Origin of the sequence: Corallococcus sp. AB011P (assembly GCF_003611605.1) — a bacterium.
In the GTDB taxonomy this organism is placed as follows: Bacteria; Myxococcota; Myxococcia; order Myxococcales; family Myxococcaceae; genus Corallococcus; species Corallococcus coralloides.
Genome location: NZ_RAVX01000002.1, coordinates 114,773 through 228,612 on the forward strand (window position 1 = coordinate 114,773; position 113,840 = coordinate 228,612).

General features: G+C 70.3%; 97 protein-coding genes (2 of these 97 running past the window's edge). 50 read left to right on the forward strand and 47 right to left on the reverse strand.

Features of this window, described 5'->3' with window-relative positions:
* The 9 genes in view from D7X30_RS05720 to D7X30_RS05760 are tightly spaced (at most 59 nt apart) and all read left to right on the forward strand, a layout consistent with a single transcriptional unit that may run on beyond the window.
* Positions 1-200: the 3' portion of a hypothetical protein gene (locus tag D7X30_RS05720; protein WP_233591416.1), read on the forward strand. The gene continues 211 nt to the left of window position 1, outside the view; only the last 200 of its 411 coding nucleotides appear in the window; its start codon lies beyond the left edge, outside the window; its stop codon occupies positions 198-200.
* A gap of 39 nt (positions 201-239) precedes the next feature.
* On the forward strand, positions 240-2,726 hold the full coding sequence (locus tag D7X30_RS05725; RefSeq protein ID WP_120561844.1) for an AgmX/PglI C-terminal domain-containing protein: 2,487 nt from the start codon (positions 240-242) through the stop codon (positions 2,724-2,726).
* A gap of 59 nt (positions 2,727-2,785) precedes the next feature.
* Entirely contained in the window at positions 2,786-3,421 is a 636-nt protein-coding gene (locus tag D7X30_RS05730) for an outer membrane beta-barrel domain-containing protein (protein ID WP_120561845.1), read from the forward strand.
* Entirely contained in the window at positions 3,418-5,031 is a 1,614-nt protein-coding gene (locus D7X30_RS05735; protein WP_120561846.1) for a hypothetical protein, read from the forward strand. The genes D7X30_RS05730 and D7X30_RS05735 overlap by 4 nt, the downstream gene beginning before the upstream one ends.
* The gene (locus tag D7X30_RS05740) at positions 5,028-8,297 is read left to right on the forward strand and encodes a tetratricopeptide repeat protein (protein ID WP_120561847.1); all 3,270 of its coding nucleotides are present in this window, start codon (positions 5,028-5,030) and stop codon (positions 8,295-8,297) included. The genes D7X30_RS05735 and D7X30_RS05740 overlap by 4 nt, the downstream gene beginning before the upstream one ends.
* Positions 8,288-8,791: a hypothetical protein gene (locus D7X30_RS05745; protein ID WP_233591417.1), complete on the forward strand. Its 504-nt coding sequence runs from the start codon at positions 8,288-8,290 to the stop codon at positions 8,789-8,791. The genes D7X30_RS05740 and D7X30_RS05745 overlap by 10 nt, the downstream gene beginning before the upstream one ends.
* Entirely contained in the window at positions 8,788-9,426 is a 639-nt protein-coding gene (locus D7X30_RS05750; RefSeq protein ID WP_120561849.1) for a hypothetical protein, read from the forward strand. Before D7X30_RS05745 ends, D7X30_RS05750 begins: the two co-directional genes overlap by 4 nt.
* Positions 9,426-11,327, forward strand: a complete 1,902-nt coding sequence (locus tag D7X30_RS05755; RefSeq protein WP_120561850.1) for a tetratricopeptide repeat protein — start codon at positions 9,426-9,428, stop codon at positions 11,325-11,327. The genes D7X30_RS05750 and D7X30_RS05755 overlap by 1 nt, the downstream gene beginning before the upstream one ends.
* Positions 11,328-11,364: 37 nt before the next feature.
* Positions 11,365-12,087 carry a laminin G domain-containing protein gene (locus D7X30_RS05760; protein WP_158619211.1) on the forward strand — a complete coding sequence of 241 codons (723 nt, stop codon included), beginning with the start codon at positions 11,365-11,367 and terminating at the stop codon, positions 12,085-12,087.
* A gap of 8 nt (positions 12,088-12,095) precedes the next feature.
* On the opposite strand, the gene D7X30_RS05765 is transcribed toward D7X30_RS05760, so the two are convergent.
* Together D7X30_RS05765 and D7X30_RS05770 are read right to left on the reverse strand one after the other, a co-directional pair.
* Positions 12,096-12,908, reverse strand: a complete 813-nt coding sequence (locus D7X30_RS05765) for a hypothetical protein (protein WP_147443122.1) — start codon at positions 12,906-12,908, stop codon at positions 12,096-12,098.
* On the reverse strand, positions 12,905-14,542 hold the full coding sequence (locus tag D7X30_RS05770) for a hypothetical protein (protein ID WP_120561853.1): 1,638 nt from the start codon (positions 14,540-14,542) through the stop codon (positions 12,905-12,907). The genes D7X30_RS05765 and D7X30_RS05770 overlap by 4 nt, the downstream gene beginning before the upstream one ends.
* 183 nt (positions 14,543-14,725) lie before the next feature.
* On the opposite strand from D7X30_RS05770, the gene D7X30_RS05775 reads away from it, so the two are divergent.
* Positions 14,726-15,436: a hemerythrin domain-containing protein gene (locus D7X30_RS05775; protein ID WP_120562564.1), complete on the forward strand. Its 711-nt coding sequence runs from the start codon at positions 14,726-14,728 to the stop codon at positions 15,434-15,436.
* On the opposite strand, the gene D7X30_RS05780 is transcribed toward D7X30_RS05775, so the two are convergent.
* Both D7X30_RS05780 and D7X30_RS05785 read right to left on the reverse strand, forming a co-directional pair.
* Positions 15,417-15,911, reverse strand: coding sequence for a hemerythrin domain-containing protein (locus D7X30_RS05780; protein ID WP_120561854.1), 495 nt, complete (start codon positions 15,909-15,911; stop codon positions 15,417-15,419). The two genes, D7X30_RS05775 and D7X30_RS05780, sit on opposite strands and share 20 nt — an antisense overlap.
* Positions 15,912-15,920: 9 nt before the next feature.
* Complete coding sequence (locus D7X30_RS05785; RefSeq protein ID WP_120561855.1) at positions 15,921-16,565, reverse strand: hypothetical protein; 645 nt, start codon at positions 16,563-16,565, stop codon at positions 15,921-15,923.
* 56 nt (positions 16,566-16,621) lie between these two features.
* Between D7X30_RS05785 and D7X30_RS05790 the strand changes: the two genes are divergently transcribed.
* From D7X30_RS05790 to D7X30_RS05800, 3 genes are read left to right on the forward strand one after another with little or no spacing between them, the layout of a single operon-like run.
* Positions 16,622-17,464 carry an LEA type 2 family protein gene (locus tag D7X30_RS05790; RefSeq protein WP_199724185.1) on the forward strand — a complete coding sequence of 281 codons (843 nt, stop codon included), beginning with the start codon at positions 16,622-16,624 and terminating at the stop codon, positions 17,462-17,464.
* A 14-nt stretch (positions 17,465-17,478) separates the two neighbouring features.
* Positions 17,479-18,165: a leucyl/phenylalanyl-tRNA--protein transferase gene (aat, locus tag D7X30_RS05795; RefSeq protein WP_120561857.1), complete on the forward strand. Its 687-nt coding sequence runs from the start codon at positions 17,479-17,481 to the stop codon at positions 18,163-18,165.
* Positions 18,166-18,175: 10 nt separating this feature from the next.
* Positions 18,176-19,099 (forward strand): hypothetical protein, encoded by a 924-nt coding sequence (locus D7X30_RS05800; RefSeq protein WP_120561858.1) that lies wholly within the window; start codon positions 18,176-18,178, stop codon positions 19,097-19,099.
* On the opposite strand, the gene D7X30_RS05805 is transcribed toward D7X30_RS05800, so the two are convergent.
* The 7 genes from D7X30_RS05805 to D7X30_RS05835 all read right to left on the reverse strand — a co-directional run bounded on the left by D7X30_RS05805 (position 19,093) and on the right by D7X30_RS05835 (position 28,870).
* Entirely contained in the window at positions 19,093-19,704 is a 612-nt protein-coding gene (locus tag D7X30_RS05805; protein WP_120561859.1) for a hypothetical protein, read from the reverse strand. The genes D7X30_RS05800 and D7X30_RS05805 overlap by 7 nt on opposite strands.
* 250 nt (positions 19,705-19,954) lie before the next feature.
* Positions 19,955-23,986, reverse strand: a complete 4,032-nt coding sequence (locus D7X30_RS05810; protein WP_147443123.1) for an NACHT domain-containing NTPase — start codon at positions 23,984-23,986, stop codon at positions 19,955-19,957.
* Positions 23,987-24,002: 16 nt separating this feature from the next.
* Positions 24,003-24,407, reverse strand: a complete 405-nt coding sequence (locus tag D7X30_RS05815; RefSeq protein ID WP_120561861.1) for a DUF6375 family protein — start codon at positions 24,405-24,407, stop codon at positions 24,003-24,005.
* Positions 24,404-25,360, reverse strand: a complete 957-nt coding sequence (locus D7X30_RS05820; RefSeq protein WP_120561862.1) for a radical SAM protein — start codon at positions 25,358-25,360, stop codon at positions 24,404-24,406. Before D7X30_RS05820 ends, D7X30_RS05815 begins: the two co-directional genes overlap by 4 nt.
* Positions 25,357-26,487, reverse strand: a complete 1,131-nt coding sequence (locus D7X30_RS05825; protein ID WP_199724186.1) for a YhcG family protein — start codon at positions 26,485-26,487, stop codon at positions 25,357-25,359. Before D7X30_RS05825 ends, D7X30_RS05820 begins: the two co-directional genes overlap by 4 nt.
* Before the next feature lie 488 nt (positions 26,488-26,975).
* Positions 26,976-27,980 (reverse strand): hypothetical protein, encoded by a 1,005-nt coding sequence (locus D7X30_RS05830; RefSeq protein WP_120561863.1) that lies wholly within the window; start codon positions 27,978-27,980, stop codon positions 26,976-26,978.
* Between the two features lie 86 nt (positions 27,981-28,066).
* Positions 28,067-28,870, reverse strand: a complete 804-nt coding sequence (locus tag D7X30_RS05835; protein WP_120561864.1) for a hypothetical protein — start codon at positions 28,868-28,870, stop codon at positions 28,067-28,069.
* 55 nt (positions 28,871-28,925) lie between these two features.
* On the opposite strand from D7X30_RS05835, the gene D7X30_RS05840 reads away from it, so the two are divergent.
* Positions 28,926-30,287: a hemolysin family protein gene (locus tag D7X30_RS05840; protein ID WP_120561865.1), complete on the forward strand. Its 1,362-nt coding sequence runs from the start codon at positions 28,926-28,928 to the stop codon at positions 30,285-30,287.
* A 16-nt stretch (positions 30,288-30,303) separates the two neighbouring features.
* Here the strand turns inward: D7X30_RS05840 and D7X30_RS05845 are convergent, their stop codons facing one another.
* Genes D7X30_RS05845 through glgA form a run of 3 tightly spaced genes read right to left on the reverse strand, consistent with a single transcriptional unit; the run spans position 30,304 to position 33,182 of the window.
* Positions 30,304-30,795, reverse strand: a complete 492-nt coding sequence (locus D7X30_RS05845; RefSeq protein WP_120561866.1) for an LEA type 2 family protein — start codon at positions 30,793-30,795, stop codon at positions 30,304-30,306.
* The gene (locus D7X30_RS05850) at positions 30,795-31,712 is read right to left on the reverse strand and encodes a serine/threonine-protein kinase (RefSeq protein WP_120561867.1); all 918 of its coding nucleotides are present in this window, start codon (positions 31,710-31,712) and stop codon (positions 30,795-30,797) included. The genes D7X30_RS05845 and D7X30_RS05850 overlap by 1 nt, the downstream gene beginning before the upstream one ends.
* A 36-nt stretch (positions 31,713-31,748) precedes the next feature.
* Complete coding sequence (glgA, locus tag D7X30_RS05855) at positions 31,749-33,182, reverse strand: glycogen synthase GlgA (protein WP_120562566.1); 1,434 nt, start codon at positions 33,180-33,182, stop codon at positions 31,749-31,751.
* A gap of 71 nt (positions 33,183-33,253) precedes the next feature.
* Between glgA and pdxH the strand changes: the two genes are divergently transcribed.
* Positions 33,254-33,853, forward strand: coding sequence for a pyridoxamine 5'-phosphate oxidase (gene pdxH / locus D7X30_RS05860; protein WP_120561868.1), 600 nt, complete (start codon positions 33,254-33,256; stop codon positions 33,851-33,853).
* Between the two features lie 9 nt (positions 33,854-33,862).
* Here pdxH and D7X30_RS05865 read toward each other — a convergent pair whose 3' ends face one another.
* Positions 33,863-36,274: a CapA family protein gene (locus D7X30_RS05865; RefSeq protein WP_120561869.1), complete on the reverse strand. Its 2,412-nt coding sequence runs from the start codon at positions 36,272-36,274 to the stop codon at positions 33,863-33,865.
* A 147-nt stretch (positions 36,275-36,421) separates the two neighbouring features.
* Positions 36,422-37,111, reverse strand: a complete 690-nt coding sequence (locus tag D7X30_RS05870) for an SDR family oxidoreductase (protein WP_120561870.1) — start codon at positions 37,109-37,111, stop codon at positions 36,422-36,424.
* A gap of 103 nt (positions 37,112-37,214) precedes the next feature.
* Here D7X30_RS05870 and hemG point away from each other — a divergent pair, with 103 nt between their 5' ends.
* The 3 genes from hemG to D7X30_RS05885 all read left to right on the forward strand — a co-directional run bounded on the left by hemG (position 37,215) and on the right by D7X30_RS05885 (position 40,681).
* Positions 37,215-38,609: a protoporphyrinogen oxidase gene (gene hemG / locus D7X30_RS05875; RefSeq protein WP_120561871.1), complete on the forward strand. Its 1,395-nt coding sequence runs from the start codon at positions 37,215-37,217 to the stop codon at positions 38,607-38,609.
* Between the two features lie 255 nt (positions 38,610-38,864).
* Entirely contained in the window at positions 38,865-39,923 is a 1,059-nt protein-coding gene (locus tag D7X30_RS05880) for a sensor histidine kinase (RefSeq protein ID WP_120561872.1), read from the forward strand.
* Positions 39,920-40,681: a LytTR family DNA-binding domain-containing protein gene (locus D7X30_RS05885; RefSeq protein ID WP_120561873.1), complete on the forward strand. Its 762-nt coding sequence runs from the start codon at positions 39,920-39,922 to the stop codon at positions 40,679-40,681. Before D7X30_RS05880 ends, D7X30_RS05885 begins: the two co-directional genes overlap by 4 nt.
* A gap of 28 nt (positions 40,682-40,709) precedes the next feature.
* Here the strand turns inward: D7X30_RS05885 and D7X30_RS05890 are convergent, their stop codons facing one another.
* Positions 40,710-42,176 carry a hypothetical protein gene (locus D7X30_RS05890; protein ID WP_147443126.1) on the reverse strand — a complete coding sequence of 489 codons (1,467 nt, stop codon included), beginning with the start codon at positions 42,174-42,176 and terminating at the stop codon, positions 40,710-40,712.
* A gap of 105 nt (positions 42,177-42,281) precedes the next feature.
* A complete protein-coding gene (locus D7X30_RS05895) occupies positions 42,282-43,769 on the reverse strand; it encodes a glutamate--cysteine ligase (protein WP_120561875.1) in 1,488 nt (495 codons plus the stop codon).
* 170 nt (positions 43,770-43,939) lie between these two features.
* Between D7X30_RS05895 and rlmN the strand changes: the two genes are divergently transcribed.
* Complete coding sequence (gene rlmN, locus D7X30_RS05900) at positions 43,940-45,016, forward strand: 23S rRNA (adenine(2503)-C(2))-methyltransferase RlmN (RefSeq protein ID WP_120561876.1); 1,077 nt, start codon at positions 43,940-43,942, stop codon at positions 45,014-45,016.
* A gap of 200 nt (positions 45,017-45,216) precedes the next feature.
* Complete coding sequence (locus D7X30_RS05905; RefSeq protein WP_120561877.1) at positions 45,217-45,603, forward strand: hypothetical protein; 387 nt, start codon at positions 45,217-45,219, stop codon at positions 45,601-45,603.
* 3 nt (positions 45,604-45,606) lie between these two features.
* Here D7X30_RS05905 and D7X30_RS05910 read toward each other — a convergent pair whose 3' ends face one another.
* A complete protein-coding gene (locus D7X30_RS05910) occupies positions 45,607-47,217 on the reverse strand; it encodes an adenylate/guanylate cyclase domain-containing protein (RefSeq protein ID WP_120561878.1) in 1,611 nt (536 codons plus the stop codon).
* Between the two features lie 33 nt (positions 47,218-47,250).
* Positions 47,251-48,105, reverse strand: a complete 855-nt coding sequence (locus D7X30_RS05915; protein WP_120561879.1) for a metallophosphoesterase — start codon at positions 48,103-48,105, stop codon at positions 47,251-47,253.
* 92 nt (positions 48,106-48,197) lie between these two features.
* Here D7X30_RS05915 and gluQRS point away from each other — a divergent pair, with 92 nt between their 5' ends.
* The 7 genes from gluQRS (at position 48,198) to D7X30_RS05950 (ending at position 54,015) form a co-directional block, all read left to right on the forward strand.
* On the forward strand, positions 48,198-49,136 hold the full coding sequence (gene gluQRS, locus D7X30_RS05920; protein ID WP_233591418.1) for a tRNA glutamyl-Q(34) synthetase GluQRS: 939 nt from the start codon (positions 48,198-48,200) through the stop codon (positions 49,134-49,136).
* A gap of 158 nt (positions 49,137-49,294) precedes the next feature.
* Positions 49,295-50,245, forward strand: coding sequence for a hypothetical protein (locus D7X30_RS05925; RefSeq protein ID WP_120561881.1), 951 nt, complete (start codon positions 49,295-49,297; stop codon positions 50,243-50,245).
* Positions 50,246-50,317: 72 nt separating this feature from the next.
* A complete protein-coding gene (locus D7X30_RS05930) occupies positions 50,318-50,965 on the forward strand; it encodes an AgmX/PglI C-terminal domain-containing protein (protein WP_120561882.1) in 648 nt (215 codons plus the stop codon).
* A 43-nt stretch (positions 50,966-51,008) separates the two neighbouring features.
* Positions 51,009-51,848 carry a GNAT family N-acetyltransferase gene (locus D7X30_RS05935; RefSeq protein ID WP_120561883.1) on the forward strand — a complete coding sequence of 280 codons (840 nt, stop codon included), beginning with the start codon at positions 51,009-51,011 and terminating at the stop codon, positions 51,846-51,848.
* A 186-nt stretch (positions 51,849-52,034) separates the two neighbouring features.
* On the forward strand, positions 52,035-52,484 hold the full coding sequence (locus D7X30_RS05940; protein ID WP_120561884.1) for a hypothetical protein: 450 nt from the start codon (positions 52,035-52,037) through the stop codon (positions 52,482-52,484).
* Positions 52,485-52,584: 100 nt separating this feature from the next.
* A complete protein-coding gene (locus tag D7X30_RS05945; RefSeq protein WP_120561885.1) occupies positions 52,585-53,253 on the forward strand; it encodes a hypothetical protein in 669 nt (222 codons plus the stop codon).
* 135 nt (positions 53,254-53,388) lie between these two features.
* Positions 53,389-54,015: a tRNA-(ms[2]io[6]A)-hydroxylase gene (locus tag D7X30_RS05950; protein WP_120561886.1), complete on the forward strand. Its 627-nt coding sequence runs from the start codon at positions 53,389-53,391 to the stop codon at positions 54,013-54,015.
* 14 nt (positions 54,016-54,029) lie between these two features.
* Here the strand turns inward: D7X30_RS05950 and D7X30_RS05955 are convergent, their stop codons facing one another.
* Positions 54,030-55,829, reverse strand: coding sequence for an SLC13 family permease (locus D7X30_RS05955; protein ID WP_120561887.1), 1,800 nt, complete (start codon positions 55,827-55,829; stop codon positions 54,030-54,032).
* 266 nt (positions 55,830-56,095) lie between these two features.
* Between D7X30_RS05955 and D7X30_RS05960 the strand changes: the two genes are divergently transcribed.
* The 3 genes from D7X30_RS05960 to D7X30_RS05970 all read left to right on the forward strand — a co-directional run bounded on the left by D7X30_RS05960 (position 56,096) and on the right by D7X30_RS05970 (position 60,296).
* A complete protein-coding gene (locus tag D7X30_RS05960; RefSeq protein WP_120561888.1) occupies positions 56,096-57,889 on the forward strand; it encodes a phosphoenolpyruvate carboxykinase (GTP) in 1,794 nt (597 codons plus the stop codon).
* 137 nt (positions 57,890-58,026) lie between these two features.
* On the forward strand, positions 58,027-58,857 hold the full coding sequence (locus D7X30_RS05965) for a hypothetical protein (protein WP_120561889.1): 831 nt from the start codon (positions 58,027-58,029) through the stop codon (positions 58,855-58,857).
* Positions 58,857-60,296 (forward strand): ABC transporter substrate-binding protein, encoded by a 1,440-nt coding sequence (locus D7X30_RS05970; RefSeq protein WP_120561890.1) that lies wholly within the window; start codon positions 58,857-58,859, stop codon positions 60,294-60,296. The genes D7X30_RS05965 and D7X30_RS05970 overlap by 1 nt, the downstream gene beginning before the upstream one ends.
* On the opposite strand, the gene D7X30_RS05975 is transcribed toward D7X30_RS05970, so the two are convergent.
* The 6 genes from D7X30_RS05975 to D7X30_RS06000 all read right to left on the reverse strand — a co-directional run bounded on the left by D7X30_RS05975 (position 60,274) and on the right by D7X30_RS06000 (position 65,189).
* Positions 60,274-61,452, reverse strand: coding sequence for a pyridoxal phosphate-dependent aminotransferase (locus D7X30_RS05975; RefSeq protein ID WP_120561891.1), 1,179 nt, complete (start codon positions 61,450-61,452; stop codon positions 60,274-60,276). The two genes, D7X30_RS05970 and D7X30_RS05975, sit on opposite strands and share 23 nt — an antisense overlap.
* The gene (locus tag D7X30_RS05980; RefSeq protein ID WP_120561892.1) at positions 61,449-61,727 is read right to left on the reverse strand and encodes a hypothetical protein; all 279 of its coding nucleotides are present in this window, start codon (positions 61,725-61,727) and stop codon (positions 61,449-61,451) included. Before D7X30_RS05980 ends, D7X30_RS05975 begins: the two co-directional genes overlap by 4 nt.
* A gap of 116 nt (positions 61,728-61,843) precedes the next feature.
* Positions 61,844-62,539 carry a dethiobiotin synthase gene (gene bioD / locus D7X30_RS05985; protein WP_120561893.1) on the reverse strand — a complete coding sequence of 232 codons (696 nt, stop codon included), beginning with the start codon at positions 62,537-62,539 and terminating at the stop codon, positions 61,844-61,846.
* A complete protein-coding gene (gene bioF / locus D7X30_RS05990; RefSeq protein WP_120561894.1) occupies positions 62,529-63,710 on the reverse strand; it encodes an 8-amino-7-oxononanoate synthase in 1,182 nt (393 codons plus the stop codon). The genes bioD and bioF overlap by 11 nt, the downstream gene beginning before the upstream one ends.
* Complete coding sequence (gene bioB, locus D7X30_RS05995) at positions 63,707-64,732, reverse strand: biotin synthase BioB (RefSeq protein WP_120561895.1); 1,026 nt, start codon at positions 64,730-64,732, stop codon at positions 63,707-63,709. The genes bioF and bioB overlap by 4 nt, the downstream gene beginning before the upstream one ends.
* 187 nt (positions 64,733-64,919) lie before the next feature.
* Positions 64,920-65,189 carry a GlsB/YeaQ/YmgE family stress response membrane protein gene (locus tag D7X30_RS06000; protein WP_120561896.1) on the reverse strand — a complete coding sequence of 90 codons (270 nt, stop codon included), beginning with the start codon at positions 65,187-65,189 and terminating at the stop codon, positions 64,920-64,922.
* A 180-nt stretch (positions 65,190-65,369) separates the two neighbouring features.
* On the opposite strand from D7X30_RS06000, the gene radA reads away from it, so the two are divergent.
* Positions 65,370-66,731, forward strand: coding sequence for a DNA repair protein RadA (gene radA / locus D7X30_RS06005; protein WP_120561897.1), 1,362 nt, complete (start codon positions 65,370-65,372; stop codon positions 66,729-66,731).
* A 12-nt stretch (positions 66,732-66,743) separates the two neighbouring features.
* Here radA and D7X30_RS06010 read toward each other — a convergent pair whose 3' ends face one another.
* Together D7X30_RS06010 and D7X30_RS43545 are read right to left on the reverse strand one after the other, a co-directional pair.
* The gene (locus D7X30_RS06010) at positions 66,744-67,388 is read right to left on the reverse strand and encodes a hypothetical protein (RefSeq protein WP_147443127.1); all 645 of its coding nucleotides are present in this window, start codon (positions 67,386-67,388) and stop codon (positions 66,744-66,746) included.
* A gap of 144 nt (positions 67,389-67,532) precedes the next feature.
* Positions 67,533-69,251, reverse strand: a complete 1,719-nt coding sequence (locus D7X30_RS43545; RefSeq protein ID WP_120561899.1) for a hypothetical protein — start codon at positions 69,249-69,251, stop codon at positions 67,533-67,535.
* Between the two features lie 225 nt (positions 69,252-69,476).
* Here D7X30_RS43545 and D7X30_RS06020 point away from each other — a divergent pair, with 225 nt between their 5' ends.
* Positions 69,477-70,958: a HAMP domain-containing sensor histidine kinase gene (locus tag D7X30_RS06020; RefSeq protein WP_120561900.1), complete on the forward strand. Its 1,482-nt coding sequence runs from the start codon at positions 69,477-69,479 to the stop codon at positions 70,956-70,958.
* Here D7X30_RS06020 and D7X30_RS06025 read toward each other — a convergent pair.
* The 3 genes from D7X30_RS06025 to D7X30_RS06035 all read right to left on the reverse strand — a co-directional run bounded on the left by D7X30_RS06025 (position 70,903) and on the right by D7X30_RS06035 (position 74,474).
* Positions 70,903-72,756 carry a methyl-accepting chemotaxis protein gene (locus D7X30_RS06025; protein WP_120561901.1) on the reverse strand — a complete coding sequence of 618 codons (1,854 nt, stop codon included), beginning with the start codon at positions 72,754-72,756 and terminating at the stop codon, positions 70,903-70,905. The two genes, D7X30_RS06020 and D7X30_RS06025, sit on opposite strands and share 56 nt — an antisense overlap.
* A gap of 104 nt (positions 72,757-72,860) precedes the next feature.
* Positions 72,861-73,565, reverse strand: a complete 705-nt coding sequence (locus D7X30_RS06030) for a TenA family transcriptional regulator (RefSeq protein WP_233591419.1) — start codon at positions 73,563-73,565, stop codon at positions 72,861-72,863.
* A 327-nt stretch (positions 73,566-73,892) separates the two neighbouring features.
* Positions 73,893-74,474, reverse strand: coding sequence for an NUDIX hydrolase (locus tag D7X30_RS06035; protein WP_120561903.1), 582 nt, complete (start codon positions 74,472-74,474; stop codon positions 73,893-73,895).
* Positions 74,475-74,628: 154 nt separating this feature from the next.
* Here D7X30_RS06035 and D7X30_RS06040 point away from each other — a divergent pair, with 154 nt between their 5' ends.
* The gene (locus tag D7X30_RS06040; RefSeq protein WP_120561904.1) at positions 74,629-76,038 is read left to right on the forward strand and encodes a sigma-54 dependent transcriptional regulator; all 1,410 of its coding nucleotides are present in this window, start codon (positions 74,629-74,631) and stop codon (positions 76,036-76,038) included.
* A 211-nt stretch (positions 76,039-76,249) separates the two neighbouring features.
* Entirely contained in the window at positions 76,250-77,296 is a 1,047-nt protein-coding gene (locus tag D7X30_RS06045) for a TetR family transcriptional regulator (RefSeq protein WP_120561905.1), read from the forward strand.
* Between the two features lie 15 nt (positions 77,297-77,311).
* On the opposite strand, the gene D7X30_RS06050 is transcribed toward D7X30_RS06045, so the two are convergent.
* Complete coding sequence (locus D7X30_RS06050; protein WP_199724187.1) at positions 77,312-77,854, reverse strand: hypothetical protein; 543 nt, start codon at positions 77,852-77,854, stop codon at positions 77,312-77,314.
* Positions 77,855-78,027: 173 nt separating this feature from the next.
* On the opposite strand from D7X30_RS06050, the gene D7X30_RS06055 reads away from it, so the two are divergent.
* On the forward strand, positions 78,028-79,044 hold the full coding sequence (locus D7X30_RS06055) for a hypothetical protein (RefSeq protein WP_199724222.1): 1,017 nt from the start codon (positions 78,028-78,030) through the stop codon (positions 79,042-79,044).
* A 13-nt stretch (positions 79,045-79,057) separates the two neighbouring features.
* On the opposite strand, the gene D7X30_RS06060 is transcribed toward D7X30_RS06055, so the two are convergent.
* Positions 79,058-79,372, reverse strand: a complete 315-nt coding sequence (locus D7X30_RS06060) for a tetratricopeptide repeat protein (protein WP_120561908.1) — start codon at positions 79,370-79,372, stop codon at positions 79,058-79,060.
* A gap of 61 nt (positions 79,373-79,433) precedes the next feature.
* On the opposite strand from D7X30_RS06060, the gene rsfS reads away from it, so the two are divergent.
* The 4 genes from rsfS (at position 79,434) to D7X30_RS42220 (ending at position 82,430) form a co-directional block, all read left to right on the forward strand.
* Entirely contained in the window at positions 79,434-79,979 is a 546-nt protein-coding gene (gene rsfS, locus D7X30_RS06070) for a ribosome silencing factor (protein WP_199724188.1), read from the forward strand.
* A gap of 4 nt (positions 79,980-79,983) precedes the next feature.
* Positions 79,984-80,448, forward strand: coding sequence for a 23S rRNA (pseudouridine(1915)-N(3))-methyltransferase RlmH (locus D7X30_RS06075; RefSeq protein ID WP_014394001.1), 465 nt, complete (start codon positions 79,984-79,986; stop codon positions 80,446-80,448).
* Positions 80,449-80,526: 78 nt separating this feature from the next.
* A complete protein-coding gene (locus tag D7X30_RS06080) occupies positions 80,527-81,672 on the forward strand; it encodes an RNA ligase RtcB family protein (protein WP_120561909.1) in 1,146 nt (381 codons plus the stop codon).
* Positions 81,673-81,728: 56 nt separating this feature from the next.
* A complete protein-coding gene (locus tag D7X30_RS42220; RefSeq protein ID WP_199724189.1) occupies positions 81,729-82,430 on the forward strand; it encodes a ComF family protein in 702 nt (233 codons plus the stop codon).
* Positions 82,431-82,440: 10 nt separating this feature from the next.
* Here the strand turns inward: D7X30_RS42220 and D7X30_RS06095 are convergent, their stop codons facing one another.
* Complete coding sequence (locus D7X30_RS06095; protein WP_120561910.1) at positions 82,441-83,298, reverse strand: Uma2 family endonuclease; 858 nt, start codon at positions 83,296-83,298, stop codon at positions 82,441-82,443.
* A gap of 108 nt (positions 83,299-83,406) precedes the next feature.
* Here D7X30_RS06095 and D7X30_RS06100 point away from each other — a divergent pair, with 108 nt between their 5' ends.
* Positions 83,407-83,901 carry a hypothetical protein gene (locus tag D7X30_RS06100; RefSeq protein ID WP_120561911.1) on the forward strand — a complete coding sequence of 165 codons (495 nt, stop codon included), beginning with the start codon at positions 83,407-83,409 and terminating at the stop codon, positions 83,899-83,901.
* A 1-nt stretch (position 83,902) separates the two neighbouring features.
* On the opposite strand, the gene D7X30_RS06105 is transcribed toward D7X30_RS06100, so the two are convergent.
* Positions 83,903-84,220 carry a DUF3817 domain-containing protein gene (locus D7X30_RS06105; RefSeq protein ID WP_120561912.1) on the reverse strand — a complete coding sequence of 106 codons (318 nt, stop codon included), beginning with the start codon at positions 84,218-84,220 and terminating at the stop codon, positions 83,903-83,905.
* A 215-nt stretch (positions 84,221-84,435) separates the two neighbouring features.
* On the opposite strand from D7X30_RS06105, the gene D7X30_RS06110 reads away from it, so the two are divergent.
* From D7X30_RS06110 to D7X30_RS06130, 5 genes are all read left to right on the forward strand, one after another.
* On the forward strand, positions 84,436-85,482 hold the full coding sequence (locus D7X30_RS06110; protein ID WP_233591421.1) for an SIS domain-containing protein: 1,047 nt from the start codon (positions 84,436-84,438) through the stop codon (positions 85,480-85,482).
* Positions 85,482-86,654 (forward strand): N-acetylglucosamine-6-phosphate deacetylase, encoded by a 1,173-nt coding sequence (nagA, locus tag D7X30_RS06115; RefSeq protein WP_120561913.1) that lies wholly within the window; start codon positions 85,482-85,484, stop codon positions 86,652-86,654. Before D7X30_RS06110 ends, nagA begins: the two co-directional genes overlap by 1 nt.
* A gap of 57 nt (positions 86,655-86,711) precedes the next feature.
* A complete protein-coding gene (locus D7X30_RS06120; RefSeq protein WP_120561914.1) occupies positions 86,712-88,748 on the forward strand; it encodes a glycosyl hydrolase family 18 protein in 2,037 nt (678 codons plus the stop codon).
* Positions 88,749-89,008: 260 nt separating this feature from the next.
* Positions 89,009-92,671, forward strand: coding sequence for a DUF3857 domain-containing protein (locus D7X30_RS06125; RefSeq protein WP_120561915.1), 3,663 nt, complete (start codon positions 89,009-89,011; stop codon positions 92,669-92,671).
* 85 nt (positions 92,672-92,756) lie between these two features.
* Positions 92,757-95,048, forward strand: a complete 2,292-nt coding sequence (locus D7X30_RS06130; RefSeq protein WP_199724190.1) for a hypothetical protein — start codon at positions 92,757-92,759, stop codon at positions 95,046-95,048.
* 21 nt (positions 95,049-95,069) lie between these two features.
* Here the strand turns inward: D7X30_RS06130 and D7X30_RS06135 are convergent, their stop codons facing one another.
* Together D7X30_RS06135 and D7X30_RS06140 are read right to left on the reverse strand one after the other, a co-directional pair.
* Positions 95,070-97,241: a bifunctional alpha,alpha-trehalose-phosphate synthase (UDP-forming)/trehalose-phosphatase gene (locus tag D7X30_RS06135; RefSeq protein WP_120561916.1), complete on the reverse strand. Its 2,172-nt coding sequence runs from the start codon at positions 97,239-97,241 to the stop codon at positions 95,070-95,072.
* 13 nt (positions 97,242-97,254) lie between these two features.
* On the reverse strand, positions 97,255-98,397 hold the full coding sequence (locus D7X30_RS06140; protein WP_120561917.1) for a hypothetical protein: 1,143 nt from the start codon (positions 98,395-98,397) through the stop codon (positions 97,255-97,257).
* A gap of 228 nt (positions 98,398-98,625) precedes the next feature.
* Between D7X30_RS06140 and D7X30_RS06145 the strand changes: the two genes are divergently transcribed.
* Positions 98,626-102,756 carry a DUF3857 domain-containing protein gene (locus tag D7X30_RS06145; RefSeq protein WP_120561918.1) on the forward strand — a complete coding sequence of 1,377 codons (4,131 nt, stop codon included), beginning with the start codon at positions 98,626-98,628 and terminating at the stop codon, positions 102,754-102,756.
* A 298-nt stretch (positions 102,757-103,054) separates the two neighbouring features.
* Positions 103,055-103,486 (forward strand): cupin domain-containing protein, encoded by a 432-nt coding sequence (locus D7X30_RS06150; RefSeq protein WP_120561919.1) that lies wholly within the window; start codon positions 103,055-103,057, stop codon positions 103,484-103,486.
* 75 nt (positions 103,487-103,561) lie between these two features.
* Here D7X30_RS06150 and D7X30_RS06155 read toward each other — a convergent pair whose 3' ends face one another.
* From D7X30_RS06155 to speD, 7 genes are read right to left on the reverse strand one after another with little or no spacing between them, the layout of a single operon-like run.
* The gene (locus D7X30_RS06155; protein WP_120561920.1) at positions 103,562-104,839 is read right to left on the reverse strand and encodes a low specificity L-threonine aldolase; all 1,278 of its coding nucleotides are present in this window, start codon (positions 104,837-104,839) and stop codon (positions 103,562-103,564) included.
* Between the two features lie 26 nt (positions 104,840-104,865).
* Positions 104,866-106,497 carry an FAD-dependent oxidoreductase gene (locus D7X30_RS06160; protein WP_199724191.1) on the reverse strand — a complete coding sequence of 544 codons (1,632 nt, stop codon included), beginning with the start codon at positions 106,495-106,497 and terminating at the stop codon, positions 104,866-104,868.
* The gene (locus D7X30_RS06165) at positions 106,488-107,984 is read right to left on the reverse strand and encodes a polyamine aminopropyltransferase (protein WP_120561922.1); all 1,497 of its coding nucleotides are present in this window, start codon (positions 107,982-107,984) and stop codon (positions 106,488-106,490) included. The genes D7X30_RS06160 and D7X30_RS06165 overlap by 10 nt, the downstream gene beginning before the upstream one ends.
* Before the next feature lie 13 nt (positions 107,985-107,997).
* Positions 107,998-108,225: a DUF350 domain-containing protein gene (locus D7X30_RS06170; RefSeq protein ID WP_014393984.1), complete on the reverse strand. Its 228-nt coding sequence runs from the start codon at positions 108,223-108,225 to the stop codon at positions 107,998-108,000.
* Positions 108,225-108,386 carry a hypothetical protein gene (locus D7X30_RS42225; protein WP_164933141.1) on the reverse strand — a complete coding sequence of 54 codons (162 nt, stop codon included), beginning with the start codon at positions 108,384-108,386 and terminating at the stop codon, positions 108,225-108,227. Before D7X30_RS42225 ends, D7X30_RS06170 begins: the two co-directional genes overlap by 1 nt.
* 18 nt (positions 108,387-108,404) lie before the next feature.
* Positions 108,405-110,321: a DUF4178 domain-containing protein gene (locus D7X30_RS06175; RefSeq protein WP_120561923.1), complete on the reverse strand. Its 1,917-nt coding sequence runs from the start codon at positions 110,319-110,321 to the stop codon at positions 108,405-108,407.
* Positions 110,318-110,668, reverse strand: coding sequence for an adenosylmethionine decarboxylase (speD, locus tag D7X30_RS06180; protein ID WP_120525197.1), 351 nt, complete (start codon positions 110,666-110,668; stop codon positions 110,318-110,320). Before speD ends, D7X30_RS06175 begins: the two co-directional genes overlap by 4 nt.
* Before the next feature lie 75 nt (positions 110,669-110,743).
* Here speD and D7X30_RS06185 point away from each other — a divergent pair, with 75 nt between their 5' ends.
* Genes D7X30_RS06185 through D7X30_RS06195 form a run of 3 tightly spaced genes read left to right on the forward strand, consistent with a single transcriptional unit; the run spans position 110,744 to position 112,626 of the window.
* Complete coding sequence (locus D7X30_RS06185; RefSeq protein WP_120561924.1) at positions 110,744-111,457, forward strand: peptidylprolyl isomerase; 714 nt, start codon at positions 110,744-110,746, stop codon at positions 111,455-111,457.
* The gene (locus tag D7X30_RS06190) at positions 111,454-112,188 is read left to right on the forward strand and encodes an alpha/beta hydrolase (RefSeq protein ID WP_120561925.1); all 735 of its coding nucleotides are present in this window, start codon (positions 111,454-111,456) and stop codon (positions 112,186-112,188) included. Before D7X30_RS06185 ends, D7X30_RS06190 begins: the two co-directional genes overlap by 4 nt.
* A gap of 21 nt (positions 112,189-112,209) precedes the next feature.
* Positions 112,210-112,626 carry a secondary thiamine-phosphate synthase enzyme YjbQ gene (locus tag D7X30_RS06195; protein ID WP_120561926.1) on the forward strand — a complete coding sequence of 139 codons (417 nt, stop codon included), beginning with the start codon at positions 112,210-112,212 and terminating at the stop codon, positions 112,624-112,626.
* Here D7X30_RS06195 and D7X30_RS06200 read toward each other — a convergent pair.
* Together D7X30_RS06200 and D7X30_RS06205 are read right to left on the reverse strand one after the other, a co-directional pair.
* Positions 112,623-113,297, reverse strand: a complete 675-nt coding sequence (locus D7X30_RS06200) for a DUF4276 family protein (RefSeq protein ID WP_158619212.1) — start codon at positions 113,295-113,297, stop codon at positions 112,623-112,625. The two genes, D7X30_RS06195 and D7X30_RS06200, sit on opposite strands and share 4 nt — an antisense overlap.
* Positions 113,294-113,840, reverse strand: partial view of an AAA family ATPase gene (locus tag D7X30_RS06205; protein ID WP_120561928.1) — the final stretch only. It continues 590 nt past the right edge of the window; only the last 547 of its 1,137 coding nucleotides appear in the window; the start codon falls outside the window, past its right edge; the stop codon is at positions 113,294-113,296. The genes D7X30_RS06200 and D7X30_RS06205 overlap by 4 nt, the downstream gene beginning before the upstream one ends.

A 113,840-nucleotide genomic window follows, 5' to 3' on the forward strand; every position in this document is an offset into this window, starting at 1 on the left:
ATGCCTCGGCCGCCGCGTCGTCCGCGCCGCCGCAGCGCGGCCCGTCGCGCATCGACTTCGACGACCGGCTCATCCAGGGCCAGACGAACAAGTCCGGCGCCGTGTACCTGTATGACCGCAAGGAATTGAAGACGCGGTCGATGCTCCGCGAGCGCGACAGCTTCCGCTCGGAGACGCTCGCCACCGTCTACGATCAGTAGGGCCGTACCGCCCATCACCCCTCGAAGGGAGCGTCACCGTTGAGCGGCCAGCCCAGCGTCCTGCAAGTCGTCATCCTCCGCGACGGCCTCCTGGTGGGGACGGAGGTCTTCGTCCCCGGCACCTACGCGCTCGGCTCCGATGCGTCGTCGGACCTGCGGCTGGACGACGCGTCCGTGTCGCCGCGCCATGCGTTGCTGTACTTCCAGAACGGCCGCACCGCGATCCAGGACGCGGGCGGCGGCGCCAGCGGCGTCTTCGTCAACGGGCACCAGGTCACCGCCTGTGAGATCCGCTCCGTGGACGAGGTGCTGTGCGGTCCGTTCGTCCTGAAGACGCGGATCCTCAACCAGCGTCCCGTCGAGTCCAAGCCGCAGCCGCCGCCCGAGGTCGCCGCGCTCCTCGGAGGTGCGGGGGCTCCGCCCGCCGCGCCCCTGAACGGAGGCAACGGGGCGACGCACGCGTTCGGGCCCGCGAATGGCTTCGCGCCTCAGCACGCCGCGCAGCAACAGGCTCAGCAGGCCGCGCTCGCCCAACAGCAGGCGCAACAAGCCGCCTACGCGCAGCAGCAGGCCGCGCTGGCGCAACAGCAGGCGCAGCAGGCCGCCTACGCCCAGCAGCAGGCTCAGCGAGCCGCGCAGGCCCAGCAGGCCGCACACGCGCAGCAACAAGCCGCGCTCGCGCAGCAGCAGGCCCAGCAGGCCGCCTACGCCCAGCAGCAGGCTCAGCAGGCCGCGCTGGCACAACAGCAGGCGCAGCAAGCCGCGTACGCACAACAGCAGGCGCAGCAAGCCGCGTACGCACAGCAGCAGGCTCAGCAGGCCACGCTGGCACAACAGCAGGCGCAGCAGGCCGCGTACGCACAGCAGCAGGCCGCTCTCGCGCAGCAACAGGCCCAGCAGGCCGCTCTCGCGCAGCAACAGGCTCAGCAGGCCGCGAAGGCGGCTCATGCGCAACAGGCCGCGCACGCTCAGCCCGCGGCGTCGAAGCCGGCTCCCGCTCCCGCCGTTCCCGCGGGCACCGTCCCCTCCGCGCGGCGCCGTCCTCCGTCGGAGGTCATGCCCAGCCTGCTCGCCGTGGACGACCTGCTCGCGGACCTGGACACGGACGTCGCCGCGCCCACCTCCGGCCCCCTCGTCCTCGACAAGGCCCCGGCCAGCCGCCCCACGCACGCGCCGAAGATCGGCCCGGGCAAGGGCGCGGCCCAGCTCTACCTGGAGCTGTACTGGGGCGCCGTGCGCCGCGACGCGCGCCGCTTCGTCCCGGACGCGAAGAAGCCCGTGAAGGCCGCCGTTGACGAGCTGGCCCCCATGCCACTGTGGGGCTTCACCCTCCCGGAAGGTGACGACTTCACCCTCGCCGAGTCCGTCAACGGCAACTACCGCCTCTTCGTGCCCCCCGGCACAGACGTGGAGAAGGCGCACAGCGACGGCCACTTCGCCCCCGTCACCACCGCCGCGCTCGAGTCCGACGGCAGCCGCCGCTTCGTCACCCTGCGCGACGGCGCCGCCGCCCGCCTCACCCAGGGCAAGATGTCGCTCGTCGCCTACGCGGCCCCCGCCCCCGAGCGCATCTTCGTCAACCCGCTCAAGGGCCTGCCCTGGCTCACCCTCTTCTTCCTCGCCATCTTCGGCGGCGGCCTGGGCTGGTTCATCGCCACCCGGCCTCAAGGCCCCGCGACCGCGGACTTCACCCAGAAGAACCTGCCGCCCGTCGCGCTGCGCCTCATCGCCCCCGAGCCCAAGAAGAAGGAAGAGGCCAAGAAGAAGCTCGAGACCCTCAAGAAGAAGGAGCCCGCGAAGGAGAAGCCCGTCGTCGCGGAGAAGGCTCCTCCCAAGCCCGTGAAGGAAGTGCAGGTCCCCAAGGCCGTGGCCGCCGCGCCTGAGAGCAAGGCCCTCAAGGCGCTCGCGAAGCTGTCCGCCGCGGGCCCCGCCACCAACGACCTGCTGGCCGCCGTGGACAAGCTGGGCAGCGGCCCGGGCAGCAAGAACGCCAAGCAGACCAACTACAAACTCGCGGGCCTCATCGGCAAGGCCCCCATCGCCAACGCGGGCCTGGGCACCTTCGGACTGGGCGGCGGCGGCAAGGGCGGCGGCGCCACCCTGGGCGCGGAGCTGCTGCGCGGCAAGGGCGGCGGCGGCATTGGCGCGCTGGGCGCGGGCGGCGTGGGCAAGGGCGCGGTGGGCGGCACCGTCACGCGCGCCACCGCGCGCAGCATCTCCTCCACCCAGGGCACCGTGGACCGCGAAGCCGTGGCCAAGGTCATCAACAGCCACCTCAATGAGGTGCACGGCTGCTACGAGCGCGCGCTGCTCAAGGACCCCGGCCTCGCCGGCAAGGTGGTGCTGGAGTGGGCCATCGGGCTCAACGGCCGCGTCGCCTCCGCCAAGACGAAGTCCTCCACCCTCCGCAACGCCTCCGTCGAGGCGTGCATCCTCAGCAGCCTGAAGGGCTGGCAGTTCCCAGCTCCCAAGGGCGGCCAAGTCATCATCACGTATCCGTTCCTCTTCAACTCGGTCGGCTACTGACGCGGGGGCGCTCCCCCCACCCCACGTCGTCCCCCGCCTCCTGACAGGAAAAAGTCCCCGTGCGATTCCTCCTGCTCTCCCTCCTGTGCCTGGTGCCCGGCCTCGCGCGCGCCCAGGCCGAGGAACTCGAGAACCCCGGCACCGTCTCCGCGGTGCAGGACCGGCTCTACCGCATGCACCACGAGCTCTCGCTCGGCGTGGGCGTGCTGCCCGCGGATGCCTTCTACAAGGGGCTCATCGGCACCGTCGGTTACACGTACCACTTCAGCGACAGCGTCGCGTGGCAGGTGGGCCGCGGCACGTACAGCTACAACGTGCAGACCAGCCTGCGCCGACAGTTGGAGCGGGACTTCGACGCCGCCCCCACCGCCACCGCCTTCGAGGACCAGGTGCAGTGGATGGTGGGCTCCGACCTCATGTGGAGCCCGCTGTACGGCAAGACGTCCTTCCTCAACTCCAACGTCATCCACTTCGAGGTCTTCCTGCTCGCCGGCGGCACGGTGGTGAAGGTGGACCGCAGCGACGGCTTCCGTCCCGCCGTCAACCTGGGCCTGGGCGTGCGCATGTTCTCCAGCCAGAACGTGTCCTTCCGGCTGGACGTCACCAACAACACCGTCTTCGCGGGCGCGGCGCGCATCATCAACGTGCCCACCGTGCAGATTGGGACGGCCTTCAACTTCGGCGCCACGGAATGACGTCCCGCCCGCTCATCGTCGCCGCGCTCGCCAGCGCCGCGCTCCTCGTGTCCCCGACGGTCGCCCATGCGGCACCGGACGCGGGCACGCTGCCCATGCCACCTCCACCGGCCGCCGCCGCGAAGGCCGCTGGCGCTCCCACGGACGCGGGCACCACCGGTCCCACGGACGCGGGCACCGCTGCTGCCACGCCCGCTCCCGCCAAGGCCGCCGTCGCGGAGGCGCCTCCACCCCCTCCGCAGAAGGTGCCGCCGGAGACCTTCGACAACGCGCTCAAGGCCTACTTCGACGGCAAGCCGCGCGACGCCGCGGGCCCGCTGTACGCGTGGCTCCAGGCCACGCCCCGCACGGATGACAACTACGCGTGGGGCCAGTACTTCCTCGCCCGGAGCCTCATCGACCTGGGCCTCACGCACGCGGGCGCGACGTACCTGGCCCGCATCGCGCGTGAGCGCTCCAACCCCAACGTGCTGCCGCGCGCGCTGGACGCGCTGAAGGGGCTGACGGACCGGCCGCACGACGAGGTGATGATCGACGAGCAGGTCTTCGGCGCGCTCGACCTGGGCTTCCTCCCGGACGAGACGGGCGCCTACGCGCACTACCAGCAGGGCCTGGTGGACCTGCGCGTGGGCAACGAGCGCTGGGCGAACACGCACTTCTCCAAGCTGCCGGAGACGAGCGCGGAGGCCAGCCGCGCGAAGTTCGCGCTGCTCGTCACCCGGCTCAAGCAGGTGAAGGATCCGCCGGAGGAGATGGTGAAGGACTTCCTCGGCCTTTCCCAGGACGAGAAGCTCACCCGCGAGGCGCGCAACGAGGCGGCGCTCGCGGTGGCCCGCCTGCGCTACGAGAAGAAGGACTTCACCGGCGCGCTGGAAGCGTACGGCAAGGTGAAGCTGCCGGACCTGGACCCCGGCCGCGCCAGCCTCTACCTGGAGGAGGCGTGGACCCGCTACAAGCTGGGCGAGCTGCGCGCGTCGCTGGGCATCCTCACCACGCTGGACGCGCCGTCCTTCCGCGATGAGTTCATGCCGGACAAGTACCTGCTGCGCGCGCTCATCTTCCGCGACCTGTGCCACTACCTGCCCGCCAAGCGCGCGGCGAAGGAGCTGACGCGCCGGTACGCGGACTCGCTGGAGTCCGTGCGCAACCGCGAGGACCTGAGCCAGGACGCGCGCCTGCGCCGCGCCGCCAATGCTCACGGAAACACCCAGCGCGCCGCGAAGTTCGTGGCCCTGCTGGACCTGGAGGGCGAGCGCCTGGGCCGCTTCGCCGGCAGCTTCGGCGACCGGCTCTTCGGGCACCTGACGCGCGTCTACGACCTGTCCCACGCGGAGGCCGTGCGCGTGTACGACGCGCGGCTGCAGGACGCCGTGCGCCAGGAGGCGGACACGCTCTTGCGCGCCGCCGAGCAGGTGCGCCTCATGGAGTACGAGGTCGGCCTCAAGCTGTACGAGCGCGTGAAGAAGGGCGCGCAGGTGGTGGCGGCGCAAGAGGAAGAGCTGCTGTCGCCCGCGCAGGTCGCCTTCAAGTTCGACAACGAATACTGGAACGACGAGCTCAAGTCCTACCGGGTCCGCATCGAGAGCCGTTGCATCGAGGAAACCCCATGACCGGCCCGTTCACCGGCCTCATCACCGCCGCGCTGCTCGCGGCCGCGGCCCCCGGCCCCGGCCGTGTTGGGCCCAACACCAACCCCATCGTCTCCAAGGCGAAGGAGCGCGAGGAGCTCGTCGCCAAGCTCAAGCGCGACATCTTCAAGGTGGACCGCGCCATCGGCGAGACGGAGAAGCTCATCTCCAAGAGCCGCAACGCCCCCTACCTGCCGGACCTTCAGTTCCGGCTGGCGGAGCTCTACGTCGAGAAGAGCCGCTACGTGTACTACCTCCAGGCGGAGACCCGGCCGGAGGGCGCTACCGGCGCCATCGTCTCCCCGGAGACGCGCCTGATGAAGCAGAAGGCGGTGCAGATGTACTACCGCCTGCTGCGCGAGTACCCGGACTTCAAGGACGGGGACCAGGTGACGTTCTACCTGGCGCACGAGCAGCGCGAACTGGGCCAGTTCGACGAGATGCTCAAGACGCTGGGGGACCTGACGCGCAAGTTCCCCAACAGCCCGCTGCGCCTGGAAGCCGAGCAGATTCTCGGTGACCACTTCTTCGACAAAGCGGAACTGGTCGAGGCGGAGAAGCACTACCAGGCCATCCTGGAGCTGCCGCCGTCGCCGGTGCACGACCTGGCCCGCTACAAGATGGGTTGGATCCGCGTGAACCAGGCCAAGCACGCGGAGGCCGTCACGTTCTTCGAGGCGGCGGCCGCCAGCGCGCCCCTGCCCGGCGTGGACGTGAAGAAGGCGCTCAACGTCAAGCGCGAGGCCCTGCTGGACCTGGTCTACAGCTACACGGAGGCCAAGCCCCCCAAGGGCGCGCTCAACTACTTCGAGAAGCTCAGCGAAGGCCGCGCCACGTACGCGCTCGCGCTGGACAAGCTGGGCAACCGCTACTTCATCAAGCAGCAGTACGAGTGGGCCATCCCCACGCTGCGCAAGCTGATGGAAGTGCAGCCCGACCCTGAGATGGACCTGGAGCGCGGTCAGAAGCTGTACGACTCGCTCAAGGCCGCCAAGGGCAAGGTGATGCCGGAGCCGGAGGACATCCGCTTCCTCGTGCGCGCCGCGGTGCAGAGCAAGACGGACCCGGAGATGACGGAGTCCGACCGCAAGAAGCAGCTCGCGGAGACGGAGGAGATGGCGCGCGACCTGGCCACGCAGGTGCACCTGGCCGCGCAGAAGGCGGACTCGCGGGACCTGTACGTGAAGGCCGCGGCCGCCTACCGCGAGTACCTGGGGCTGTTCCGGCCGGACCAGTACGTGCGGCCCATCATGAAGAACCGCGCGGACGCGCTCTTCGCCGCCAAGGAGTTCCCAGAGGCCGCGCGCCAGTTCGAGGAGCTGGCCCGCTACGAGGAGAAGGCCAAGGACGGCAAGTCCGTGGACACCGCCATGTACGGCGCGCTCCTGGCCCACTTCTCCACGCTCAAGCCGGAGGAGGCGCAGAAGCGCAACGCCTTTGAAGTGGCCGACGCGCGGCAGGCGCTGAAGCTCCTGGGCGCGAACTACGTGTCGCGCTACCCGCAGAGCCCGCACGTGCTGGACGTGAAGTTCAACATCGCGCGCGCCTACTACGAGGACGGCGAGTACCCGAAGGCGGCGGAGCTGTTCACCGCGTTCGCGCTGGCGCACCCGCAGTACAAGGACGCGCCGGTGGCGGGCAACCTGGCCCTGGACAGCCTCAGGCAGGTGAACGACTTCAAGAAGCTGGACGAGACGGGCCGCAAGTTCCTCGCGTCCTCGCTGCCGTCCAACTTCCGCGGTGAGGTGCAGAAGATCCTCACGCAGAGCAAGGCCGAGGCCCTGGACGAGCTGGCCCTGCAGAGCGCGCAGGAGACGGGCGACGTCATCGAAGGCCTGATGAAGGTCGCGGACGAGAACAAGAACAGCGACATCGGCGAGAAGGCGCTCTACGGCGCGTTCACCGCCGCGCGCGAGAAGCGCGACCTGCCGCGCGAGCGCGAGCTGGGCGCGAAGCTGGTGCAGTCCTACCCCAAGAGCCAGTACCTGTCGGACGTGCTGCTGACGCTGGGCCGGCACGCGGCGGAAGCGGCGGCCTTCAACGAGGCGGCCGGCTGGTTCGAACAGGTGGGCCAGAAGCTGACGGGCGACCTGGCGTCGGTGGACGGATGGATGGCCGGCGCCCGCCTGCGCATCGCGCTGGGTGAGTACAAGGAAGCGTCCCGCAACCTGGAGACGGCGTCGGAGGCCGCGGGCGCGCGCAAGGGCGAGGTGCTGTCGCTGCTCGCCGAGACGCGCCTGAAGCAGAAGGACTACGCGCGCGCGAAGACGGCGGCGGAGACCGCGCTCAAGCTGGACAAGAACAACGTGGCCGCCGCGGCGGTGCTCGCGGAGGTGCAGGCCACCACCGCGCCCACCGCTCCGCCGGACGCGCTCATCTCCACCCTCACCGCCGCGGTGCAGGGCCCCAACGGCCAGACGGAGGAAGCGGCCAAGGGGCTCTGGTACCTGGGCGAAATCCTCTACCGCGGCTACAAGGACCTGCCGGCGGACAAGGTGGAGGAGAAGGTCGCCGCGCTCCAGGCCATGGAGGGCGTGTACACGCAGGCCGCGTCGCTCGGGTATCCGGAGTGGGCGGTGGCGTCGCTGTGGAAGATTGCCCTGGCGTACGGCCACATCGCGGACGTGGTGGACCAGACGCCGGTGCCCGGCGGGCTGTCCGCCGCGGAGACGAAGCAGTTCCAGGACGCGGTGAAGCAGCAGGTGGGGCCGCTCAAGGCCCGCTCCGACGAGGCCTTCAAGGCCTGCCTGTCCCGCGCGGAGTCGCTGGAGGTCTTCAACGCGGCGGTGGTGGGCTGCCGCAACCGCACGGACGTGGCCGCGCTGCCGGTGCCGCAGCCGGCCGCGCCCACGCAGCCCGCGGCGCTGGAGGACCTGCGCAAGAAGGCGGAGCGGGTGCTCACCGCGGAGGCGCTGGAGGCCCTGGGCATGGGCTACCTGGACGCGCACCAGTACGGCATGGCGCAGCTGACCTTCGGGCGCGTGACGGAGCTGCAGGACACGCGCGCGTCCGCGCACGCGGCGCTGGGCTGGGCCATGCTCAACCTGGGGGATGCCATGGGCGCTCGGGAGGCGTACGCCAAGGCGCTGGAGGCGGACCCCACCTACGACAAGGCCCGCCTCAACCTGGCCGCGCTGCGCTGCCGCTTCGGCGACACGGACGGCGCGCGCCGCGAGCTGGCCGTGCTCAAGGACATGGGCACGCTCAACGGTCCGGACGTGGACGCGGGATGGAAGGCATGCAAGTGAGCGCGCCCTTCCGCCGCATCGCCCCGGTGCTGTTCGCGCTCGTCGCCACCGCGTGTGGTGACGAGGGCGGCAAGCTGGAGGGCAGCGTGACGGAGCTCATCGACCTGCGCTACCAGCGCACGGAGGCGGCCCTGGCGGAGGGGACGCTGGCGGTGAGCTTCGTCAGCACGCAGGGCACCGGGCAGGACGTGGTGTTGAAGGTGAGCGCGCGGGTGGCGGACATGCTGCCGGACAACGAGTACGCGGGCTCGCTGGACATCGACCTGGCGGAGGCGCTGGACGACGGCTCGCAGCGGGGCAGCGTGGACCGCAGCGTGCTGGACGAACCGGTGCGTCCGTTTCCGCCGCTCGTGCGCGGCAACCTCTTCGTGAAGTCCCTTCCGAAAAACACCGGGGACCGGGTGTCGGGCGAGTTCAACGTCACGTTCACCAACGGCACCGACGTCTACTCCGGCCGGACCATCTTCAGCCGTTTCGAGGCCATCGCTCCATGAAGCGCCACCTGCTCCTCAGCCTGTCCCTCCTGACCGCCGCCTGCGGCCCGAGCTACGGCATGCGCGTGCCGGACGCGCTGGTGAAGAAGCTGCCGTACGAGACGCGCATCGAGCTGCTGGAGGCGGAGAACGACCTGGCGCTGGCCATCGACCGGGTGGACGAGGCGGACAACGAAATCAACCGCGCGCGCGACAACATCCGCCGTGCGAAGAGCCGCCAGGAGGCCGCCGAGGACGAGGAGGACCGCACGCAGGACGCGTCGTCCCGCGAGGTGGCGCAGCTGGCCATCGCGGAGTCCGAGGCCCGCGTGGAGTACCTGCGCGCGCACCAGCGCCTCAACGTGGGGCTGCGCGAGGTGGAGAAGCTGTCCCTGCGCTGCGCGTTCGCCCGCTTCGAGCTGGCGCGGCTGACGTCGGCGCGCAAGGCGAAGGTGCAGGGCAGTGAGCGCCTGGAGCCGAAGGATTTCGAGGAGCAGGTGTCCGAGTGCGAGGCCGCCGTGAAGGAAGAGCGCGCGAACCTCGGGGGGGACACGAAGGAAGCGCAGGCGGCGAAGGAGGCGTGGGAGGCGAAGAAGGCCGCCCTGGCCAAGAAGACCTTCGACGCGCGCGCCAGCCCGTACGTGGAGAACCTGTGATGACGAAAGCCGGAGTCCTTCTCCTCCAGTTGTTGACGGCCCAGGCTCCCGCTCCGGAGGCACCTCCGCCGGAGAAGCCCGCTGCGCGCGCGGACAAGCTCCCGGACGACCCGGACGCGCTCTACAAGCTGGGCACGGCCTTCCTGTCGCAGAACCAGGCGCGCCGCGCGGTGGCTCCGCTGACGAAGCTCGTCGGGCTCACGCCGGACGGCGTCCCCGCGAAGGTCGCGCTGGCGCGGGCGCTGCGGCTGTCCGGTGACGTGCCCAAGGCCAAGGCGGTGCTGGACGCGGCGCTGGCGGCCTTCCCAGAGGAGGCCACGCTGCGCTCGGAGCGCGGCCTGCTGGCGCGCATCCAGGACGACACGGACGAGGCGATTACCCAGTACTCCGTGGCGACGGAGCTGTCGCCCAAGGACGCGGAGCTGCGCTTCAACCTGGGCGAGGTGCTCCAGCGCGCGAACCGCACGGACGACGCCATCGAGGCGTACCGCGAGGCGCTGAAGCTGGACGGCGCGCTCCAGGTGGCTCGGGTGAACCTGGGCAAGGCGCTGGCGGAGAAGGGGCTGGCCGCGGAGGCGAAGGAGACGCTGCGCGAGGCCATCCGCCAGAAGGACAGCGACGCGGAGGCGCACTACAACCTGGGCGTCGTGCTGATGCGGGAGAACGACGTCACGGGCGCGTTCGCGGAGTACCAGGCGGCGCTCAAGGCGGATCCGAAGCACGCGCGCGCGCAGAACAACCTGGGCGTCGTGCTGGACGGCCAGGGCAACGCGCGCAAGGCGGCGGAGGCGTTCCAGAAGGCCATCACGTTGGATCCGAAGTACGCGGAGGCGCACTTCAACCTGGGGCTCGCGTGCTTCCAGTTGGGGGAGAACGCCCGGGCGACGAAGGCCTTCGAGAAGGCGCTGCTGCTGGAGCCCCGCCGCTCGAGCGGCCCGTACACGCAGTTGGGCCAGCTGTACCTGGCGCAGGGCAAGAAGACGCAGGCGGTGTCCGCGTTCCAGAAGGCCATCGAGAAGAGCGCCGACGACGGCAAGAAGACGACGGAGGCCTACCAGGGTCTGGCGCGCGCGTACCTGGAGCTGGGCAAGGTGGACGACGCGGTGGCCACGCTGAAGACGGCGGTGGAGGCCTTCCCGAACGAGCCCGGCGTGCGCGCGGGCTACGGCGACGCGCTCAAGGCCAAGGGCGACCTGGACGGCGCCATCGCGCAGTACTCGGCCTGCGTGAAGCTCCAGCCCACGGTGGACAACCGGCTGATGCTGGCGGAGGCGTACGCGAAGAAGCACGTGGGCGCCCAGGCGCGCCCCCTTTACGAGGCCGTGCTCCAGGAGGATCCGAAGCACCGCGCGGCGAAGCTGGGCCTGGCGGACCTGCTGCTCGCGATGGGCGACTACGCGGCGGCGGAGAAGCTGCTCACGCCCGCAGCGGGCGAGGAGGCGGAGACGGCGGCGCTGGCGCGGCTGGGCATCCTGCACTCGCGGCGCGGCCGGCCGGACCTGGCGGTGCCGGAGCTGGAGGCGGTGGTGGCGAAGGACCCCGCGCAGCTGGAGGCCCGCGCGGAGCTCGGCTTCCTGTACCTGCGCGGCGGTGACGAGACCAAGGCGCTCCAGGTGCTGAGCGACGTGCTGGCGGTGGAGCCACGCAACTCGCTGGGCCTGCTGTACCTGGGGCACACGCTGTACCGGCAGGGCAAGCTGCCGGAGGCGGAGAAGGCGTTCCGGGGTTCAGCGCAGGTGGACGCGGGCGCTGGAGAGCCGCACTTCGCGCTCGCGCAGCTGCTGGAGGCCACCAACCGCAAGGCCGAGGCGAAGAAGGAGTACGAGGCCGCGGTGCAGCTGCAGCCGGACCACGCGGACGCGAAGAACGCGCTTCAGAAGCTGGCCGTGGACGTGCCGTAGTCGCCGCGGGGATTCCTCGCGGGGGGAGATGAGCACCATGCGAAACCATCCGATGCGTGTGGGACTGGCCGCGGTGTTGCTGCTGGGGCCGGTGACGGCCGGCGCGGTGAGCCAGAAGCTGCGTTACAAGTTCGAATCGGTGTCCGACCCGGTGACCACCGTGGTGGACGACAGCGGCAAGGGACACACGGGCACGGCGCAGGCCAGCAATGGCGGCGCCGTCACGGTGGAGACGCCGGGCTACGAGGGCCAGGGCGTGCGCTTCCCCGCGGTCTGTGTCGGGACGGCGTGCGCGAAGGCCTTCATCAGCGCGGCGGACTCGGCGTCGCTCAATCCGGGCACGGCGCTGTTCTCCTTTGGGGCGCGCGTGCGGGTGACGCTCGCGGAGCTGAGCGCGGACCACGGGTCCAACCTGGTGCAGAAGGGGCTCTACAGCACGGCGCAGTGGAAGCTGCAGCTGGACGACGCGGTGACGGGCAAGCCGAGCTGCGTGGTGCGCACCACCGGCGGCGCGGACGCCGTCATCGTCAAGGCGTCCGTGGGTATCGCGGACGGCAGCTGGCACAAGGTGACGTGTCAGCGCACCAGCACCACGCTGACCATCCTCATCGACAACGTAGCCCGGGGCAGCGCGCTGCTCGCCAGCACCTACGACATCAACCCGGTGGGGCAGCCCGTCGCCATCGGAGCCAAGAGCGCCGGGAACAACAACGACCAGTTCCACGGCGCCATCGACGAGGTGTACTTCAACCTGGATTGAGCCCGGGCCTACTCGCGCGAGCGCATGAGGGCCTCGGGCAGCGGAGGCCCCGTGGGCGTGGGACGCGGTGACTCCGTGAGCGCCCGGCCGAAGTGGTAGCGCGCTTCCGCGTGGACGCCGAAGGACTCGCCTCCGGCGCTCGCCAGCAGCACGAGGTCGTCATCGGGACTGGCGCCCTCGGGCAGGCCCAGGGTCCAGGGCACTTCCCGCGTGTCTCCGTCCAGGACGATGGGCGACGTGGGACCTTCCCGGAGGACCGTTCGCGGCGGCACGCGCAGGGAGACTTCCACGGGCGCGGTGAAGCCCGGGCTCCGGTCCAGCCGTGCGACGAGCCGCACCGTGTCCGCGCTGGCATCCACCACCTGCCAGGAGACATGCAGCGGTGCGGGGATGCGCGCCGTGACGGGGAGTGCCGTGGGCCGTGGCGCCGGGCTGTCCGTGGCCGTGGCGCCGTCCTCGGTGCCTCGTGTGAGCACCGCGGTCGGCATCTCCGTGGCGTGCGTCTTCGCCGGAACAACAGGCCGCGAGCCCTGACGCTCGCGCGACTTCACGTCCCACGCATCCATTCCGTACGCAGGGAGCGCCACCGACCGCGCGGACGCCAGGAGCGTCGGCGAGGATTCGTGGACCGGCTTCGCCTGCGCCTGAGGAGGTGGCTCGGAAGGCCTGGGCGACTTCTTGCGCCGCACGCGCTCCACACCAGAAGCCATGCCGGCCGAAAGCGCTCCGACGAGCGCCAGTGCCAGCACGGCCCCCGCCACGCGTTTGCGCATCACGGCCGTGGACCGCCGGCTTCTCTGCATCGGACGGGGAAGCTTCATGGGCACAGGGGCTCGTGGCTGGGGTACGGGAAGGCAGTCGCGGGTTCGGTGGCCGCGTCCACCCGGGTGCTCGGGAAGCCCTGGCACATCAGCGCGTCCAGGAAGTCCGCGAGACACGGTGAGGGCCTGCCCGTGTCCACCACGTCCGTGAGCGCGCCCTTCTCATCCCGAGTCCAGGTGTGCCGCGTATAGCCGCGCGCCCAGGGCGACCGGTTCATCGCGGGCGCGGCGAGCGCGTCGTAGAGGTGCTGGCTCGACGGTGTACCGGTGGCCGTGCGGTAGAGGATGGCGGCCACCTCGTTCTCGTCCATGGGCTGGAGCAGGCCGTCTTCCGCGTGGGGCCGCGGCCAGGGGCTCACCGAGGAGGCTCGCGCGGACAGGTCCACCCAGAACAGCGTCCCGCCCTGCCGGTCGAAGTAGCGGGGACTGCGGCGCGCGTCCGTGCTGAACCAAGTGGCCCAGCCCTCGCTCCAGGCCTGTCCCGGGAAGGTGGGCACGCCCACGTAGTGCGGCCCGCCCTCCTCCGGACTGGTCCCCCGGCTGGCCATCACCCAGTGCCCCAACTCGTGCATCACCATCGCGTCCGACCACCACGCCGCATCCGAGTCCCCCGGCAGCCACACCTGCGCGTCCCAGCTCCGTCCCACCGCCGTCACCGGCCACGGCGCGAAGCACGCCCCACAGGACCAGGTCGTCCCGAAGCCCAGCCACGCCACGATTGGCAGGCCGTCGCGTCCGCTATAGCGCTCGCGCATCCGGCGCCAGGCCGTGCCCAGCACGTCGAACACCGCCGCCGCGCCGGAGCCCTCGGACTCGGCGAGGGTGAACGCGGGTTGTTCGGCCAGCTCGCGCGTCGTGCGCGACCAACTCCAGATGCGGGCCGCGTCCCCCGGCACCGTCTTCACCGACTGCGCGCCCGGCAGCCCCGGGTCCGCCACCGCGTAGGCCACCGCGCCGTCCCGCCCCCGACCGGCCGCGTACACGACGACGCGGTCGTCATCTCCCAAGGGCGACGACACCTTCAGCGTGAAGCGGCCGGCGTCATCCGTCACCTGCGAGTCGAGCACCTTCGAGCCCTGGAACGACACGATGAGGAACCCGCGAGCCGGCACCGGCTCCACGTCCGGCGTCCACGCGCGGAACTCCGCATCCGGGAAGCGGCGCGCGTAGCGCACCGTGCCGCTCAACGTGGGCCCAGACCTGCCACAGAAGCCCCGGCCGGGCGCGGCTTCGCAGTCCACGTCGCAGGCCCGCGCAGCCCACCGGCCATTGGTGCACACCTGCAAGGCCTTGGACTCCGTGCACCGCGAGACACCGTCGACACACGCCGAGCCCGAGACACAGGCGACCTCGGGTGATTCGACACAGGTCGTGTCCTCCGCGCAGTCCTCCCGGTGCACGGCGCCATCCACACAGCGCTCCAGCACACGAGGCCCCAGGCACCGTGACGGCGCGGGGAGCTGATCACACGCGAGCGCGGGCCGGATGGTCTCCTCGGGCAGGGACGTGACACAGGCCGCGCAGGCCGCGCCCTCGCAATCCACGGCACAGGGCGCCAGCTCCGCCCCCGGGTCGCAACCCGCGAGCGCCAGCGCCACGAGCGCCCAGCACCACACCCAGACCCCGCGTCCCACCAGGAGGAAACCTCGTTCGAGCCAGCGGGCGCGAGGACACCACGCACGACTCGACGTCAGGCAGAGCCAGGGGGACGACGGCCCCCTTGCCCGCCCGCCCTACCCGCCGCGCCGCGCACAAAGCTGTTCGACTGTCGGACAGTTCCGGCCGAGGAGACAGCGAACCATACAAGGAGCATGTCCATGAACGAGGCGTCCAGCCGTCGCCGCTTCTTGTCCACGGTCGTCTTGCTGGGCGCTGGAAGCACCGCAAGCGATGCCCTTGCAGCGGCACCCAAGGCGGAGAGCAAGTCAAAGCCCGCGGAGGTGAACGCCACCGAGGACCTGATGCGCGAGCACGGCGTCATCCGCCGCACGCTCCTGGTGTACGAGGAGATCGCTCGTCGCATGGGCACGCCTGAAGAGAAGGCTCCCGTGGAGGTGCTCACCCAGGCCACCCGGCTCATGCGCCGCTTTGGCGAGGACTACCACGAGAAGACGGAGGAGACGGAGGTGTTCCCCCGTCTGGTGAAGGCGGGCCAGCAGAAGGAACTCGTTCAGGTGCTGCTCGAACAACACGCCGCCGGGCGCAAGCTCACCGCGTCCATCCTCGCCGCGACCTCGGGTCACGACGCCCTCACGCAACCCCAGCCAAGGGCCGCGGTCGTTCGGCAACTCGCCCAATTCATCCGCATGTACCGGCCGCACGCCGCTCGTGAGGACACGGTCCTGTTCCCCGCATTCCGAAAGCTCTTCGACGAGAAGCAATTCAAGGAACTGGGCGAGCGCTTCGAAGAGCAGGAACACCGGCTGCTGGGGAGCGACGGCTTCGAGAACGCGCTCAAGGAGGTGGCTCAGTTGGAGCGCACGCTTGGAATCCACGACCTCGCCCGGTTCACGCCCTCGGAGAGGTAGTCTCCGTGCGCGCGAGGAACGCGGCCAGAAGGGCCCGCCGCTCGTCCTCGCCCAGCACCCCATCCAGCGCGGGGAACAGGTACGTCTCCTCGCGCAACGAGTGGTGGTGCTCCAGGTGCTTGAACGTGCTCTCCATGTCGAACACGCGCAAGACCGCGCGGCGGTAGTCCGGAGCGCTCGCGTCCAGCGCGTCCACGGCGCCCTGACACTTCGCCAGCAGCTCCCGCATGCGCTGGTGCTCGCCGGTGAAGAGCTCCGGCGCGGCGCCTCGGATCCTTCCGGCGCGCGGCAGCTCCGGCAACAGCAGCGCCTCCTCCGCCTCCAGGTGCCGCGTCAGCTCCTCGCGGTAGCGCGCCAGCCGTTCACGCGCGGCGGACAGGTCCATGCCCATCAGCGCTTCCTGGTGCAGGAGGAACAGCTCCTCCAGGTCGCGGTGGAGCGCTCCCAGGCTGACGAAGTCGGTGGGCGCGGCCATCAACGCCCTTCAGTGCACCTTGTCGTCGCGCACGTGGGCCTCGCGGGCCACTCGCGGACGCGGCGTCACCATGCGGGCCACTCCGGAGTAGAGCTGATCCTCCGTGTAGACCTTGCGCACGCGGCGGTGCGACGCGCGCGGGTGGTAGGCCGGGCCCGGGCGCTCCAGCCACTGCAGCACCCGCACCTCGCCCGTGTGCGCAAGGTCCGCGAGCAGCGCCTCCGGGCACAGCTTCAGGTAGCGGCGCACCAGCGGCCGCAGGCGGCGCCCGAACTCCGCGCCCAGCTTCGCGTGGCGGCGGCCCGCGTGCAGCGTGCCGTCGAAGCGCAGCGAGATGTGGAAGAGCTCGTGCATCAGCGTCTCCAGCCGCGACTTCGCGGTGGAGCCCCGGAAGAAGAGGGGCCGGAGCGTGATGCAGTACAGGATGCGGCGGCCCCGGATGCGCACCACCGGCTTGCGCCGCCCCGCCTTGTCGATGCTCTTGCCCCCCTTGAAGCACAGGGGCTTCACCGTGCCTCGCGACGCGCGCCGGGCCTCGCCCGCCACCACCAGGATGCGCCCCACCTTCACGTGGCTGAACTCGGGCATGCGCGCGGCGATGTCCCGGATGAGGGAGCGCAGGGTCCGGTTGAAGTTGGGACGTCGGGGAGCCACGGTTGGTGGACAGTCTAGCGGAAATCCCCTTGGGACCAGCCCCTGGCCTCCCCAGAATGTCCTTTGTGAATCGCTCGACCTGCATGATGGCCCTGGTGTCCGCGCTGTTCGTCCTTGGCTCCGGGTGTGCCTCCACCCCGGTCCGCTCCGGCGGCCCCCCTGCCCTGACGGCCCAGGAGACCGCCGTCGTCTCCCAGGGGCTCACCGACGCCTCCGTGCGTTACACCGGACAAATCACCGGCACCGCCAACGGCGTCGTGGAGCGGGCCGACTACGAGCTCGTCGCCGACGGGCAGGTGGTGAAGACGGGCTCCGCGAAGCTGGGGGTGCCGTTCGCGCCGGGAGCTCCCGCGGAGTTCTCCATCGAGGAGAAGTCCGCCTACGTGAAGAGCCCCGAGGACCTGGCCCGCCTGAGCGCCCAGGGCGGCACGGTGCTCATCGCGCTGCGCGGCACGCTGGTGGTGCGCTCCGGTGGCAGCGAGGACACCCTGCCCTTCGCCGCCAGCCGCGCCGTGCGCGTGCCCCGGCTGCCGGAGGTCATCGTGGAGAGCCTGGACGCGGCCCGCTACTCGCCGGAGGAGGTGCAGATCAACCTGCGGCTGGGCGTGCGCAACCCGAACCCGTTCCCGCTGCGGCTGGACTCGCTGACCTACCAGGTCGCCATCGCGGACAAGCCCCTGGAGGAGGGCACCACCGCGCAGGCGGACTCGGTGGATGCGTCCGCCACGGGCGTGTACCCGGTGGAGGTGGCGGTGACGGCCCAGTCCTGGGGCCCGGGCGTCAAGGCGCTCATCGGGAAGGGCGTCCTGCCCTACAGCGTGAAGGGCGAGCTGAAGGGCCCCATGTTGCAGGTCCCCTACTTCCTCAAGGGTGACGTGAAGCTCAACGTGTCCCGCTAGACTGGGGCGCACGCGTGCCCATCTACCTGCTGAGTGACGACGAGCCGGAGCTGTTCCCCCCGCCTTTCAAGGCGGACAAGAGCGGCCTGCTCGCGGTAGGCGGCGACCTGCGCCCGGAGCGGCTGGTGGCCGCGTACTCGCAGGGCATCTTCCCCTGGTACAGCGAGGGGCAGCCCATCCTGTGGCACTCGCCCGACCCGCGCTTCGTGCTGGAGCCGGAGAAGATTCACGTGGGCCGTTCACTGCGCAAGGTGATGAACCGGGGCACGTACACGGTGCGCTACGACACCGCGTTCCCGAAGGTCATCGACGCGTGTTCACGCGTGCACCGGCCGGGGCAGGACGGCACGTGGATTACGGATGCGATGAAGCAGGCGTACATCCGGCTGCACGAGCTGGGGTTGGCGCACTCGGTGGAGGCGTGGGACGGCGAGGTGCTGGTGGGCGGGCTGTACGGCGTGTCGCTGGGCGCGGCGTACTTCGGGGAGAGCATGTTCGCGCTGGCGCCGGACGCGTCGAAGGTGGCGTTCGCCACGGCGGCGGAGCGCTTCAAGGGCTGGGGCTTCCAGCTCATCGACTGTCAGGTGGAGACAGAGCACCTGGAGCGCTTCGGCGCGGAGTCCTGGCCGCGCAAGCGCTTCCTGACGGCGCTCGCCCAGGCGTTGAAGGAGCCCACGCGGCGGGGGCGGTGGACGGAGTAGACTTCACCGGATGGACGTCCACTACACCTGGATTGGCCCTCCTCCGGCGGACCGCAACCGAGACATCACCGCGCCGAGGGCCCTGGCGGCACGCTGCTCGGGACAGAGCGTCAAAATCTATTTCTGGTGCCTGGACGCGCACGTCGCCGCCTACGAGCGGGACTTCGCCGCGCACAAGAACGTCACCGTGCGAGGCATGCAGGCGTTCCTGACGAAGGCGGGCACGAGGGCATATCGCTGGTACTACTGGTACCAGGAGTCGGACGACTGGGCCGTCGCGGCGATGACGGACATCCTCGACTGGGGCCTGGCGCTGGCGACGCCGCCCTCGTACCGGGCCTTCGTGAAGGACGCGTGGTCGCTGTTCCTCATGTACACGTGGGGCGGCTACGTGATGGACGCGGGCGTGGGGCCGCACGGCGGAGGCACGTTCGCCCTGCCGGAGCCGCAGGCCTTCATGGCGCCGTCGCTGACGAGGGACGACGCGCTGATGATCCGCCGCTTCCAGCTCTCACGGCTCACCGGGTGGCAGGCGGAGGGCGACGTAACGTTCAACGAAAGCCGCGCGGACGAGGTCTGCGAGGCGATGAACTACGGCGCGGCGGACGACGGCGAAGGGGAGATGTGCCCCCAGCTGGAGGTCTGGATGCTGGGCAGCCCGCGCTACTCCAAGGGTGCCTGGGCCGCGCTCAAGCAGTACTGCGTGGTCTGGAAGGAGATGCAGCAGAACAACACACTGGTGAGCGACACCGCGCCGCAGGTGTTCCGCTACCTCATCGCCGGCTCCGTCTACAACGGCCTGACGCGCACGCAGAAGGGCGGCGTCCAGGCCCCGCACGGCGCGCTCTGGTACTGCACGGACAACAAGAACGGCACGGTGGACGTGCCGGACCTGAAGCTGCGCAAGACGTACCACGGGTCCAGCGCTCAGTAGCCGCGCTGGAGTCCCAGGGGAAGCTCGGGGAAGGCCTTCATCCAGACCTCCCGGATGGCGGCCAGCAGGTTCCGGTCTTCGGCCGTGTCCGAAGCGACGACCTGTTCCCAGTAGGGGAAGTGCGCGAACACCGCTTCGTGGTTCGCTGTCACCTCTCCGTGGAAGTCCATCCCGTTGTACCCGTGGATGTCTCTCAAGGCTCCGAACTGGGCGCGCGCGTCCTTGCCGCGCAGCGAGAACGCCGTTGGCACATGACCGACGAAGTGGGGACCGAAGTCCGCGGCGGTCACGCGGATCCGTCCCTGGATGTGATGGTTGAACGCATCCAGGGCCTCGGCGGGAACCCTGAGTTCCTGGTGCATCCGGGCGCCGACCTGCTGGACCTCGAATGACGCCGCGTGGGCGTCGTCCACGTCGAACGCCGTCACGTAGCCGGCGCCTTCGGGGCTGGTGGCGTTCCAGTCCCGGCTGATCTGCCGGGCATAGGGCTCGTTGAGCACCGGGTAGAAGATGGGCTGCTCCGGCAGACGCGGCGGAAAACGCCGCATCCCTGACCGGTAGATCAACAGCAACTCTTGAAGCCCGATGGGACGATAGAGGCGCATGGCGGACCTCTCCTTTCTGGAGCGCTTCACGCGAAGAGCCTCTGAATGCTGACAGCAACGTCCAGGGGCCTTGGCTTCACGGATTGAGCGCGACAACTTCTTGCATCAAGGCATCGTGCGCCTCGCGGGAATGAGATCCTCCCGCGCCCCCGAGCGCTTCTCTCACAGCCCACCGAAGCCGCAGGCCTTGCCGAACGCCGTCTGGCTCCCCCCGCGTGGCTTGCCTGTTCACGTCAGGCCACGCAGAAACTCACGAATCCACTGTCTCCTTCACGTTGACAGGTCCCGCTGGCTCGGTGTCTTTGATATCGGCCTCGGTGAACACAACGTGCCACTCATTTTCCTGCCGCCGTTGGGCATCAACGAGCCACTGCGGCGGTGACGACGGATAGGGTCGTAGCTCTCGCTCACCGAAGGCGAACCAAACAATGGCGCGCCCTCCTGCGTACTGCCGGAGTAGATCCTCTCGAACGTAGAGAATGTCACCATCGAGCCCATCGACGCCGCTGAGGGTGATCGTTGCCCGGCTTCCGTCTGGAAGGAACTGGTCGAAGGATTGCGCGGCGCTGCGAAGATCGAATCGATGCGAGAAGGGCTGGGACGGCACCCGAGCGCTTCCCGCTCTGTTCATCTCACTGTGGTGGCTCTCCCACGCGAAGCCGTGTGCAAGCACCTCCACGTCCACCGAACCGGTATCGACGCGTACGTTCTCGCAGTACGCCCCCTCGGATAGCGCCACGGACGCGAAGTTGGGATGCCAGGGGATTTCGCCAGCAAAGATGTAGTGGTCACTCGGAACGTCACGAGGTTCCCACGAGCGAGCCCCAGCCTTCAGGGCAGACACAAGTCGTGGCTCACTTTCCTTCGAGACCACCAATGCCGAAATAAACGCCCGCGCATCGCGACCAAGCACCCTGTCACTAGCGATGACATAACCATGTACGGCGAGCCACGGTCCAGGGTGCCCACCGATCGCGTCCCGACGAATGATACCGATAGGCAGCGACGTGGTGCCCTTACGTACCCAATCTTCGTGGCTCTCCACAGTCGGAGATAGCCACGCCTCGGGCACCGAATCCCTCCCGTCAGTGGGCGGCTTCTCCGGGAATGACGGGTCGATATCGACGGCGGAGAACGGACGACTCGTGCGAGGAAAGTGGCCCCGATCCTCAAGTAGCCCAGCGTACGTAAAGAAACCGATCCAGCCGTACTTCTTGCCGTAGCGCTCTACAGGCGAACGATTTCCACGACCATGTCGGTAGGCATCCTCGGCGATCCTGCGGTCCAGCGCATCGAAGCTCGCAGTTCGCCAGCCGAGTTCCGACACAACGCCTCGTACATGCGCCACCGCAGCCTGATGGCCTGCATGGTCCATGTCATAGTTGGAACGGTCTTCGAACAGCCTCCCCAGTGTGTAGTTCTTGAAGTCCATGTGGAGCGTCCGCCCCGCCTCATCGGCTCCTGCGTCGCCGCTAGCCAAGGGCTGGACCGGTGCGGGTCCAGCGAACGACCACGTTTCGCTCAGCGAGCCGGAAAGTGCAGACGCGTAGAACTTCTCGGCGAAGGCGACGATGCCTCGCACGTAGAGTCGCGCGAGGTAGTGGTGGGTTGGCGCGCTCGCAGACGGTCCCACTAGCGTCGACTCAAGCTGCTCGAGAAACAGCTTCAGGTGTGCTGCGAACTCAGCGTCTGCATGCTGGTGGCTTATGACGATACCGTACGCGGCCGCGAGCATGCGCTCGCCTACGTAGGCGTCGTTCACGGACAGCGAGTCAATGGTCAGTGAGAAGAGCCCTTCGGGATCAACGCGCCCGAACCAGTAGAGAGTGCGAGTCGCTTGGTCTCGAAGCCACCGGACCGTACTCGTGAGCGTCCACATCACCCAGCGAGCGCGCAGCCTATCGCCGGTGCGCACTTGCTTCGACCGCCAACTCTGCTCCAGGAGCTCGAGATCGCGGAGTACACTTCGCCCTCTCGCCAACACATCGTCATGGTTCTTGCGGAGCCACTCTGTCCACCGCAGGTCGCGATCCGCAACCGTCATCGTCCGCAGTGTTCGGTCCAGTGCCTCGGCGTTCAGCGGGTGGCCCGGCATTCCTCGCACCTGCCATAGGTGATCGAGAATCCCTGCGTCTCCTGCACGCACGAGGTCTAGCAATTCGTCGACCGTCACCGCATCGAGGAACGCTGGTTCGAGGTGCGCCGCCAACCGAAGTACATTCCCACGCAGCGGTTCGTCTACCAACTGCCAAAGCTGCTTCGAGCGAAACCGTCGAGGCACCTGCCCGACCAACGACACGACAATGTCGCCGGCAAGCGGATGGCGGACGTCGTAGCCGCCAGCCAGCAAGGTCGTGGTTGACGGCTCTTTTATCCATGTCTCGAAGGTGCTCTGCCCATGCTTCGCAAGCAGCGCGTTGGAAATGACGTGTCCGCCCAACAGGTCGTACACGGGCACAAACGTGTCGCTGCCGTTCGAAGGCATGCGGAGCAGGACTCCCTCATGCTCCAGCGCTCGCACGAGGCTCTGGTCCCAAGGCCGCTGCGCATCGCCGAGGAGGCTTCGCAGTTCGGCGAGCTCAATCGAACGGGCTCGCGACTCCCATAGCTTGTTGGCGATGGTCGCGATCGCCGCGTTCACATCGTGAGCGTAGAACCGGTGCGCGCGAGGAGCCAGCTCGACGACCCGAACGCCAACTTGCTCCAGGTAACGCTCGAAGAGCGCTGTCAGTGAACCCGGCATCGCATTGGCGCCGACGAGCCGCTGCCTGGTCGGGTTCGTCACCTCGCAGAAGAGCCGTAGCGTGAGCGGGTGTCGCAAGAATCCGGGCAACGAGGCGTCCGTGGCGTCGATCTTCCAGTAGCGGAAGTGCTCATGAACCGCCTCGATGGTCTCATTTCCGTAGTCCTTGATCTCGACGCGACGTGTTCCATCGGGGAGAGCATCGTCCACAAACTCGGGTCGCAAGGTGCAAACCAGCAGTACGTAGGGATACTTTGCGAGGATGGTCTCCAACGAGGCGAGTAGAGGCTTCCACGTCCGTGGATCCTCAGACTCATTGAGTCCGTCGATGAACACTGGAAGACGGTGCCGAGCCCTCTGTCCCGCGGCATCCACTGCTGCGAGCAAGGACTCCATGCTCGGCACAGGCCTAGCCGCGATCGACACGCGGCGAGCCAAGTCATCGAGAGTGTAAGTCGCGTGCAGGTCTCGGCCGTGTAGCAGCACTCCGTGAGGACGCGTCGTCGCTCCTGCCGTGAGCTGAGCCGCGAGGTGCGTCTTTCCGCAGCCCGCTGGCGCAATCACAGCAACCAACCGCGAAGAAAAACCTGCCTCGACATCACCAAACAGACGTATTGCGTCGTGACAGTCGGCAACAGCATTCGTTGCGTAGAGACCGGCTCGGTAGTTCCCGGATCGAAGTCTCCGAGGAGCCGTCGCTACGTCGACGGGGAGTGCGCGTGGATGCGCGGCGAACTCATCGCGGAGCAGATCCAGATCGCCGCTACGGATGCCTGCAGCAACCTTGTCCAGGGTGTCTGCCGATTGCCTTGAGGTCGCGACGACACCCGTCACGAACGGTGCGAGTAGATGAGGTACCGGTGGCGAGGCCTCAATTGCCTCGGCAGATGTGCGCAGTTCTGCCGACAACTCACTGAGCTCGTCCCACGACTCCGCCTCGCCAAGCATGCGGCGCAGTTCACGCTCGGATTCACCAACGTGATGCACCTCGGGCTTCCACCGTGCTCGAATCGGAGCGACGGCCTGCTCGTGGCGTTCACGCAGGATGTCCGGCGTTAGTACTAGCTCGCCGAAGTAGGTGCTGCGAAGAACCGCCGCTTGCCCAGCGAGATGGTTGTCGACCTCGTCGCCCGTCCAGAGGTGGAGCTTCATCTTCGATGAGAGCCCGTTGAACCAGTCTTGATCGTCCTTGGTCAGCGTGCGGCGTGTCCACAGGACCCAATCCGTGAGGTCAGGAAGATGGGCCTCTGTCTTTCGGAGACCTTCCTCGATCTTCGCTCGCCTTGTAGCCCCCAACGCGCCGTTGGCAGCGAGGTCGTACCACTTGCATTGCCAGCCCCACCACCGCCCCGGATCGCCGAGTTCATCGCAGTGCTTGTCGAGCTTAAGATGGAACTCCACGCCCGGCTGATTCGCGAGGGCACGAAAGGCGCCGAAGCTGCCGAAGTTCTGGCGCACTATGCCACGGCAGAGCAGCTCGAAGTTCTTCTCCGCGCTTCCCGGCAAGCCGGTGAAGATGTCCCAATTCAGCGCTGGCATCGCGTCTCCACCTTCATCAGCCTTTCCCGTGGGCCGCGTCCGGGTAGTCGTGGGCCGAATAGACCTCAATCCGCGCACCCTTCAGAAACATCACCTTGAGGAACGCCGAGATGTCGAGTTCCTCCGTCGTCAGGACGAGGTCATGGCCTTCGATCTTGACGCTGACCTCGTATGCAAACTGCTCAACCTCCTGAGGTCCAATAGAGACGTTCAGGCGCCCGAGCAGGTCGAGCATCGCGCTGCCGTACCGGTCCGACGGACTGCCCACGATTAGAGTACCGTTGGATTGGTCCTCGGCGACTTGGCTCGTCAGCGCGTCAATGATCTCCTTGGCCTTTGTCGCATCACTGGCATTCTCGAAGTGACCGATCATCACGAGGTTCGCGGAGTGCTCGGAACCGTGTTGGTACCAGATCTTCATGTGTTGTTCTCCGCGAGGTCGTAAGCGAGTTGGTCGAGAGCCTGCAGCACGCCGCTCTCGCCGAGTGGAATGCCGACCTCGGCGTAGGAGGAAGGCTTGAGCACCCCCATCGCGTCGATGTGCGCGTAGGAACAGAGACCACGTTCCGCACTCAACGGGTCACAGGTCGGAAAGCCCTCGGCGCTCGCCTCGTTGATGCACAACTTCAGAGGGCCTCTATACGCGTCGACCCAACGACGAAGGCTCTGCACGGCATCTACGTCGATCGCCTTCACGCTGCGCACGGCCATCTGCGGGAGCAGTAACAGCTCGCACGCTCCAGCATCTGTAGCAACGCGGGCCGCGTCATCAAGGTCGAGCAGCGTGCGCTCGTTGATGACAACGTTAACGCCGAAGCGGGAGATAGCTCGAACGCGTCCCAAGCTTTCGAGTAGCTTGGCGAACGAGCGCCGTCGGATGGACTCGTAGGTCGCACCAACACCATCCATGCTCACGCGGATGAAGTGGACGTTGCCGCAAAGGCGCTCAGCCAGCTCACTGTCAATGTGGTGGCCGTGCGTCGTGAAAGACACCGAGAGCCGCGTCTCGCGGGCCGCGTGCTGACAGAGTTCTACGAACTCGGGGTAGAGCGTCGGCTCGCCACCACCGAATCCGATCCCCAGAGTGCCGTGCGCATCAAGCTCGGCGAGCCATCGCGTGATCGAGTCGAACCGCAGCTCGTCTCGGGACTTCGGCGCGTAGCAGTGCGCACATGACAAGTCGCAGCGGTTCGTGAGCGCGATGGAGACCTGCCGAGGTGCGCGAGAGTAGAGCGAGGCAGGAACAGGAAGTTCGTCGAGAAGTACGTTTAGACCAGTGGTGCGGTCGAAGAGATGTACGCCAGCCGCCGAACACCGCTGCTTCCACTGGCGTCGTGGAGTGGCACGACGTTCGTTGGATGAGGTGCCGTTCATGAGCGTCTCCGTAGATGCGTCGCGCGGGGAACGACCGCATCCTCCGGCGCGAGTTGCGCGTACAACTCGTGAAGCTTCGCCCGCAGTAGCTCCTTTGACGGCAGGAACGTCTGGTACTCGGCGACAAGCGTGGGCGCCGTCGTCCGCGCGAGCGCATACTCGACGACCTCGTCGTCCTTCGTCGCGCAGAGGAGCACGCCTATGGAGGGCCGCTCGTGGAGCTTCTTCACGTCGCGGTCAAGTGCCTCGACGTAAAACGAGAGCTGACCGAGATCGGTGGGCTTGAACTTGTCAACCTTCAGCTCAAAGGCAACGAGGCACTGGATACCACGGTGGAAGAACACGAGGTCGATCGCGAAGTCCTGGCTACCGACCTGCACCGGGTACTGCGAGCCAACGAAACAGAAGTCGCGCCCCAACTCGGTGAGGAAACGGCCGAGGTTCCGAATGAGCGAGTTGTGGAGGTCGGCCTCGGAGTGCTCGGCGGCGAGGCCGAGAAACTCAACGTTGTAGGCGTTCTTGAACTCGTCGATTGCTGTCGGGTGAGTTTGTCTCACCGCTGGTGAGACTTTCTTCGTGGCGCGAGCCTCGCGAAGGACGGCGCCTGAGCGGATCTGCCGTTCGAGCTCCCGCTTGGGCCAGCGCTCCTTGATGGCGGCGAGGATGTAGAACTCGCGTGTCTCGACGGGCTTGGCCTGGCTAAGGATGATAAGGTGGTGCGTCCACGGCAATTGTCTCACCAGCGGTGAGACTTGCCGGTTAGACCGGTACGCCTCGTAGAACTGGCGCATTCGAAAGAGGTTCGGGCGCGTGTAGCCCCGGACACCCGGGTAACGCCTCGCGAGGTCGGCGGCGAGTTCCTCGACGATGCCGTCGCCCCACTCAGCGCTGGCGATCTTCCGGCTGATATACTCGCCCAGCTCCCAGTAGTGAGCCACCAACTCCGTGTTCACTGCTTGGTACGCGCGTCGTCGGGCCGCCTCGATGAGCACGATGATCTCGGCGAACCGCATGTCTCCGCCGTCGACGATCGCCCGCTTTGCACGAGGCACGGTGAACTCCGTCGCTTTGGTGGCGGCGGGCTTCGTGCGCGCGAGGTACTTTTTCGAGGAGGACTTTTTCGTCATGCGAAAGGTGGGAGCATAGGTTCCGGCGAACCTTGCAGTTTCGCAAGCCAATCTAGCCAGTCGATTTCGTGCCCCGTTTCGGCGGGGAAGACCGCGCTTCTTTCCCAGAGCCCCGCCAAAGGACTACCCCATTGTGGCTACTGGAAATTCGAGGCCAGTGCCCGAGTGCGTCAGCGAACACGTCATTGCATGCACAGAGCTGCGACTGGGGGCCTGAATAGAGCAAGAGCCCGACTGCCTGCTGAGGGCAACAAGGGGGCGAGTGTGCGTGACCGTGGGGCGCCAAACAGCCAGTCACAGAGCGCGGCAGAATGCTGGCCTGCCCTTCGAATCTAGAGATTGTTGGCGTCGTTGAACGCCTCGAAGAGCCGGCACGGCATGGGGCGCCCAAGGATGTCGTATTCCATCGTTCTGGACCGCTTCACGCGAAAAGCCCCTGGATGCTGACAGCAGCGTCCAGGGGCCTGGGCTTCATGGCTTGAGCGCGGCTACTTCTTGCACGGAGACAGCGTGCGCTTCGCGTGGATGAGGTCCTCTTCCGTGGGACTCCCGTAGCGCACGGCCTTCGGCGCGGCCTTCAGCTTCTGGTAGTCGTACGCGTAGAGCACGCCCATCTCCCGGCTCAGGATGAAGCGCGGGCCGCTGAAGTCCCAGAGGCCTCCGAAGAGCTGCCCTCCCGGCTTGAGCGGCGTCAGCGCCGTGCTCTCCCGCCCGCGCACGAACAACATGGACAGGTCGTCCGTCGCCCAGTTGCACGGGTTGCTGCCGTTGCGCTGCAGATAGGACACCGTCAGGTCGAACGCGCCCTCGCCCTCTTCGCCTGTCACGCCGAAGTACTCCCACAGCCGCGCGCACTTCGGCGCCGAGCAGTCCTGCGGCGGGATGTGCTCCGCGTAGTCCGGCGGAATGCCGTCCATCTCCTTGCCCGTGTGGCTCCGGTTGGGCCGGCGCAGCACGCACCCCGTGGGCTCGTCCTTCTGCCGCAGCGCGATGGGCGTGCCCGCGAGCCGCCCGGGCGGAAGCACTTCACACTCCATCGCCAGCTCCGCCATCAGGTACGTCTGGCGGTCCTCGTCCGTCCCCATCCGCACCGCCCAGTACGCGATGGGCGTGCCCTTGCACGCCTTCGACTTCTCCTTGCCGAACACCCAGATGGGCGCCTTCGTCGTGTCCAGCGCGCCCAGCTTCTTCGACTGGTCCATGGGCACCGGCTTCACCCCGGAGCGGCTGCGCGCCCCCGCCTGGAAGAACTTGTCCTTCGAGGGCGGGATGATGGCCTGGTGCACCAGCCAGCCCAGCCGGTCGATGCCCACCTGCCCCATGGGCGTCATCGGCAGGAACTCCGGCTTCACCGGGCAGCCCCGGTCCATCTCCGGCAGGTCCACCACCACCGCCGAGCCGTCATCCTCATCCACCTGCGCCCACGCGGCCCCCGGCCCCACCGTCAGCGCCAGCACCAGCGCGAACACCGCGCGCTTCACTCCGTTCGTCATTCCGTCGGACCTCCACCCACGGTCATACCGCAAGCGGATGCCCTCCGGCGCGCCCCCCGAAGTTCAGCGCGGCTTCTTCCCCGCGCTCAGCGCGGCTTCTTGGGCGGAGCCTTGCGCTTCACCGGCGGAGGCGGCGCCGGCGGCACCCCGGCATCCCGCGGCACGTCCGACACCGTCGCGTCGAGCGCCTCCTGCTTCGCGGCGTCGTCCGGCTTCGGCGGCGCCTCCACCTCCGTGCGGTCCTCCAGCGGCACGCGGCCCACGGCGCGGTTGAACAGCTCCCACAGCGCCTTGCGGTGCCCCTCGCGGTCCGTCTTCCCGGACAGCACCAGCCCCGCGCCGCTGTAGCGCACCGTCAGCCCCGGCGGCATGCCCGCCTCGAAGTCCTCCAGCTGCGCCTGGAGCTGCGGCACCGCGAACGTCAGCTCCAGCTCCTTCGCCAGGTACGCGTGCGTCTTGAGGAACGTGCGCAGCGCCAACCGGCACGCGTTGTCGTTCACCGTCGCCGTCAGGCTGCGCTCCACGCCTTCCGTGGCCTTCAGGTCCGGACAGGCCTTCCTGGCCGCCGCGAGCTCGGCCCCGGTGTTCTGCAGCTCGATGGGGCCCACCATCACCCGCCACACCGCGAAGCGGCCTTCCGCGTACAGCAGCACGCGCGCGATGCCGGCGGTGTGCGGTGTCAGCAGCAGCTCGCCGCTCTGGGCCAGCGCCTCCGCCGTCACCACGTTGGGCGCGTCGGACTCCGCCCAGTCCACGGCGGTGAGCTTCTGGAAGGTCTCCTTGCCGGGCTCCAGCGTCAGGGCCTGGTCCACCGGCCAGGCCAGGGCCGCCGAGGGCGCCGCCAGCGCGCCCAGCAGTCCGCCAATGACGTACATCCGACGTCCCCGCATGGTGCCTCCCGCCAGGGTGGTATGCCCCTCTAGCACGGGATAAGAACCTCCCCCTATGCCTACCTGGACCCTCTGGGTCGCCTGCCTGGCCCTCTGCTTCATGAGGTCCCTGGTCGCCGCCGCGGAGTCCGCGCTCTACGGGACGTCCGACCTGCGCGCCCAGGAGCTCGCGGAGGAGAGCAAGAGTGTCGCCGCCCGGCGGGTGCTCCGTCACAAGACGGAGCGTGAGCCCGCCGCCACCGCCCTGCGCCTGGGCATGGTGCTGTCCGGCTTTCTCGCCGCCGCCATTGGCGCCTTCGTCCCGCCGCGCCTCCTGGACTTCAGCCGCTACGCCGAGGCCACCTGGGTGCCCATCGCCACGGTGTGCGCGGGCGCCCTCTTCGTGGGCGTGCTCGCCAGCCTCATGGAGGTGACGCTGCGCGGCCTGGCCAACGGCAACCCGGAGCGCTGGGCCCTGCGCCTGTCGGGCCTGGTGTCCCTGCTGGTGACGATGCTCTACCCGCCCATGCGCCTGATGCTGGGCCTGCTCAACCTGGGCGCCCGCACCATGGGCCGCACCCTGCGCTTCGAGCCGCCGCCCCCGCCCCTGGAGGAGCTGGAGAAGCTGCTCGCCGCCCAGGCCGCGCGCAACGAGGTGGACAAGAGCGCCCCGCAGCTCATCCGCTCCATCTTCGAGCTGTCCGACAAGCGCTGCCGCGACGTGATGGTCAACCGCACGGACGTCATCTCCGTGGACGTCACCACCCCGCCGGATGAGGTGCTGCGCATCCTGGCGGAGGAGAACCACTCGCGCATCCCGGTCTACAAGGACGACGTGGACCACATCGTCGGCGTGCTGCACGCGCGCGACCTCATCCCGCTGCTCCAGCACCCGGAGCTCATCGTCCTGCAGGACGTCATCCGCCCCGCCCACTTCGTGCCGTGGATGAAGCCCGTGGGCGACCTGCTGCGCGACATGCAGAAGCGGAAGATCCACATGGCCATGGTCGTCGACGAGTACGGCGGCTTCATGGGCGTCGTCACGCTGGAGGACATCCTCCGCGAAATCGTGGGCGACATCGGCGACGAGTTCGAGGTGGAGGAGAAGCTCGTCGAGAAGATGGCCGACGGCAGCTCGATGGTGGACGCCGCCATGGAGGTGGATCAGTTCACCAAGCTCTTCGGCTTCCCCCTGCCAGAGGGCGACTTCGACACGCTGGGCGGCTACCTGTCCTCGCTCGCCGGCCACCTGCCCGACGTGGGCGAGCGCTTCACCTACAACGGCTGGCAGTTCGTCGTGGCCACCAAGGAGGGCGCCCGCATCGACCGCGTGCGGATGTCCCGCCTCAAGAGCATCACGCCCGGCCACTCGGACGGCCAGGGAGGCCCGCCGCGACAGGCCCCGGACTCCGGCGCGGCTCCAGACGCCAAGGGCTGAGGCACGTCTCCAGGGCTCACTGCGCCGGGCTGGGCTCCCCGCCCGGCACCCACGCGAGGTCCAGCGAGCGCGCGTCCCGGAAGGGCGCGCGCCGCTCGGAGCCGCCGAAGCGCAGCACCACGCCGCCCTCTACCCGCACCACGTGCGAGCCCGGCTCCGGACGGCCGCCGCCGCGCGCCACGGCCAGCGGGAAGTAGACCTCCAGGGGGACTTCGCCCTTGCCGTCCAGGGACACGCCCATCACCTGCTCGCCCGTGGCCACGCGCCGGCCGTCCACGCGCAGGTCGAAGTCCACGCGGGTGAGCGTGGCCGCGTCCGAGGACGGGTTCTCCACCTGGAGCTTCAGCGTGAGCGCCCCGGTGCCGTCGCGCGTGAAGGCCACGTCCACCGCCTCCACCCGCACCGCCTCGTCGTAGGCGCGCGGGCGGAAGGGCACCACGCCCAGGCAGCCGGACAGGCAGCCGATGCCGGCCAGGCCCAGCCCGAGCACCGCCCGGCGCGCGCGCATCAGCCGCCCAACAGAGGCTGCAGCGCCTCCACCGTCAGGGGCCAGCCCGCTCGGCGCGCCAGCACCTCCAGCGCCTTGATGAACTCCGCCGCGGTCTGGAAGCGGCGGGCCCGGTCCGCGAACAGCGCCTTGCGCGCCACCCGCGCCGCGTAGTCCGGCAGGTCCGGAGACAGCGTGGAGAGCAGCGGCACGCGAGAATCGCGCACCTGGTGCATCAGCTGCGCCTCGTTGTCGCCGGTGAAGAGGCGGCGGCCGGCCAACAGCTCCCAGAGGATGACGCCCACCGCGTACAGGTCCGTGCGGGCGTCCACCGCCTGCCCCAGCACCTGCTCCGGGCTCATGTACGGCAGCGTGCCGCGCAGCGCGCCGGAGTCGCCGCGGATCATCCCCTCCACCTCCGCCACGCCGAAGTCGGTGAGCTTCACGTCGCCCTGGACGCCCAGCAGCACGTTGGCGGGGTTCACGTCGCGGTGGACGATGGTGGCGCCGTTCTCCCCCACCTTGGCGCGGTGGATGTAGTCCAGCGCCTTGAGGATGCACCACGCGATGTAGCAGGCGGACTCCGGCGGCATCGCGGCGCCCGCCTTGATCAGCAGCTCCTGCATGTAGCCCAGCGTCCGGCCACTCACGAGCTCCTGCACCATGAGGTAGTCCGGCCCGGCGCGGAACAGCCGGAACGTCCGCACGATGTGCGCGTTGCGCAGGCGCACCGTCAGCTTCGCCTCGTCGACGAAGGCCTTCACATACGCGGGGTCGTTGCGGAAGGACGGGTGCAGCCGCTTGATGACCACTTCCTCGGGCTCGCCCGGGGAGCGCTGGGTCGTCTCACGGGCACGCGCCTGATACACCTCGGCCATGCCGCCGACGGCCAGCCGGCCGACCACTTCATAGCCACCCAGGTCCGGAGCTTCCGCCACGGGGCCAAGTTTAACGCGGATCCGGTAGCGGCCCCACTATTCCGCCACCAGTGACATGAAGAGGGACTCGTACTTCCGGGCGGATGCGGTCCAGGAGAAGTCCTTCCCCATGCCCCGCACCTGGAAGTCCCCCAGCCGTGCGGGGTCCGCGTACAGGGAGAGCGCCCGGCGGATGGCGGCCAGGAGCGCCGAGCGGTGGAAGGACTCGAAGAGGATGCCGTTGCCATCCAGCCCCCCCTCCACCGTGTCCACCAGCCCCCCCGTGGCCCGGACGATGGGCACCGTGCCGTAACGCAGTGAATACATCTGGTTCAGGCCGCACGGCTCGTAGCGGCTGGGCATGAGGAAGAAGTCCGCCCCGGCCTCCACCAGATGTGACAATTCCGGGTCGAACCCGATGTGTACGCCCACCTGCTTCGGGTGGCGGGCCCGCAGCGCCCTCAGCCCCTCCTCCAGGGTCGGGTCGCCGTTGCCCACCGCCACGAACTTCAGGTCCGCCTGGAGCGCCGCGGGCAGCGTCTCCAGGAGCAGGTCCACGCCCTTCTGCCACGCCAGCCGGCTGACGATGCCGAACACCGGCGCGTTGCCTTCCGTGGGCAGGCCGAAGCGCTCCAGGAGGGCGCGCTTGCACACCGCCTTGCCCGTCATGTCCTCCGGGCCGTAGCGCGCGGGCAGGAAGAAGTCCGTCTGGGGGTTCCACTCGTGCGCGTCGATGCCGTTGATGATGCCGGTGAGCGCGTGCGAGCGGCGGCGCAGCAGGCCATCCAGCCCGTAGCCCTGCTCCGGCGTCTGGATTTCGCGCGCGTAGGTGGGCGACACGGTGGTGAGCGACTCCGAGTAGACGAGCCCCGCCTTGAGGAAGTTGACGTGGTCGTAGAACTCCACGCCCTCCGGCGTGAAGAGGTCCCACGGCAGCCCCAGGTCCTCCATGGTCCGCTTGGGGAACTGCCCCTGGTAGGCCAGGTTGTGGATGGTGAAGACGCACTTCGCCTTCGCGAGCGGCGTGCCCTGGAAGCCCCGGCGCAGGGCCACGGGTACGAGGCCCGTCTGCCAGTCGTGCAGGTGGATGATGTCCGGGAAGAAGCGCAGCCGCTGCGCGGCCTGGAGCGCGCCCACGCACAGGTAGGCGAAGCGGCGGGGGTTGTCCGCGAACTCACCGCCCGCGTCGCCGTAGAGGCCCTTGCGGCCGCCGTAGAAGGCCTCGTTCTCCAGGAAGAGGACCTCCAGGCGTTCGGAGAGGCGCGCGGACAGGATGGGGCCGCCTGTCTCACCGAAGGGGAAGCGCAGCACCAGGGACTGGCCGGTGGGCAGCAACTGTCCGGTGTTGCGCACGTCCTGGTAGCGGGGCGTGACGATCTTCACGTCGTGCCCCAGCCCGGCGAGCGCCGTGGGCAGGGCCCCGGCCACGTCGCCCAGTCCCCCCGTCTTCGAGAAGGGGGTGACCTCCGAGGCGATGAAGAGGATCTTCATGAGTCCCGCCATTGCGTGCGAGTCCCGACAGGGAGTCAACCGCGAACGTGCGCGCCGGGGCCGTGTTTCCTATGGTGCGCCGCGTGACGAATATCCCTCCCGACCCCATCCAGCGCTTCGCCGACGTCTTCGCCCAGGCGAAGGCCGCCATCCCCGTGGACCCCAACGCCATGGTGGTGGCGTCCGTGGATGACCAGGGCCGCCCCAGCTCACGCGTGGTGCTGCTCAAGGACTTCGATGCGCGGGGCTTCGTCTTCTTCACCAACTTCAACAGCCGCAAGGGGCGCCAGCTCACCGCGCATCCATACGCGGCGCTGTGCTTCTTCTGGCAGCCCCTGGAGCAGCAGGTGCGCATCGAGGGCCGGGTGGAACAGGTGACGGACGCGGAGGCGGACGCGTACTTCCAGAGCCGCGCGCGCGGCAGCCAGATTGGCGCGTGGGCCAGCCTCCAGAGTGAAGAGCTGCCCTCGCGCGAGCTGTTGGAGCAGCGCGTGGCGGAGGTGGAGGCGCGCTTCCAGGGCCGTGCGGTGGAGCGCCCTCCGCACTGGAGCGGCTTCCGCGTGGTGCCGGACCGCATCGAGTTCTGGCACGCCCGCCCCAGCCGGTTGCACGAGCGCAACGTGTACCTGCGCGACGGCGCGGGTTGGAAGACGCAGCTGCTGTTCCCCTGAAGCAGGGCCTCAGGGCACGCGGTGCTCGCGGAAGGTGACGCGCAGCGTGTACGTGCCCGCCGGAGCCTCCACCCGCACGAAGTCGCGCGCGTGCGGCGTCTGCTGCGTCAGAGTGCCTCCCGTGGCCTGCTTCTCCCAGGCCACCAGCGCCAGGTCGTCCACCGCCGTCACGCCCTGGCCGGACTTCGGGGGCGCGGTGTTGAGCGTCAGGTCCAACGCCCAGGGCGCGTTCCACAGGTCCGGCTTCGGCGGATCCGCGGGGAAGCGCAGGTCCTCCGCCACCAGCGTCCAGTCGTAGGTGCCGCCGTCGTGGCGCAGCAGCGTCTGCTCGCCGAAGAGCGTGTAGGACTCCACGGGCAGGTACTGCACCTTCGCGGAGAAGGCGCCGCCGCCCTGCCCCTTCAGCCACGCCACAGCCGTGAGGTCGCGGTTGGGCGGTCCTTCCGCGAAGCCCGGCGGACGGAAGCGGTTGACCAGCTTCACCGCCGCGCTCCGTGAGTCGCTGGCCGCGCGCCGCTGACAGAGCGCCGCGGCGCCCCGGTGCGGACCGTCCTGGCACACGTAGCCGGCGTTCGGGCCCACGCTCCAGCGCGGCGCCTCGTTGGCGTCGTCGTCCACGTCGTGGTCCTCGAAGTCGCCGTGCAGGAGCACGTCCCGCCCGGCCTTGAGCTTCACGCCCGTCACGTCCGCGCCCGTGAGCTTCGCCACCGCCACGGACTCGCCTTCATGGCGCAGGGACCGCAGGTCCACCGTGGCGCGGCCGTTCGCGTCCACCGTCACCGGCACGTCCACGGTGCGCTCGCTCACCGCCGCGTGTTTGTCCTCTGGTAGCAGCTCGCCCCAGGAGGGTTGGGGCACCAGCTCCACGCCGCCCTCGCGGGACAGCTCCGCCAGATTGCGCAGGAAGCTCTCCGACAGGTCGCCCGTGACGGGCCGGGGGCGGTAGTCCTCGATGTAGACGGGCACCGCGCGGGCCCGGTCCACGCGCGCGCCCCGGGCCTCCACCTCCGCCATGAGGCCCACCATCGTCTCCATGCGGTCCTGGTCGAAGGCGAAGTTGCCCAGCGACTGCGCCATCAACACGCCCTGGTGGCGCGCGAAGCCCTGCGGGATGTGCGGGTGGTGCGCGATGACGAGCCCCGCGCCCGCGTCCACCAGGTCGCGCATCCGCTGCGCCGTCGGGGTGGAGGGCCGGACGCTGTACTCGACGCCGGTGTGCAGCACCGCCACCGGCACGCGGTCCTGCGCCTTCTCCGCGGCCAGCAGCGCGGACGCCCGCGTCAGGTTCCGCGCGTCCGCCGCGCCGCCCTGATTGGGGCCCGCGACGTACTGCTGATCATGCGCGCTGCCGGTGATGGAGCACATGGACACCAGGCTGTAGTCCCCGCCCGCGAGCGACACGCGCGCCGGCATGAAGGCCTTGTCCTCGTTCTGGCCCGCGCCGCTGAAGGCCATGCCCGTCGCGGCCACGTGCGTGAGCGTGTCCGTGAGCCCCGGCGCCAGGTAGTCGTAGACGTGGTTGTTGCCCAGGCTCACGTAGTCCACGCCCAGCCATGGCAGCGCGGGCAGCGAGCCGGGCAGCGTGAAGAACGCATAGGCCTTCTCGTCGTGGGGCGTCGCCGGATGGTCCGTCACCGGCGTCTCCAGGTTCACGGCCCGGAAGTCCGCCGCCTGGAAGTAGGGCCGCACATGGGTGAAGACGACCTTCGTGCCCGGCAGCGGATCCGACACGCGGATGAGCGCCGCGGGGTCGTCCGGCGGCATCTGGTTGCGCGGCGTGGTGTCGTCGGGGTCGAGGAAGCGCCGGCCCAGCGACACGTCGCCCGCGAAGAGCATCCGCACGCCGTCCTTCGGTGACAGGCGCACCGGCGGCAGCGTCACGCGCTTCTCCGTCAGGCCGCGGCGCAGCTCCACCGCCACCACCGCCGGGCGGAAGCCCTCCGCGTCCACCGTGAGCAGCCGGTTGTGACGGGGCAGCACGGGGAAGCGGAAGTGGCCGGTCGCGTTCGTGCGCGCCTGCGCGTCCCCCACCTTCACCACGACGTCCACGACCGGCGTGCCCGCAGTGGAGACCAGCGAGCCCTCCAGCGCGATGCCGGTGCAGGCGTAGTCATGGCGCGCGGTCCGCTCGGCTTCGGGCACGGTGGCGTCCGCCGCGGGCTCCGGCGCGCAGGCCGTCAGCACCGGAGCCTCCTCCGGCGGTGGCGGCTCTTCCGCCGTCTCGTCGGGAGGCGGCTCGTCCTCCGGCGGTGGCTCGAGAGGCGGGGGCTCTTCTTCATCGGGCGGGTCGTCCGGCGGCGTCACCGGTTCGTCCCCTGGCGTCACGGCTTCTTGCTCATGCTTCGGCGTGGAGGCGCCCGGACCGCACGCCACCAGACACGCCGCCACCCACACCGTGGGCCACCACCGCCGCCACGCCATCCCACCCTCCGCCGCGGACTTCCTCGCGACGAGATGGGGACGACGGCAGGCAGGCGCTAGCGACGGCCTCGTCCCCGGGGGCTGCCTGCCTGCCCCCGGGGGCCGGGGCGTGTTCACCCGGCGACAGTGACCCTGTCCTCCAGGCCACTACCAGGGCACCTCCGCGCCCTCGTAGTCGAAGAACCGGCCGGAGTGCTCCAGCGAGACGCTGTCGATGACCCTCAGCATCCCGCGCACGGATTCCTCCGCCGGCAGCGGCGCGTCCTGCCCGCCCATGTCCGTCTGCACCCAACCCGGATGCAGCAGCACGCACGCCAGGCCTTCGCGGCGCAGGTCGTTGGACATGGAGCGCACGCCCATGTTCAGCGCGGCCTTGGACATGCGGTAGGCGTACGCGCCGCCCTCCGTGTTGCTGGAGAGCGACCCCATGCGCGACGTGACGTGCGCCACCTTGCGCCCCGCGCCGTGCCGCAGCGCGGGTAGCAGCGCGGAGGTGATGCGCAGCGGCCCGAGCGCGTTCACCTCGATGGTGCGCGCCAGGTCCTCGTAGTCCAGCTCATGCAGCCCCACCCACTGGCCGGACACGCCCGCGTTGTTGATGAGCACGTCCACCGGCTCGCGGCAGATGCGCTCCGCGAAGGCCTGGACGCTGTCCGCGCGGGTGACGTCCAGTGCATGGATCCTCAGGCGGTTGCCGGCCTCCAGCAGCAGCGGCTCCAGCCGGCGCGCCAGCTCCGGAGCACGCACCCCCGCATCCACCGTTTCTCCCCGCCGCAGCAGTTGCTGCACGAATTCGAAACCGATGCCACGGCTCGCTCCCGTGATGACATAGCGCATGCCTTTATTAACGCGCCGGGAGGCTCTCCTTGGCAAAGCTCTTGCCTTCGCACTAAGGCGCCCGGGGTTGCTCACCTCACGACAAGCTGGGGAGTAGGACGACATGACGGTCGCGGTCATTGGGGGAGGCATCACCGGACTTGCGCTGGCCTACAGATTGCGGGCCCGCGGTACTGATGCCGTGGTGCTGGAGTCGACGTCACGCGTGGGTGGAAACGTGCAGACCCACGCACGCGAGGGCTACTTGTTGGAGGCCGGACCCAACAGTTTCCTGGACCGGGAGCCCACGATGCGTGAACTGGCGGAAACGCTCGGAGTGTCATCCCGAATTCGTCCGGCGGATGCGGCGGCAAAAAACCGTTACGTTTTCACCCGCGGTGCACTCAGGGCCCTGCCCACATCGCCACCGGCCTTCCTGAAATCCGACATCCTCCCCCTTGCTTCCCGCCTGCGGGTGCTGGGGGAGCTGTTCAGCGGACGCAACCCCACGGGTGCGGACGAGTCCCTGGCCCAGTTGGGGCGGCGCCACCTGGGGCGGGAGGCGACGGCGGTGCTGCTGGACGCGATGCAGACGGGCACCTACGCGGGCGACCCGGAGCAACTCAGCGCGGAGGCCACGTTCCCGCAGCTCGTGAAGTTCGAGCGGGAGCACCGCAGCCTCATCCTGGGCGCCATCCGTGCGCAGCGCGCGGCGCGACAGGCGAAGGGCGCGGTGGAGGCGGGTCCCCAGCTCACCGGGCAGATGAGCACGTTCGACGGCGGCCTGGGCGTGCTGGTGGACGCGCTGGCGAAGGCGCTGGGCGACAGCGTGCGCACGGACGCGAAGGTGGAGGGGCTGGAGCGCTCGGCGGACGGCTGGAAGGTGAGGTACCAGCAGCGGGGCCAGCCGGCGGAGCTGAGCGCGTCGCACGTGGTGCTGGCGGTGCCCGCGCACGTGGCGGCTTCGCTCGTGCGCCCGCTGGACGTGGAGCTGGCGGAGAAGGCGGACGCCATCCCGTACGCGCCCATCGCCGTGGTGCACCTGGGCTTCGCGCCGGGGACGGTGCCGAAGCCGGACGGGTTCGGGTTCCTGGTGCCGGCGGTGGAGGGCACGGCGATGCTGGGCACCATCCATGTCTCCACCACGTTCCCCTTCCGCGTGGAGGGTGGACGCGTGCTGCTGACGTGCCTGATGGGCGGCGCTCGCCGGCCGGAGGTCGTCTCGCGTGACGAGGACGCGCTGGTGGCGCTGGCGCGCGAGGAGCTGAAGACGATGGCGGGGCTCACCGCGACGCCGGAGCTGACGGCGGTGTTCCGCTGGCCTCGCGGGATTCCGCAGTACACCGTGGGCCACCTGGAGCGCCTGGCGGCGATGGAGGAGCGGCTGAAGCGCTGGCCTGGCCTGCACCTCACCGGCAACGCGTACCGGGGCGTGGGCGTCAACGACTGCCTCCGGGATGCGGCGCGGCTGGCGGAGGCGCTGGGCGGGCCGGCGGCGGGAGCCACCCGGAGCGCCTGAGCGACCGCTCACCCCGGGACAGCGACGGCCGGGGGCAACCCTCCCTGGAGGGTCCCTGGGTCGATGCCAGAGTCCGTGGGCATGTTTCATGGACACCGGAGATGCCCCCCATGTTCTCACTGCGCTCGCCGCTCCTGTCCATGCTCGCTGTCCTCTTCTTCCCCGCGATCCTCGCCGGGGCGCTCGTCCTGGACCTGGTCCCCGCGCCCGTCCCCCAGCGCTAGGACGCGGGACGGTGTAGCCTTCCACCTCCGCATGCAGGAGACGTCGTCGGAAGGCTCCATCGTTCGCGCCACGCTGCGTGCGCTCATCGCGCCGTGGCGGCTGGCCCCCATCGTCCTGGTCTCCATTCCGCTGCTCGCGGCCCAGGTGCGCTGGAGCGTGGATCCTCGCGCGTTCTGGATTGGCCTCCTGCTGTGCCTGCTGTGCGTCGCGGTGGCGCCCGTGTCGTACCGGGTCCTGTTCCCGGAAGGGCTGGACCTGAGCCACGGTGGCATCCGCTTGCTGCTCTACGCGGCGGTGGGCAGCGGCGTGGTGCTGTCGGTGGGCTACGCCCTGCCGCGCGTCACGATGATGCAGCCCACGTTCCTGTCGGAGCCGTACAACCTGGCCATCTGCGGCGGCCTGTTCCTCGTCGCGGGCTGGGGGTTGGGGCGGGACATCGGCTTCGAGGAGACGCTGGCCCGGGAGCGGGCCCGCGCCACCCGCTTCGCCTGGGAGGCGGAGCAGGCGCAGCTGCTGGCGCTGCGCAGCCACCTGGATCCGCACTTCCTCTTCAACACGCTGAACGCCATCGCGGAGTGGTGCCGCGAGGACGGCGCCGTCGCGGAGGCCGCGGTGCTGCGGCTGTCCACGATGCTCCGCTCGGTGCTCGCGGGCGTGCGCAGCGTCACCTGGCCGCTGTCGCAGGAGCTGGAGCTGATGCGCACGCTCTTCGACCTGCACCTGCTGCGCGACCCGGACCTGTTCCAGCTGCGCATGGACGTGGCGGACGGGCTTTCGGACGTGCCCGTGCCGCCGCTGTTGCTCCTGCCCCTGGCGGAGAACGCGGTGAAGCACGGCCCGGCGGCCGGCCACCGGGGCCCGCTGAGCGTGGAGGTGGCCGTGCGCGAGGGGGCGGTGGTGGTCTCCATCGACAACCCGGGCGCGTCCAAGGGCCCGCGCGAGGGCAGCGTGGGCCTGCCCACCGTGGAGCGGCGGCTGGCGCTGGCCTATGGCGGCCACGCGCTCCTGTCCCTGGAGAGCGCCGACGGGCGCACCCGTGTCACCGTCACCCTGCCCCGCCAGGGCCCCCAACCCGGAGTCCTCACGTGAGAGAGCCCCTGCGCGTCCTCATCGCCGACGATGAACTGCTGGCCAGGAAGCGCCTGTCCCGCCTGCTGGCCGCGCTGCCGGACGTGAGCGTCTGCGGCGAGGCGGTGGATGGGGACTCGGTGCTCGCGGCGGTGCGCGCGGGCGGCGTGGACGTGGTGCTGCTGGACATCCACATGCCGGGCCTGAGCGGGCTGGACGCGATGGCGCTGCTGCCGGAAGGAGGCCCCCACGTCATCTTCTGCACCGCCCACGCGGAGCACGCGGTGAACGCCTTCGAGCACGGCGCGGTGGACTACGTCCTCAAGCCCGTGGAGGCGGCGCGGCTGCAGAAGGCGCTGGAGCGCGCGCGGGCGCGGGTGAAGGCGCCCACCGCGACGGCGCCGACGGCGGCGGCGGAGAAGCCGGCACTGACGCGGCTGCCCATCCCGACGCGGCAGGGGCTGGTGCTGGTGTCGCCGGACTCCATCTCCCACGCGGCGCTGGAGGACGAGCTGGTGACGGTGTTCACCGCGCAGGGCGACTACCTCACCGACTTCTCGCTCAACGAGCTGGCGGACAAGCTGCCCCCGGAGCACTTCCACCGGGTGCACCGCCGCGCGCTGCTCAACCTGTCCCACGTGACGCGGCTGGAGCCGCTGGAGACGGGCGGCTATCTGGCTCGCACAGCGCGGGGCCACTCGGTGGAGGTGAGCCGTCAGTCCGCGCGCGAGCTGCGCCGCATGCTGGGTCTGCGCAAGGGCGCGGAGGACGAGGGCTGAAGCCACGCCCTCCGCGGCTCGCGGGCCCTCAGTTCCAGACGAACAGCCGGTGCACCTGCGCCGCGTCGTCGCCCAGCGTTTCCGTCAAGGCCTGCTTCGCGGGGCCGGGCAGCGCCACGCCGCCTCGCGCGCAGCGGGCCGCGTCCTCCACCGCGAAGGCGGGCGCGGCACAGAACGCGTCCTGCCAGCGCGACATGAGCGAGGCGAAGAAGGTCTGCTCGTAGCCGCGCAGCTGGCCGTCCAGCCAGCCTTCCTTGTTGGGCCGCTCGAACTTCACGGGCCGCACGCCGCCGGGCTCGAAGGTGATGTTGTGCTCGTAGCCGGAGGCCTCCAGGGCGTTCTCCGCCTTCACCGCCAGCGGCGCGTGCCGCTCCTGGAGGATGCCCTGGGCCACCACCGCGAAGTGGTACTCCACGCCCCGCCGCTGCGCGTGGTAGTCGAACGAGCGCGACACGTCGCGGTACTTCGTCACCTCCACCGTCGTCTTGTACTCGACCGTCTTCTTCTGCTGGACGAGGCGCTTCTTCATCACGCCCTTGTCTTCGTAGGACTCCTCCACCGTGTACGGCACCTCCGCCGTCGCGGTGCGGTCCTCGTGGTCCGTGTACGGCACGCGCTCCGTCCACGGCGCCGTCAGCGTCACCGGCTCGCTGATGCGCCGCTCGCTCAGGCTCCCGGCGATGGTCATCGGCGCGTGGCGCTGAGACGCCTCCGAGTACCAGGGCGAGGCCTCGAACGCGCCCGACAAGCGTGTCATCAGGTACTGCACCACGTCATTGCTGATGCCACCCACGGACACCTGCCACGTGGGCAGCCCCAGGGCCTCCGGGAAGACCTCCGCGCTCAAGCCGGGCTGCTGGTAGTGGCCGCAGTAGCGCGACACCAGCTCCGTCCAGTGCGCCGCGCCCCCGGACAACGTGTGCTTGAGCCGCTCGCACGTCGCCGCGCCGCCCTGCGCCACCGCCTCCTCCATGTCGCGCCGGATGGGCGCCATCTCCGGATGGCCCAGCAGCGCGCGCTTGCGGTCCAGGTGCCACTCCGCCGTCAGCGCGTGGCCCCGCTTCGCCTGCTCGACGATGAGCTGGCGCAAGTGCTGGTGCGTGCCGGCCATCTCCTCCAGCAGCGAGCTCTCCATGCCGCCATCCAGCTTGGAGTTCCACTTCACCTTGTAGGCGAAGAACTGCTCCAGGTTCGCTTCCGCGTCCTCGTCCCGCCCCTCCACCCGCGCCTGCCGAGCCTGGGTGAGCAGCTGCGACAGGCCGCGCCAGCGCAGGTCGTCCAGCGACGCGCGATACTCGGGGTTGTTCGGCTCGTCATTGACGAGCTTCACGTAGACCTCGGCCGCCTCGACGAAGCGGCCCTTCTCCGCCAGGTCGTTGGCCTGGCCGCGGAGGGTCGTGCACGCGGTCAGTGCGCCCGCGCACAAGAGCGCGGGCACGAGGAAGGACCTCCGGCGGGCGCCGGAGCGGAACGAAGCAAGGAGCGAGGCAATCACGGGAACGGCACCCTTCAGCGCGAGGCACGAGGCCTCGCAGGCTGACCTTCAGGATGGCCGGATTATTCACCGCGACGGCCCCGTCCCGACAAGGCCCCCCAGCCTTCAGCGATCCACCGGCCAGGTGTGCACCGGCAGCCCCTCCTCCGACAGCTCCAGGTAGCGCTCCAGCAGGGCCGCCAGCGCGTCCTGGCGGGGCATGTGGGCCTCCAGCCGCTCCAGCACCGCCCGCTGCCAGCGCGACCCGGTCCGCTGAATCGCCACGCGCCGGGCGATGATGTCCAGGAGCCCGTCCGCCTCCGCCGCATCCACCCCGGCCTCCAGCAACCCGCGCCTCGCCACCGGCAAGAGCTGCTTCACCAGCTCCACCGCCGGCATCACCCGAGGGCTGGGCGCGGTCTCCGCCGGCCACAGCAGCGCCGCGCCCAGGCCGTAGTGCGCCGCCTGCTTGAAGTTGCGCCGCGCCTGCCAGAAGGGCAGCGCCGGCAGCAGCGCGTCCACCCGCTCCGCGAGCCCCAGCGTCAGCCCCAGCAGGAACGCGCCGTTGGCCACCATGTCCACCGGCGTGGGGCCGGACGGCAGCGCGCGGAACTCGATGCGCACGTGGCCTTCCCCGTGCGGATCATAGATGGCCCGGTTCCACGACCAGACCGTCCCCTGGTGCAGCCGCAGCTCCTCCAGCTTCGGCAGGCCGCCGGCGGCCACCACCTCCAGCGGGGACTCCTGCCCCATCACCGGCAGGAGCGCCGGGTGGAGCGCCACGGCCTCCGCGAACAGCTCGTGCAGGCCCTCGCGCACCCAGCCGTGTCCGAACGTCACGCGCGGGTGCAGGTGCGCGGCCTCGTCGCTGTCGCTGCGGTCGTCGGTGGCCTGCTGGAAGAGCGCCACGCGCGTCTCCTCCCACAGCCGCTTGCCCAGGAACACCGGCGAGTTTCCGCACGCGGCCAGCACCGGCCCGGTGGCCAGCTGCGCGGCGTTGTACACGCGCGCGAAGTCCCCCGGGGCCACGCGCAGGTGGAACTGGAGCGACGTGTTCGCCCCCTCCAGCGTCACGTCCTCCCAGGTGAGGTTGAGCGTGTCATCGCCCGCGATGGCCACCTGGAAGGGCCCGTCGCGCCGCTTGCGGATGGCCGAGGCCAACGCCCGGTAGCGCGGCTGCGGCGTGAGCGCGTTCTTCCCCAGGTCCGCCTGCCGCAGCGTGGGCAGGATGCCCACCGCCGCCACGCGCGCGCCCTCCGTCGCCGCCACGCGCCGCAGCTCCGCCAGCACGTCGTCCAGTTGAGCCTGGAGCGCGGTGAACGGCCGCCCCGCGAGCAGCGAGGGGCGCAGGTTCATCTCCATGTTGAAGCGGTTGAGCTCCAGCGTCAGCCGGTCGTCCTTCGACTTCGCCAGCACCTGCTGGTTCACCGGCAACGGCGAACCCGCGCCGTCCACCAGCGCCACCTCCAGCTCCGCGCCCATCGTCACGGGCCCCACGCCGAAGCCGGGACGCCGGAGCACCTGTCGCAGCGCCTCCAGGCTCTCCGCGAGCCGCGCCACGAACCGCGTGTGTTCCTCCGGCGTGAACTCCTCCTGCTGGATGGCCAGTCCCATAGGCCCTCCACGATTGGCACGACGCGGCGCACTGGCACGCGCGGTGTCAGCCGCTGGACGCCGCAACGCACCGGGAACCCCACCCGCCCCACGTGCGCGCTCCCTCGTCCGCCCTCCAGGCCGGCGGACCCGGGTGCGCCCGCGCCGGGTGTGTTATCCCAGGTCCCGTCATGCCGGACGCCACCGTCAACCTCTACGACCTGCCCCGCCCCGCGCTGGACGCGCGGCTCGCCGGCTGGGGCTTCAGCCCCCAGTACCGCGAGCGCGTGTGGACGGGCCTGTACCGCGACGGCGTCACCGCGACAGGCGACGTGAAGGGGCTGCGCCCGGACCTCCAGGCCGTGCTCCAGGAGCGAGCGCACCTGGGCACGCTCGCCACGCACCATGAGAGCTTCAGCAGCGACGGGCTCACCCACAAGCTGCTCCTGCGCCTGCACGACGCGCAGACCATCGAAACGGTGTTGATGCGCTTCAAGGGCCGCGCCACCGTGTGCGTGAGCACACAGGCCGGGTGCGCCATGGGCTGCGTGTTCTGCGCCACCGGGCAGATGGGACTGTCACGCCACCTGACGCCGGGCGAAATCGTGGGCCAGGTGCTCCACGTCACGCGCATCCTGCGCGCGCAGGGGGAAGCGCTGCGCAACATCGTGCTCATGGGCATGGGCGAGCCCCTGCACAACTACGAGCACACCATGGCCGCGGTGGACATCCTCGTGGACCCCAAGGGCCTGGCGCTGGCGCCGCGCTTCATCACCCTGTCCACCGTGGGCGTGGTGCCCGGCATCCTCCGGCTCGCGGACGAGGCGCGCCCGGTGCAGCTCGCGGTGAGCCTCCACGGCGCCACGGACGCGGAGCGCGCCGCGCTGGTGCCCGCGGGCCGCCGCTGGCCGCTCCACGAGCTGATGGACGCGTGCCGCTACTACGTGGCCAAGCGCAAGCGCCGCATCTTCTTCGAGTGGACGCTCATCTCCGGCCGCAACGACACCGCGGAGCACGCACACCACCTGGGGCAGCTGCTGCACGGGATGGACTCGCACGTGAACGTCATCCCACTCAACCCCACGGTGGGCTACGACGGCGGCCCCAGCGTCCCCGACGCGGTGCGTGCGTTCCAGGACGTGCTCACGTCGTACGGCGTGCCCAGCACGGTGCGCCAACGTCGTGGCATCGACATCGACGCGGGCTGCGGCCAGCTCAAGGCCGCCGTGGAGCGCAAGCCCCGCCGCTCCCTTCCCGTCGCGTCCTGAGCAACGTGCGGGGTCGCGCGGCACACCACCCGACCTGACGTGTCACCCCGAAGCGCTAGCGTTCGTCCCGCGCGCACGCACGTAACGAGGTGTGGGCGGCAAGCGGATGTTCATGGGCCCTTGCATGGCATGGGCTCGTGGGCACATTCTTCAAGGCGGCTTCCACGCAACCCCAACGGCTTCTCTGGCGGAGGTGGGCAATGCTTTCCATCCAGGAGCACGGCACGGTGGAAGAGGCGAGCAGCAACCTGCTCGACTTCATCCTGATCCCCGACAACTGGCTTGAGCAGGCGCATCCGCAGCCCGAGGCCTCCGCCACGTGGCCGGCGCCCGACACCCAGTACCAACGGCGCGTGGGCCCGCTGCGCATCTGTGCGTCGGTGGACGTGGCACCGTCACTGGACGTGACGCTCCACATCGCCTTCCGCGCGCCGGGGCTCACGCCGCTCAAGGCGGCGGATCACCTGGAGAACTTCCTCAAGCAGCGCCTGCCGCTGACGCCCAACAGCGAGTGGCAGGTGGAGGTGGACGAGCGCCGGTGGATCCACTTCTCGCGGCGCTACGCGGGCACGCACCTGCTGGCCTGACGGTTACGGCGCCAGCCGGTAGTGCCGCAGCGGCTGCGCCACGTTCTTCACCGGTGTTTCCGTGAGGGGGCCAAACTGGAGCTTGCGCACGAAGGGCTCCTGCGACTGCTTCAGCGCTTCGTGCACGCTCTCCATCACCAGCGTCTCGCGAAAGCCCGCCAGCGACTGCAGGCGCGCGGCCTGGTTCATGCCGCTGGAGAACGCGGTGTAGTTGCGGTTGGGCCCGAAGAGGCCGCAGTTCGCGGTGGCCAGGTTCACGCCCACCGCCACGCCCAGCCCCGGCATCTTCACCCGCCGGCACAGCGCGGCCACCTCCTCGCGCTCGCTCAACTCCGCGGTGAAGGCCTGGATGTTCTGCGCGGCGCGCACGGCGGCCTCCGCGCGGCGCACGCGGTCCGTGTGGAAGAAGGGCGGACCGAAGAGGCCGATGACACAGTCGCCCACCATCTTGTCGAAGACGCCGCCGTGCTGCCAGATGCAGTCCACGGCGCGCGCGCTCCACTCATCCACGAAGCGGCCGATGCTGCGCGGGCTGTCGAAGCCCTGCTCGCAGATGCGGGTGAAGCCGTTGATGTCCGCGAACAGGATGCCCACCTCCTGCTCCTGCGCGCGCAGGTGCCGCGCGTAGTCCGGGTCCTCCAGAAGCGCGTTGATGGCCACCGTGGGGAAGAACTGCGACAGGTGGATGCGCTCGCGGTTGTAGTCCAGCAGGCGCTGGCTCAGCGTGGAGGCCAGCACGCGGATGAGGTCCATCGCGTACGCGGAGAAGCCCTCGTTGCTCCAGACGACGATCTTGCCCAGGGGCTCACTGCGCGTGGCCGCGGAGATGAGCACCGCCTCCGTGGTGCGCCCGTCGAACAGGCGCTTGAGCACGCCCGCGTCCCCGTGCAACAGCCGCGTGCCGTGCTGGTGCAGCAGCGTCTCCAGCTGCGTGCCGGGCTGCTCTCCGCTCTCGTACTCCAGCTGCCCGTGCCGGTACGTGCGGTAGTGCAGCACGTGCGGCTGCACGGCATCGCGGTACAAGAGGAGGAAGCCGGGCAGCCGCACCCGCTGCGCCAGCGTGCGCACCGCGTGGTCCATGCCCGCCTCGAAGACGGGGTTGGCCAGGTGCTCGTTGCACTGGAGGATGAGCTGGTGCTTCTCCGACGCGGTGTGGACCAGCATCAGCACCGTGTCCAGCTCCTCCGCCACCACGTCCAGCGCGCGCAGACGCTTCGCGGTGGTGCCCGCGTCACCGGGCGGCCCCGCGAAGAGCACACCCAGCGTGCCCACCGGTGAACCCGCCACGTCCAGCGTCTGCGTGAGCAGCGTGCCCGTGTCGTGGACGCTCAGGCCCATGGGGCCCGCCAGAAGACTCCCGGCGAAGACGCCGCCCCAGTCGCCCTCGCTCCAGGTCTGCTCCACCAGCTCCTCGTCGCGCGTGGTGACGGCGATGGCGCGCGCGCCCAGGTGCTTGAGCAGCGTGGGGAAGCAGCGCCGGAAGCATTGGGTGAGCGTCTCGCGCTCTCGAAGGCTCTCCTCCAGGAGGTCGTCCGTGACACGTCCCAGCTGCCGCAGGTAGCGGTACTCGTCCAGGGACAACTCAGCGGGTGGGGACGGGGTCGCCGGGGTCATGTGCGCCCCTTGTACCGCCGCCCGGGGGAACTGTCACAACGCGGGCACGTGCTTCGTGCCGCCCACGACGATGCCGTCCTGGACCTCGATGAGCCAGTAGCCCTCCTTCCCCGCCTGGGTGGAGGAACCCGCACCGAACAGGTGGGGCCGGTCGTCAGTGGCCGGGTGGTGGTAGCGCTGGTGGATGTGGCCGTGGAGCACCGCGAAGCGCGGGCCCGGCAGCAGCTTCAGGAGCGCGTCCGCGTCATGCAGTCCGTGGTGCCAGCCGTCCGCGTGGTTCGCGGAGCCGCGAGGCGCGTGGTGCACCACCACCAGGATGGCGCGGCCGTCCAACCGGGCGTCCTTCAGCAGGGCCGCCAGGCCTTCGAGCTGCGCGGGGCCCACGGTGCCGTAGGACAGGCCGGGCGTGGGCAGCGGGCGCGCGGAGCACAGGCCCACCACCGCGGCGCCCTCTCCTACCAACCGCACGAAGGGGAACGCACCCTCGCGGCGGTACTCCGGCAGGTCGCTGTCCAGCAGGTCCCCGAAGTGCCGGGCGAAGCGGCCGTCACGCGCGGCGCCGGGGGTGAACACGTCGTGGTTGCCGGGGATGACGGTGCAGCGCGCGGGCGTAGGGGCCAGGGGCGCGAGCGCGGCGCGGGCGGCGCGGAACTCGCCTTCCAGGGCGTAGGCGGTGAGGTCGCCGGAGAGGATGAAGTGGTCCACGCCGTGCGTGCCCGCCTCGCGGGCGATGGTGGACAGCGTGGCCTGCGCGTTCCGGTAGGCCTTCGCCCGGCCTCCCGCCGTCAGCTCGACGAGCGCCACCCAGCGGCGCCAGCCCAGCTTGCGCAGCGGCAGGGCGAAGTAGTCCTCGGTGATGTGGACGTCGGAGCAGTGAAGGAAGCGCATGGAGGGAGTCACATCCCAGGGAACGGAAGGAAGCGGCGGGGCATTCTCTCCCAGCGCGCGGGGCGGGCGGGGAAGTTATGGTTGCCGCCACGATGCGAGGACGCTTCGCCCCCAGCCCCACCGGCCGCATGCACCTGGGCAACGTGAGAAGCGCGCTCCTGGGCTGGCTCCAGGCCCGGGCCGCGGGCGGCGCCTTCCTCCTGCGCATCGAGGACCTGGACCGCGCGAGATGCCGCCCCCAGTTCCTCCAGGACCTCTACGAGGACCTGCGATGGCTGGGCCTGGACTGGGACGAGCCGCCGCTCATCCAGAGTGAGCGCGACAGCGTCTACCGCAAGGCCCAGGAGAAGCTCGAGCGCGAGGGGCTCATCTACCCGTGCTTCTGCACGCGCGCGGAGATCGCCCGCGCGGCGAGCGCTCCCCACGGTCTGTCCGACGAAGGCCCGCGCTACCCCGGCACCTGCGCGCACCTCACCGCCGGGCAGATTTCAGAACGCGCCCGCACGCGCGCCCCCGCGTACCGCTTCCGCGCGCGCGAAGGCGAAGTGCGCTTCGTGGACGAGCTCATGGGCCCGTACGTCCAGGACGTGCAGGCGCTGGTGGGGGACTTCGTGGTGCGCCGCAACGACGGCGTGGCCAGCTACCAGCTCGCGGTGGTGGTGGACGACGCGGCCAGCCGCATCACCCACGTGCTGCGCGGGGACGACCTGTTGCCCTCCACGCCCCGGCAGCTCCAGCTCTACGCCGCGCTGGGCCTGCCCGCGCCCTCGTTCCTCCACGTGCCGCTGGTGATGGGCGAGGACGGCAAGCGGCTGGCGAAGCGCGACGGGGCGTTCGCGCTCGCGGAGCTGCGGGCGCGCGGCCGTCCTCCCGAGCACGTCCTGGGCCTGCTCGCCGCATGGAGCGGCCTGGGCGACGGCGGCCCGGTGACGCTGCCCGCGCTCGTCGCGCGTTACCGCACGGACGCGCTCCCTCGCGAGCCGGTGGTGGCGCGCGAGGCACTGCTCCTCGACGCGCTCGGCCTGCGCTGAGGCCACCCGGCCTTCCGCCCCACCCTTCGGGACGGAGCGGCCGTGAAACAGTGAAACGACGTGGCTTCCCAGGTGCACACCTTCAACCCAGACACGTCCGCCCTGGCCATGCCCCGAGCACGGCTTCGGCGACTCACGGGAAGCGAGGGTGAAGTCCAATGGCAGCCATTGTCGAGAGCGAACGCGCCGGCATCATCCCAGCAGTGCCGGGCAGTGCGTACAAGCTGAGCTGGGGCGCCATCTTCGGTGGCACCTTCGTCGCGCTAGGCGTCTGGATATTGCTCTACACGTTGGGGCTGGCGCTGGGCCTGTCGTCGGTGAACCCCGCCAACGCGGCGAGCGCGAAGTCCGCGGGCATCTTCACCGGCATCTGGAGCGTGCTCGTCCCGTTGGTCGCGCTCTTCGTGGGCGGCATGGTGGCCGCTCGCAGCGCGGGCATCGTGGACAAGGGAGGAGGCGCGCTGCACGGCGCGGTGCTCTGGGGCCTGACGACGCTCCTGGGCGTCATGGTCGTGGGCATGCTGGTGTCCAACGTGCTGGGCGCGGTGTTCAACGTGGGCAAGGCCGCGGTGGGCGCGGGCGGTACCGCGGCGGTGGGGGCCGTGACGGGCGGCGGTGAAGCGGCGAAGGCGTTCGGACTGGACGCCAACGACGCGCTCGCGCCGGTGAACCAGCGCCTGCGGCAGGAGGGCAAGCCCACCATCACCGCGAACCAGCTGGAGGCCGCGACCAAGGACATCGTCACCGAGGGCGTGCGGCAGGGCCGCATGGACCGCGAGCTGTTGGTGAGCAACATCGCGCAGAACACCAACCTGTCGCGACAGGACGCGGCAGGCGTGGCCGACCGTGTGCAGCAGCAGGTGGACCAGGCCAAGACCAAGGCCAGCGAGGTGGGCCAGCAGGCACAGCAGGGCGCGCTGAAGGTGGCGGACCGCTCCGGCCGCGTCTTCTGGGGCATCTTCGCGGGCCTGCTGCTGGGGCTCGTGGCGGCGGTGCTCGGCGCCACGCTGGGCGTCAGCCGCAAGCAGCGCATCCGCGCGGAAGGCGCGGTGGTGGTGCCTCCGACGACGCCCACGACGCCTGGCTCGCGGCGCGAGGTGTACCCGTAGCATCGGGCGCTCGCGTGCATCCCCGCTTCACGGCCCTTCGTGAGGCGGGTATGACACGCGGGCACCCGGCCCATGGCGTCCTCGCACCGCACCTTCGTCCGCTGGCTCCTCATCCCAGGCCTGAGCCTGGGCCTGTTCCTGCTGTTCGCGCTGGGAGCCGCATGGGTGACGCGCTTCACGGACGCGCCGGAGCTGCCTGAACCGGCCGCGCCGCCGCTGGCACCTCCGCCGCGAGCGACCGCACCGGCGACCGAGCCCTCCCGGCCCCCCGCCCCCACCGCGCCGCTCCCGCGCCCCGCGGCTCCAGTGAGCGAGCCGGCCCGCCCCCCGCCGCCGCGCGACGACTTCGACGCCCCCGACCCGCGCCGCGTGGAGGTGGTGGAGCCGGTGGTGGAGGACTCCTCCGGCCGCATCGACGCGGAGGACCTGCGCCTGGCCATCCAGTCCGTGACTCCGCTCGTGCAGCAATGTTTTCAGGACGCCGCACAACGCAACCGGGGCACACAAGAAGTGAAGCTGCGCTTCACCGTGGCGGGCGAGGGCTCCGAGGGGAAGATGAACCGGGGCGAGCTCGTCTCCAGCACCATCCCGGACCCCATGGTGCAGGCGTGCGTGCTGGATTCGCTCCTGGACGCGCGCTTCCCGGCACCCCACCAGGGAGGGTCCGCGACCGTGCTCCATCCATTCCGGTTCACCGTGCCTGGGGACGCTGGCCCGTGAGGTCGGGTTGCGCGTAAGGTTCAGGCCCCTTCGGCTCCCGCGCATGCCCGTCACCGTCGAACAGCTCGCGCCTTCCCACTCGGACGCCCTGCGCGCGCTCCTGGCGAAGGATCCCGTCCACAACCTCTACCTCCTGGGGTTGCTGGAGGAGTTCGGCATCGCGGCGCCGGAGCGCCAGGCGGCCTTCTCCTTCCACGGCCGCTTCGACAGCGGCGTCCTCACCGCGGCCGTCTTCGTGGGCGGCGAGGGCGGGCTGGTGGTGCCCAGCGCCAGCGACGCCAGCGCCACCGGCGTCATCGCGGACGCGCTCGCCGCCAGCCTCAAGCTGCGCGCCACCGTGGGGGACAAGGCCTCCGTGGACGCGCTGGTGCGCAGCCTCTGTGAAGGCAAGCCGCGCCTGTCCCGCACCCAGAAGCTGTTCAGCGTCTCCGCGGACGACCTGGGCCCCTTCACCAACCCCACCCTGCGCCTGGCCCGTGAAGAGGACGTGCCCCGCCTGGTGCCCCTGGCCCAGGGCTACGTGCGCGAGATCTTCGAGCGGGACCCGCTGGCGGAGGACCCCGCCCACTACGAGGCCCGCGTCCTCCAGCGCGTGCGCCAGCGCCGCACCTACGTGCTGGAGGAGGACAGCGAGCTCGTGTTCAAGGTGGACATCGGCTGCCGCTCGCAGTTCGGCGCGGAGCTGGAGGGCATGTACACGCCCCCGTCCCGCCGCCGCCAGGGCCACGCCACGCTGTGCCTGGGCCAGATTTCCCGGCACCTCTTGTCCTCGCTGCCCCGGCTCGCCATGCGCATCGACGAGCGCGACGAGAGCACCGCCCGCATCGCGCGCAAGGTGGGCTACCACGCCGGCCGCACCCAGCGGCTCGTGCTGGTGGAGTAGTCCCCGGGGCAACGCAGGCAACACCCGCCCGTTGCTCCGGAAACAACACGGATTGCCATAAAGACATGTAAATGACTGAAAGCACGCCATCCCAGATGAGGGCATGGCGCTTGCTCCCCCGCGGCGTGGCGCGCGTTCGCGTGCCCGGCGGCCCCAATCACCGCCGCATCCCACGGGAGCAGTTCGATGAAGCGTTTCCAGACGTTGGCGAAGGTGTGCGCGTTCGGTGTGGTGGCGTTGAGCGCGGGGACCGCGGCCGCGTGGCAGTACTACCCGGGCATCGCGTTCAAGGCCGCGTATGCGTCCGACGCGGCGTGCTTCAACGTCCACAGCTACTCGGGCCTCCGCAACGACTGTACGACGACGCGTCTGGCCATCGCCGCCGTGCCGATGTGGACGGTCGGCTACCACCCGACGACGGTGCAGATCTACGGCAACAACAGCTGGTGCGAGACGGAGACCGTCAACGGCGTGGGCAACGCCGGCCAGGTGGGCGCCACCACGTACACGCTGTCCGGCCCCATGGCGTGGCAGACCATCAACACCGGTGACCGCTACGTGTGGGAGGACTTCGCCATCGTCTTCCGCTGCGGCCTGCAGTCGGGCGGCATCATCGGCGGATTCACCATCGACTGAAGCACGGGCCTGTCCCGCGACACGCGGGCCGCGCGAAGACTTCACCATCCTCCCCTTCGCGCGGTCCGCATCCTCACCCCGAAGCCCCGCGAGCACCCCGATGTCCTCCAGGCTCCAGACCGTCCTCGCCATCGTCAACACCGCCGCCATCGCGGGCGTGGGGCTCACGCTCGCCAGCCACCAGCGCGCCTCCGACGAGGCGATGGAGGAGCTGCGGGCCCAGGTGCACCGCGCCAGCGCGAGCACCGACGCGAACCTCGCCGACCGCCGCGCCGCCGCGGAGACCGCGATGCGCATGTGGGCCGCCAACGCCGCGCGCCCGCCCGCGGCGCCCCACGCACGGCCCGCCTCTCCGGAAGCGGCCCCTTCCGGTGAAGCCGTCGCGGCGGAGGACTCCGGTGACGACGTGCCCCCGCCTCCGCCCATCCGCCCGCCCCCCGCCTCGTTCGAGCAGTCGCGCACCCGCGTGTTCAACGCGTTCGCCGCGGAGCCGGTGGACGGAGACTGGAGCGCGCGCGCGTCCCGGACGCTCGACGATGCGTTCCGCTCGCACCTGCCTGGCACCTCCCGCGTGAAGTCGCTGGAGTGCCGCGCCACGCTCTGCCGCGTGGAGCTGGTGCACCGGGCCCAGGCGGACCACGGGGCCTTCCTGATGAACGGGCTGCGCACGTGGCCGGGCTCCGTCTTCATCGCCAACGAGGCGCAGGAGGGCAACGACTACGTGGTCACCCTGCTCGCGTCGAAGGAAGGCACGAACCCGCCGCTGTAGCGCGGCCCGGAGCCGGACACGGTGGGCGGCCCCTCACCGTGTCCGGGCCGGCATGTTCCGGGAGGAAGCGGGCTCAAGAGCGCCGCACGACACCCGCGCACGGCCCCCGGCGGATGCCCTACAGTCCGCCCCGAAATGAGCAGCCGCCCCACGCCCTCCCGCCGTCCCCTCTCCGGAGCGGGCCCCGTCATCCTCCACGCGCCCACCGACCCCGGCTGGCTGCCGCTGGCGCTCGCGAACTTCGACGCGGTGCTGGTGGACCACGCCCACTGCGAGAAGAAGGCCGCCGCCAACGCGCTCTCCATGCTCCAGGCCTACCCGGACCTGCCGGGCCTGCCGTCGCAGATGGCGCGCCTGGCCCGCGAGGAGAGCGCCCACCTGGCGCGCGTGCTGGACCTGATGGCCGCGCGCGGCCTCACGCTCACCAAGGACGCCGGGGACCCGTACGCACAGGGCTTGCAGAAGCACGTGCGCACGCCCGCCCTGGAGCGGCGCGTGGACCGCCTGCTCGTCGCCGCCATCATCGAAGCGCGCTCGTGCGAGCGGCTGTCCCTGCTCGCGGAGGGGCTCACCGACCCGGCGCTCGCCCGCTTCTACGGCGAACTGGCCCAGTCCGAGGACGGCCACCAGTCCCTCTTCCACCGCCTGGCCGTCACCGCGTCCAACGGGGACGAGGCCGCCGTGGACGCGCGCCTGCAGCACCTGCTCGCGCAGGAGTCGCGAGTGCTCGCAGACGTGGGACTGCGCGCCGCCATCCACTGAAAGGCGCTTCACGCCTACGCGTGGAAGGGCCACACCACGGGCACGGCGAGCACGAGGAACACCACCAGCACCGCGGTCAGCGGAGTGCCCAGCCGGAAGAAGTCGGTGAACCGGTAGTGCCCGGGCCCGTAGACGAGCACGCAGCTGGGCTCCAGCGGGGTGATGAACGAACAGCTGGCCGCCAGCGTGACGCCCATGGCGAAGGGGCGCACGTCCACGCCCAGCTGCGCCGCCGCGTTGAGCGCCACCGGCAGCACCACCAGCGCCGCGGCCTGATTGCTCATGGGCGCCGACAGCACGATGGTCAGCACCATCAACAGCGCCAGCACCGCGCGGGGCCCACCGTACGCGCCCAGCCGGGCCACGTGGTCGCCGACGAACTTCCCCGCGCCGCTCACCTCCATGGCCAGCCCCAGCGCCATCATGGCGCCAATGAGCAGCACCACCCGCCAGTCCACGCGGAACGCGGTGCGCGCGTCCACGCAGCCGGTGGCGATCATCAGCAGCATGCCGGTGAGCCCCGCCAGCGACAGCGGCACCCAGCCCAGGGAGCCCGCCGCCAGCGAGCCCAGGAAGATGACCACCGCGAGCAGCGCCTTCGCGTAGCGCGGCGGCTCGTACTCGTGGCCCTCCAGCACCATCAGCGTATGGGCCGGCGCCAGCTCCGCCACCTTCTGGCGCGGACCGCGCAGGAGCAGCACGTCCCCCACCGACAAGGGCAGCGTGGACAGCGAGTGGTTGTGGTACGCGCGCCGCAGCAGCTGCAGCTTGGTGCTGCGCTGGATGGCGGGCCGGCGGTGCAGCCCCAGCGCCACCAGCCCGAAGCGCTCCACGAACAGCGTCTCCCGAAGGCTGCGTCCCACCAGCGGACTGCCGGGGGGCACGCTCACCTCCGCGAGCATCGACTCCGGCCCCTCCAGCTCCGCGTCCGACAGCCGCACGTCCGGCCGCAGCGCGAGCCCCTGCAGGTCCTTCACCCGCAGGATGTCCTCGCGCTTGCCCTCCACCACCAGCCGCTCCTGACCCGTCAGCACGTACGACGGCTTCGCGGAGAGCGTCTCGCCGTCGAGCACCACGCCAATCACGCGCAGGCCCAGCCCTTCCGTGAGCTCCGCCAGGGGCTTGCCCACGTAGCGCGAGCCCTCCGGCACCACCGCCTCCGTGAGGTAGTCGCGCAGCGCGAAGCCCTCCGTGCCCGGCTTGCCCTCGCGCGCGGGCAGCAGCCACCGCCCCAAGAGCACCACCACCGCGATGCCTATCAGCACCACCGGCAGGCCCACCGGCGCCAGCTCCGTCACGCCAATGGGCGCCATCCCCTGCCGCTTCAGCGCCGCGGACACCACCAGGTTCGTGGACGTGCCGAAGAGCAGCACCGTGCCGCCCAGCATGGACGCGTACGCCAGCGGCAGCAGCACCTTGCTGCGCGGCACCTTCGCCCGCTGCGCGGCGCCAATGGCCACCGGCAGGAAGGCCGCCGTCGTCACCGTGTTGGAGATGAACGAGGAGAACACCGCCACCACGCCCATCATCGCCAGCACGAACACCTGGTGGCCGAAGCGCGCGAAGAACGCCATCCGCTGCCCGACCATCTGCACCACGCCCGTGGCGGCGAGCCCCTGGGTCATCGCCAGCAGGGTGAAGATGAAGATGACGGTGTCGTTGCTGAAGCCCTCGAACGCCTGTGCCGGCGTCAGCACCCCGGAGAGCGCCAGCAGACACACCACCACCAGCGAGGTGAACTCGATGGGGATGGTGTCAATGGAAAACAGGACCAACGCGACAACGATGACGGCCAGGACGAGAGCGATGGACATGGAGGAGGCGTGCGCACCCTCAACCTGGGCACGGCGCGCTGCGCTGCCAGCGTGTGCCGCACCGCGCCGTTTACTGATGAGCGACTGGAGGCTGATAAGTGGAATTAGGCCAAAGCGGTCGAAAGTCCGGTTGACTGCCGGACGTCAGTTGCTTTTGGGGCCTGGGTCCAGAAGGTTTGGTGTTCCTTCCGCTGTAGGGTTTCGCCCCCTCGCGAAGTCGCGAAACGCGGGAGACCCGACCCATGAAACACCCCGAGGAAACCTCCATGGCTTCGACGCAAGCGGCCGCCGCCACCGAGCAGGCGCCCACGAAGAACCCCACGCTGCTGGCATGGGTGGCCAAGATGGCCGCGATGACCCAGCCGGACCGCATCGTCTGGTGCGACGGCTCCGAGGCCGAGAAGCAGCGCCTCACCGAGCAGGCGGTGAAGGACGGCACGCTCATCCCGCTCAACCCGCAGAAGCGCCCCGGCTGCTACCTGCACCGCTCCAACCCCAACGACGTGGCGCGCGTCGAGCACCTCACGTTCATCTGCACGCCGAACAAGACGGACGCGGGCCCCACCAACAACTGGATGGAGCCGGACGAGGCCTACACGAAGCTGGGCCTGCTGTTCGAAGGCTGCATGAAGGGCCGCACCATGTACGTGGTGCCCTACGCCATGGGCCCGCTGGGCAGCCCCTCCACGAAGATTGGCGTGGAGCTGACGGACAGCGACTACGTGGTCCTCAACATGCGGATCATGACCCGCATGGGGAAGGCCGCGCTGGACATGCTGGGCGACAGCGACGACTTCAACCGCGGCCTGCACTCCACGGGTGACGTGAACCCGGACCGCCGCTACATCTGCCACTTCCCCCAGGACAACACCATCTGGAGCTTCGGCTCCGGATATGGCGGCAACGTGCTGCTGGGGAAGAAGTGTCTGGCGCTGCGCATCGGCAGCTACCTGGGCCGCGAGGAGGGCTGGCTGGCCGAGCACATGCTCATCCTGGGCGTCACCAGCCCCAAGGGTGAGACGACCTACGTCGCCGCCGCCTTCCCGTCCGCGTGTGGCAAGACGAACTTCGCCATGATGATCCCGCCCAAGGAGTACGCGGGCTGGAAGATCGAGACCGTCGGCGACGACATCGCCTGGATGCGCCCCGGTCCGGATGGCCGCCTGTACGCCATCAACCCGGAGGCCGGCTACTTCGGCGTGGTGCCCGGCACCAACAACAAGACCAACCCCAACGCCATGGAGACCATCTCCAAGGACACGCTCTTCACCAACGTGGCGCTCACGCCGGATGGTGACGTGTGGTGGGAGGGCAAGGACGGCGAGGTCCCCGAGGAGCTCATCGACTGGCAGGGCCGCCCCTGGAAGAAGGGCAGCGCTGAGAAGGCGGCGCACCCGAACAGCCGCTTCACCGCGCCCATGAGCAACAACCCGGTGCTGAGCGCCAAGGCGAACGACCCCATGGGCGTTCCCATCAGCGCCATCATCTTCGGCGGCCGCCGCTCCAACACCATCCCGCTGGTCATCCAGGCCTTCAACTGGACCCACGGCGTGTTCCTGGGCGCCACCATGGGCTCCGAGACGACGGCGGCGGCCACCGGCAAGGTGGGCGTCGTGCGCCGCGACCCCATGGCCATGCTGCCCTTCTGCGGCTACCACATGGGCGACTACCTCCAGCACTGGCTGGACATGCAGAAGTCCATCCCGCAGCTGCCGAAGATCTTCCAGGTCAACTGGTTCCGCCAGGACAAGAACGGCAAGTTCATCTGGCCGGGCTTCGGGGACAACATGCGCGTCCTCGAGTGGATCGTGAACCGCGTGCAGGGCCGCGTCCCCACGCAGGAGACGCTGCTGGGCTGGGTGCCGCGCCAGGACCAGGGCCTCAACCTGAACGGCCTGGACCTGTCCGCGGAGGCCGTCCAGGAGGCCACCTCCATCAAGGAGGACGAGTGGAAGTCCGAGCTCAAGAGCCAGGAGGTCTTCTTCGAGCAGCTGGGCACCAAGGCCCCCGAGGCCCTGATGCTCCAGCGCAAGCTGCTCATCGCGCGCCTGGACGGCTGATCGCCGTCTGACGCCTTTTGAAGGCCCTTCCGGGGCTGCTTCCTCCCTGTTGCTACAGGGTGGGGGTGGCCCCGGCGCTTTTTTAAGGGGGCCAGCGCTTCGACGGCCGGAATGTTCGGCGCTAGGCTCCCCGCCCCATGAGACTGGTTTTCGTGTTGTCGCTGGCGCTTGCGCTGGCGCCGGGGTCCGCCCTGGCGCAGCGGGGTGGCTCCAAGGTCAACGTGCAGGCCCTGCTGAAAGAGGGCAAACGCCTCTATGACGCAGGCAAGTACCGCGAGGCGGCGGAGGCGCTGAAGCAGGCCAACGAGGCGCAGCCGCACCCGCGGCTCGTCTACAACATCGCCGTGGCGCTGGAGTACGCGGGCGAGCCCCGCGAGGCGATGACCTTCTACCGGCAGTACGTCACGTCCTCCAGCGAGGACACCGACCCCGCGCTGCTGAAGAACAGCAACCGCGCCATCGACCGGCTGCGCGTGCAGCTGGACCGCGAGGACCAGGCGCAGGCGGTGGCGGACGCGGACCGCAAGCGCCTGGAGGCGGAGGCCGATGCCGCGCGGCAACAGGCCGAAGCCGAGCAGGCCGCGGCCCGGCGCGCGGAGGACGAGAGCGAGCGCCAGAAGCAGGCGGAGCTGAACCGGGCCATCAAGTCCTACCGCAACCAGCGCATCGCGGCGTTCGCCACGGGCGGCGTGGCGGTGCTGGGCGTGGGCGCGGGAGTGCTCTTCGGGCTGCAGGCGCGCGACCAGCGCGAGCAGTTCGACAAGTCCAGCACGCTCGCGGACAAGCAGCGGCTGTCGGACAGCACCAAGAGCAAGGCGCTGCTCGCGGACATCGGCTTCGGCGTGGGGCTCGCGGGAGCCATCACCGCCATCATCCTGTATCCCAAAGAGGGCCCTCCCGCGCAGGGCGAGGTCCGCGTGACGCTCGCGCCGCGCGGCGCCGGGGTCGGCATGGAGGGTCGTTTCTGATGCGCGCGCTGGGAATGATGACGTTGGGCATGGCGCTGCTGTCGTCCGGGTGCAGCTTCACCACGGCGGGCGGCCTGTCCGAATGCACGACGAGCAGCGACTGCGACAGCAACAGCGTCTGCACCTCCGGGTTCTGCCTGCCGCAGCCCGCGGGATGCGGCCAGGTGGTGGGCGCCACGTCCGCGGCGAACCCCATCGTGCTGGGCGCGGCGCTGCCGCTGACCAACGCGAGCGGCAACGCGGAGATTGAACAGCAGCGCTTCAACGGCCTGAAGCTGGCCCTGGATGAAGTGAACCAGGCGCAGGGCGTGGGTGGCCGTCAGTTCGTCATGTACGTCTGCGACACCGGAGCGGACGTGAACCGGGCGGTGAACCAGGCCGACTGGCTGGTGAACGACAAGGGCGTGGTGGCGATGTTCAGCGCGGGCAGCGCGCAGACGCTCGCCATCCACGAAATCACCACGCCCAAGAACGTGCTCTTGATGAGCCATACCGCGACGAGCTCCGCGTTCACCACGCTGTCGGACAAGAACGGCAACAGCGTGGGGCTGGTCTGGCGCACCACTCCCTCGGACGTGCTCCAAGGCCGCGTCATCGCGAACGTGCTCCAGGGCGTCACGGCCATCAACGACCCGGGCGTGACCTTCACGCCTCCGGCCAAGGTGGGCGTGGCGTACGTCAGTGACTCGTACGGCACCGGCCTGTTCGACGCCATCCAGAACCGCATCCCCAACAAGGACAACGTCGCGGGCGCTCAGTACAACCGCAACGAGGCCGTGAGCGGCGCGGTGAGCCGGCTGGTGTCCTTCAAGCCGGACATGACGGTGCTGGCGGGCTTCCCCGAGGACAACTCGCGCCTGCTGCTGGAGGCCATCGACGCGAAGGTGGGCACGGCCTTCGGCAACCGCTGGTTCCTCACCGACGCCAGCAAGGACCGCACCCTGCTGACCTCCCGCAAGGAGGTCGAGACGGAGCTCTCTGGCACGTACGGCACGGCCCCCGCGTCCGCGCGCCCCAACGACTCCACCTACAAGCTGTTCGCGGACCGCTTCATCACGGCCTACAGCACGGACCCCGGGCAGTACTCCTTCACCGCGCACGCGTACGACGCCATGTACCTCGTGGCGCTGGGCTCGGCGTACGCGGTGGGCGGGGACACCAACAACCCGCAGCCGGTGACCGGCCCGCGCATCGCGGAGGGGCTCACGAAGCTGACGCCCGCCTCCGGCCAGACGGCGACCAGCTACCCCCTGGGCTCCACGCAGTTCACCGCGGCGCGCGAAGCACTGCGCGGCGGCGCCGTCATCGACGTGAAGGGCGCCAGCGGCGAGCTGAACTTCAACAACGAGACGGGCGAGGCGCCCTCCCCCTACGAGCTGTTCAAGGTGACGGGCACCACCTTCAGGACCGTGCAGCTCATCGACCCGCCGACGGACTGAGCACGCGCAAGAGCGGCACCAGGGCGGCGGTGAAGACCTCGGGCGTCGGTAGCAACGACAGCACGAGGTACGCACCGCCGCCGAAGTCGTAGAAGTAGCCCGGCTGCACGCGCACCCCCTCCTCCAGGAGCCGCAGGCAGGTGGCCTCCTCGCCGGGGTGATGGGGGATGCGCAGCACCGCGCTCCAGCCGCCGTGCGAGGGCACCACGTCCCACGCGGCGTCCGCCGGGCGCGCTCGAATCAACCGCTCCCGGTTGTGCCTCACCCGCTCCAGCAGCGCCTGCTGGAAGCGCGGCGCGTGCGCGAGGAGCGACGGCAGCGCGAGCTGCACGGGCGTGGCCACCGATAGCGCCGCGTCCGCCACGTCCTCCAGCCGGGCCAGGGCCTCGTCGCGCGCGTGCGCGGGGCCGCCCACGTGCAGCCACGCCAGCTTGAGGCCGGGCAGGCCCGCCACCTTGGACAGGCCGGAGAGCGAGAAGGTCAGGCACGGAAGCCGCCGCCCCGCCACGGACGTCACCCGTCCCTCTTCCTCATCCCACGCGAAGTCGGAGAACACCTCGTCGCAGATGAGCGCCAGGCCATGGCGCGAGCACACGTCCGCGAGCGCATGGAGTTCGCCCTCGTGCAGGAAGTGGCCAGTGGGGTTGCCGGGGTTCACCACCACCACCGCGCGCGTGCGGGCGTCCACGGCGGACTCCACCCGGGCCGCGTCCAGGCCGAAGCCGTGCACGGCGGGCAGGCGGTAGGAGCGCGCGTGCACGCCCTCCAGGCGCGCCAGGACGTCCACCAGTGGGTAGCCGGGCGCGGGGAGCAGAACGTTGTCCCCCGGGTCGCACAGGAGCTTGAGGAGCCAGCCGTAGGCTTCGCTGGTGCTGGCGGAGAGGACGACGTGCGCGGCCTCCACGGACGCGCCCCGTTGGCGCAGGTGCGCGGCCACGGCCTCGCGCGCGGTGGGCAGGCCGAAGGGCTCCGGTGCGTAACGGAAGGGCTCGGGGGGGGCCCCGAGGTCCACGTCCGGTGGGGGCAGCCCCACGCGCGTGGGGTTGGTCTCCGCCAGGTCCAGCAGGGGCAGCCCGCGCGCGTGGCGCTCGGCGACGGCCTGGGAGAGCGGGTTGGGGGTGCGCGGGAAGGCGGTGCGGAGCGAGAAGCGGCTCACAGCCCCGTCTGGAGCATGGCGCTGGCCACGCGGCGGATCAGCTCGCGGCGCAGTTCCAAGCGGCAGTGCTCGATGGCCTTCTCATGCGGCCGGGGCAGTTCCGGATTCCGGGTGCGGATCGCGGTGCGCAGAACCAGCTCGACCTTCGTCGGCTCAATCTGGAACAGCCGCGGACCGTCTTTCTGGAGGAAGTAGGACAGCCCGCGCTGTTCGATGAGCTTCTTGAAGAAGCGCCGGACGTCCGCGAGGAGCGTGATGTCGATGATGTCCGCCATTCGTGCCCGGCTTTCTCGCGCGGAAAAAACGGGACGTCCAGATCACGGCCACCACCACGCGAAAACTTGCGCGACCTGTAGCACGCACCTTTCCGCCGAACGCGGCGGAGGCCGATTTATCGGGCCCGCGCGCGTTCGGGCACCAGCGGCGCCAGCGCGCGCCGGAACGCCATCCGGCGCTTTCTTGCATCCTCCACATACGGCACGGGCCCCAGGACCTCCACGCCATGGCGGGCCTCCAGGTAGCGACGGTTGTCCCGCTCCGCCAGGTCACGTCCGGGCACCCCGTGCGACAGCACCACCGCTCGCACGGACACCTTGCGAGCCTCCAGCGCCTCCAGCGACAGCGCGACATGGTTGAGCGTGCCCAGCCCCGCGCGCGCCACCAGCACCACGGGCAGGCGGAAGGCCTGGATGAGGTCCACCACGTCGCGCTTGGAATCCACCGGGACGAACAGTCCCCCTGCCCCCTCCACCACCACGGCTCCGCCCTTCAGCCGCTTCCACGCCGCGAGCGTCACGCGGAAGTCCGGCTCCGTTCCCCGTCGCGACGCCGCGATGCCCGGGGCCAGCGGCGCCTTGAAGCGGTGCGGGCAGAGGGCCTCCACCGGCAGCGTGCTGCCCGCGGCCTCGCGCATGGCGAGCGCGTCCGCCGGGGCCTTGAGGGACGCACAGCCGCTCTCGTAGGGCTTGAAGCCCTGGGGCTCATGGCCCGCGTCCCTCAGGAGCGACAGCAGCGCGCACGACACCTGCGTCTTGCCCACGCCGGTGTCCGTGCCGGTGACGAAGAACTGGAGTGCCTCAGGGGCCACGGGAGACTCCCACCCGGCGCAAGGCCTCCAGCGCCAGGTCGATGTGGCCCGTCGTGTGGGCCGCGGAGAGACAGAAGCGAAGCCGGCTGGTGCCGTCCGGCACGGTGGGCGGGCGGATGGCCTTCACCAAGAGGCCCGCCTCGCGAAGGCGCTTCGCCGCGTCCAATGCCCGCGAGGGCTCGCCCAGGATGACCGGGAAGATGGCGCTCCGGGGTTCAGCGGGCAGTCCCAGCGCGCGCAGACCGTCAGTGAAACGGCGGATGTGGCCCCACAGCCGCTCGCGAGGGGCGGGGTCGTGCTCCACCAGGTCCACCGCGCACTCGGCGGCGGCGCAGAGGGCGGCGGGCAGCGCGGTGGAGTAGACGAACGGCCGGGCGCGGCTGACCAGCAGGTCCGCCACCGCGCGCGAGGTGGCCACGTACGCGCCCAGCCCGCCCAGCGCCTTGCTCAGCGTGCCCATGCGCAGGTCCACCCGGTCCTCCACGCCCAGCGCCTCGCACAGGCCCGCGCCGCGCGCGCCCAGGACTCCGGTGGCGTGCGCCTCATCCACCATCAGCGCGGCGCCATGGGCCTCGCACGAGGCCAGAAGCTCGCGCAGCGGGGCCACGTCCCCATCCATGGAGAACACGCTGTCGGTGACCACCAGCTTGCGCCGCGCGGACGTCTCCGCCAGTGCGCGGGTGAGCGCGGCCACGTCCGCGTGCGGGTAGACGACGACGCGCGCGCGAGACAGCCGGCAGCCATCCACCAGCGAAGCGTGGTTGAGGGCGTCGGAGAACACCGCGTCGCCGGGGCCCACCAGCGCGGGCAGGATGCCGGTGTTGGCCGCGTAGCCGGAGTTGAAGAGGCGCACGGCCTGGGCGCGCTCGAAGCGGGCGAGCCGCGCCTCCAGCCGCTGGTGCGGCACCATGTCCCCCACCACCAGGCGGCTGGCGCCGGTGCCCACGCCGTAGCGCTCCAGCGCGGACGCCGCGGCGGCGCGCACGGCGGGGGACGCCGCGAGCCCCAGGTAGTCATTGGAGGAGAAGTTGACCAGCCGCTCGTCCCCGACGCGCACCTCCGCGCCCTGAGGTGAGTCGAGCGGCTCCAGCGCGCGGCGAAGGCCCTTCGCGGACAGGGCCTCCAGGTCCTCGCGCGCCCAGCCGTCCGCGACGTGGGAGGCGGACTTCACCGGCCCTGCCGGGGCTCCAGGGGGCGGATGCCCGCCTTCTCCAGGAGCGCCATGTCCTGGGTGTACTCGGGGTTGCCGGTGGTGAGCAGCTTCTCCCCGAAGAAGAGCGAGTTGGCGCCCGCCATCATGCAGAGCAGCTGCGCCTCCTCGTTCATCTGCATGCGGCCCGCGGACAGGCGCACCATGGACTGGGGCATGAGCAGGCGCGCGGTGGCGATGGTGCGCACCATGTCCACCGTCTCCACGCGGTGCTGCTCCGCCAGCGGCGTGCCCTCCACGGGCACGAGCGCGTTGATGGGCACCGACTCCGGGTGCACCTCCTGGTTGGCCAGCGTGCGCAGCAGGTTGCAGCGGTCTTCCACGGACTCGCCCATGCCGATGATGCCGCCGCAGCACACGGAGATGCCCGCGTCGCGCACCCGGTCGAGCGTCTTCAGCCGGTCGTCATAGGTGCGGGTGGAGATGATGTCGCCGTAGTGCTCCGGGGACGTGTCCAGGTTGTGGTTGTACGCGGACAGGCCCGCCTCGCGAAGGCGCTTCGCCTGGCTGTCGGAGAGCATGCCCAGCGTGGCGCACGCCTCCATGCCCAGGGCCCGCACGCCCTTCACCATCTCCAGCACGCTGTCGAACTGCGGGCCGTCCTTCACCTCGCGCCACGCGGCGCCCATGCAGAAGCGGGTGGCCCCGGCCTGGCGGGCCTGCGACGCGGCGGCCAGCACGTCCGGCACCGCCATCAACTTCTCCGCCTTGACGCCCGTCTTGTAGCGCGCCGCCTGCGGGCAGTACGCGCAGTCCTCCGGACACCCGCCCGTCTTGATGGAGAGCAGCGAACAGAGCTGCACCTTGTTCTCCACGAACACCTGCCGGTGCACCGTCTGCGACTTGTGCACCAGGTCCAGGAGCGGCAACTGGTACAGCGCCTTCACCTCCGCGAGCGACCAGTCGTGCCGCACCGTCACCCCTTCCGGGACAGGGGCGGCGTGGTGGGCGTGGCCGTGGAAGGACTCGGCGGTGTCGGACATGCGGGCTCCTGGGGAGGCGTCAGGAGGCCGACGGTGCGTGGCCCGGGGGCCATTGTCAACGCTCTTGGGCAAGTGGGTTGACGAGCCCCCCTTCCCCTCTGGGAAGCCCGCAAAACAGAAGGGACGTCCGTGCGTGACACGGACGTCCCTGCCTGTTTCCCGCCTCATCGGTCGAGGAGCCTGCGAACTAGACGTGGACGCGACGGCCGCGGCCGGCGAGCCCCACGAGGAACAGCACGACCAGTGCGCCCAGGACGGAGAACAACAGGCCCGTGGGATGCAGGTCGAAGACCCGGCCGTCACGGGAGAACAGCGACCCGACGAAGCCGCCCACGAACGAGCCGGCGATGCCCAGCAGCGTGGTGGCGATGAGCCCCATCGACTGGTTGCCCGGCATGATGGCCCGAGCGATGAGACCCGCGACCAGACCAATCACCAGAAACGCGATAATCCCCATGGCACTCTCCCTGTGTGGGGGGCGCGCTGTTTCGCGTCGCCCGTGGACCAGAAAGTGGGATGCCCCGCCCTGTAGGGCAACTCGCTACCTGATCCACGCCATGACGCTTGCCTGCTCTCCTGGCATGGCGCGCGCATGAGGCGGGGAAACGTCAGGGGTCTGGGGTAGACACTCCAACCCATGGCGAAGGCGAAGACGCACTACACCTGTCAGGCCTGCGGCTACCAGACGGCGAAGTGGCTCGGGAAGTGTCCGGACTGCGGGGCCTGGAGCTCGCTCCTGGAGGAGACCGAAGCGAAGGTGGACGACAAGCGCCCGGCGTGGGGTGCGTCCGGGGGCGCCTCCAAGCCGGTGAAGCTGCAGGACGTGACGGCGGAGACGGAGGTGCGCCGGCGCACGGGCATCACGGAGTTCGACCGCGTCCTGGGCGGCGGCGTGGTGGGCGGCTCGCTGGTGCTGTTGGGCGGCGACCCGGGCATCGGCAAGTCCACGCTGCTGCTGGCGGCGCTGGACAAGCTGTCGCGGCACGGGCCGGTGCTCTACGTGTCGGGTGAAGAGAGCCTGCGGCAGACGAAGATGCGCGCGGAGCGCCTGCGGGTGGAGAGTGAGGCCATCCACCTGTTCGCGGAGACGGACGCGGACCGGGTGCTCCAGGCGGCGGAGGCGCTGAAGCCGCAGGCGCTGGTGGTGGACTCCATCCAGACCATGTACCTGCCGGAGCTGGGCAACGCGCCGGGCAGCATCACCCAGGTGCGCGAGGTGGCGGGCCGGCTGATGGCGTTCGCCAAGCGCAGCGGGGTGCCCACGTTCCTGGTGGGCCACGTGACGAAGGAAGGCTCCATCGCGGGCCCCCGGGTGCTGGAGCACATGGTGGACACGGTCCTCTACTTCGAGGGCGAGCGCGGCCACCCGTTCCGGCTCCTGCGCGCGCACAAGAACCGCTTCGGCAGCACCAACGAGATTGGCGTCTTCGAGATGAAGGGCGCGGGGCTGATGGAGGTGGCGGACCCCTCCGCGCTGTTCCTCTCCGAGCGTCCGCAGGGCAAGTCCGGCAGCGTGGTGACGAGCACGCTCAACGGCACGCGGCCGCTGTTGGTGGAGGTGCAGGCGCTGGTGGCGCCCACGGGCTACGGCACGGCGCGGCGCACGGCGATTGGCGTGGACGGCAACCGCGTGGCGCTGCTGGCGGCGGTGCTGGAGAAGAAGGAGGAGATTCCCCTGGTGGGCTGCGACCTGTTCGTCAACGTGGCGGGCGGCATGCAGTTGAGCGAACCGGCGTGCGACCTGGCGGTGTGCGCGGCGCTGGTGAGCAGCCTGCAGAACCGTCCGTTGGACGCGAAGACGCTGGTGCTGGGAGAGGTGGGGCTCGCGGGCGAGGTGCGCGCGGTGGGCCAGGTGGAGCCGAGGCTCGCGGAGGCCGCGAAGATGGGCTTCCAGCGGGTGGTGCTGCCGGCGGGCAGCGCGCGGCGCGTGGAGAAGACGAAGCTCCAGGTGGTGGGCGTGGAGACCCTGAGCGAAGCGCTGGCGGCGATGTTCGACTGACGTCTGGGGGCGTCAGTGATTGTGCAGCATCCAGGACACGTCCGGCACGCGCGTGGGCTTCGTGAGGGTCGGCAGGTCGAAGAAGGCGTCGCGGCCCAGGGTGGCGATGAGCTGGCCTTCCGCGGCGTCGCCTTCCGGGGTCATGGCCTGGGTGGGGAGCTCATAGGGCTGGACGAGGACGAGCCCCCCGTCGAGTGACTGGCGCTGGGACGCGGGGATGGCGTCCAGGCGCGGGCCGAAGAGGTCCACGAAGGGGGCGCCGAAGATGTTGCGCCAGTAGAGGCCGGAGAGGCCTTCGCTGTAGTCGCGCACGTTGAATTCGAGGCTGGAGCCGAAGCCATCCTCGTGCGGGACCAAACGCCAGTTCTTGCGGTCGAAGTCGTCATCGATTCCGGACTGGGCAAGGGGAGAGCCCAGCAGGTGCATGATTTCGACGACCTGACGCAGATGGGCGTCGCGCCAGCGGGCCTTCCGGGCTTCCACGATGGACGTCATCCAGGAGAATGCTCCGGCGAAGGGGTACTCCCCGAAGCGCTCCGGGGAGATATGGATGAAGTCCCGATCCGTCTTGGCACCGATGAAGAAGTGTTTGGACTCGTCGTAGAAGACCGTAGGGACATCCGGATTGAAGGAGCCGGGCTCCAACCGTTCCCTCATGCCGACGCCCCCGTAGCGCACGGGTTGAAACCAGCGGCCTCCCAAAAAGAACCGGCTGATGAGCTCACGAATGGTGTTCGTCGGCGGCACACCTGGGGGCAGTGAGAACCGGGTCTTCAAATAGCGCAGAGCCATCAACCACCCTCAAGGGAAGAACCGGATGTTGGCACGGCCCAATTGCTTGAGTTCTTCGATTTCTTTTCGCAGTGGGCTCGTGAGCCGTGTCGCGCCCTCGGGATGTTTGGCGGAGCGGATCCAGAGTTCAATGGAACCACCATAACGCTTCACATAGTCCAGCATGGCTTCCACATTGCCCGTGAGCGCCAGCTCCTTGCGGCCCTTCACCTCGACGAAGTCGTAGGGGCTGCCCCAGACCAGGTCGCCTTTGTGTCCCGTCACGGAATCCGGGACGAAGCCCTGGGCCTTGCTGCCGGGCGGCGGAAACAAGAGGTCCGTGTTCTTCGGCAGCTTCCCGCTCTGGAGCACGGACTGTTCGAACGCACTGCCCGCGCCCTTGTTCTTGATGACCGTCTGGTAGAGCCGCTCCCACTCCGGATCCACGGCGTACCTGAAGCTCCGGTACTTCTCCGGGTGACGGAACTGGTAGTCCACCCACGCCTGCGCCAGGTGCTCCGCGCTGCCCGGCACCAGCCGCGCGCCCTCCGCCGTCGCCCGTGAGCCCACCAGCGCCACGCGCTTGCCCCGGGCCAACACACGCCCCGCCTCCGCGAGCGGCACTTCCAGCCGCTTCGCCAGGGCCCGCAGCTTCTCCACGTCCTCCGCGGACACGGACTCGCCGCGTCCCGCCGCGCGCAGCACCTGGCGAAGCTCCTGGGCCTCCCGCGGCGACAGGTGCTGCACCACCCGCTGCAACACCTGCACCTCACGCAGGCTCCGCCCCGTGAGCAGCGCGACGCGCTCCGCCCCCTGCGCGCCTTCCGACAGCAGGCGCCCCGACACCACCGGCAGCGCCACGCTCACCGCGCACAGCAGCCGCTCGCCGTCCGTCAGCGGGTATCCCAGGAGGCTCTGCCCCAGCACCACGCCGCCCACGTCCGCCACCTCTCCGGTGACGGGCAGCAGCCCCAGGGCGATCTCCAGCACCACCTCCTCCGGCGGAATGCCCGGAGGCTCTCGCGCCGGATCCCATACCGGAGGCTCGAAGCGGCCCGCCTCCACCGCGGACGCAAGGAGGCTGTCGCGTGCCAGCAGGTAGAGCGCCACCTCACTGGGGCTCTTGCGCGGGAAGTCCGGATCCTCCGTGTGCGTGGACGCCCAGTCCAGCACCGCATCCACCAGCGCCAGCTGCGTCTCTTCGTAGAGCGCGCTCTCGGTGAGCAGCCCATCGCTCCCGAGCCGGCGGAAGTGCGCGTCCGCCAGGACCTGACGGCGCGCATCCGCCCAGCGATAGAACTCCTCCAGCTTCGCCTCCGCCCGCGCGGACCGCTTGCCGTCCTCGAGCAGGGCCCGGGCGTGCTTCGCCTTCAGCCGCAGGTACACCTCCAGCGGCTCGTCCCGCGCGAGCTCCTCCTCCGTCCGCGCGGACGCCCAGAGCATCAGGTCGTTGAGCGCGGCATGGCCCACCTGACGCTCCGTCTCCATCACGGCGGGCTGCTTCAAGGCGGCTCGCTTCTCGCGGATGAACGCGAGGTAGCGGCCCAACTCCTCTCCTCCGACGGTGCCGCTCGGACCCGCGCCGCCCCAGGCGCCATCCCGCTTGAACGAAGCCGGGGATGCACTGTGATAGCGCCCGTAGCCGTGCATCCCCACCGGCAGGGTCCGGGAGCCCGGCGTCCCGCAGGCCGTGAGCGACAGGACCAGCACCAGCCCCGCGCTGAATCGTCCCAGCCATCCTGTCAGCATGACGCGCCCCCTCAATCACTCACATCTACCAGTCGTGTCTGACGTGTTTCGGGAGCCACTTCCTGACGCACGGGACATTCACGCGTGTCCCATCCAAGACATCCCCAGCGGCCCACGCCATCCCTCCTCCGGGGGATTCCCCGCTGCTTTCCGGAACGCGGAACGAGGACTGGCCACGGACGGGGGCATGCCGTTTGATGCAGGGGTGCCAGGAGCACCGCCCCGATGACGCATCGACCCCCTTCCTCCCGTCTGCGGGACGCGCTGGGCTCGCTGTCCGCGCGGCTCTTGCTGGCGTTCCTCCTGCCCACCCTGCTCTTCTTGTCGCTCGCGGGCGCTTCCGTGTACGCGCTGGCCCGCGCGAGCCTGGAGGACGAGCTGGGCGCGAGCCTGTCCGCGCTCGCCGCCGCCACCGCCAGCCAGGTCAGCGGCGAGCGCATGCTCACCATCGAGCCCGGCGACGACGTGTCCGGCACCCGCACCTGGCGCGCCCTCGTGCGCCTGCTGGATGGCGTGCGCACCGCGAGCGGCGTGCGCCGGGTCTACGCCGTGGACGCGCGGGGTCGCGTGCGCGCGGACGCGGGCGGCAACCTGCCCGTGGGCATCGAGCTGCCGGACCTCGCGCGCGACCGGCTGGAGCTGACGCGCGTCCTCGCTGGCAGGCGCGCCGCCAGTCAGGTGCTCTTCACCGGCTCCGACGGGCTGCTCTACAAGACGGGCTATGCCCCCGTGGTCCAGGACGGACAGGTGGTGGGCGCCATCGGCGTGGAGGGCAGCGCGGCCTTCTTCGGACCGCTGCGGCGGCTGTGGCGCACCTTCGTCATGGCCAGCGCCGTGGCGCTCGTCGCGCTCGCCATCATCGCCGTCATCACCGCCCAGGGACTGGCCCGTCCGCTGCGGCGGCTGATGGACTCCGCGCTGCGAATCGGCCGGGGTGACCTGGCCACACCCGTGCCGCCGGAGCCCACCCGCGAAATCGGCGTGCTCGCGCGCGAGCTGGAGGTCATGCGCGGCGCGCTGGAGAGCCGGGACCGGCAGCTCAAGCTCATGCTCGCGGGCGTGGCCCATGAGGTGCGCAACCCGCTGGGCGGCATCGCGCTCTTCTCCGGCCTGTTGCAGGAGGACCTGCGCGCGGGCGCCCACGCGGACGCGAACAGCCACGTGGACCGCATCCAGCGCGAGGTCGCCTACCTCCAGCGCATCGTCGAGGACTTCCTCGCCTTCGCCCGCGAACAGCCGCTGGCGCGTGCGCCCATGGAAGCGCCCGACCTCGTCTCCAACGCGTGCGAGCTGCTCTCCGCGGAGGCGCACAACAAGGGCGTGGCCCTGGACGTGGCCGCCGCGCCCGCGCACCTGGAGGCGGATGGCAGCCTGCTGACCGCCGCGCTCGTGAACCTGGTGAAGAACGCCGTGCAGGCCGCGCCCGCCGGAAGCCACGTGCGGATCCGCGGCGAGGTGCGCGACGGGCGCTATGCCATCGACGTCCAGGACTCGGGCCCGGGCGTGCCCGAAGCCGAGCGTGAGCGCATCTTCGAGCCCTTCTTCACCACCCGCGAACAGGGCACCGGGCTGGGCCTGCCGCTCGCGCGCAAAATCGTCCGGGCCCACGGCGGCGAGCTCTCCCTGCGCTCCAGCCCGGGAGAGACCGTCTTCACGCTGTCGCTGCCCTGTCCCGCCCCCGGAGCTGTGGCGGCACCGGCGTACTGACGGACTCCGCCTCCTGGACGTCGAACTGCAGCGCCATCTGCCCCACCTCTCCGGAGACGACCTGCAACGTCCGCGTGGCCTCCTGCGTGGAGGACAGCCGGCGCAGGGTGCCGTCCATCAGCTGCGACAGGTCCGCGATGGCGGTGGCGATCTGCGCGAAGGCGGCGTTCTGCTGCGTCACCGCGTTGGCGATCTTCCGCGCCGCATCGGAGCTCTCCTGCGAGCTGTGCGACAGCGCGCGCAGGGACTCGCCGGAGGCGCGCATCTGGTCCAACCCCGCGGCCACCTGACGGCCGCCCTGCTCGCTCATGGACGCCGCGTCGCGGATGCCCTGGCTGATCTCCGCGAGGATGTTGCGGATGCGCCGGGTGGCCTGGACGGACTGGTCCGACAGCCCGCGGATCTCCTTCGCCACCACCGCGAAGCCCTTCCCCGCCTCGCCCGAGCGCGCCGCCTCGATGGCCGCGTTGACGGCGAGCAGGTGGGACTGGTCCGCCAGGTCCTTCACCGCGCCGGTGATTTCCCCAATCTGGACCGTGCTCTCCTCCAGGCGGGACAGCCGCTGCTGGATGCCGGACACCGCGCCGCGGATGGCCGCCAGCCCCTCCAGGCTCAGGACCACCGCGGTCTCGCCCTGCTGGCCCATCGCCTCCGCACGGCGGGCCACGCGCAGGACCTCCTCCGCGGAGTCCGAGGCGATGCGCGACGCCCGCCGCAGCTCTTCCGACGTCACCTGCGCCTCGTGCAGCGCCGCCGCCTGCCGGGTGAGGCCCTGCTGCTGCTCGTCGTTCGACACGCGCAGCTCCGTTCCGGCCTCGCCCAGCCGCTGCGCGGAGGTCTGAAGCAGCCGGGGAAACCTCCGCAGCCGGGACAGCGCCCCATTCATCCCCGACGCCAGGTCGCCCATCTCGTCCGTGGACACCCAGCGCGGCGAGCGGATCCGCCCGGACGCCAGGCCGGAGATGGCGCCATGCACCGCGCCCGCGCTCGTCGCCTGCCGCCTCGCCAGCATCCACGTGGTGCAGGCCGGCAGCACGAACACCAGCGCGCCCACCCAGGGCAGCGCGAAGCCCAGGTCCGCGAACAGCGAGCTGCCCACATCATCCAGCCGCGACGCGGCCCGCAACGCCCCGTCCGCCAGCAGCACCTCCTTCAGCTGGGTGCGCACCCCCAGCAGCTTCACCCCCACCACGCACGCGCTCAGCACCACCGTGGCGAAGATGGTGGACAGGAACGTGAGCGGCAGGAACCACGACTGCCGGGGCCAGAAGAGGCCCGAGCCCGCGGGCGCCGTCTCCGGATGCGCGTCCTGTTCGCGCAGCGCCCACGGCAGCGCCAGCCGCTCCAGCCCCAGCGCGATGGGGAACGCCACCACCACGCCGAAGCAGAACGCGATGAGCGTGCCCAGCCCCAGCCGGAACCAGTCCTTGCCGAACCACAGACACACCGGGAGGCTGAAGAAGAAGCCGCCCAGCGTCCACGCCGCGCAGGTGGTGAAGACCATGGAGCGCCAGGGCAGCTCCAGGACGCGCCGCAGCCGGTCTCCCGGTCCATCCCCGGGGCGACGCCGCAAGGCCTGGCCCGCCAGCCACCGCAGCGTCACATAGGGATGCAGCAGCCCGAACACGAGCACGATGAACGGCAGCACGGTGGCCGTGACGAGCAATCCCTCCTGGCTCGACAGCCCCACCGCCATCGCGATGAGGTAGGCGCAGACGATGGAGGGCGGCAGCACCCACCGCAGGAACAACCACATCCCACGCCAGGCCAGCTCCCGGATGTCTTGAGTTTCATTCATGTGCGTACGCCCCCCGTCCGGTCCAGCGGAAGGCCGGACCGGCGTGCATCGCGACCTGTGTCATCACCGCCAATGAAACGGATGCTTCAGCCCGCTCGGGGGGCTCACGCCTCGCGGCAGGACTCGAACACGCGCGCCAGCAACATCAGGGACCGGTGCGCGGCGAGCTCCACGCGCACCGGCTCGTCCGATGTTACGTCCGTGGTCAGCTTGAGGATCTCCAGCGCCTCGTCCGGATGCGCGTCGTCATAACGGGCGTGCGCCCGCAGCCAGCGCAGCGCGTGGGCGTCCATGCGCACGCCGTCCCGGGCATACGCGGTGAAGGGCTCCACCACGGCGCGCGTCCAGACGCCTGTCACTCCCTCGATGGCCCAGTTGGACGCGGCGATGCCCTCCGCCAGCGACCCGCCGAGGCAGGTGGCCAGCAGGTGCTGGTGGAGCGCCCGGACCTCCGGCGTCAGCGGTGTCTCGAAGGCCCTGGGGGCGTCCACTCCCAAAGCCTGCATCCAGTCGATCCACCACTCGGCGTGACGGGCCTCCACGCCCAGGTTCTGCAAGAGCCAGCGGCGGATGCTCGCGTCGCCCGGGCGCACGCCGTAGGTCGTCTTCGCCAGCGACAGCCCCATGTACTTGGGGAAGTTCTCGACGATGGGGAAGCAGCGCTCCAGGAACCGCTGCCACGCACGCAGGGGCGGATGCCGTCCCTCCGCCGTCTCCCGGAACAGCGTGGGCATGCACGCCGCGTCCCACGCGGGCTTGAGCGCCCCCAGCATCGTCTCCATCCAGAGAGGATGAGGCGTGCGTTTCAAGGCGGCGGGCTGATACCGCTTTGAGACGTCCCCCTGGATCAAGGACGAAACAGGAAATCCCTCCACGGCGGCGCCATGGGACACTCCGGCCGGAGACGACATGAGACGTGCTCCTGCTCCCGGGTGGACGACAAGCCGTCATGGCCGCCCCCCTCCACCCTGAGCCTCATCAGCGTGACGGGATGTCTGTGTTTCATCCAGGCCCCCTGGGAAATGAAACGGGTCTCCAGCCTGGTTCTGTCTCAAACTCCGCGAACTCCACTGCCAGGATTCAGGATTTCCGGCTTTGGACGTTCATCCAATTGACATTGCCTGGGTCAACGTCGGTCAAGACCCAGGATGAACAAGCGTGCGGGCCTTGAGCAGCATGCGGCGCAGCGGCGCTTCATCCGCGCGCGTCAGCGCTTCGTCCCAGCCCAGCCACTGGATGCCGAACGACTCCGCCGGATCATGCGCGAGCGACTCGGGGTCCTCCGCCACCACGAGATAGCGCACATCCAGGTGACAGTGCTCCGGCTCGTCCTTGCGCGCGGGGATGACGTGCACGTCCACGTCCAGCGGGCGCGGCGCGGTGGGATGCAGGTGCACGCGGCAGCCGGTCTCCTCACGGGCCTCGCGCAGCGCGGTGGCCTCCATGTCGCCTCCGTCTCCGGCCTCCGCGTGGCCCCCCGGCTGCAGCCAGCGCTTGAGCTTCGCGTGGTGCAGCATCGCCACCCGTCCGCCCGCCGCATCCACCACCACCGCGCTGCCGGTGAAGTGCGCCTCCACCTGCGAGCGGGAGAAGGGCTCGTTCAGCGACGTGGCCAGGTGGCGCATGCGCGAAAGGTCCTCGCGCTCCTTGTCGTCCGTGGGGACGTGGCGCGCGAGCAGTTCTGCGAGGACAGCCGGGGAAGCGGAGACGGGAGCCATGCGCCGGGATAGACACCCGCTTGGGCCCGGGACGCCAGCCCTTTCACGGCAGGCCCCACCTGCACCCCGGCAGGTCCGGTGTAGGGTGGCCTGGCGTGTGCATTCCGCCGCCCACCCACCGGTGGCACCCCACCCTTCCTTCCCGAGCAGGCGCATGGCCCGCATCCTCGTCATCGACGACCACGACACCCTCCGCGAGGGCATGACCGTCACCCTCACCCGCTCCGGCCACACCGTGTCCGCGGTGCGGAGCGGGGCGGACGGGCTCGCCGCGTACAAGAAGGGCCCCTTCGACCTGGTCGTCACGGACCTGAAGATGGACGGTATGGACGGCATCGCCGTGACGCGCGCGCTCAAGCAGGCGGACCCTGGCGCCGTCGTCATGGTGGTGACGGCGTTCGGCACCATCGAGACCGCCGTGCAGGCCATGCAGGAGGGCGCCTACGACTTCATCACCAAGCCCTTCCCCCCGGAGGTGCTGCGCGCCAAGGTGGACAAGGGCCTGGAGCTGTCCGCCACGCGCCGGCAGGTGGAGCGCCTCACCGCCCGCACGGACGCGCACGACGCCGACGCCGCCCTCACCCACCGCGACCTGGTGGGCGACAGCGAGCCCATGCAGAAGCTGCTCGCCCAGGTGCGCAAGGTGGCCGCGAGCGACGCCACCGTGCTGGTGCGCGGCGAGAGCGGCACCGGCAAGGAGCTGGTCGCCCGGATGCTCCACCAGCGCTCCCCGCGCAAGGACGGCCCCTTCGTCGTGGTGCACTGCGCGGCCCTGGCGGAGACGCTGCTGGAGAGCGAGCTGTTCGGCCACGAGCGCGGCGCCTTCACGGGCGCGGTGAAGCGCAAGCTGGGCCGCTTCGAGCTGGCCGACGGCGGCACCCTCTTCCTGGACGAGATTGGAGAGATTCCCGCCTCCGTGCAGACGAAGCTCTTGCGCGTGCTCCAGGAGAAGGAGCTGCAGCGCGTGGGCGGAGAGGAGACGCTCAAGGTGGACGTGCGCGTGGTGAGCGCCACGCACCGCGACCTCCAGGCGGAGGTGAAGGCGGGCCGCTTCCGCGAGGACCTCTACTACCGGCTGCACATCGTCCCGCTCACCCTGCCGCCCCTGCGCGAGCGCCCCGAGGACCTGCCCGCGCTCGCCCGCCACTTCGTCGCCAAGCACGCGCCAAGGGTCAACCGGCGTATCACCGGCATCGACGACACGACGCTGCACGCGCTCACCCGCCACGCGTGGCCCGGCAACGTGCGCGAGCTGGAGAACGTGATGGAGCAGGCGCTCGTCTTCGCCGAGGGCGACACGCTCACTCCGCAGGACCTGCCCTCGCACCTGGCCGGCCAGACGCCGCGCATGGACGCGGGGCTGCCCGTGCCCCAGGGCGACCGTCCCCTGCCGGAAATCCTGGAGGACCTGGAGCGCCAGCTCATCGCCCGCGCCTACGAGAAGGCCGGCGGCGTGAAGACGGAGACCGCCCGCCTGCTGGGCATCAAGACCTCCGCGCTCTACTACAAGCTGGAGAAGTACGGCTTCCTGCCGCGCGGCGAACGCCCCGAGGAGGCTCCGTAGGCGGCTCCGGAGGCAAAGGAGAGGTGCCCGCGCCCGGGGGGCCTCGGAAATCCGTCACCCGCGCCCCGGTCCCATGACTTTCCACCGTCCGGCCCACCCACCCCGTCCCACCCTGCCCGTGCAGGTGCCCGGAACCAGGGCGCTTTCCGTCGGACCTGGGAACGGGGTAGGAGGAAGGGACTGGCATCCGCCTTGCTGACTGTGTCCCCCGATGATGTTGCGTGCCCTCCCCCTCCTCCTGAGCCTGTTCGTGGCCGCTCCCGCCGGGGCGACGTCTGGACTGGAGCAGGCGCGCGCGCAGGCCCAGTCGGCGCGCACGGAGGCACGCACCCTGCGCACCCGGCAGCAGGGGCTGCGCGACGAGCTCAACGGACTGGCCGCGCGCATCGAAGCCCTCAAGGCCCAACGCCAGGGGAAGCTCACGGCGGGCGGCGAGCTGGAGTCCGCGCTGCGCCGTTCGCAGGAGCTGAGCGGGGAGCTCACGGGGCTGGCGCAGTCGGTGTCCGGCGCGGACGGCGAGGTGGAGCGCGCGCACCTGGCGCTGCACGGCGCGCTGTCCCAGGAGCTGACGCGGCTGCGCGCGGCGTGGGACGCGACGACGGACCGGACGCAGCGCGCGCGGCTGGTGGAGCAGATGCGGTCCGTGCGCGGCGAACGCGAGGCCGTGCGCGCGGCGCTGCCCGCCTCCCAGGTGCCGGCGCTGGATGGCGCGGCGCGCGGGGATGATCCGGAGGACCTGCTCGCGCAGGCGGACGCGCTGCGCGACACCCAGGACAAGGTGCGCCAGCGGCTCCAGGCCCTGAAGGCGCGCATCACCGAGGTGCGCGAGGAGCGCGACCTGGACCGCCGCATGAACGACTTCCTGGGCGAGGAGTCCATGTTCGACGACCAGGACCGCCGCCTGCGCCTGCGTGCGATGGGCAACCAGGGCCTGCAGGTGGCCCCCACCCAGCGGGGCGGCCGGCTGCCGGAGGTCATCCCGGGCGACGCGCTGGCGGAGACGCCGAACTACGCGGGCGACCCGACCAAGGGTCCGGGGGTCGGAGCCGATCCGGCCTCGGGCGGGACAGGCTCCGGCGTCACCGCCAGCGACCGGCGGCCCCAGGTGGACCCGGTGCGCGCCCAGGCGCTGGCCGCGGGCGGCCTGGAGGACCTCTCCTCGCTGGAGCAGGAAGCCGCGCGGCTGGAGTCCCTGGCGAGCGAGCTGGACGGACGCGCGGGCACGCTGGAGCGCCGCGCGAAGACGCTGGCGCCCTGAAGCAACGGGGGGCCGCTACAGCAGGCCGCCCTCCACCTCCAGCACCACCGTGGCCTGCACGCGCACCTCGCGCTCCGGCAGGCGCCCCGTGCCGCGCAGGATGATGGACATGCTGGGCGCGGCCACGTAGGGCCTCAGGTCCACGCTGCCGTCCGTGTTCAACCCCACCGTGGGGTTGGGCGGGCCCAGGCCCAGGCCCGCGATGCCGTCGCGCCCCGCGAAGCGCGACTCGGAGTTGCCCGCGCGGGCCACGGCCTCCATCGAGTCCAGGAAGCCGAAGTCCTGGTCGTTCGGGCTCAGGACCTTGAGTTTCATCGACTTCACCTGCACGCGCGTCACCTCGTCCTTGGTGACGTCGCGGTTCTTGAAGTCCTGGTTCTCGTTGAAGTCCAGCGCGGAGAAGCTGCTGATGGAGGGGAAGGCATTGAGGAGCGTGGAGGTGCCGGAGGGGTTCGCGGGCACCGTCGCCTCGCCCTGGATCTCCGTGGTGAAGGACGCCGGGGAACAGGCGACGAGCCCCAGGCCGGCCACCGCCGCGAGGAAGGACGCGTAAGACATGGCCCCAATGTACCGGGCGTCCGGGTGCGGCGTCACCGACCGCGGGCACACCCGGGTGTCCCGGGGACGACGTGGCCGCACGGGGCACTTGCGAGCGTGGGGATGCCAGCGGGCCGGAGTATGGTGCGCGCGTCTTGGACCGTCGCCTCCTCCCGCTCCTCCTGGCCCTCTGCATGCCCTGGGGCGGAGGTGCGCGCGCGGCCGAGTGGCAGGGCTCGCTCCGGGGCACCGGCCGGCTGCTCGTGGACAGCAACGCCCCGCGCGACTTCTCCGACGGCGCCACGCCCGGCCCCGGCGCGGACCTGGCGCTGGGCGTGCTGGGCGTGGCGGAAGGCCGGGGCACCGGCGAGCGGGCCCAGGTGGTGGGCCGGTACGAGCTGGGTGCGCGCAAGTACCTGGACTACGACAACGAGGACACGCTGGTGCAGGCGGGCGCGCTGGAGGGCTCGCTCGCCCTGGGCACCGAGTGGGGCGTGGGCGCGGAAGGCCACGCCAAGGACCGGCGGGGCGGCAGCCGCGCGTACTCGGACCTGGGCACCAGCCTCTTCGCCGAGTACGCCCCGGACGTGCGCCTGGCCCTGCGCGTGCGCCTGGGCGCCCGCCGCTTCGTGTACCGCCCGGACCACACGGCCGACTTCGGCGGCCCGGAGGTGGGCGTCCTGGGCCGCTACCGGTTGAGCCCGCGCCACACACTGAGCGTGTTCGGCGAATGGGGTTCGCGCCGCTACGGCCCCTTCGCCCGGCCCTTCCCGGGCGTCAGCACGTCCCCCGTGCGGCGGCAGGACGGCGCGCTGGTGGCGGGCGCGGGCTACACGTACCGGGGGCCGGTGAAGCTGTCGCTTTCCTATGCCTTCCAGGAGGTCAGCTCCAACAGCTTCGGGGAGACGGCCATGCGCCACCGGCTCGTCGGCAGCGCCGGGGTGCGGCTGCCGTGGCGGGTGACGCTGCTGGCGCAGGGGACGCTGGGCCTGGCGCGCTACCCGGACGGCATCTTCCTGTCGCCGGAGATCATCCTGGTGGAGGAAGACGAGGGGCAGAACTCGCTGTCCCTCAAGCTGGCCCGGCCCGTCTCCGCCCGCGTGGACCTGGAGCTGTCCTGGGGCCTCTGGAGCACGCGCCTGCCGCGCAACGACCTGCGCTACACGCGCCAGGTGTTTGGCGTGGGCTTCACCTGGCGGGACCAGGACTAGGAGCGAAATCCAATCAGTCCAGGTCGGCGATGCGCTCGTCGATTTCCTCGGCCAGGCTGGGGTGCTGCTGGGCGAGCGCGTGGTCCCGGGCGGTGGTGAGCACCTCCTTCGCCTTGGCGGTCTGGCCGGCCCCCGCGTAGGCATCCCCCAGGGAGACGAGGGCGGCGGCGTACTTCGGGTCCAGGCGGACGGCGGTCTCCAGGGTCTGGATGGCGCTGTCGTATTCCTTGCGTTCCAGGTGGAGCTTCCCCAGGGAGAACCAGGCCATGGGGGCGTCGGGGAACTGGGCCGTCATCTTCTTGAACTGCTCCAGGCGGGCGTCGCTCATGGACGGAACCCATTAGAGGAGCGCTGGAAGCTTGCCAAGGGTGCGCTAGGGTATCCGCCACATGGCCACGAAGAAGAAGACCCCTGCATCCAAGAAGGCGAAGGCGAAGAGCGCGACCCGGGCTCCGGCCCGCAAGAAGACGGCCGCCAAGAAGGCGAAGCCGGGCGTGCGTCCGCCGCCGCGCAAGAAGACCGCCGCCGCGCGCAAGAAGGCCCCGAAGGCCGCCCCCCCGCCGCCGTTGCCCAAGCCGGCTGAGAACGCGAAGGCGCGTGAGCTGGCGCGCCGCATCGGCGACCTGCTGCTGGACAAGAAGGCCACGGACGTCGTCATCCTCGACATGCGCGGGATGACGTCCTACGCGGACTACATCGTCATCGCCTCCGGCGAGAGCGACCGTCAGGTGAGCGCCATGGCGGAGAACGTCCAGGTGCAGCTCAAGCAGGAGGCGCAGCCCCTGCGCCCCATCAGCACGGAAGGCCTGGAGACGGGCCAGTGGGTGCTGCTGGACTACGACGACGTCGTGGCCCACCTGTTCAACGGCGAGGTGCGCGCCTTCTACGACCTGGACGGGCTGTGGGCGGACGCGCCCCGGGTGAAGCTGTCTTAAGGCCGTGAAGGTCCGCCTCCTCTCCATCGGCAAGGACCGCTCCGGGTTGTTCGAGCCCGCCGTGCAGGAGTACGCGCGGCGGCTCGAGCACTACACGCGCTTCGAGCTGCTGGAGCTGAACGAAGCGTCGGGCCGCAAGCTCAAGCCCGGCGAGGCGAAGTCCGCGGAGGCCGCCGCCATCCTCGGCAAGCGCAAGCCGCAGGACTGGATCGTGGCGCTGGACGAGCGCGGCACCCTGTTGGATTCCGTGGAGCTCGCCCGCTACGTCGCCAAGGCGCAGACGGGCTCGAAGGACCTGCTCTTCGTCATCGGCGGGGACGAGGGCCTGGACGACTCGGTGCGCGGCGCGGCGCATCAGGTGATGTCGCTGTCGCGGATGACGCTGCCCCACCGGCTGGCGCGGGTGGTGCTCATCGAGCAGCTCTACCGCGCGTTCACCATCCTGAAGGGCGAGCCCTACCACAAGTAGGCGGCCGGGCAGGCCTCCCCGAAGCGCTGGGGACCTGGGCGTCAGGGCGCGTGAAGGGACCGCGTCGGAGCGGCCATCATGAACACGCCCTCTTCTGAAACCTCCACGGCCGCGACCGTGCGCATCATCGCCTCGCCCCAGTCCTGGGTGGAGGGCGAGGCCGTCCGCCAACTGGAGGCCGTGTCGCGCCTGCCCGGGATGAGACTCGCGGTGGGCTTGCCAGACCTGCATCCCGGCAAGGGCGCTCCGGTGGGCGCGGCCTTCGAATCCGAGGGCTTTCTCTATCCCTATCTCGTGGGCAGCGACATCGGCTGTGGCATGGGGTTGTGGGACGTGGATCTGCTGACGCGCAAGGCGAAGGCGGAGCGGTGGGCGGCGAAGTTGAATCTGGAAGGGCCGTGGGTGGGGGACACGGAGGCGGTGCTCGCGGAGCACGGCGCGAGCGGCGCGGGCTTCGAGTCGGCGCTGGGAACGGTGGGCGGCGGCAACCACTTCGCGGAGGTGCAGCGGGTGGAGGAGGTGCACGACACGCGCGTCTTCGAGGCGCTGGGCCTGCGGGAGGAGCGGTTGCTGCTGCTCGTGCACTCGGGGTCGCGCGGACTGGGCGAGGCCATCCTGCGCACGCACGTGGACCGGCACGCGGCGGGCGGACTGGCGGCGGACTCGGACGAGGCGCGCGCATACCTCAAGCGGCATGACGGCGCGGTGCTGTGGGCGAAGGCGAACCGGGCGCTGGTGGCGCAGCGGACGTTGGATGGGATTGGGGCGACGGGGCGGCGGGTGTTGGACGTGTGCCACAACAGCGTGACCGCGCGGCATGAGGGCGGACGCGTGGGGTGGTTGCATCGCAAGGGCGCGGCGCCCTGGGACGAAGGGCCGGTGGTGATTCCCGGCAGCCGCGGAGCACTGAGCTATCTGGTGTTGCCGGTGGGCACGGGCGAGCAGAGCGCGTACAGCCTGGCGCACGGCGCGGGACGCAAGTGGACGCGCACGGCGGCGCGGGAGCGGCTGAAGGAGCGCTTCACTGCGGAGTCACTGACGCGCACGTCCTTCAAGAGCCACGTGGTGTGCGAGGACCGGGACCTGCTCTTCGAGGAGGCACCGCCTGCGTACAAGGCCATCGACCGCGTGGTGACGGACCTGGTGGAGGCGGGGCTGGTGAGGGTGGTGGCAACGCTGGCGCCGGTGCTCACGTACAAGACGCGAGGCCGCACGGCGGAGTGAGCGGCACGGGGCTCGCACGAGGGGCGCGGGAGGAACTGCCCCTGTGAGGCCCGGTGATGTGGAAGGCCCTGTTGGACCTGGTTTATCCGCCCATGTGTCTGGCCTGCGCGAAGGTGCTGCCGGGCGTGGGCGCGGTGTTCTGCGAGACATGTGACACGGCGCTGGAGCGGCTGCCGCCGGTGTGTTGCCGGACGTGCGCGGAGCCCGGTGCGTTCCCGGGGAACACCTGTCTCCGGTGCCGGGCGGTGCCGCCGCCGTTCAGCCGGGCCTGGGCGCCCTTCGCGCACGAGGGGCCGGTGGCGCGGGCCATCCACCGGTTCAAGTACGAGGACCACCCGGACCTCGCGGCGCCGCTGGGGGCGCTGCTCGCGGACGAGGCGCGGCGGTTCCTGAGGACCGCGCCCGGGTGCGTGGTGGCGTTGCCGCTGCACGTGCGGCGCTTCCGGAAGCGGCAGTACGACCAGGCGCACCTGCTCGCGGGGGAGTTGGCGAAGGCCACGGGGCGGACGGCGCCGGTGGATTGGCTGAAACGCACGCGGGAGACGCGCCGGCAGGTGGGGCTGAGTGAAGCGGAGCGCGCGGGCAACGTGGCCGGAGCGTTCGTCGCGTCGCGGGCGGTGAAGGGGCAGGAGGTGTTGCTCCTGGACGACGTGTTCACCACCGGGTCCACAGCGCGGGCCGCCGCGATAGCTCTGCGGGAAGCGGGGGCCACGCGCGTGGAGGTGCTGACATTGGCGAGGGCGTTCACCCTCGCCTGATGACTGTGATTCAGCCCTGGGACTTCTTGAGCCGGGCGAGTTCGGCCTCGAGTTCCTTGAAGCGGCGTTCGGCATCATTCGCGCGCCGGGATTCTTCCTCCGCCCGCCGGGCTTCCTCGTCCGCGCGCCGGGATTCTTCATCCGCGCGCCGGGATTCCTCCTCCGCACGCCGGGATTCTTCCTGGGCACGCCGTTGCAGGCTCATTGTCTGATCTTCCAGGCGTTCGATGAACTCCTCGGAGACCAGCAGCGGCGCGTTGCCCGCCCAGAAACGCACGTCCTCGCCCTCGACCTGGAGTTCGAGTCCCAGCACCTCCGAGATGAAGCGTCCGTTCCGGGATTCCATGCGCGTGTAGACGCGCGCATCCGGTGTCGCCAGCCGATAGCCCTCCAGCGTGAGCCGTCCCCCATCGAAGATGAAGTACTCGGGAACTCCCAGACGGGCATACCGGCGCACGTTGAGCTCGGCATCCTTCTTCCGGTCGCCCCCGACGTGGATCTCCATCACCCAGTCGAGCCCGTGCTTCTCGTGGCTGACCAGCCACTTCTTGCGGCGATGGTTCTCGACGTCCAGCACGACCAACAGGTCCGGCGCGAAGCGTCGTTCCGCCGGGTAATACACAGGCAACTCAGCGCCTACGTAGGCCTTGCGTCCACGGCGCTTGAAATAGCCTCGGAGCGCCTCGCGTGCGAGCAGCTTGGGCTCCTGATGGCTGTCCCCCTCGGGCATCGCCATCTCTTCGTACGTCACCTCACCCGGCAGTGTTGCCACCACCCGGTCCCGCTCCTCCTGCCCCATCCGATCCCACTCTTCCTGAGAAGGTGCCCGGGGGAAGGCGTCTCCAACCTTGTCGGTATGACGTCCCATGACCCTCAGCCTGCGTCGGGCAGACCCTCGGGTCAATCGCCCCCGCACGGGCCTTGAGCAAGCAACGCGCCAAGGAATTCTCGGACCGCCGTCTATGCTTCGCGGCGAATGACATCCACACCGGCCCCCATTCCTGGCAACGAGCCGAACGCGCAGCCGCGCTGTGCCCTGCACTCCAGGGTCGCGATGGTGGCGTGCTCGCGCTGCGGTGCCTTCATGTGCCGGTCGTGCATCGCGCCGGACAGTGAGCCCGCGCATTGCCGGGCGTGCCGGAAACACCTGCTGGCGACAGGCGCCATCATTCCCAGCAACCGCTCCACCCTGGGCGAATACCTGGCCCAGTTCAGTTGGTTGCTCGCCTTCCTCACCGCGGGAGGCATCTACCTGGCGGACCGTAGGACCACGTCCGAACTGTGGCTGATCATCCTCCTGGTCGGCGTCACGCTGGGCCTGGCCTGTGGCGTCGCGGCGCTCATCCGGGAAAAGGGCCGTCTCAGTCCCCGGGTCGTCGTGCCCGCCATCATCGGCATCGTGCTCAACACGCCTCCATTCCTCTGGGCAATGCTGATAGTCGTGCTGCCGGTCATTGTCGGCAGGTGGTGAATCAGCGCGTCTTCGCCGTCTCCAGCGCGAGCGCCTCACCGCGCAACTGCGTGTCCAGCCAGAACGTCCCGCCCGGCACGAGCGAGGCCAGGAAGGCCACGGCGATCCGCTTCACGCCCCAGCGGTATTCGATGGCCGCCATCATCAGCGTGTAGAGGTACGCCACGAACAGCAGGCCGTGCGCCATGCCCACCACGCGCACGCCCAGGGGCATGTTCAGCGCGTACTTCAGCGGCATGGCGATGAGCAGCAGCACCAGGAAGGACAGGCCTTCCCAGAAGGCAACGGCGCGGAAACGGCCCAGGGCGGTCTTCAGCATGACGTCCTCTCTCCTCCGCCCCTCTCGCACCGTCAAGCCGCGCGGCCAGAGCAGTATCGCCTCCCGTCGTCAGCGCGGTGAGCCCCGGTGATACCGGCCGGAGTGCCTGCCCGCTCCAGGGCCCGCCTGACGTCAGGGCATCCCGGATGTCGGACGCATCACGCCAAGCGCCTTCCTCCACCCGTCCCCCCCCGGAGGCTGTTATCCCCCTGCGCGTGGACCCCACCCCGAAGAACCCCTCCCTCCCCGCCCTCGCACGCGAGGCCGCCGAGGCTCCGGCCGCCGCCCGCCGCCAGCTCGAACGCTGCCGCGACACCTTCGCCTACCTGGGCGCCCGCCTGCGCCGCACCCCGCCCCGCTTCGTCGTCACCTGCGCCCGGGGCAGCTCCGACCATGCGGCCGTCTACGGCAAGTACCTCATCGAGACCACGCTGGGCCGCGCCGTGGCCTCGCTGGGCCCCAGCGTCGCGTCCGTCTACCACACGCGCTCCCTGGAGCTGCGCGACGCGCTCTTCATCGCCGTGTCCCAGTCCGGCCAGAGCCCCGACCTCCTGCGCATGACCGAGGCCGCCCGCGCGGGAGGCGCCGTCGTGCTGGGCTTCATCAACGACGAAGCCTCTCCGCTGGCCGCGCTGTGCGACGTGCACATCCCGCTGTCCGCCGGCCCCGAGCACAGCGTCGCCGCCACCAAGTCCTATCTGCTCTCCGGGCTCGCCTTCCTCCAGCTCGTCGCGCACTGGTCGGACTCCGCGGAGCTGCACGATGCCGCCCGACGGCTCCCGGACGCGCTGGAGGCCGCCGGGAAGCTCGACTGGTGGCCGGCGCTCGCGACGCTCAAGGACGCCAGCAGCCTCTATGTCGTCGGCCGGGGCAGCGGCCTGGGCGCCGCGCTGGAGATGGCCCTCAAGCTCAAGGAGACGTGCCGCCTGCACGCGGAAGCCTTCAGCACCGCGGAGGTCCTCCATGGTCCGCTCGGGCTCGTGCGGCCGGGCTTCCCCGTGCTCGCGCTGGGGCAGGAGGACAACGCCGCGCAGGGCACTCGCGACGTCGTGCAGCGCATGGTCGAACTGGGCGCGAACGTCCACACCGCCCTGCCCGTCCCCGGCGCGCAAGCCCTACCCACGCTGCCGGACCTCCCCGCGGCCATCGCACCGCTCTGCCAGGTGCAGAGCTTCTACTTCGCGGTGCATCAGCTCGCGACAGCGCGAGGCCTGAACCCGGATGCGCCCGCGCACCTGCGCAAGGTCACGGAGACCGTGTGATGACGACCGTCCTCCAGGGCGCCCGCGTCTTCACCGGGGACCAGGTCCTCGAAGGTCACGCCGTCGTCATCGAGGACGGCACCGTCCGCGCCGTGGTGCCCCAAACCGGACTCCCCACCGGCGCCACCGTGCACACGCTTCCCGGTGACACACTCCTGGCCCCTGGCTTCGTGGACGTGCAGGTCAACGGCGCGGGCGGCGTGCTCTTCAACGACACGCCCACCGAGGAGGCCGCGCTCGCCATCGCCTCCGCCATGCGCACGTGCGGCACCACGGGACTGCTCCCCACCTTCATCACCGACGACGCCGCCCGCATGCGCGAAGCCTGCGAGGCCGCGCTCACCGCCACCGCGCGCCCCGACAGCGGTGTCCTCGGCATCCACCTGGAAGGCCCCTTCATCAGCCGCGAGCGCGCCGGCGTCCACGTGCCCTCGTTCATCCGCACGCCCGACCCTCGCGACCTCGACTACCTCACCGCCCTGCCCCGCCGCTTCGCCGCGCACGGCGGCCGCGTGCTGATGACGCTCGCTCCCGAGTGCGTGGACGATGCCACCCTGCGCCGCCTCGCCAACTCCGGCGTCGTGCTCAGCGCGGGCCACACCGCCGCCACCAGCGAGCGCACCACCCAGGCACTGAACTCAGGCGTGCGCGGCTTCACCCACCTGTTCAACGCCATGCCTCCGGTGATGAACCGCCAGCCCGGCCCCGTCGTCGCCGCGCTCACCCATGACGACGCGTGGTGCGGCGTCATCGCGGACGGCGTGCACGTGCACGCGGACAACCTGCGCCTGCTCCTCAAGGTCAAACCGCCGGGCAAGGTGTTCCTCGTCACGGACGCCATGCCGCCTGTCGGCACGCCCGTCACGTCCTTCACCCTCCAGGGACGCACCATCCTGCGCCGCCACGGCCGTCTGGAGACGGAGGACGGCACGCTCGCGGGCGCGGACATCGACCTCACGGCCGCCGTGCGCCACTGCGTCCATGTGCTCAACGTGTCCTTGGAGGAAGCGCTGCGCATGGCCTCGCTCCATCCCGCCACCTTCATGGGGCTGCATGGCCACCGGGGCCGCATCGCTCCCGGCCATCGCGCGGACCTCGTGCTGTTGAAGCCGGACCTTTCCGTCCACACCACCTGGGTGAACGGACAGGCAAAATCCAACGCCAGCCATTAACCCGGAAAAATGGGTGCGTGACTCCTTCCGCGTGTACCGCAGGCGAGGAGAACACGAATGCGTCGTAGCAAATGGATTGTGGGCCTGGTGGCGTCCGCGCTGACCGTCGCCGGTTGTGGTCAGGAGTCCTTCGCTCCCGAAGCCGAGGGCCCGGGCAGCGTGATGAAGGCGCCGCTGGAGGCCGCGTGGGCCGTGGGCGTCGCCTACTCCGTGGGCACGCGCGTCACCTATGAAGGCCGCGTCTATGAGTGCCGTCAGGCCCACACGTCCCAGGCGGACTGGACGCCGACGGCCGTGGCGGCGCTGTGGCTGGACCTGGGCCCCGTGACAGGCGGTGGCGACACCACCGCGCCCGTCGTCACCGCGTCGAGCAGCAGCACGAGCGTCACCGCCGCGGGCTCCATCACCCTCTCCGGCAGCGCCACGGACAACGTGGGCGTGACGAAGATCGAAATCCTGGAGAACGGCACGCTCGTCGCCACCGCGTCCTCCTACTCGCGGAGCTTCTCCGGCTCCGGGCAGAACGGCACGTACACGTACACCGTGAAGGCGTACGACGCCGCGGGCAACGTGGGCTCGAAGACCGTCACCGTCACCGTCGCCATCCCCTCCAACGGCGACGTCACCGCCCCCGTCGTCACCGCCAGCGCCAGCGCGTCGCGCATCACCGCCGCGGGCTCCGTCACCGTCTCCGCCAGCGCCACGGACAACGTGGGCGTGACGAAGATTGAAATCCTGGAGAACGGCACGCTCGTCGCCACCGCGTCGTCGTTCACGCGCGCGTTCTCCACGTCCGCGCAGAACGGCACGTACACGTACACCGTGAAGGCCTATGACGCCGCGGGCAACGTGGGCACCAAGACCGTCAGCGTCGTGGTGGAGCTGCCCGGCACGCCTCCGCCGGACGGCAAGCGCATCGTCGGCTACTTCACCGCGTGGGGCATCTACGCGCGCAACTACCAGGTCTCCAACGTCCCGGCGTCGAAGCTCACGCACATCAACTACGCCTTCTCCAACATCACCCCGGACGGCAAGTGCATCCTCGGGGACCCGTTCGCGGACATCGACAAGGGCTTCGGCTTCCCCGGTGAGTGGGACCCCGGCGCGCTGCGCGGCAACTTCCGCGCGTTCAAGGAGCTGAAGAAGACGAACCCGAACCTCAAGCTGCTCATCTCCATTGGCGGCTGGTCCTGGTCCAAGTACTTCTCCCAGGTCGCCGCCACCGCCGCGGCTCGCACCGCGTTCGTGAAGTCCTGCGTGGACCTGTACGTGAAGGGCCAGTTCCCCGGCGTCACCCCGGCCAACGGCGTGGGCGTGTTCGACGGCATCGACGTGGACTGGGAGTACCCCACCGGCGGCGGCCTGCCGGACAACATCAGCAGCCCCGCGGACAAGGTGAACTACACCCTGCTCATGCAGGAGTTCCGCACCCAGTTGGCCGCCGTGACGGCGCAGACGGGTCAGCCCTACCTGCTCACCATCGCGTCGGGCGCATCGCCGGACCTGCTCGCCAACAAGCAGGAGACCGTGAAGCTGGCCGGCATCCTCGATTGGATCAACGTGATGTCCTACGACTACCACGGCGCCTTCGAGAGCACGGTCAACTTCCACTCCGCGCTCGACCGCGTGACGGGTGACCCGGGAGCCAACGACGGCTTCTACACGGACGGCTCCATCGCCAAGATGCTCCAGCTGGGCGTGCCCGCCTCCAAGATTGTCGTCGGCGTGCCCTTCTACGGCCGCGGCTGGGGCAACGTGCCCAACGTGAACAACGGCCTGTTCCAGTCCGGCGTCCCCACCAAGGGCACCTGGGATGACGGCCAGTCCGGCCTCACCGGCGTGTTCGACTACAAGGACCTCAAGGCCAACTACGAGCGCGCGGGCTCCGGCTACACGAAGTTCTTCCACCCGGAGAGCAAGCAGGCCTACGTCTACAGCCCGTCCACGAAGATCTGGGTGGCCTACGACGACACGCAGAGCATCAACGCCAAGTCGGACTACATCCTGTCCAAGGGCCTGGGCGGCGCGATGTTCTGGGAGCTGAGCGGCGATGACGGCAGCCTCGTCAACGCGCTCTACAACAAGCTCCACTGACGTCCGCCCCCGAGTCAGGGGCGCACCCACACCGGGGCCGGCACGGGCATCACGCCCGCGCCGGCCCTGTGCGTTTTCGTGCCCTGGCCTTCACGGGCCCACCCCGCCCCACACCGGTCCGGCATAGAGTGGGGCGTGAATTGGTTGCCTGCCCGCCATCCGGGGCCGCATGCAGGGGAAGGCCGTGACGGGTCCGCCTGTTCACTGGCGTCATCGCCCCCTGCCTGCCCCCGGGCGCCGTCGAACTTCGAGGAGAACGGATGTCGCGTTTCACATCGCTGGCCGCACTTGTCGTGCTCACCTGCCCCGTGCTGGGGCTCGCGAAGCCGAACGCGGACGACCGGGCCCGCGAGTACGCGGCCGAGGCCGTCAAGGCCGCCAACTCGCCACGCGGCGGCGCCGCACTCCTGCGCATGCACGCGCTGGTGGATGACGTGGAGGACCTCACCCCGCTGGTGAGCACCTACCAGCAGATTGCGTCGCGCCGCACGTCGGACGTGAACACGCGCACCACCGCCCAAATCCTGCTCATGGACGCGGAGCGCTCGCGCGGCCGGATGGTGCGCGCCAACGAGGTCCGCCAGTGGCTGGGCTTCGTCAACGACTACTACGTCGTGGGCGGCTTCGAGAACGAAGGCAAGGCCGGCTGCGACACGGACTTCGGTCCGGAGGCCGCCAACCTGGACCTCACCGCGCGCTACCCCGGCGCCAAGGGCCACGAGGCCACCTGGCGCAAGCTGTCCGTCACGTCCGCGGACGGCTACGTGGACCTGGCCACCGCCGTGCGCCCCAACAAGGAGTCCGTGGCGTACGCGCTCACCTGGCTGGAAGTGCCCCAGGACACGCGCGTGCCGCTGGCCCTGGGCACCTCCGGCGGCTACCGCCTGTGGGTGAACGGGCAGCTGGCGTCCAAGGAGGACCGCTACAACCTGCCGCGCCCGGACCAGACGCGCGTGTCGGTGAAGCTCAAGAAGGGCCTCAACCGCGTGCTGGTGAAGGTGTGCCAGGAGTCCGGTCCGCTGGGCTTCTACCTGCGCTCGGAGACGGCCTCCGCCCGCGCCTCGCTGCCCGCCAAGGCCCCCGCCCTGGAGCGCATGCCCGCGCCCGCGCCGCAGCCCCTGCCCACGCTGACCTCCTCGCTGCGCGCGCTGGTGGAGAAGAACCCGGACGACGCGGCCCTGCGCGGCGACTACGCCCAGGTGCTGTCCTTCTTCCGCGCGTATGACGAGCGCGAGCACACCGCCAGCGCCGAGGCCGCGCTCGCGGCGGAGAACGCCCCCAACGACGCGCGCCTCCAGGTCCTGGCCGCCAACACCCAGACGGACGACCTCAACGAGCGCCGCCGCTTCCTGGAGGCCGCCGTGAAGGCGGACCCCACCTACGCCCCCGCGCGCCTGGCGCTGGCGGACCATGAGATGGACCGCGGCCACCCGGAGCGCGTGCAGTCGCTGCTCGCCCCCATCCTGGAGGTGGAGGACGGCCGCAACGTGCCGGGCGCACGGCTCCTGCTCGCCCGCGCGGCGGAAGGACTGGGCGAGCGTGCCCGGGCGCACGCGCTGATTGAAGAGGCCTTCCGCCAGCAGCCGCGCGTGCCCCGAGTGGTGCGCGTGGCCGCCGCGGCGTCCCGTCAGCTGGGCCGCGCCCAGGAGGCCATGGACCGCATGCGCGTGGTGCTGGCGCTGCGCTACGACGACTCCAATACCCGCCGCCAGCTGGCCTCCATGCTCGCGGACGCGGGCAAGGTGGACGCCGCCGAGCGCGAGTACGCGAAGCTCACCGACCTGAACCCCTTCGACAACGGCAGCCGCGTGCGGCTGGCGGAGCTCAAGGCCGCCAACGGCGCCGTGGAGGAGGCCACCGCCCTCTTCACGGAGGCCAAGGCGCTCTCCCCGGACGAGCCGGAGGTCTACGAGCGCGAGGGCCGCGCGCTGCTCGCCGCGGGCCAACGCGAGCCCGCCCTGGCCGCCTTCGAGAAGTCGCTGGCGCTGCGCCCGCAGAACCCCGGCCTCAAGGAGGCCCTGCGCACGCTCAAGGGTGAGTCCGAGAGCGCGGGCACCCAGTACCTGGTGGACGCCAAGCCCCTGTCCAAGGAGGCCGAGGGCTACGTGCACGAGGACGCTCTGTACCTCGTGGACAACACCTACGTGCGCGTGCAGAAGAGCGGCCTGTCCAGCCGCATGCAGCAGATGGTGGTGCGCGTGTACAACCAGCGCGGCGTGGACGCGTTCCGCAGCGTGCCGGTGACGTACTCGCCGGACCGCCAGGAGGTGCGTGTGCTGCGCGCCCGCGTGACGAAGCCGGACGGCTCCGTGGTGGACAGCTACGGCGACGCGGACCGCAACATCAACGAGCCGTGGACGGGCATGTACTACGACGCCCGCGCGCGCATCCTGTCGTTCCCGTCGCTGGCCGCCGGTGACACGCTGGAGCTCACCTACCGCCTGGACGACACCGCGCAGGACAACCTGCTGTCGGACTACTGGGGCGACGTGGAGAGCGTGCAGGGCGTCTACCCGAAGGTGCGCTTCCAGTACGTCGTGGACATGCCCAAGGAGCGGCCGCTGTACTGGAACAAGAGCCGCCTGGCCGGCGTGGACCAGCAGCAGGAGTCCCCCGAGTCCGGCCGCAACGTGTACCGCTTCGGCGCGAAGCACGTCTCCAAGGTGGTGCCGGAGCCGGGCATGCCGGGCTGGGCGGAGGTCGCCCAGAACCTGCACATCTCCACGTACAAGACGTGGGACCAGGTGGGCCACTACTGGTGGGGCCTGGTGCGCGACCAGCTCCAGCCCAACGCGGAGCTGAAGACCACCGTGGACCAGGTGCTCACCGGCGTGGACCGCAAGGACCAGCTGGCCGTGGTGCGCGCCATCTACTCCTTCGTCGTCACCAACACCCGCTACGTGGCGCTGGAGTTCGGCATCCACGGCTTCAAGCCTTACAGAGTCGACCGCGTGCTCGCGCGCCGCTTCGGCGACTGCAAGGACAAGGCGAGCCTCATCCACTCCATGCTGAAGGTGGCGGGCGTGGACAGCCGGCTGGTGCTCCTGCGCATGCGCAACCTGGGCGCGCTGGACGCGGAGCCCGCGTCGCTGGCGGCCTTCAACCACGCCATCGCGTACGTGCCCAAGTTCGACCTGTACCTGGACGGCACGGCGGAGTTCCACGGCGCCAAGGAGCTTCCTTCCGCGGACCGCGTGGCCAACGTGCTGGTGGTGGACCCCAACGGGACGAGCAACTTCCTCACCACGCCGGAGGCGAAGGCCGAGGACAACAAGACGACGCTGGCCATGGACGTGGCGCTGCGGCCTGACGGCGGCGCGGACGTGAAGGGCCAGAGCAGCGTGTCCGGCCAGTCCGCGCCGGACTACCGCCGCGCCTACCGCCCGGAGTCCACGCGCAAGTCCACCTTCGAGCGCGCCTGGGCCCAGAGCTTCCCCGGCCTCACCGTGCGCGAGGTGAAGCTCAGCGACACCACCCGCCTGGATGACGACGTGACGCTGGACTTCAACATGGGCATCCCGCGCTACGCGGAGGTGCTGCCCGGCGGCAGCCTGCGCTTCCTGCCCTTCGGCACGGGGCGCACGTATCAGCAGGCGTACGCGTCGCTCGCCGAGCGCCGCTTCGACCTGGTGATGTCCAGCCCCTGGGTGAACACCTTCAAGCTGCGCTACACGCTGCCCGGCGGCTACACCGTGGCGGAGATGCCGCAGGCGGTGGAGGAGACCACGAAGTTCGGCCGCGTGAAGCTCAGCTACCGCGTGGAGAACGGCGCGCTCGTCGCGGACGGCGAGGTGGCCCTCTCCGTCGCCCGCATCAAGGCGGACGAGTACCCCCAGTTCCGTGAGTTCCTGGGCCGGGTGGACCGCGCCTTCGGCCGCCGCATCCTGCTCCAGGGGCCGGGGCAGAAGACGGCTTCGCGGTAATCGCGGACACTCGCGGCGCCTGCCTGGTGTCGCATCAGCACGGAGGGCTTGACCCGGACGCGGCCCTCCGTGCTTAAGCAGATGCATGCACCCTGCACGCGCGCTTGTCCTTGGCTGCCTGCTGGTGGCGACGGTCGCCACCGCCGGCCCCGTCGTCCAGCTCCCCGAAGGTGGACGGGCGGTGGAGGTCATCCCCAAGGGCGTGCTGTGCGGCCCCGTGCGCGGCGGCTGGGTGCTGGAGGGCCGCACGCTCAAGCCGCCCACGCGCGCGGATGACACCAGCCGCACGCTGGAGCTGAAGGTCGCCGCGGACGAGGCCTCCTGCGCCACGGCCACCGACACCGTGGTGGTGGTGGCCACCGGGCCCTTCCCGCGCATCGACAGCGCCTCCACCACGTTCTACCCGGACGACGGGCGCCTGGAGCTCAAGGGCACCGGCCTGAAGAACGTGGCCATCGCCTGGTCCGGGACACCCCGGGGCGTGGATCCGAAGACGGCCTCCGTGGACGGCCAGGACTTCTGTCTGGAGCCCAACGCCCCCAACGAGTGCGCCGTCCCGTTGGCGCCCGGCCTGCCCACGGACGCGACGCTGTTCTGGGTCCCCGCCTACGGCCGCCGGGGCGCGGACGTGGCGACGTACGACGCCAACGGGCGCTTCCTGGACGACGAATACTTCCGCCTGCGCCCCGGCCGCACCGTGCTCACGCGGCCCCTGGTGCAGTCCTCCGGCGTGGACCTGTCCAAGGGCCCTGGCTACGCGGCGGTGACGCACTCGGAGGCCATCGCGTCCGTGGACTGCGGCACCGCGCGCTGCGAGGTGACCGAAGGCGCCGTGTCCATCCGCAACGTGCCGGGACTGAACCCCACGGTGAACTTGCGTCTGCGGCTGGTGCCGCGCGTGTTCTTCGCGAAGGGCGACGCGCTGGAGACGTCCTTCTCGGAGACGCTGCCCGTGCTCGCGTGCCCCATCTCCGCGGTGGAGGGCACGGTGCTGCGCGACGCGGAGAACTCCGGGCTGGTGATGCGCCTGGACGCGTCCTGCGCGCACGACCCGCGCGGCCTCTTGTGGACGGTGAACGGCGCGCGCGTGCGGGTGGAGCGAGTGGTGAAGGCGCAGGACGGCACGTACGTGCTCCTGCGCACCAGCGGAACCAACGAGCCGCAGGTGACCGTCACCGCCATCACGTCACGCGTGGATGGCACGGTGGTGGCGTCGGACACGGCGGACACCCAGGCCGCGCCCGTCCCCCGCGCGACCCTGGAGCTGCCCGGCCACGGCGCCATCGACTTCGTGCCCACCAACCGCCCCGCGGAGGTGACGGTGGCGTCCAACGGCGGCCTGGGCCGCTTCGTGCTGCGCCCGCTGGGCGGGGCCTACACCGTGACGATGCGCGAGTCCGCCACGCTCATCCAGGGCGAGGCCACCTCGGGCGGCTTCGTGTCGCTGCGCTTCGGCTACCGGCTGCCCACGCTGCCGGCGGAGCTGGCCACGTCCGACCTGTTCCTCACCGACGAGCGCGTGCAGCGCGCGGTGCGTGAAGCCAGCGTGCCCACCAACGTGGAGAACCTGGTGGAGTTCATCTGCGCGGACAAGGAGGGCAACGACGAGCGGCTCTCGCCCAGCCGCCCGCACCGGCTGGACTACGCCATGCGCAACACCTGCCGCGTCGTCGTCCACCGCGAGCGCCTCACGCCGGAGGAGGGCAACCAGGAGATCACCCTGCGCATCACCGTGACGAAGTCCGACAACTCCATCCGGGGCGAGAGCAGCGTGGATCAACGCCTGTTCCTGCGGCCCAAGGGTGAGATGCGCGTCATCCCCGTGCAGGGCAACCTGGGCCAGTACGACCGCATCCTCGTGCAGGTGGCGCACGTCGCGGATGAATCCCGCTACGCCCTCTCCACGGTGGACCGCACGGGCCTGCCGTCCGCGCAGTGGACCGCCATCGTGCGCGGCGGCATGTTCCGCCTCTACACCATGGCCACCATCCCCGCGGGCCTCTACCGCGCGACGCAGCCCACGGGACAGCTGGCCATCAACTTCGGCGTGCTGTCGCGACTGGCGCTGCTCAACAACGAAGGCCAGGAGCGCCTGCTGGGCATCGAGATGGGCCTGATGGGCCTGGGCCTGGTGCCGCAGTCCGGGGACATCCAGTTCCCGCCCACGCTGGCGGCCGTGCTGGGCCTGGGCCTGCGAGTCCCCATCGGCCCGGGCGCGGCGGTGGGCGCGCAGGCGTGGATTGCCCGCGAGTTCCGGGGCGACATCACCCGGCGCACCAACGGAGACCCCACCACCGACACCGTGGTGCCCTCCAGCAAGTGGTCCTTCATCTTCGGACCCAGCATCTCCGTGGGCAACGTGGGCTTCAACCTCTGAAGCCCACGGGGCGCCCCGCGGCTACTTCCCGAGCAGCGCCTTCAGGAACCGCCGCACCTCCGGCGGCCCCTCCACGCGGTACGCCGCGCGCGTGTGCTTGTTGCCCGCGTGCACGGTGATGCTGCCCGGGGGCACCGCGGCGAACAGGTCCTCGTCGGTGACGTCGTCGCCCATGGCCACCACGCGCACGTCCGGCGACTCCTCCTTCAGCACCTCCGGCACCACGCGGCCCTTGTTGACGCCCCGGGGCCGCACCTCCACCACCCGGTCGCCGGGCAGGATGTGCATGGGCTCCTGGGAGAACTTCTCGAAGAGCAGCAGGCGCAGCTCACGCGCCTGGAGCGCGCCGAACTCCGCGTCCACCTTGCGGTAGTGCCACGCGAGCGACGCCGTCTTCTCCTCCACGAACGAGCCCGTCACCCGCGCCGCGAACGCGTCCAGCACGGGCTTCACCTTCGGCTTCCACTCGAAGGATACGCCCGGCAGCGCCTGCCACGGCTGCCCCCGCCGCATGCGCGACCACAGGCCGTGCTCCGCGTGCAGCCCCACGGGCAGCTCGCCGAACCACGCGTCCAGCGTGTCGCGCGGGCGGCCGCTCACGATGTGCACGGACAGGTCCGGCCGGGCGCACAGCTCCTTCAGCAGCGTCATCAACTCCGGGTCCGGCGCGGCCAGCTCCGGCAATGAGGCGAAGCCCACGAGCGTGCCGTCGTAGTCCAGGAAGAGCACCTTGCGGCCCGGACCCTTCAGCTTGTCCACGGCGAGCATGCCGTCCGGCAGCGGCGGCTTCTCCTCCACGGAAGCAAGCCCCTGGAGCCGGTCCAGGAAGCTGGCCACCCACCAGTGCACATCCCGCGTCTTCACGCCCGCGCGCAGGGAGCGCATGCGCGCCTGGCGCTCGGGGCCGGGCATCTCCAGCGCCTGCTCGATGGCGTCCGCCATGCCCTCCACGTCGTAGGGGTTCACCAGCAGCGCGTCGCGCATCTCCGACGCCGCGCCCGCGAACTCGCTGAGCACCAGCACGCCGTCCTCGTCCGGCCGGGCCGCGCAGAACTCCTTGGCCACCAGGTTCATGCCGTCGCGCACGGGCGTCACCAGCATCACGTCCGCGCCGCGATAGAGGCTCACCAGCTGCTTCTCGTTGAGCGAGCGGTAGAGGTAGTGCACGGGCGTGCTGTGCACGGTGCCGTAGAGGCCGTTGATGCGGCCCACGATTTCGTCCACCGTCTCGCGGTACTCGGCATACGCCTGCACCTGCGTGCGGCTGGGCACGGCCACCTGGATGAAGCGCAGGCGCCCGCGCAGGGACGGCTGGCGCTCCAGCACGCGCTGCACCGCGAGCAGGCGCCGGGGAATGCCCTTGGTGTAGTCCAGCCGGTCGATGCCCACGAGCAGCCGCTCGCCGCGGGCGCGCTCCTGGAGCGTCTTCACCTCGTCCAGCACCGCGGGCTCGCGCGCCAGCGTCTCGAAGGCGGTGGCGTCGATGCCCATGGGGAAGGCGCCCACGCGCACCTCGCGCCCCTGGAAGAGGACGCGGTCGATGTCCGTGTCCAACCCCAGGTGCCGCAGCAGCGTGCCGGAGAAGTGCCGCACGTAGCTCACCGCGTGGAAGCCGATGAGGTCCGCGCCCAGCAGGCCCTTGAGCAGCTCTCCGCGCCGGGGCAGCGTGCTGAAGATTTCAGACGATGGGAACGGGATGTGGTGGAAGTAGCCGATGCGCGCCTGCGGCAGGCGCTGGCGCAACATCCCGGGCACCAGCATGAGCTGGTAGTCGTGCACCCAGATGGTGTCGCCCGGCTGGTAGTGCTTCGCGGCCAGGTCGGCGAAGCGCTCGTTCGCCTTGCGGTAGGCGTCCCAGTCCCGGTCCTGCCGGGGGACGCGGTCCAGCATGTAGTGGCACAGCGGCCAGAGCACCCGGTTGGAGTAGCCCTCGTAGAAGCGGCTGACCTCGCTGGCGGACAGGTACAGCGGCACGCAGCGCAGGTCCGCCAGCTGCTTCTCCACCTGCGCGCGCTGGGCGTCCGTCAGGCGGGAGACATCCCCGGGCCAGCCGATCCACATGCCCCCGGAGCGCTCGTGCGGGCGGCTGAGGCCGGTGGCGAGCCCCCCGGCGCTGCGCACCACGGAGACGGAATCCTTCTCCGTCTTGACGGTGACGGGAAGACGGTTCGAGACGAGCAGGAGTCGAGCCATAGACCCACTAGCTCTATTCACCCCTTCCGGGAATGGCTACCACCTTGTGCGCCTGGCCGACGTTTGAGGGCCCCGGGCCCGCTCGTGCCCAGCCGAGCCGGACCAGCAGCGCGGGCTCCCTGCCAGCCTTCCAGATGAAGGCGTCCAGCACGTAGTGCGTGGCTTGCGGCAGCGCAAGCAGCGGCACCACGAGCGCCAGCACATCCGCCTCCAGGACGGGGCCACTGTCGCCGAACAACACCGGACGGTCGTGCCACACCAGCACGTCCCACAGCCCCTCCTCCAGCAGCGCAAGTCCCGCGAGGAACAGCAGGAAGCCCGGCAGCCCCGCGCGCAGGAGCACGCCCCAATCGCCGAAGCCCCCTTCCGCGTGGCGCCCGCGTGCGTAGCGGAACAGCAGCGCGAAGTACGGCACGCCGTGCAGCACCACGTTCATCACCGTGAACGCGAAGTCGTCCCGCGCCAGCACGATGCCGCCGAACCACGCCACCCACGTGGCCACCACCAGCAGCACCTTGCCGGCCTGCACGCCCTCGCCCCGCGCGATGCGCAGGACCTGGAAGCCGGCCCACAGCGTGAGCACCGCCGCGTGCGCCCCCAGCGCCGCGGTGCCCATCCACCGCGGCAGGCCGGAGAGGAAGTCGTTCTCCACGAACCACCAGAAGGCGCGGGGCAGGTTCGCGTGCCACCACACGACGGGGCCCAGCGTGGCGGCGTAGACGGCCGCGGCATCCAGGCGCCGCTCGAAGGCGGACGCCCGCGCCTTGCGGTCGTAGAGCGCCACCCAGCCGTACTGCTGGCGGATGAAGTGGAAGAGCGCCACGTACGCGAACAGGCTCCAGAACGCGCCGGGAGACACCATGTACGCGAAGACGCCCGCCGTGTACGCGGCGAGCGGCGCGCCCACGTAGAGCCCCGGGCGGCTCGATACCTCTTCACCGTCCAGGTACGTGCGGAACAGCGTGGACCAGACGTGCGCCACGTCCATGCCCACCACGAACAAGAGCCACGCCCACGCGGGCGTGTCCCCCACCACGCCCAGCCACGGCGCGGCCAGCACGAAGGCCACGGACACGAGCGCGCTGCCGGCGAACACGGTGAGGTCCACGCCACGGCCGAACAGCCAGGCCTGCGCGGGCGAGAGGAGACGGGGCATCGGGGCCGGGAGATTAGCGCACTCTTCCGGTCCTCCCCGGTCCTGACGCACCCACCTGATTTACACGGTATTCATCCAATCCCTTGCATCTGAGCAGTCATTGAGGCGCAAACCGCTCGCGGCCATGACGGCGCGTGCGTGTCATTCCGCACGGGTGATTCGTTAGGCTTTGCGCCGCGCGTCTCCCTCTCCGCCGGTTCCCGTCTGGAAGGGCGCGCTCCCACGCCCATGCGCAATGCCTCACCGGTTCCGGCCCGCCGGAACGCGACGTCCGCCACGCTGCTCTGCCTGCTCCTCGCCGCGCTTCCCGCCCTGGGCGCCGAGCGTGCCTTGCCCTGGGAAGGGCCGGCCTTCACTGCGTCCGCCTCCGCCATGGCCGCCAGCGCCGCGAAGCTGCCCGCGCCCGCCGGGGGCGGCGATGTGGAGGTTCTGCTGCGGGAAGGCAACTACCAGGAGCTGGGGCCCCACCGCTGGCGCACCACCCACCGCAACGTCTTCCGCATCCTCACCGCCGCGGGCGTGCGCCAGTGGGCCGAGGCCCGCGCCGAGTGGTCCCCCTGGCGCCAGCAGCGCCCCGTCCTCCGCGCCCGCGTCATCACGCCGGATGGGAAGGAGCACCCGCTGGATGAAGGGACGCTGCACGACGCGCCCGTGGAGGACTCGGCGCCGGACGTCTACAGCGACACCCGCGCGTTGCGCGCGCCGCTGCCCTCGCTCCGGCCCGGCAGCATCGTGGAGATGGAGTCGGTGGTGGAGGACACGCAGGCGTTCTTCGACGCGGGCGTCGTCACGCACTTCTACTTCGCCAGCCCGGTGCCCGTGCGCAAGGTGCGCCTGGCCATCGACGTGGCCCCCAGCACCCAGCTCGCGCTGCGCGTCCAGGGACTGCCGCTGGAGCCGCTGCCGCAGCACCAGTCCGACCGCAAGCGGCTGAGCTTCGAGGGCGGCCCCTACGCCGCCGTGACGGCGCTGGAGGCGGACCTGCCCGCGGCCCAGGCCTTCCAGCCGCACGTGGCCTTCTCCACGGGCCGCTCCTGGAACGAGGTGGCCCGGGCCTATGACGCCATCGTGGAGCAGCAGCTGGACGGCGCGTCGCTCCAGGGCCGGGCCCGCGCGCTCGCGAAGGGCTCCAAGGACCGCCGCGTCGTGGCGCAGCGGCTGCTGGAGGAGGTGCGGGAGTCGGTGCGCTACACGGGCCTGGAGTTCGGCGCCGCCGCCATCGTCCCCGCGCCGCCGAAGCAGGTGCTCGCGCGCCAGTACGGAGACTGCAAGGAGATGTCCACGCTGCTCGTGGGCCTGCTGCGCGGCGCGGGCATCCCCGCCCACGTGGCGCTGGTGCGCTCCGGGCGCGAGGACGTGCCGGAGCTTCCGGGCATGGGCTTCTTCAATCACGCCATCGTCCACGTCCCCGGCACGCCCGCCCTTTGGATCGACCCCACGGATCCAGGCGCGGAGGCCGGGATGCTCGCCCCGGAGCTGCAGGGGCGCCACGCGCTGGTGGCCGCGCAGGACACCCAGGGGCTCACCGTCATCGACGAGGCGCCCCCTTCGGCGAACACCGCCCTCTTCACCCGCACCGTGGAGCTGTCCGACGAGGGCCCGGCCCGCGTGAAGGAGACGCGCGAGCTGTCGGGCTCGCTGGCGGTGCAGTACCGCCGCATGCTGCGCGCGGTGCGTCCGGACGACCTGCGCCGCAACCTGGAGGCGCTGGCCACCGCGCAGTACCAGGGCACCCTGGAGGGCATGAAGCACACGTCGCTGGAGGAGGGCACCGGCCCCTTCCGGCTGGAGCTGGACGTCGCGTCCGCGCGCTTCGCCACCACGGGCTGGCGCAGCGCGCGCGTCCCCTTGCGGCTCGACTCGCCCCTGGCCTGGCTGCCGGACTCCCTGGATGACGTGCGGGAGCTGCTGCCGGACGAGCTGGGCCGCAAGCCCGCCCTGCCCGCGAAGCGCAAGGCGGACCTGGTGCTCCCGGTGGCCTACCGCGCGGAGGTGCGCTACCGCCTGCGCCCACCCCAGGGCTTCGGCGTGCGGACCGTCCCTCGCGACGAGACGCTGTCCCTGGGGCCCGCCACGCTCGTGCTGGGTTACACGCGCGAGTCCGACGGCGGCCTCACCGCCACCTTCCGCTTCGACACCGTGAAGCGCCGCTACACCCCGGACGAGGTGACGGCCTTCCGCACGGCGCTGGCCACGTTCGCGCACCGGGCACCGCTGGCGGTGGAGTTCGAGGACCGGGGCGCCCGGCTGGTGGAGGCGGGGCGGGTGAAGGACGGCCTGGACCTCTACGAGAAGCGGCTCACGTCGCGCGCGGATTCGGCGCAGGTGCGCGCGCGCTACGCCGGCACGCTCTTGCGGTTGGGCTTTGGCGAGCAGGCCCGCAGCGAGGCACGCCGGGCCGTGGAGCAGCGGCCGTCCTCGCCGCTGGTCCACCACGTGCTCGCGTGGGTCCTTCAGCATGATGCGCAGGGCCAGCGGCTGCGGCCGGGCGCGGACCTGGAGGGCGCGGTGGCGGCATGCCGCAAGGCCATCGCGCTGGAGCCGGACAACATCGCCGCGAACGCGCTCCTGGCGGACCTGCTGGAGCACAACCGCGAGGGCGAGCACTTCGGCCGGGGCGCGCCACTCACCGAGGCGGTGGCCACCTGGCGCCACCTGCGCGATGACCTGCACGCCCAGGACGTGGATGACCGGCTCATCGCGGCCCTGTTCCGCTCGGGCGCCACCGCAGAGGCGCTGGAGGCCGCGCGCAAGGCCGCGCCCTCCGACCTGCGGGCGAAGGTGCTGGTGATGATCACGGCGGAACGCCAGGGCATCCCGGAGGCCATCGCGGCGGCGGACCTCGAGTTCGAGGGGCCGGATGAGCGCCGTCAGGCGCTGGCGCTCGCGGGCAACCACCTGCTCACGCGGGGCCGGGCGGGCGACGCGGTGAAGCTCTTCGAGGCGGCGCTCAAGGGCGCCTACGATCCGGACCGCCAGTTCCAGCTGGAGCTGGCGAAGAACGCCCGCGACGGCAAGAACACGAAGGAGGAGAAGGGGCCGGAGGCGCTGGTGCGCCGCATCGTCAAGGCGGCCTGGACGGCGCGCGACGCGAAGGAGTTCAAGGCCACCATCCGCCCCCTGCTGTCCAACCGCGACCGCGAGGACAGCACGCTGGACCGCAAGCTGGAGCTGCTCCAGGCCCAGGCCACGCGCTTCGCGCGGACCTCCCTGGACACCGTGGGCGAGTCCTCCATGGCGGACCTCGCGGTGGCCGCGCTCGACCTCAAGGTGGAGGGCCAGGAGAAGATCGGCTACCGGGTGCGGCTGAAGTTCCTGCTGGGCGCGCAGGTGTACGAGGACGCCTGGTACATCGTGAATGAGAGCAACCAACTGCGCCTGCTGGGCTCGGTGACGGATCCGCGCCCGCTGGGAGCGGAGGCGCTGCGCTGGCTGGATGCCGGCAAGCTCAAGCAGGCCCTGGTGTGGATTGAGTGGGCCGTGGCGGACACCCGCGCGGTGGAGCCGTCGGGCCTGGCCCCGCTGGCCTCCTTCGCGAACACGCTGCGGGGCTTCTCCGGCGCGGAGGGCGTGACGCACCTGCGCGCCGCCTGCGCCTACCTGGGCGCGAGCACGGGGGACGCGCGAGTCCTCGCCGCGCTGCGGGCCCAGGCGCAGTACGCATCGGGCGAGGAGCGGCACCGGCTGATGATGGCGCTGGCGGTGGCCATGCGGGCGAGCGGCCAGAGCCCGAACGCCGAGGTCATCCTGGACGAGGTGCGCTCGGACGTGCCGCAGTCCGCGGATGCCTTCTGGCTCAAGCGCGAGATGCTCTCGGAGCGCGGCCGGTGGGCGGAGCTGCGCCAGGTGTCCGACAGCCGGCTCGGGCTGCTGCACACGGACAGCCTGGGCTTCGAGTCGCTGATGCTGGCCTCCCTGAACCTGGGCGACTGGGCGAGGCTGGACGAAGCCACGCGTGAGCTGATGGACCTGGGAGGCGCGGGGGCGGACGCGTACCGGACCCTGGCCTGGGCCGCGCTGCACCGCGGCCGGGTGAGGCCCGAGGACATCGCGTGGGCCCAGAAGGCCGTGCGCCTGGGCGCGGAAGGAGACACGACGCCCACCGCCCTGCTCGCCGCCCTGCTGGTGGAGTCCGGCAAGCTGGTGGAGGCACGAAAGCTGGTGGACGACGCCATGGACCTGGGCGGCGCGGACACACCGGCGGACGCGGGCCTCGTCTACGTGAAGGCCCGGCTCGCGGAGTCCTTCGGGCTGACGGAAGCGGCCCGAGCGCTCTATCGCGCGGTTCCCCGCGACGACACGTCCGACGCGCGCTCGTTCCACCGGCTGGCGCAGGCCCGTCTCAATCGCGGCCGGTGAGCCACGTCCCTCACGACCGCGACCCGGACGGAGTGAGCGGCCGCCTCACACAACCTCCGTGGAGCCCGCCCGCCCATGCGGTTTTCCACATGGGTCCGCAGCCACCGGATGCTTTCTGCCTGATCAGAAAATGCGGCTGACAGCGGCGCTGGCGGACAGCCGCCGTGGAATCTTCCTGAGACAAAGGGGTGGCTCAAAGACAACAACCTGACACGTGAGACTAACTTGCAAGGTTTTCCTTCCTGGGCGTTATCATGGCTGAAGACACACAGACGCAGGGCCGACCGTGGAGGCTTTCATGTCCGAAATGTCGATGATGAATGGACTGGTTCACACCGCCGACCTCGAGTGGAAGCCGCTCGGTCCTGGAACGTCCTACCGCCTGCTGCGCGTGAGCGCGGAGACGGGCGTGTGGAGCGCCATCCTGAAGATGGAGAAGGGCGCCGTCTTCGCGCCGCACAAGCACCTGGGCCCGGCGGAGATCTTCATCCTCTCTGGCTCGACGCAGGACCGCCTGGGCATCACCCGCGCGGGCGACTACGAGTTCGAGCCGCTGGGCGCCGAGCACCCGTCCACCACCGCGCTGGAGGAGTCGCTCATCCACTTCACCGCGCACGGCCCCATCGCGTTCCACGACGACAAGGGCCGCATCGTGATGCTGCTGGACTCGGAGTTCTTCCTGAAGGCGCAGGAGCAGGAGCCCCAGTACAGCGTCAAGAAGGCGGCCTGACGTACGGCCTCGGCTGTGTTTCACACGTCGGGTGTCTGACATTGACACCCGACGTCAGGGCAGGCGGCCGACGTTTCAGGCCGCCTCCAGCAGGCGCAGGAAGGCGCGGGCCGCGTCGGCGTCGCTGATGGAGCCCAGCCCCTCGCTCACCTGCAGCTCCGTGGACACGACGCCGGGCACGCGCGTCTGTCCGAAGCCCCCCGCCACCCAGACGCGGTCCTCGCGCGCGATGCGGTCGCGCTGCTTGACGTAGGCCTGGGGCGAGCCGCGCAGGAACACGTGGAACATGTTCGTCTGCACGGGCTGCGGCAGCACGGTGACGCGGGCGTCCGCCGCGATGAGCGTGGTGATGGCCTTCGCCCGCTTCACGTAGCCGGGGATGGCGGCCAGCGCCGCGTCGAAGCGCATGGCGGCGGAGGCCACCAGCGGGGCCATGTGGAACAGGTTGCCGCCGTGCCGGTGGCGCCACACGCGCGACTCCTTGATGAAGTCGCGGTTGCCCACCAGCATCGCGCCGCCGATGCCGCCCACCATCTTGTAGAAGGACACGTAGACGGAGTCGAAGCCCTTGCAGATGTCCGCGTAGGAGCGGCCATAGAAGGGCTGGCTCTCCCACAGTCGCGCGCCGTCCATGTGCAGCTTCACCTTCTTGTCACGGCAGGTGCGCTTGAGCTCCTGGAGCTGCTCCCACGTCTGGAGCTGCCCGCCCAGCCAGCGCACCGGCAGCTCCACGCTGACGCTTCCCAGCGTGTCGGGGGACTTCGCCACGTCCTCCGCCAGGAGCGGCCGTGTCCACGGGCCCAGGTTCACCGCGCGCAGTTGGTGCAGCACGGAGTAGGCGTCGTCCTCATGAAGCACGTGGTGCGACGACGGGTGCACGCCCACCGTGCGCACGTTGCTTGCGTCCGCGTAGATGCGCAGCGCGATGAGCTGCGCCATGGTGCCCGTGGGCATGAAACACGCGTCCTCGAAGCCCAGCAGGTCCGCGAGCTTCTTCTCGAAGGCCTGCACGAAGTCGCCGTTGCCGTAGAAGTCACTGGACAGCTTCTGGCGCTGCATCCACTCGCCAATGCGCACGTACTCCGCGCCGTCGTCGGACGTGGAGCTCACCGGCAGCGACGCGGTGCAGCCCTTGCGCAGCTGTTCGTACTCGGCCGCCGAGACCGCCGGCGAGCCGGGCTTGGGGGCCGCCTCCGCCGCGGGGACGCTCTTGAGCCCCGGCGACTTGACGGTGCGCAGGGACGGCGTGCCCCCGTCCGGAGCCGCCTCGCTCCGTCCCGGGAACAGCGTGGAGCCCGCGAGCAGGCTGGTGAGTCCGAGGAACTCCGCCCGGCTGAAGCGACTGTCCTTCATGTGCCCTTCCCTCCCGCTTCGGATGGCTACAACCAACTGGCGCTCTTGAGCCCCATTCCCGCCAGGGCCCGCTCCGCGGCCTGCACGCCGAACCAGTTGGCCTCCTCGAAGAGGGCCATGCCGCCCAGGTCCGTGTGCGCGAAGTGCAGGTGCCGCCCCAGGCTCTGTTGCGCGGCGCGGCGAGCTTCGCCCCAAATGAAGCCCGGCTGGGGCCGCACCATGGCGTGGCCCCAGCGCTGCACCTCCAGCCGCTGCGCGAGCGCGCCCACCCCGGGGTGCGCCGGCAACAGGTCCGCCATCACCAGCGCCTCCCAGTCCCCGTACGTCGCGGAGAGGGCCTGATTGCGCTCCGCCTTCACGTCCGCGCCGGCCATGGGCAGGTACCAGGTGAGCACCGTGGGCCCGCGCGCGTCCTGGCGCAGCGACTGGTGCGTGGCCACCACGTAGCCCAGGCTCCGGCTCTCGTAGAAGACGTTGTCCCAGGCCAGCGGGAAGCCCCGCGACGCCGGTGGCGCGGACACCGTCAGGTTCGCCACCACCCACGGGCTGTAGACGAAGGCGTCCATCCACCCGGGGCGAGCCTCGCGCCAGGGCGCCACCACGTGCGCGGCGACGAAGCGCGGGCACGCCAGCACCACCTGCCGGGCATGGAAGGCCCGGGGCGCCCCGGTGCGCGCATCCAGCGCGTGCACGCGGCAGCCGTCCTCTCCCGGCTCCACCGTGTGCACCAGCACCTGCGTCTCCAACTGGCGCGGGCCCAGCGACGACATCAGCTGCTTCACCAGCCGGCCATTGCCCTCGGGCCAGGACAGGAAGCCGTCGCTGCGCTCACCCTTCCCGTTCTGCCGCGCGGCGAAGTACCAGATGCCCGCCCAGGCGGAGACATGCTCGGAGGTGGTGCCGTAGTCGTCGCGGCACGCGTAGTCCACGAACCACTTCAGCCGGGGCGAGCGGAAGCCCTCCGCCTCCATCCACCGTGCCATGCTCAGCGCGTCCAGCGCGGTCCACTCCGCGTCGTCGCTGGAGAGCGCCACCGGCACCGCGAACGCCTTGCGCCCCTTCGCGTCGCGCGCGGCGGCGAAGGCATTCATCTTCGTGTCGAAGCGCTCCAGCTCCGCCAGGTCCTCGGGGCTCGCGCCCGCGCGCAGGTACAGCCCTTCGTACCAGTGGCCCTTGAAGAAGACGCGCTCGTCGGGCTCCTGGATGAGCAGCTCCTCCGCGAACGACGGGTGCCCTTCCGCGTCCACGCCGGTGACGGCGTCCATCTCCCGCAGCAGGCGCATCACCGGCCCTTTGTCCTCCAGGGGGGACGGCAGGTAGTGCGCGCCCCACGGGAACGCGGACACGGCGTTGCGGCCGGAACGCGACGTGCCCCCGGCCTCCGCCTCCAGCTCCACCACACGCAGGTCCTTCACGCCCGCGGCGGACAGGCGCCACGCGGCGGACAGCCCGGCCGCGCCCGCGCCGACAATCAACACGCCCACCGGTTCGAATTCCTGCGCGCGAGGCAGCGGCCCTGTGCGCAACTTGTGACCGGTGTCCACCGCCCGGTCCACGATGGCGCCCGGCACCGGCGCGCGAGCGGCCTGCCGCGTACAGGCGCTCGCCACGGAGGCGCCCAGGAACGCGGCCACCAGCTCGCGCCGCGTCAGTTCCACCTGCGCCACTCCTCTTCGTAGTAGTGCACCAGCACCTGGTTGTTCAGCCGGTTCACCTCCGCCGGCAGCGGGGCCATGTCTGGAGAGAAGCGCGTGAGCCCCTCCAGCGTGTCCTCGTCCAGGAACGCCAGCCCCTCCGGCAGCGGGCGGTGGCGGTTGGCCGGCTCCTGCGCCACCATCACGTAGCCCCACTCCCCGAAGGACGGCACCAGCGCGTGGTACGGCTGCGTCCAGAAGCCCGCCGCCTTCAACGTGGTCTCCACGCACCAGAACGAGCGCCGCGCGAACAGCGGACTGGTGCTCTGGATGACCGCCACGCCGCCCGGCGCCAGGCGCCTCTTCAAAATCTTGTAGAAGCCCGTCGTGTACAGCTTCCCCAGCGCGAAGTTGTTGGGGTCCGGGAAGTCCACGATGACGACGTCCCAGGCGTTGGCGCCTTCGGTCAGGAACTGCATGGCGTCCGTGTTGATGACGCGCATCTTCGGGTGCGTCATGGCGTGGTGGTTGAGCGCCGCCAGCTCCGGGTAGTTCGTGGCGAGCCCGGTGATGGCGGGGTCCAGGTCCACCAGCGTGACGGACTTCACGTCCGGATACCTCAGCACCTCGCGCGCCGCGAGCCCGTCCCCGCCGCCCAGGATGAGCACGTGCTCCACCTTCTGCGCGCGCACCATGGCCGGGTGCACCAGGGACTCGTGGTAGCGGTACTCGTCGATGCTGGCGAACTGGAGGTTGCCGTTGAGGAACAGCGAGAAGCCCCGCTTGCCGCGCGTGACGATGATGCGCTGGTAGGGGGAACTCGTGGCGTGGACGACGTCGTCCGCGTAGAGCTGGTCCTCGTAGAACGTGGTGAGCCGGTCCCCCATCGCGAAGCACACGAGCAGCCCCGCGCACAGCGCCACCGCCTTGATGCGCAGGCGCACGGGGTTGGCCAGCACGGGCGCCAGCAGCCACGTGCTCCACAGCCCCACGCCCGCGTTGAGCAGGCCGAAGAGGAGCGACGTGCGCACCAGTCCCAGCTTCGGCACCAGCAGCAGCGGGAAGGCCACGCTGGCCGCGAGCGCGCCCAGGTAGTCGAACGTCAGCACCTGGCTGACCAGGTCCTTGAACTTGAGCTGGTCCTGCAGGATGCGCAGCAGGAGGGGAATCTCCAGCCCCACCAGCGTGCCGATGAGCAGCACGGTGCCGTACAGCACCACGGGGAACACGCTGGTGAGCGTGAAGGTGAGGAACAGCATCGGCGCGCACAGCCCGCCGAACAGGGCCACGGCCAGCTCTATCTCCACGAAGCGCTGGGCCACCCCGCGCTCCACGAAGCGCGACAGGTAGCTGCCAATGCCCATGGCGAAGAGGTAGCCGCCGATGACAGTGGAGAACTGGGTGATGCTGTCCCCCAGCAGATAGCTGGCGAGCGTCCCGACGATGAGCTCGTAGATGAGCCCGCACGTCGCGATGACGAGGACGGTGAGGAAGAGCAGCGTCTTGTTCAAAGCGTCACGTGTTTCAGCCGCTGATGGCCGCCGCGATGATGATGGCCAGACCCAGGATGAACGAGCCGATGACGATGCCCAGCGCGGTGTTCTGGTCGACCTCGATTTCCTTGTGCACGTCGTACGGCAGGATGAGGCGGATGACGTAGAAGCCGGCCACGAACACCACCAGGCCGATGAGCGAATAGATGACGCTCGCCAGCACTCCCTGCAGGGTGACCACCACTCCGAGCAACAGCATCACTTGCCTCCCATGAATCCACCGGTCCACAGCAGCACGCCGCCGGGACCGCGCTTCACGTCGCCGGTCACCCGCCCGCGCTCCTCGTCACTGAATGGGGCCCAACCCGTATAGGTGGCCCACGCGTACGCCACGAGCACCAGTCCGCCCAGGAACCTCATCGTCCACCTCCCTGCCCGCTACAGGTTGCTTTCCTTCCACCGCTCGGTCTCGAAGCTGTTGGCGCCGAAGAACGACAGCGCCGGAATCACCAGCAGCAGCACCAGCGCGATGATGAACCAGCTCTCGTTGGGCGTGTCGTGCGTGAGCACCACCTGGTAGCTGACGACGGGCCCCAACTGGGGCCCCGTGAGCTTCAGGGCCGGGTCGAACGACGTGGTCGTCCGCAGCACGTACGTCCCCTTGGGCAGCGACGACAGGAACACGCTGCCGCTCTGGCCGCCCTCGCTCCAGGAGCCGTCGCTGTCGCGCCCGTGGTAGTAGCTCACCTCTTCGTAGAAGCTCACCACGTCCTGCGTGTCCTGGTTCACCAGGTCGCCCTGCACACCCACCCAGGCGTTGTTGAGCGACTGCGACATGTGGATCTGCGCCCGCATGTTGCCCGTCCGCTGAAGCTCGAAGGGCTCGCTGAAGTGCATGGCGTCGTGGGAGCCGGGGGTCGCGGTCCGGGGCAGCGTCACATGCAGGTCCAGCACCCGCGCGTTGAGCGCGCGCGCGTGGAGCACGCCCGCCAGGACGAACAGCCCCAGGAGCCACACCGCGGACCAGCGCAGCGTCCGCATCATCGACTCGCGGCGCAGGTTGGGCTGGCTGGGCGCGATGCCCCGGGGCGTGGGCAGCGGCTCCTTCAGCTTGAACGCGTCGCGCACCGTCTCCGGGGAGAGGTACTCGCCATGCGTGTACGAGACTTCGTTGTCGGTGGCGTCCTCGTTCACCGAGTACGGCGGCGCGACGTACTCCGTGGCGCGCGCCTTCTCGCCCTGGAAGACCTTCCAGTAGAACTCGCCCACCACCGCGTCGGTGACGGCGGTGACGGACTGGAAGGCCTTGTAGCGGCGGCCCCCGTGGTGCGCGGACACCTGCGGCACGACGTTCGCGTCACCGGCCGCGAGGGGCGTGAGGAACACCCAGTGGCCATTGGACTCCATCAGCCAGGTGAAGCCGCGCGCCGGGTGGTAGAGCAGGTACTCCATCCACGGGTAGCGCGTGCCCTCCACCACGCACGAGCGCTCCTGGTAGCCGATGCAGATCCACTCCGTGCCGTCGAGCGTGCCCTTCTGCCCCAGTTGGATGGCGGCCGGCAGCTCCGGCTTCTGGAGCAGCTTGAGGAAGGCCAGCTTGCCCTGCGCCACGCTCATCAGCGCGCCGCAGTACGGGCACGCCACGCGCAGCGTCTGGTCCGGCGCGCGCAGCTCCAGTGGGCCGTTGCAGTTGGTGCAGCGCGCCTGCTGGAGCTGGACCTTGCGCACGCGAGGGCGCAGCTCGCCCGCGGGGATGCCCAGCTGCGTGAGCTCCAGCCGCTGCCCCAGGAAGACCTCCGGGTCGCGGTCGCGCGTGCCGAAGTCCAGCGTGACGAACAGGCCGCGCGGGCCGGTGGCGTCCACGTAGTAGCTGTCCGCTTCCGGATCCACGTCGCTGGGGAGCTGGCCTTCCGCGGCGACGACGCGTCCGTGGCCGCGCTCCTCCACCACCAGCGGGCGGTTGCGCAGGCGCAGGCGGTCCCCGGGGTGGAGCTGCTCCAGCTCGATGCCCTCCTCCACGCCCGCGTCGGAGAGCAGGTGGAAGGCGCCCTCGGACTCGCTGAGCCAGCCGGTGCGGCCGTCGGACATCTCCACGTACCACTCGTCCCAGGGGCCGGCGCCGTGGTCCTTCTGGAGGTGCCCGACGATTTGATACGAGGTGCCGTTGACGCGGCCCTCCAGCCCCAGGCGCAGCGGGGAGGCCGTCTCCACGATGCGGGCCACCTTGCCGTGGTCCTCCAGCTCCGCGCCCACGCGGGCCACCATCGTCTGGCAGTGGCCGCACACCACGACCTGCGCCGACCCGGCGGAGAACTCCACGCTCGCGCCACACGACGGACACGCCCCCTGCGTCACGCCTCCACCCCTCTCGACAGCTCGCGCACGCGGCACGACGTGGCGCCCAGATGCTTCGCCGCCAGCGCGTCGAAGTCCGGACGCGCGCGGGTGCGGCAGCAGTAGACGTTGAGCGCGGCGAAGCCATGCTCCGGGAAGGTGTGGATGGCCAGGTGGCTTTCGGCCAGGAGCGCCAGACCGGTGACGCCGCCGGGCTCCGGGAAGACGTGCCACTGCGGCTGGCCCACGACCTTCAGGTCCATCAGGACGACCAGCTCCTCGAAGAGTGCCGCCAGCGCGGCCGCGTCCTTGAGCCGCTCCGGCGCGCAGCCGCTCGCGTCAACCAGCCATTCCTGTCCGGTTGTCACAGGGGAAACCTCCGGGAGTAGAGACCCTCTTTAACACGCTGGAGCCCGGTCGAAAGCCGCTAGGATGCGCGCCCCATGCGCACCCGATTCCTGACCGCTGGACTCCTCTGCCTCGCCCTGACCGCGTGCTCCAAGGACAAGGAGCAGCCGCCCGCCGCGAAGGCCCCCGCCGCATCCCCCTCCAACTCCGCGGCGGCTACCCGCACGGTGAGCCTGCAGACGGACGTGGCCTCCGCGAAGGGCTTCCAGAAGAAGGCGCTGGAGGGCCAGGACCTCTGGGCCACCATGGAGACGAACCAGGGCACCATCGTGCTCAAGCTCTTCTCCAAGGACGCGCCCAAGACGGTGGCGAACTTCGTGGGTCTGGCGTCCGGCGAGCAGGCGTGGATCAACCCCAAGACGGGTGAGCGCGTGGAGGGCAAGCCGCTCTACGACGGCGTCATCTTCCACCGCGTCATCCCCGACTTCATGATTCAGGGCGGCGACCCCACGGGCACCGGCCGGGGCGACCCGGGCTACCGCTTCGAGGACGAGTTCAAGAGCAACCGGGACTTCGACAAGAAGGGCCAGCTGGCCATGGCCAACGCGGGCCCGGGCACCAACGGCAGCCAGTTCTTCATCACCACGTCCACGCCGCAGTTCCTCAAGGGCCGGCACACCATCTTCGGTGAGGTGGTGAAGGGCTATGACGTGGTGGAGAAGATCGCCAACACGCCGCGCAACCGGCAGGACCGGCCGGACACGGACATGGTCATCCAGCACGTCACCATCAGCGACGCGCAGCCGTGAGCCTCCGTCCGCGCCACGTGCGCACGAAGCTGGGAGAGCTGGACTGCCACGTGGTGGACGCGCTCCCCGAGGGCGCGACGCCGGAGCTGGTGGTGCTGTTGAGCCACGGCTTCGGCGCGCCGGGCACGGACCTGGTGGCGCTGGCGCCCGAGCTGATGATGGCCGCGCCCCGCCTGGCGCAGGGCGTGCGGTTCGTCTTTCCGGAGGCCCTGCTGTCGCTGGACGCGCTGGGCATGCCCGGAGGCCGAGCGTGGTTCGAAATCCCCATGGCCATCCTGATGGGCCAGGGACGGGACTGGCCGCAGTACTCCCAGGCCGTGCCGCCGGGGATGCCCGCCGCGCGCCGGGCGCTGATGAGCGTGGTGGCGGCGCTCCAGGTGCCCCTGAACCGCGTGGTGCTGGGAGGCTTCAGCCAGGGCGCGATGATGTCCACGGACGTGGCGCTGCGGCTGGAGGAGTGCCCCGCCGGCCTGTGTCTTCTGTCCGGGGCCTTGGTCGCCGGCAAGGAGTGGGAGCCCAAGGTCCGCGGCCGTCCGTCCCTGCCGGTGTTCCAGGGACACGGCCGGCAGGATCCGGTGTTGCCCTTCCAGGAAGGCGAGCGCCTGCGCGACCTGCTGACGGGCGCGGGGCTGCCGGTGGAGTTCCTGCCTTTCGACGGTGGGCACACCATCATCACGGAGGAGCTGGAGCAGCTGGCGGCGTTCCTCGTGAAACGATTGGACGGGCGCTGAGCCACGGGACGGAGGCTTGGGGTGTATCAGGCGAAGGAGCTGACGGTGTCCACGCGGGGCCGAGGCCTGGTGGACATCACCGGTGAGGTGCGGAAGGCGGTGAAGGGCACGGGCATCCGCGAGGGCCTGTGCACGCTCTTCCTGCACCATACCAGCGCGTCGCTGATCATCAGCGAGAACGCGGACCCCGTCGTCCAGCGCGACCTGGAGGCATTCTTCTCCCGGCTGGTGAAGGACGGCGACCCGCTGTTCCAGCACGACGCGGAGGGGCCGGACGACATGCCCGCGCACGTGCGCACGGTGCTGACTCAGGTGTCCCTGAGCATCCCGGTGAAGGACGGCGAGGCGGACCTGGGCACGTGGCAGGGCGTCTACGTCTGGGAGCACCGCACGTCGCCGCACCGCCGCCGCGTCACGGTGTCCGTGCTGGGCGGCTAGAGCCCTTCGAGCCTCGTCACCCAGGCATCAAAGCGAGGACACGCAGCCCGGAGGCTCGCGAGTCCGGTCGATTCGACCGCGAGCGGCCCATGCAGTCGCTTCCGGTAGCTCGGAATCCTGGCGAGGAGCCGCTTGGAAGGCGCGGTCTCAGGGCCATCGTTCACGTCTTCTGGGGGATGCCCCGCGATGTCGGAGTGAAGCTGCTCGAGCCCCTGCAAGTCCTCCTCGGCATCCAGCACCCCTGCCAACGCGCGAAGGCTGGCGAGCACCAACGCTTCGAACTCATGCCGCTGGACATACGGGATGAATCGACGGTCCCCGAACTGCTTGGACAGCACCGCCTCCACTTCGGACGCGCGATGACGGGTGTCACCAATCCCGGAGAGCGCTTCGAGCTGAGGGAAGTCCTTGGGCAACCCGTAGAGGTCTATCAGCGTGGTGAATGCCACGTCGGGGCCAGGATTCTCGCCCATGACACGTCTCAGGTCCCGGTCCCAGTTCCTCCAGGGTCCTCCGCCCTTGTTGAGCTTGGCGCCCGTGAGTTCGTCGCGGCGGGTCGTCACGATGAGGGTGGAAGTGAAGACGGAGCGCGCATCCAGGTGCGGGCCAAGGACGTGCTTCACGAACTCCCCCTCGGTCGGCCCCTCCACGACGATGATGAGCCGCTTCAAGGGCGGCCCCCGAGGACATTCTTGTCGTAGAGCTCGGACAGGCTGTAGTCCTCGAGCCAGCCCTTGAGCCGTTCGGGGTCGAGCCGCCGGAACGTCGTGGCCCCCTGGGCTCGCTCCGTGACGACCACCTCCTGAGGCTCGAACAGGTCGAGCAGCGCGGGTGACTGCGTCGCGAGCAGAATCTGCGCGTGGGTGCTGGTGGAGCGGACAAGGCTGGCCAGGATGCCGAGCGCGGCCGGGTGAAGCCCGAGTTCCGGCTCATCGATGCTGAGGAATGCGGGGAGCGAGTCCACCGGCTGACCGAGCGCGGTGAACAGCGCGATGCAGCGCAGGGTTCCGTCCGAGAGGTGGTGCGGGCCGAAGAGCTGGTCGCGCTCGTCCACCCAGTCCAGCCGCACGCTTGAGGTCTCCGGATTCGCCGGGTCGACCAGGGTCGGCTGCAGACTCTTGATGAAGGGAGCCACGCGCCTGACGAGTTGGCTGATGCGGCGCCATGCGGCCTGTCTCGCGGGCTCTTCACTGATCGCGAGCGACCGCAGGTAT

Coding starts and splice junctions, on each gene's coding strand:
- D7X30_RS05735 (WP_120561846.1), top strand. CDS start 3,418: ATGACGTCCCGCCCGCTCATCGTCGCCGCGCTCGCCAGCGCCGCGCTC.
- D7X30_RS05740 (WP_120561847.1), top strand. CDS start 5,028: ATGACCGGCCCGTTCACCGGCCTCATCACCGCCGCGCTGCTCGCGGCC.
- D7X30_RS05745 (WP_233591417.1), top strand. CDS start 8,288: ATGCAAGTGAGCGCGCCCTTCCGCCGCATCGCCCCGGTGCTGTTCGCG.
- D7X30_RS05750 (WP_120561849.1), top strand. CDS start 8,788: ATGAAGCGCCACCTGCTCCTCAGCCTGTCCCTCCTGACCGCCGCCTGC.
- D7X30_RS05755 (WP_120561850.1), top strand. CDS start 9,426: ATGACGAAAGCCGGAGTCCTTCTCCTCCAGTTGTTGACGGCCCAGGCT.
- D7X30_RS05760 (WP_158619211.1), top strand. CDS start 11,365: ATGCGAAACCATCCGATGCGTGTGGGACTGGCCGCGGTGTTGCTGCTG.
- D7X30_RS05765 (WP_147443122.1), bottom strand. CDS start 12,908: ATGAAGCTTCCCCGTCCGATGCAGAGAAGCCGGCGGTCCACGGCCGTG.
- D7X30_RS05775 (WP_120562564.1), top strand. CDS start 14,726: ATGAACGAGGCGTCCAGCCGTCGCCGCTTCTTGTCCACGGTCGTCTTG.
- D7X30_RS05780 (WP_120561854.1), bottom strand. CDS start 15,911: ATGGCCGCGCCCACCGACTTCGTCAGCCTGGGAGCGCTCCACCGCGAC.
- D7X30_RS05790 (WP_199724185.1), top strand. CDS start 16,622: ATGTCCTTTGTGAATCGCTCGACCTGCATGATGGCCCTGGTGTCCGCG.
- D7X30_RS05800 (WP_120561858.1), top strand. CDS start 18,176: ATGGACGTCCACTACACCTGGATTGGCCCTCCTCCGGCGGACCGCAAC.
- D7X30_RS05805 (WP_120561859.1), bottom strand. CDS start 19,704: ATGCGCCTCTATCGTCCCATCGGGCTTCAAGAGTTGCTGTTGATCTAC.
- D7X30_RS05810 (WP_147443123.1), bottom strand. CDS start 23,986: ATGCCAGCGCTGAATTGGGACATCTTCACCGGCTTGCCGGGAAGCGCG.
- D7X30_RS05815 (WP_120561861.1), bottom strand. CDS start 24,407: ATGAAGATCTGGTACCAACACGGTTCCGAGCACTCCGCGAACCTCGTG.
- D7X30_RS05820 (WP_120561862.1), bottom strand. CDS start 25,360: ATGAACGGCACCTCATCCAACGAACGTCGTGCCACTCCACGACGCCAG.
- D7X30_RS05825 (WP_199724186.1), bottom strand. CDS start 26,487: ATGACGAAAAAGTCCTCCTCGAAAAAGTACCTCGCGCGCACGAAGCCC.
- D7X30_RS05830 (WP_120561863.1), bottom strand. CDS start 27,980: ATGACGAACGGAGTGAAGCGCGCGGTGTTCGCGCTGGTGCTGGCGCTG.
- D7X30_RS05835 (WP_120561864.1), bottom strand. CDS start 28,870: ATGCGGGGACGTCGGATGTACGTCATTGGCGGACTGCTGGGCGCGCTG.
- D7X30_RS05840 (WP_120561865.1), top strand. CDS start 28,926: ATGCCTACCTGGACCCTCTGGGTCGCCTGCCTGGCCCTCTGCTTCATG.
- D7X30_RS05845 (WP_120561866.1), bottom strand. CDS start 30,795: ATGCGCGCGCGCCGGGCGGTGCTCGGGCTGGGCCTGGCCGGCATCGGC.
- glgA (WP_120562566.1), bottom strand. CDS start 33,182: ATGAAGATCCTCTTCATCGCCTCGGAGGTCACCCCCTTCTCGAAGACG.
- pdxH (WP_120561868.1), top strand. CDS start 33,254: ATGGTGCGCCGCGTGACGAATATCCCTCCCGACCCCATCCAGCGCTTC.
- D7X30_RS05865 (WP_120561869.1), bottom strand. CDS start 36,274: ATGGCGTGGCGGCGGTGGTGGCCCACGGTGTGGGTGGCGGCGTGTCTG.
- D7X30_RS05870 (WP_120561870.1), bottom strand. CDS start 37,111: ATGCGCTATGTCATCACGGGAGCGAGCCGTGGCATCGGTTTCGAATTC.
- hemG (WP_120561871.1), top strand. CDS start 37,215: ATGACGGTCGCGGTCATTGGGGGAGGCATCACCGGACTTGCGCTGGCC.
- D7X30_RS05880 (WP_120561872.1), top strand. CDS start 38,865: ATGCAGGAGACGTCGTCGGAAGGCTCCATCGTTCGCGCCACGCTGCGT.
- D7X30_RS05895 (WP_120561875.1), bottom strand. CDS start 43,769: ATGGGACTGGCCATCCAGCAGGAGGAGTTCACGCCGGAGGAACACACG.
- rlmN (WP_120561876.1), top strand. CDS start 43,940: ATGCCGGACGCCACCGTCAACCTCTACGACCTGCCCCGCCCCGCGCTG.
- D7X30_RS05905 (WP_120561877.1), top strand. CDS start 45,217: ATGCTTTCCATCCAGGAGCACGGCACGGTGGAAGAGGCGAGCAGCAAC.
- D7X30_RS05910 (WP_120561878.1), bottom strand. CDS start 47,217: ATGACCCCGGCGACCCCGTCCCCACCCGCTGAGTTGTCCCTGGACGAG.
- D7X30_RS05915 (WP_120561879.1), bottom strand. CDS start 48,105: ATGCGCTTCCTTCACTGCTCCGACGTCCACATCACCGAGGACTACTTC.
- gluQRS (WP_233591418.1), top strand. CDS start 48,198: ATGCGAGGACGCTTCGCCCCCAGCCCCACCGGCCGCATGCACCTGGGC.
- D7X30_RS05925 (WP_120561881.1), top strand. CDS start 49,295: ATGGCAGCCATTGTCGAGAGCGAACGCGCCGGCATCATCCCAGCAGTG.
- D7X30_RS05930 (WP_120561882.1), top strand. CDS start 50,318: ATGGCGTCCTCGCACCGCACCTTCGTCCGCTGGCTCCTCATCCCAGGC.
- D7X30_RS05935 (WP_120561883.1), top strand. CDS start 51,009: ATGCCCGTCACCGTCGAACAGCTCGCGCCTTCCCACTCGGACGCCCTG.
- D7X30_RS05940 (WP_120561884.1), top strand. CDS start 52,035: ATGAAGCGTTTCCAGACGTTGGCGAAGGTGTGCGCGTTCGGTGTGGTG.
- D7X30_RS05945 (WP_120561885.1), top strand. CDS start 52,585: ATGTCCTCCAGGCTCCAGACCGTCCTCGCCATCGTCAACACCGCCGCC.
- D7X30_RS05950 (WP_120561886.1), top strand. CDS start 53,389: ATGAGCAGCCGCCCCACGCCCTCCCGCCGTCCCCTCTCCGGAGCGGGC.
- D7X30_RS05955 (WP_120561887.1), bottom strand. CDS start 55,829: ATGTCCATCGCTCTCGTCCTGGCCGTCATCGTTGTCGCGTTGGTCCTG.
- D7X30_RS05960 (WP_120561888.1), top strand. CDS start 56,096: ATGGCTTCGACGCAAGCGGCCGCCGCCACCGAGCAGGCGCCCACGAAG.
- D7X30_RS05965 (WP_120561889.1), top strand. CDS start 58,027: ATGAGACTGGTTTTCGTGTTGTCGCTGGCGCTTGCGCTGGCGCCGGGG.
- D7X30_RS05970 (WP_120561890.1), top strand. CDS start 58,857: ATGCGCGCGCTGGGAATGATGACGTTGGGCATGGCGCTGCTGTCGTCC.
- D7X30_RS05980 (WP_120561892.1), bottom strand. CDS start 61,727: ATGGCGGACATCATCGACATCACGCTCCTCGCGGACGTCCGGCGCTTC.
- bioB (WP_120561895.1), bottom strand. CDS start 64,732: ATGTCCGACACCGCCGAGTCCTTCCACGGCCACGCCCACCACGCCGCC.
- D7X30_RS06000 (WP_120561896.1), bottom strand. CDS start 65,189: ATGGGGATTATCGCGTTTCTGGTGATTGGTCTGGTCGCGGGTCTCATC.
- radA (WP_120561897.1), top strand. CDS start 65,370: ATGGCGAAGGCGAAGACGCACTACACCTGTCAGGCCTGCGGCTACCAG.
- D7X30_RS06010 (WP_147443127.1), bottom strand. CDS start 67,388: ATGAGGGAACGGTTGGAGCCCGGCTCCTTCAATCCGGATGTCCCTACG.
- D7X30_RS43545 (WP_120561899.1), bottom strand. CDS start 69,251: ATGCTGACAGGATGGCTGGGACGATTCAGCGCGGGGCTGGTGCTGGTC.
- D7X30_RS06020 (WP_120561900.1), top strand. CDS start 69,477: ATGACGCATCGACCCCCTTCCTCCCGTCTGCGGGACGCGCTGGGCTCG.
- D7X30_RS06025 (WP_120561901.1), bottom strand. CDS start 72,756: ATGAATGAAACTCAAGACATCCGGGAGCTGGCCTGGCGTGGGATGTGG.
- D7X30_RS06035 (WP_120561903.1), bottom strand. CDS start 74,474: ATGGCTCCCGTCTCCGCTTCCCCGGCTGTCCTCGCAGAACTGCTCGCG.
- D7X30_RS06040 (WP_120561904.1), top strand. CDS start 74,629: ATGGCCCGCATCCTCGTCATCGACGACCACGACACCCTCCGCGAGGGC.
- D7X30_RS06045 (WP_120561905.1), top strand. CDS start 76,250: ATGATGTTGCGTGCCCTCCCCCTCCTCCTGAGCCTGTTCGTGGCCGCT.
- D7X30_RS06050 (WP_199724187.1), bottom strand. CDS start 77,854: ATGTCTTACGCGTCCTTCCTCGCGGCGGTGGCCGGCCTGGGGCTCGTC.
- D7X30_RS06055 (WP_199724222.1), top strand. CDS start 78,028: ATGCCCTGGGGCGGAGGTGCGCGCGCGGCCGAGTGGCAGGGCTCGCTC.
- D7X30_RS06060 (WP_120561908.1), bottom strand. CDS start 79,372: ATGAGCGACGCCCGCCTGGAGCAGTTCAAGAAGATGACGGCCCAGTTC.
- rsfS (WP_199724188.1), top strand. CDS start 79,434: ATGGCCACGAAGAAGAAGACCCCTGCATCCAAGAAGGCGAAGGCGAAG.
- D7X30_RS06080 (WP_120561909.1), top strand. CDS start 80,527: ATGAACACGCCCTCTTCTGAAACCTCCACGGCCGCGACCGTGCGCATC.
- D7X30_RS42220 (WP_199724189.1), top strand. CDS start 81,729: ATGTGGAAGGCCCTGTTGGACCTGGTTTATCCGCCCATGTGTCTGGCC.
- D7X30_RS06095 (WP_120561910.1), bottom strand. CDS start 83,298: ATGGGACGTCATACCGACAAGGTTGGAGACGCCTTCCCCCGGGCACCT.
- D7X30_RS06100 (WP_120561911.1), top strand. CDS start 83,407: ATGACATCCACACCGGCCCCCATTCCTGGCAACGAGCCGAACGCGCAG.
- D7X30_RS06105 (WP_120561912.1), bottom strand. CDS start 84,220: ATGCTGAAGACCGCCCTGGGCCGTTTCCGCGCCGTTGCCTTCTGGGAA.
- nagA (WP_120561913.1), top strand. CDS start 85,482: ATGACGACCGTCCTCCAGGGCGCCCGCGTCTTCACCGGGGACCAGGTC.
- D7X30_RS06120 (WP_120561914.1), top strand. CDS start 86,712: ATGCGTCGTAGCAAATGGATTGTGGGCCTGGTGGCGTCCGCGCTGACC.
- D7X30_RS06125 (WP_120561915.1), top strand. CDS start 89,009: ATGTCGCGTTTCACATCGCTGGCCGCACTTGTCGTGCTCACCTGCCCC.
- D7X30_RS06130 (WP_199724190.1), top strand. CDS start 92,757: ATGCACCCTGCACGCGCGCTTGTCCTTGGCTGCCTGCTGGTGGCGACG.
- D7X30_RS06135 (WP_120561916.1), bottom strand. CDS start 97,241: ATGGCTCGACTCCTGCTCGTCTCGAACCGTCTTCCCGTCACCGTCAAG.
- D7X30_RS06140 (WP_120561917.1), bottom strand. CDS start 98,397: ATGCCCCGTCTCCTCTCGCCCGCGCAGGCCTGGCTGTTCGGCCGTGGC.
- D7X30_RS06145 (WP_120561918.1), top strand. CDS start 98,626: ATGCGCAATGCCTCACCGGTTCCGGCCCGCCGGAACGCGACGTCCGCC.
- D7X30_RS06150 (WP_120561919.1), top strand. CDS start 103,055: ATGTCCGAAATGTCGATGATGAATGGACTGGTTCACACCGCCGACCTC.
- D7X30_RS06155 (WP_120561920.1), bottom strand. CDS start 104,839: ATGAAGGACAGTCGCTTCAGCCGGGCGGAGTTCCTCGGACTCACCAGC.
- D7X30_RS06170 (WP_014393984.1), bottom strand. CDS start 108,225: ATGCTGTTGCTCGGAGTGGTGGTCACCCTGCAGGGAGTGCTGGCGAGC.
- D7X30_RS42225 (WP_164933141.1), bottom strand. CDS start 108,386: ATGAGGTTCCTGGGCGGACTGGTGCTCGTGGCGTACGCGTGGGCCACC.
- D7X30_RS06185 (WP_120561924.1), top strand. CDS start 110,744: ATGCGCACCCGATTCCTGACCGCTGGACTCCTCTGCCTCGCCCTGACC.